The organism is Enterococcus sp. DIV1368b (genome assembly GCF_050529595.1).
Taxonomy (GTDB): domain Bacteria; phylum Bacillota; class Bacilli; order Lactobacillales; family Enterococcaceae; genus Enterococcus_B; species Enterococcus_B mundtii.
The window spans coordinates 815,172-930,514 of the sequence record NZ_CP172883.1; the positions used below are offsets into that span (position 1 = coordinate 815,172).

Genomic DNA, 115,343 nt, shown 5'->3' on the forward strand with positions numbered 1-115,343 from the left:
CGAAAACTAGAAATGAAAATCGTCCAAGTTGAATATACTTTTGATCGAAGCAAATTGACTTTTTATTTTGCGGCAGATGGACGTATTGATTTTCGTGAATTAGTGAAAGATTTGGCGGCCGTTTTTCGTACAAGGATCGAATTGAAACAAATCGGTGTTCGGGATGAGGCGAAGATGATCGGAAGTATCGGGCCTTGTGGGCGACCACTCTGTTGTTCTTCTTTCTTAGGAGATTTTGTGCCTGTTTCGATCAAAATGGCAAAAGAACAAGGATTATCACTGAACCCAACTAAAATTTCTGGCTTGTGTGGTCGCTTGATGTGCTGTCTACAGTATGAAAGTGAAGCATATGAAGCCGCAAAAAAAGAACTCCCTGACTTTGGGAAAACACTTGAAACTCCTGATGGTAAAGGGAAAGTCGTAGGATTGAATCTGCTTAGTCGCTTAGTTAGTGTGCGACTGAACGGACGGGAGAATCCTGTTGAATATGAATGGGATGAACTAAAAAATTTCATCCAAGTAGGTGAGATGAATGGATAAGAGATCATTATATGATGGGTTGAACCAATTGGAGTCAGAGTTACGAAATACATTGACTGAATTAGTAGAGATGAAACATGCACTGCATGAGATCGTTGAGAAAAATACCACCTTAGAGATGGAAAATCAACGACTACGCGAACATCTTCGTGAATTGAACCAAGTGGCGCAAGCTCCAGCTGAAAATGCCAAACAGGAACTATCAAAATCCCGAATGAATCTTGAAAAGATTTATGAAGAAGGATTTCATGTTTGTTATGATTTGTATGGTTCAAGACGTGAAAATGATGAACCTTGTGCGTTCTGTTTAGAAGTGATCTATCGAGAAAGTGGACGCTAAATCAAAGGATCTAGTGGCTTCTATCACGGTCAACGAATACCGCAAAGCATTCTTGTTTTGCGGTATTCGTCGTTGAACTACCAGGATAAATTTTTTAATTAGAGTAGCTTCCTTTACTCTGTTTGAGAAGGAGAATCATATGTATAACCAAAAGAGCTTTAAAGGAAATCACGTGTTTGGCACACTTTACCTCGTTCCAACACCGATCGGAAATTTGGAGGATATGACTGTTCGCAGTGTGCGCACATTACAAGAAGCGGATTTGATCGCAAGTGAGGATACACGCAATACACAAAAGCTATTGAATCATTTCGAGATCCAAACTGCCCAAAAAAGTTTACACGAACATAATTATAAAGAACGTATTCCTCAATTGATCGACTGGCTAAAAGAAGGAAAATCGATAGCACAAGTGAGTGATGCAGGCATGCCATCTATCAGTGATCCTGGACATGAGCTTGTCGTTGCTTGTATCAAGGAAGATATTCCAGTCGTTGCATTGCCAGGACCTACCGCAGGAATGACTGCATTGATTGCTTCAGGTCTCGTACCGCAGCCATTTTTATTTCATGGTTTTTTACCTAGAAAGAAAAAAGAACAAAAAACAATGTTGGAATCGTTGCGCAATCAAACAGCAACATTGATTTTTTATGAATCACCTTATCGCGTGGCTGCAACGTTGATTAATATGTTAGAAGTGTTCGGTAATCGTCAAGTTGTGCTTTGTCGAGAATTGACGAAGATCCATGAAGAATATTTACGCGGAGACATTGAAGAATTACTTGCTTATTTAGAAAAACAGCCGATCAAGGGAGAATGCTGTTTACTTGTTGAGGGAAGTAACGAAGAGGTCGTACCAAGTGAACAACTTCAAGGTACGTTAAAAGAACAGGTACAACAATTGATTGAGCAAGGAGAAAAAACTAACGTGGCAATCAAAACGATTGCAGTCAAAAACGGAATAAAAAAACAAGAAGTTTATCGTCAGTTCCATGAATTGGATGATTAACTTTTCATGAAAAAAATCGTTCAGAAGATTGCTGTGGTGAACAGTCTTTTGAACGATTTTTTTCTTAGAATCAATTAAGCACGAGGTACAGCTTCTTTGAAAAACTAACCTCCTAACTTGAAAGGGAACAAAAGTTCGTGTATAATGATAGTGGGGTGAGTCTGATGGAATTACAGTTTCCTTTACATAATGATACGTCAAGAAAAATCATCCATATCGATATGGATGCCTTTTTTGCATCCGTTGAAGAACGAGATCACCCTGAGCTTCGTGGTAAACCCTTAGTGATCGCCAGACATCCGAGTGATACTGGCGGGCGTGGGGTAGTGACAACGGCTAACTATGAAGCACGTAAGTTCGGTATTCATTCAGCAATGAGTGCCCAAAAAGCCTATGAACTTTGTCCAGAAGCGATTTTCAAACCGGGAGACCACCAAAAATATAGTGCGATATCAAAAGAAGTCAGGGAGATTTTTTATCGCTATACAGACTTAGTCGAACCAGTTAGTATTGATGAAGCTTATTTAGACGTCACGAATAATAAAATCAATTGTAAATCAGCGATCAAGATCGCCCGCATGATCCAACTTGATATTTGGCAAACGGTGCATCTGACTTGTTCGGCTGGTGTCAGCTATAATAAATTTTTAGCGAAACTTGCATCAGATTTTCAAAAACCTAAAGGAATGACGGTCGTTACCCCCGAAGAAGCAGTCGATTTCTTAAAAGCATTACCAATCGAAAAATTTCATGGTGTCGGCAAGAAAACTGTTCCTAAAATGCATGAATTAGGTATTTTTACAGGAGAAGATCTGTATAAATGCAGTGAAATGATGTTGATCCAACAGTTTGGTAAAATGGGGTATTCGTTGTATCGAAAAGTACGAGGTATCCATGATTCGCCGGTCAATGTCACCCGCGAGCGTAAGTCAGTCGGAAAAGAGCATACGTATGGACAACCACTAAGAACAGAAGAAGAAGTTTTAGGTCAATTACGTCAGCTAGCTGAGAAAGTAGAAGAGTCTCTCCGACGTGTTCAGAAACATGGAAAAACAGTTGTCTTGAAGGTCCGTTATACCGATTATTCTACAGTAACGAAGCGAGTGACATTACCAGAATATGTTTATAAAAAAGAAGCGCTGTTTTATCAAGCGAGTCTGATATGGGAAGAGATTTTAGGGATAGAGAAAGGGATTCGTTTATTAGGTATCACACTGACGAATTTAGATCCGATGACTTATGAGAATATTGTGTTGCCTTTGTGGGAAACGCAAGCGATAGAATCAGAAATAGAATAAAGAATGCTCCATCTTAGACTTTGAGACAAAAGCGAAATTCACTTCTGTCTTGGCCTTTTAGATGGAGCATTCTTTATTGTGTTCAATCAAAACTGAGTATAGTTAAATCAGTTCTTGTTTTTTTATTTGTTCATATGTTTGCGTAGCATCTGTACATTTTTCCCAGATGACGACTTGTTTTTCAGCAAGCGATCGTTGCACGTCAATGATGCGCTGATTACTACTTCCACGAAATTGTAATTTGAAATCTCTTTTTGACCATTCAAAACGGCCATCAACAAGAATATCGATTTTCGAGAGCAGTTCTAGTTTATCTTCCGAATCTTGTAATAATTCATCGAAGGTATAACCGGTCCAAGACCAGATGTCTTTGCTGTGACCAAATTCTTGCCGGATTCGATCGACTACACGTAGGCAAACATTCGTATTCAAAAAAGGTTCACCGCCTAAGAGTGTCAATCCTTGGACGTAATCATTGCGTAGATCAGCCATGATTTGTTCTTCCAGTTCAGCAGTGAATGGTTTGCCGTAACGGAAATTCTGAGCGGCTTTGTTAAAACAACCTTCACAGGCAAATAAACAGCCACTTACATATAAGCTATTACGAACACCTTCGCCATCCACAAAGTTGAACGGTTTATAATCGGCAATATAGTCATGACTATAATCTTGAGCCAGCCATTCTTTAGGTTTAGGATTTCTCATAGTAAAACTTCTTTCATTATAAAATGGTATCCGTTATAAAAAATTCTTGAAGGTCGTAGGAGACATAAGAAAATAGCCAGAAGAAGGGGTACTATCTCTCGTATGACTTGGAGTTGGACGGTTGTCTCACAACCTTATCTACAGTGTTCGAAAGCCAATTCCTACGATAATAAGTCAAAAGATGAAAAAATATAGAAAACTATTTTCCCATCTTCTATCTTATTACTTGGAGCTGAACGGCTTGCTCACAACCTTATCTACAGTGTTCGAAAAGCTGACCTTCAACATTAAGCTGAAAAATCAAAAAATATGAGAAGCTATTTTCTGATTTCCCATCTTACTGCTCAGGTCAGGACGCTTTTCTCACAACCTCATCCACGGTGTTCAAGAAGCAACACTTCGGTAATAAGTCAAAAAAATCTAAAATGAAACAGCCATTTTTGATTTTTCTGTCTTATTACTCAGTGCTAAACGCTTCTTTCACAACCTTATCTACGGTGTTCGAAAAGCTGACCTTCAACATTAAGCTGAAAAATCAAAAAATATGAGAAGCTATTTTCTGATTTCCCCTCTTACTGCTCAGGTCAGGACGCTTTTCTCACAACCTTACTTCATATGTTTCACGCGTGATGAGATTTCTTTGTGTCTGCCGTGGACCATTGGGCGGGCTTGTGGGTTTCCTAGATAGCCGCATGTTCGTTTGACTACGTCACATGATTTTGGATCGTGATTGCCGCATTCTGGGCATTCAAAGCCACGTTCAGTTGGTTGGAAATCTCCTTCAAAACCACATTGATAGCAATGATCGATCGGCGTATTGGTTCCTAAATAGCCTACTTTGTCATAGGCAAAGTCCCAAACAGCTTCTAATGCCTTAGGGTTTTGTTGCAAGACTGGATATTCACAGTAATGGATAAAGCCACCAGAACAGTATTTTGGATAGTCTTTTTCAAATTCAAGTTTTTCAAATGGCGTTGGATTTTTACGCACATCATAGTGGAAACTATTAGTGTAATATTCTTTATCTGTGATATTTTCAACGATACCGAATTTCTCTGTATCTAAACGACAAAAACGATCAGTCAAGCTTTCACTTGGCGTGGAGTATACGCTGAAGTGATAGCCATATTCATTCCCCCAAGCGTCTGCATTGGCTTTTAGTTTTTTCACGATATCCAGAGTGAAGTCTTTAGCTTCAGCATTATTTTCCCACTCACCGCCAAAGAAAGAAGCAGCGACTTCATAAAGTCCAATGTAGCCTAATGAAACAGTTGCTCGACGATTTTTAAATAATTCGTCTACGGCGTCTGTACGAGATAGTCGTTTACCGAAGGCACCATACATATAAAGGATCGGTGCATTTGCAGGAATCGCTTCTTTACAACGTTCGACACGATAAACTAATGCATCTTTCATGATCGACAAGCGATCTGAAAGTAATTGCCAGAATTTTTCTTGGTCACCATCTGCTTCCAAGGCGATCCGTGGCAAGTTCAATGTAACCACACCTAGATTCATTCTTCCGACATTCACTTCTTCACCGTTCTCGTCTTTCCAACCTTGTAAGAAGGAGCGACAGCCCATTGGTACTTTGAAGCTTCCTGTCAATTCAACGATCTTGTCATAATTTAGAATATCTGGATACATTCTTTTTGTGGCACATTCTAATGCTAATTGTTTGATGTCGTAGTTTGGATCAGTGGGTTTCAGATTGATTCCGTCTTTTAGTGTAAATATCAATTTAGGGAAGATTGCTGTCCGTTTTTCACTTCCTAATCCATTGATCCGGATTTGTAAAATCGCTTTTTGAATTTCTCGTTCAAACCAATTTTTACCTAGACCGAAGCCAAGTGAAGTAAAAGGCGTTTGTCCGTTGGAAGTGAAAAGTGTATTGATCTCATATTCTAAACTTTGCATGGCATCAAAAATATCTTTTTTTGTTTTGGCTTTTGCATAGGCTTCTTGACGTTCGGGTGTGTCGATCCATTCTTTGGCATCAATTAAATGCTTTTTGTAATTTAATTGTGCAAAAGGAGCAAGCAATTCATCTGTACGATCGGCAGAACATCCGCCATATTGGCTAGATGCAACATTGGCAATGATCTGTGAGATCTGTGCCGTTGCTGTTTGGATCGATTTTGGTGATTCGACTTCTGCATTCCCAATTTTAAATCCGTTGTTCAACATACCTTTGAAGTCGATCAAACAGCAATTTGTCATTGGTGTATACGGATGATAATCGAGATCATGATAATGGATATCGCCTTTTTGATGTGCGTTGGCAATATGCGGTGGGAGTAATTTTAGCCCAATCGATTTCCCAACGATCCCAGCAGTCAAGTCACGCTGTGTATTGAACACATTACTATCCTTGTTCGCATTTTCATTGACAACACTTTGGTCTTTATTGATCAGTTTCTCAATCGAAAAGTTGATGTCTGTTGCCTTACTACGAGCAAAATCACGTTTTGTTCGATAGTGGATATATTCTTCTGCTAAGGCATATTCGTTTTTTTCTAACAAAATATGTTCAACGATATTTTGGATCTCATAGATTTTTACGTTATTTGCGAAGCGATCTTTGATTTCTTTGATCACAAGTTCTGCGATTGATTGGATCTTTTCGTACGTAATAGGAGATAAGGAACCGTGAATTTTCTTTTCTGCTTTGATCAGTGCGGCATTTATTTTCTGTTCATCAAATGGTACCTCGCGTCCGTCGCGTTTGATGACAGTCATTTTTTTGGTTTCAGGCTGTTTTTCTAGTACAGCCATTTCTTGATCTGTTCGTTTCATTTTCTTCAGCTCCTACAAAAATAGTTCTTGTCTATCATAAAACAAATTGAAGAAAGGAGCAACTAATTATCTGCTACATATAGTGTTTTATCGCTGTATAATTGAATGAGTATACTATATATGGTGTATATTATCTTGTGAAAAAAAGTGAAAACGTATGGTATCAGCTTTTGGAAAATACGAATTATTTTTTTTTGAATAAAAAAATTGAATAAAAAAATTTCATGGATAAATTTTTCGAGTGGTCAGGTGACAAAATCAAAAGGGAAAAAAGTGAAAGGATGTGATACTATTCAATTAAGGATAAAGGTGGAGGATTAGCATGAGTAAAATAATCGAAGTAAAACATCTAAGTAAAAGTTATGGAAGTAGTAAATCACCGGTCAAGGTGTTAGACAATGTTTCTTTTTCAGTTGAAGAAGGAGAGTTTATTGGGATCATGGGGCCAAGTGGGGCTGGAAAAACTACTCTGATGAATATCTTATCAACGATCAATTTACCAACGATGGGTAGTGTGATGATCCAAGGGAATGAAATCACAAAAATGAAAAAACATGAATTGAGTGATTTCAGACGAAAAAAAATTGGCTTTATCTTTCAAACGTTCAATCTTATCGATACATTGAATGGTAAAGATAATATTTTACTTCCTTTGGCTATTGAAAATATGGCAAAAGATGAAATGGACCGAAGAGTTTTACATGTTGCCCAGCTTTTAGGGATCGAAGAATTACTAAAACGTTATCCTGATGAAATGTCAGTTGGACAAAGACAACGGATTGCGGCAGCTAGAGCTTTAGTAGTAGAACCAGAGGTGATCTTCGCAGACGAACCAACGGGATCATTGGATTCAAAATCAGCAACAGAATTGTTGAATTATTTAAAAACAGTCAACGAAGTCGAAAAATCAACGATCTTATTAGTGACACATGATCCTTATACAGCTAGTTATTGCAATCGTATTTTATTTATCAAAGATGGTGTGATTTTTTCAGAAGTGATCCGCCGAGGAACGAGAAAAGAATTCTTTGAAAAAGTCATCGACATGCAGGCGACGATTGGAGGAGGCGGTAAAATCAATGCTTTATAAACTAGCCGCAAAAAGTTTTTTTAAACAATCGAGGGGCTACCTTGTCTATTTCTTCAGTTTGACCTTATCGACGATGATCTATTACTCTTTTAGCGCGATGACCTATGACCAATCACTGATTCGAAGGGCAAGTCAAGATGTTTCGATAGATACTATTTTAAAGCTTGGTAGTTGGATCATTACCGTTGTTTTACTCTTTTTCGTACTCAGTGCTAATCGTTTCTTTCTCAATCGGAGACAAAAAGAAATTGGGATCTATCAATTGTTTGGAATCAGTAAATTCCAGATTTCATCGATCTATGTGTTGGAAACGATGACTATTGGTTTTTTTGCTTGTATGTTAGGTATTTTATTGGGAAGTATTTTTTCAAAATTGTTTCAAATGATTTTAGTACGAATGATGAAGATGGATATTACTAGTCGTTTTTTTATTTCTATCCCGTCCATTGTTGAAACCGTCGTGGTATTTTTTGTGATTCTTTCAGCAGTTTCTCTTTATTCACTATGGAAGATTTGGAGTTATCCCATGAATCGTAGTTTTGGGGAAAGAGAACAAGTGGAAAGTTCAATGTTGCGTATTCGCACAAGGCATCGTTTATTAGGCGTAATCGGTCTATTGATGATTTCTAGTAGCTATTTCGCCGCATGGAACTTTAGAGAAACGATTAGTCAGCTATTTGAAAAAAAGGTAAATCTAGGATTAATGATTGCTTTCCCATTTTCGATATTTTTTGTTTGTTTATTAGGAACCTATCTGTTCTTTTGTTATTCTTTTCGCTTGTTGCTCCATTTGTTGAGCGATTCGAGATTCAAGTATCGAGGAACCAATTTTTTATTGATTGGGAACACACAGATCCATCTTTTAAAAAGTTGGCGAATGAATTCGTTGATCACATTAGTTATCGGTCTATCTTTGGCAATGATCGGAGGGATGACTGGTATATCGACACTCATTGCACATCGTGAAGAGATTGCTGCTCCTGTTTCTTATCAATTAGATACTCAGACGGCAAACAAACTTCGACCGATCTTAGCAGAAGAGAATCAGAAGATCACTGATGAATTCGTTTTTCATTACAAAGTAGTAGGTAGCTATTATGACTTGAGCATTGGTTCGGTATCTGCCGGCAATGAGATCAAGCCAGTCAATTTGATTTCTGAAAAAGAGTATCACGCTTTTCGCAAAATCAAACCTAGTCTGCCAGAAATCAAACTTACAGGAAAAAATCATACAGTCATGTTAGATGCAATAGAATCGATGTTTCGTAATTTTTCTAGTTACGGGAAAAAGATCCATCTACCTGGTCAGCAAGAACTATTGATCCAACAGGTGCTTCCGGGATTTCTGGGAGATGAAGATATGACCTATTATGGACCGACCTTGGTCGTTGATCAAGCGATCTTTGACCGTGTAACTGGATTAGACTTTCAGATCATCAATTGGAATGTAACTGGTGGCAATCAAGAAAAATTGACCGAACGATTAAATGAAGAAGTAGCTACTAATTGGAACCACACGATTTATTATAGTTATGAGATCACCGATCAAGGGATAGTTGGGACGATCCATACCGATGCTTCTAAAGCAGAGGAAAGTGAATACTCAGAAAATAAATTAACAGGTCAAGCTTCACGTTTGAATTATAATGCTCGCTATCCTAGACTGCGTGCCACTGATCGTCAAATTGGAATCAATATCTTTGTTGCCCTTTTTGTGGGGATGATCGTGATCATTGCAACTGGTAGTATCTTGATGGTTCGGCAATTATCCGAAGCTGAAATTGAACGAACCAATTATCAATTGCTGACAAAATTAGGGATTGCTCAACGCAAAACAAATCGGATGATCTATAAACAAAATGCGTTGATGTTTTTTCCACCAATGATTTTGGGCATCACTCATGCTGTATTTGCCATCAATGTGTTTTCTCAATATGTAGAAGGGGCAGACTATTGGTTGGCATACTTTGTCTGTGGCTTATTGATCGTCATTTACCTACTCTTTTACTTTATGACTAGCCGTTTGTATTGTCGGATCATTGAGGAATAAGAAGAATAGAGCAAAAAGGGTATCTTATTCTAGCTGAACGAAAGACAGAATCGAGTTGTACGAATCTATTTTCGTACGGCTCTTTTTTTTGTTCTCTTTAGTTAGTGACAAAACTGTTAGCTGTAAAGCGCATTCTGTTAGTAAAACAAATGTTTTTTTGTGGATGGAATGAGTAGAATTTGACTAAGGATCTAAATAGGAGGAAAAAGAGATGAAACAATGGTGGCAGCAACCACAGGTTCGATATTGGCGAACTTTTATGCTTCGAACCCTTATTTATTCTACGATACTATTGTTACTCATTTATTTGTATCATTACAAAAATATTCAAGGTGGAACATTTATATATAACGAATTCTAGGAGGGAAACGATGAAGAAAAAAGGAATCGTGGAAGCGATCGATTTTTGGGGAATAGCAGACCCAGAGAGAATCGCATATCAGACAGCAGAGGAGCGACACACATATCAAGAATTGAAGCACTCCTCAGATGCATTAGGCTATTACTTAGAGAAGCGTTTGACTACGAAAGGGCCAATCGTCGTGTTCGGCAATCTAGAGTTTGAGATGGTGGTATCATTCTTGGGTGCAGTGAAAGCAGGACATGCGTATCTACCGATTGATGCCCATACACCGAAGGAGCGGATCGAAGCGATTTTACGTGTCGCACAACCTAGTATGATCATTAGTTTAAGCGACTGGGAGATTGAGACAGATCTACCAATCATCCAAAAAGATTGTCTACGCTCGATCATCGCCTCGATAGTTGGTTATCCATTTGAGCATGCAGTGAAAGGTGATGAAAATTTTTATCTGATTTTTACTTCGGGCACCACAGGGGAACCCAAAGGCGTGCAAATCAGTCATGATAACTTAGTGAGCTTTGTCGATTGGGTCTTGAGCGATTTTTCAATCAAAGAGGGACAAGCTTTTTTAGCACAAGCGCCTTTCTCTTTTGATTTATCTGTATTCACTTTGTATCCAGCATTAGTTTCCGGTGGGATCATCAAGCCCTTATTTAAGGAAAACGTACAAGATTTTCAAAAACTATTTGCCGTTTTACCACAATTAAAACTGGACATCTGGGTATCAACCCCTTCGTTTGTCGATATTTGCTTGATGGACGCATCTTTTGACGATGGACATTTACCAGAACTGACTACGTTCATTTTCTGTGGCGAAGAATTGACGAAAAAAACGGCGCAAGCGTTACTCGAACGGTTTCCTTCAGCCAAAATTTACAACACGTATGGGCCGACAGAAGCGACAGTAGCCATCTCTAGTATATTGATCACAAGAGAAGTATTGGCTACGTATGAGCGTTTACCAATTGGCTATGTCAAGTCTGATACTACTGTATCCATTTTGAAAAATGGCGAAAGTGATCATGGCGAGATTTTGATTAGCGGTCCTAGCGTGTCAAAAGGCTATTTGAACAATCCTGAGAAAACAAAAGAAGTGTTCTTTCAAGTAACTGGGCATCAAAACTATCGAACAGGAGATGCAGGATATTTAGCAGAGGACGGTTTGCTTTTTATTGAGGGAAGAATCGATCAACAGGTGAAATTACATGGTTACCGCATTGAATTAGGTGATATTGAACATGCGTTGCTTAAAGATGAACGAATCAAACAAGCAATCGTTGTGCCCAAATATCAAGGATCGAAAGTCCAACAATTAGTGGCGTTTGTTGTACTGAACCAAGCGATTCCGGATACTAATTATCAGTTGATACGTTCGATCAAACAAAGGTTGACCGATTTTCTGATGGACTATATGATCCCACAAAAAGTGGCGTTTATTGACCAATTGCCACAAACGAACAATGGGAAAATTGATCGAAAAGCATTGACAGCTGAGGTGAATAGGTGATGAGTCTCCCACATATGATTCCTTATGCGGAGCCGTATTATTTTCTATTACTGAGTTTCGCGTTAGCGCCAATCATTTTTTCTCTACTATTTTTCCAGAAACGCTTAGGAACTTATCAAGTTTTTGTCACTTTCTTTTTCTTGTTCATCAGCTTTGGAGGAACGTATTGGCAACAAGGACTTGCTTTGATTGGCTATGTGGTCTGGCAAAGTATACTTGTTTGGTGTTATTGCACTTATCGAAAAAAAAGAAATCAGAGTGTATGGTTTTATCTAGCGGTAGTTCTAGCAATTCTACCTTTAGCGATTACGAAAGTCACACCATTTCTAACATCTGGTAAGGGATCACTGCTTAGTTTTCTGGGTATTTCCTATTTAACATTCAAATCGGTACAAATGATCATGGAAATGAGAGACGGTATGATCAAAACCTATCATCCTTACCGTTATATTCAGTTCTTGTTGTTTTTTCCAACCATTTCTTCAGGACCAATCGATCGTTATCGAAGATTTGAAAAAGATCAGCTCCAACCACCAACAAAGGAACAATATCTGGAAATGTTGGAAAAAGGGGTCCATCATTTGTTTATGGGTTTTTTATACAAATTCATCATCGGTCATTATCTGGGACAGGTACTGTTACCCATCGTATCAAAAGGTGCCTTGGCTCATGGCGGAATCTCATGGTGGCTATTGGGTTACATGTATGTCTATAGTTTGTATCTCTTTTTCGATTTTGCTGGCTATAGTTTGTTTGCGGTTGGTACGAGTTATTTGATGGGCTATGATACCCCGATCAATTTCAACAAACCATTTTTAGCTTGGAACATCAAAGAGTTCTGGAATCGTTGGCATATGTCTTTGTCCTTCTGGTTCAGAGATTACGTGTATATGCGGTTGATGTTCTTCTTGATGAAGAAAAAATGGTTCAAGAGTAGGATCGTGACTTCAAATATCGGATACTTTGCATTGTTTCTATTGATGGGTGTCTGGCACGGTTTGACATGGTACTACATTTTGTATGGTATCTATCATGCAACGCTGATTTGTGTGACAGATGCATGGATTCGCTACAAGAAAAAACGGAAGAAAAAACTTCCTTCCAATCGCTTGACCCACGCATTTTCTGTTTTCATGACGTTTCAAGCAGTATGTGCTAGCTTATTGATTTTTTCAGGATTTTTAGATCAACTATTTTTTAAATAAATGACGAGTTTAAAGGAGAGAATAGATATGGAAGAACAAGTTTTAACGATTTTAGCAGAGATTACAGGTACAGATGAAGTGAAAGAAAATAAAGAAATCGATTTGTTTGGTGAAGGTTTATTGGATTCACTAGGATCTGTTCAATTATTAGTTGAGCTGGATGGACAACTTGATGTACAAGTTCCTGTCTCAGAATTTGACCGAGAAGAATGGGCAACACCAAATAAAATTATTGATCAAATCAACGAATTGAAGGGATAACGATGAAGAAAAAGCTGTTTGCGATTTTTGGTCCAGTGATATTTGCGTTTATACTGATTGCGATTTTTTTCACTTCATCTTATCGCGTGAATGTAGCTGACCCAGAAATCATTCATAGAGCAGCCAGTTCGATGTCAGACAACGTCTTACGAGGGGATGTAATCAAAAATACAGCTTTTACTGAAAAAAAGTATGTGCCTTTTCTTGGTTCAAGTGAATTGAGTCGGATCAGTCCTTTTCATCCTTCTGTTTTAGCCCAGAAATATCAACGGAGCTACGAACCATTTTTATTAGGTGCCCCTGGGACTCAATCGCTGAGCCAGTTCATGATGATGCGCTCAGCTAGTAAGGATCTCAGAAATAAAAAAGTAGTGGTCATCGTGTCTCCTCAGTGGTTCGTAAAAGACGGGGTGAAGGAAGACTATTTCAGTACCCACTATTCAGAGTTACAGACATTGGATTGGCTGTTTTCAATAAAAAAAGTGACCGCTTCAGATCGCTATTTCGCGCGACGTTTATTAAGTTTTCCAATCGTTTCGAAAGATGAGGACATCACGCGGATTTTAAGTACAGTACAAAAAGGAATCAAACCCAATGATAAAGAATTAGCGGGCTTGGAAGATAAATGGAACATCTTGAAGCGTGAGGATGAATTATTTAGTGGGATTGGTTTGACGGATAAACAAAAACAGATCGATCAAGCGACTAAACCATTACCGACGAGCTATGAAAAAGAACAACTAAATAAGCTCGCTACGCAGATTGGTGCTAGTAAAACTAAGAATAATCCTTTTGCTCTAAAAGATGATTTCTACAATACCCGAATCAAACACCATTTAGATGAGTTGAAAGACTCACAGAAAGACTGGGATTATCGTTTTTCAAAGGAATATTCTGATTTTCAATTATTATTGCAACAACTAGCAAATGAACATACTGAAGCACTATTCATTCTTCCACCAGTGAATGAAAAGTGGAGTGATTATACTGGTTTGTCTCAAGAAATGTTGCAAGGATTTGCCAAAAAAGTCAAGTATCAATTAAAGAAACAAGGATTTCAACATATCGCAGACTTAACAAAGATGGCTAGTGTTCCCTATTTTATGGAAGATACGATCCATCTTGGTTGGCAAGGCTGGTTGACTGCAGATCAGTACATCCAACCCTTCTTAGAAGAGGAGCAGCCAGTGAGTCATTATCAGATGGACGATGCTTTCTATAGTAAAGATTGGCAATTGCAGACCCCGGATACACTACCAGAAAAATAAGTGATGCATTTGAATCAAAATAAAAGTCGAATAAAGAAATGTGAGGAATGACCTGTAACTTCCAAATAAAGTGGATGTTATGGGTTGTTTTTGAGATGTTAGCAGATCCAAAAAAACTAAAACGAAGATTGGCTTGATAATAAGACTGCATAAATCAAACAAATATGCTGCCCCAAAATCAGTGAACAATGATATAATTCTACTATTAAGTATGGAAAAGAGGGAAAGCGTTTGAATAAAAATGAAGAACAATTATTGATTGATTTAACAACTGCGCGTGGCGTACCAGGAAATGAAGAAGAGGTACGAAAAGTCTATAAAAAATATGCAGAGCAATTCACAGATGATATTTTTTACGATGGTTTAGGTAGTATCATCGCAAAACATGATTCTGGCAAGGGCCCTAAAGTATTTATCTCCGGACATATGGATGAAGTTGGCTTTATGGTTACAAAGATCACAGATAAAGGATTTATTGAATTTCAAACACTAGGTGGTTGGTGGGGCCAAGTCATGTTGGCACAACAAGTAGAAATCAAGACCCAAGAGGGAAAAATTATCCATGGCGTGATTGGTTCAAAACCACCACATGTCTTGACTGCTGAAGTTCGTAACAAACCGTATGATATCAAAGATATGTTTATTGACATCGGTGCGACAAGCAAAGAAGAAGCGACGAAATGGGGCATTCGTCCTGGTGATATGGTCACTCCTTATATTGAATATCGTCGAATGAATGATGGAAAATTCTTGTTAGCAAAAGCATGGGACAATCGTATTGGGACAGCTGTTTCTTTACGTGTACTTGAAAATCTAGCAAAAGAAGGACATCCGAATGTCTTATTTGCTGGAAGTGATGTACAAGAAGAAGTTGGTTTAAGAGGTGCGCGCACAAGTACTCATTTGGTTGACCCTGACATAGCGATTGCTTTAGATACAGGTACTGCTGGAGATACACCAGGGATGACACCGAAAGAGGCAGATTCAGTTTTAGGTAAAGGACCACAAATCTTGATTTTCGATGCTTCGATGATCCCACATAAAAAATTATTGAATTTTGTGATCCAAGTGGCAGAAGAAATGGCTATTCCATTCCAATATACTGTCATCACCGGTGGGGGAACAGATGCGGGCCAAATGCATGTGTCACGTAATGGTGTGCCATCTATTGCAATCACTGTCCCCGTTCGTTATCTGCATTCACATACATCGATCATCCATGAAGAAGATTACTTCAATACAGTGAAGTTAGTTACTGAAGTAGTCAAACGTTTGGATAGTGAAAAAGTAGCAGAAATCAGGAGCTATGAGTAATGAAGAATGTTTCTGAATATCGAAAAAAAGCCCGGGCATCTTTAGAAGGACAGTGGGGGATCAATGCTTGGATCATTTTCCTTTCAGTCTTTATTGGGTTGATCATCCAGCAGCTTTTTGTGGGCATCTTCCCAACAGATAGCACACAGGCAAACATACTCAATTTTTTGATCCAACACGTACTGATCTTTGCTTTTACTTATGGGGTCTATTATATCTCGTTAGTTGTGGTCAGAGGTGGGCGAGCAAAATCTAATCTGTTGTTTGCTGTTTTTCAAAAAGAATATTTTGTACCGATTCTGCTTATCAATCTTTTAAATACCGTATTCAATTGGTTGATCAACGGTATTATACTTTTGCCTAGTTTTTTGATAGGCGGGTTCAATACGTATATCAATTTACTTTTCAATGGAAATGCTTCACCACAAGGGATGATGAATGATTTTACGATTGATCTGAGTTTTGCAATCTTTACAACTTTACTATTCGTCGTGTCGCTATTTGTGATGACGATCGTTGCAGGATTGTTCCAATTTGCTGCTTGGACAAAGTTTGACTATCCGAAACTGACAGTTATCCAAAGTTTGAAATATGCTTGGTTTTTATTAAAAGATCGTATTGGTACCTATCTTCTCCTACAACTTTCTTTTATTGGTTGGTATATTCTCGGATTTATTGCGCTATTCTTTGGTTTACTCTGGGTGATTGCTTACGTCAATGTGTCGATTGCACAGTTTTACGAACAAGCCCGTATTGAAAAAGGTAGCCCAATGGAATACTTTAACTTAGGATAAGCAGTTTTCCTTATGAAAATAAGAAATTGTGGTAGCATAAGTTTTTGAGGGGGAATCAGTCATGAAATTAACCGTTTTAGGTTGCTTAGGTGCATATCCTTATAAAAAACAAGGAACGACGAGTTATTTGTTGCAAGCTGATCAATTTAATTTGTTGATTGATGCAGGGAGCGCAACGCTTGTGAAATTGGAAGACCATCTTGATCCGCTTGCTTTAGATGCTGTGATCATCAGCCATTATCATCATGACCATATCGCAGATCTAGGTGTCTTGCAATATGAGTGGCAATTGCATCCAAACAGAGATCAAGAAAAGATATTACCAATCTATGGACATACGAAAGATGCCAGTCATTTTGAACAATTGACAATGCCGGGAGTGTCCCAAGGGGTGGCATATGATCCAACTCAAGAACTTGAAGTCGGGCCATTTTCGATCACTTTCTTGGAAACGATTCATCCAGTGGTTTGTTATGCCATGCGTATTGTCGAAAGAGCCACCGGAAAAGTATTTGTTTTTACAGGAGATTCTGGCTATTTAGAGAGTTTCATCCCATTTGCTAAAGAGGCGGATCTCTTTTTGGCGGACACGTATCTTTTTGCAGGAAATGAGCGACATAAAGCGCATTTCACTTCAAAAGAATCCGGGGAGATCGCAAAAGCGGCAAAAGTCAAAAAACTGGTTTTGACACACTTGCCACAATTTGGGGACCTAACACAATTAGAGAATGAAGCAAAAGAAGCGGCTGGAGAAGAAATCGAAGTTGCTTTAGCTGAAGTCGATAAAGTGTTTGACATATAGGAGGACGAGCAGAATGATTTTTGTACCAAATGAAAACCATGATCCAAGAGTGAATTTAGCAATTGAGACCTTTTTACTGCAAGAGATGCCATTAGAAGAACCAATCTTGCTATTTTACATCAATGAACCGTCAATCATTATTGGTCGAAATCAAAACACGATTGAAGAAATCAATCGTGAATATGTTGAAGAGCATGGCATCCATGTGGTACGTCGTTTAAGCGGTGGTGGGGCTGTGTATCATGATTTTGGTAACTTGAATTTCAGTTTCATCATGCCAGATGATGGGGATTCGTTCCGTGACTTTGCGAAGGTGACTAAACCAATCATTCAAGCGTTACACGAATTAGGTATTTCAGGTGCCGAATTAAAAGGACGTAATGACCTGGTGATCGATGGCTTGAAGTTTTCAGGGAATGCTATGTATGCTACAAATGGTCGAATGTTTGCACATGGAACGATCATGTTCGATTCAGACATTGATGAAGTAGTCAATGCGCTTAAAGTCAAAAAAGAAAAAATCGAATCTAAAGGAATCAAATCGATTCGTTCGCGAGTTACAAATATCAAACCATTCTTACCTGAGGAAAAACAAGGAATGACAACAGAAGAATTTCGTGAAGACATTCTTTTGAAAATCTTTGGGGTGTCTTCAGTAGAAGAAGTAAAAACTTATGAATTGACAGAAAAAGATTGGGAAAAAATCAATCAAATTTCTGAGCAGTATTATCGAAATTGGGATTGGAATTATGGAAAATCACCGGATTTCAACTTTTCACGCCAAAAACGCTTTTCAATTGGCTCGATCGAAGTACATCTGAATGTCTCAGAAGGGATCATCGAGGATGTAAAAATTTTCGGCGATTTCTTTGGTCTAGGAGATATCAAAGATGTTGAACAAGTGTTGACAGGGTTAAAATATGATAAAGCTACCTTACAAGACGCAGTGGAAACGATCGATATCAAGAAGTATTTTGGTGCGATCGAAGCACAAGATTTATTGGAGTTATTGTACTAAATAAGGTTGTGCCAGAAGCGTCTTGACCTAGGAAGTAAGATAGAAAATTGAAAAATAGTTTTTCATGTTTTACAATTTTTTAGTTTGATGTTGAATGTCCGTTTCTGGAACATCATTTATTTGGTTGTAAGGGGATAAGATAACTAATGTCCCAGACCTGACAAATCTTAAATAGATCATAAGACCTTCAAAAACAGCCGATTGACTGCTTTTGAAGGTCTTTTTTAGCCAGGGGATATATTGATTTTTAGGCGATCGACCCACTTATCTTTTTCTTGGATCAAGGTGCTGCTGTATTTTTCGAGCGTGTTCTGGATCATCATCAAGTCATACTGTTCCTGTCGTATCAATTCTTCTGTCACATCTTTTGAAAAAATATTTTTCTCATAGTGTGTACTGTGCTCACAGTGGATCTGGATGTGAGAATTGATTTCTTGGATCGATAAATAGATTTCTCGATGCAAAGGATTTTCAATGGCTTGTGTTTCGCGAAACGAGTGCTCTAGAATATGGATGAGTAATTGTGTGAAATCTTCATCATGGATCGGTAAGGAAGCTGGGATATGGGTGTGAAAATCAACCTTGATATTCTTTTTAGCAGCGACTTCTTGATATCTAGCCAAAATCAAATTGGTTAGTTGGTGACCTGTCGGAAAAAGAGACAAATCCAATCGTCTTGTTTCGTCTACGATCCGTTCTAAGTAAGTTTTCGCTTCGGCTTGTTCATTTTTATCAATCAATTGACTCAGTTCTTCCATTTGTACAACAAAGTCATTTTTTGCTTGATCGATTTGTTGGATCTGTGCTTGGATTTTTGTATAATGTGTTTCGATCAGATCTGTTTTAGTTTGTAAGAAAAGCCGTTCTTTATGGTAACTATCGATTTTCATGATATTCTCCATGATGTTGTATCCGACAATAACAATCAGGAGAATCGCAAATAAGAGCGTGGACCAGTTGATGATCGAATGCCCGATCCCTAAGGCAGTTTGAATATAAAACATACAATGAAAGATAGCGATCAAAACGATCCAAGGACTACATACAGTGAAAAAACGATTTTGTTTATATGCTTCACCGATACTTGCTATAGAAGTAACTAAAGTGCTTACAACACTAACAACACTAGCAAAGGGCATCAATTCGGGTAATTCAAAATCTGAAAATAATGCATAAATTAAGATGTTGGCAAAAACAAATGTTTGGAAATAGCAGAAATAACCATACCATTTCTGATAGTTCGTCATTTTGGACTGATAGTAAAAAATAATCAGTATAGAAGTCAAGATTGCAAATAAGTGGGAAAAAATCGAATGTACGATTGGTTCAAAAAGAACACCGCTCAAGATATCTTCCGAAATCGATTCAAATCCAAGCACGAAAGAAAATAGGCTCAAAATCAATAATGAACGATCTAATCTATTATGCCTGTAGAGAATATAGCTAGTCCAGATCAATAATCCGATGGCAATGACGAAAGCCAAGATCATCGCGATGACTTGTGGGATCGATTGTGAAAAAATGAAGCTGATCATTGGACTGGTAGTTCCCAAATAAACTTTGGGTGTCAGACCAGCATAATTTTGATAAGGCGAGGAAACAACGATTTTCAACGTCTTGCCCACATAGGATTCTGGTAGATCGATGATCGATAAAGACAATCCAGGATTGTTTCGTGCGGTTTCTTTGGAGCGACTGTAGAGTAGCGTGTCATCTAATGAGACACTTAGCCATTGATGGTTGCCTTTGATCAAGAGATTGGCATCCGCCAATTCTTTATGTAGAGTAGTTTCCATTATAAATGGTTCATTCTTGTCGATGGACGGCATGTAGTCGATATGGTTACTGTCGAACTGAAAATAAGGATCATGCTCGGAATAATAGACCCATGAATCATCAATCTGAGACATTTTTTTATTGTCGATTGGCGTGAAGAGGTAATGAAAAAAATAAGCGATACTTATTATAAATAACGATGCAAATATAATAAGTACGCTCCATTTGATTTTCGTAGAGAATGGCATAATTTTATTACGTCCGTTATTAAAAAGAACCATAGACAAATCTCCTTTAATAAATTATCTAATTCCAGAGTAAACTTTTTTCATTTAACAGTCAATTTTTAGCTATTTTTATCGTTTTTTTGTTTGCTTATTTATTTTTTTATAGAGAATCTTCAAACTGAGTATTAATATTGTCAAAAAAATTTCGTTATTATATTATAGATTTAATAAAATGTTTCTTAAGGAGGATCAATGTGCCTATCTATAAAAAAATAACTTTTTTCAGCTCGATTTCGTTAGTGGTTCTTCTAGCAATCATTTTGTGTGTCGTGCTACTCCCTCGAGTATTTGGGCTGACACCGCATATCATTGATGATCAAGCGATGGCATCGTCTTATGCAGAAGGAAGTCTGATCTATGTACAGAAAAGAAAGGCAGAGACGATTTTAGTTGGAGATGTGATCACCTACTATGAAAATTCAGGTAAACATATCGTGACAAGAAGGGTCGTTGCTATTGAAGATCAACACCAGTATTTTTACACGAAAGCTGATGGAAAAACACAAATCGAAGTTGAAGCAGTACGAGATCGTAATATTATTGGCACGCCTATATTCAAGATCCCGTACATAGGGTTATTGTTCTCACGGCATGCGTTCAATTGGATGAAATGGGTATTCCTAGGAATCGCTGTGTGCTTGTCTTCCATTACAGCTTGGCATACCTACCTTGAACTGAAACAACGTCGAGAGAAAGAAACTGATTTTTTTTCTGACATGTAATAATCATATTTTTATTTACCAGCTTCTCCCTCTTGTCGAAAGATAGGTTTCTTCGTATAATGTTTGGAAGAGGAGGGGAAGTATGCGTAATGAAATGATGCATCGTCCCGTTGTAAAAGAAGAGTTATTGGATTTTATGCGGACAAAACAAAAACAGTTAACTGGAGAATTGGGGAAAGTTGAAGAGGAAGCACATGCGGCGGAAGTGCCAATCATTCCTCATGAGACGGTCGTCTTTTTGCAGTTTTTATTAGGACAGATCAAACCAAAAGAAGTACTTGAAATTGGAGCTGCGATTGGTTTTTCCTCTAGTCTGATGGCACAAGTCATTGGAAAAGAAGGTCATGTGACGACGATCGATCGCTTTGACGTGATGATCAGAAAAGCGAAAGCAACGTATGAGCGTTTAGAGATGACGGATCGAGTGACATTATTAGAAGGCCAAGCGGCTGATATTTTGCCAACATTGACAGGTCCGTATGACTTTATATTTATGGATAGTGCAAAATCAAAATATATCGAATTCTTGCCTGAATGCCTTCGTGTATTGAAAAAAGGCGGCGTCTTGATGGTTGATGATATTTTTCAAGGAGGGACGATTCTTCTGTCAGATGAAGAGATCCCAAGAGGAAAACGAGCGATCCATCGTAAATTGAATGAATTTCTACGCGTGGTCATGGAACATCCGGATTTGACCTCTACGTTGTTACCTTTGGGTGATGGTGTGATTTTGATCACGAAAGAGGCAGAAATAATCGACTTATAATTGCCAGATTTTTTAGTAAAGATTCAAAAGAATGCTAGCTAAGCTAAGCGAGTAGCTAAGTCAATTTCATTGATAGCAAGGCAGAAGTTGAAAGTAGGGAATCTATCCAATCAAGTTCTGCCTTACTATGTTGAACGAAACAGACTTTCATGTTCCATGTTAAAATGACAAGTCGATCGTAGCAAAAAATTATAATATGAAAATCGTGGCTGTGTTTTTACAGTAAAATCTGTAAGAAAAAAGTACGATAAAATTTTTGTTTCATAAAATAACTATTTTGTATTGACATAAGCTTTCAATTTATCTATAATTATTTTTGTTCCGCTAAAGCTGTCATAGTAGCTCAGCTGGATAGAGCATCCGCCTTCTAAGCGGACGGTCGGGGGTTCGAATCCCTCCTGTGACGTAAAAAACCGTTAGAAACGTTTGTTTCTAGCGGTTTTTTTGTCTCTCGTGCTAAATAAGATTGATTCATCGCTGAGCGTTGAAGGTGTTAACTTGATCGGATAAAAAATCGATGGTTCAAATTCCAAAAAGTAAAATGATAAAAAGTAAAATCAAATCATATAAGATATGCGCAAGCATAGGGATCAATAAGTTTTGTGTTTTTAACCAGGCATAGAGAGAAGGGGCATGAGCCAAACCAATAACAAAAATACATTGATAGAGATTCCCATCGTATACGGCATAATGGCTGAGACCAAAAACCAATAGAGAAATCGTACTAGCGCCCCAAATAGAAAATTTAGTACGCATAAATGTAGAAAGTAAAAGAAAGATCAAAACAAAAATCGCAGCAATATAAAGTTCTTCTCCAATCAGGCTCACGCTAAGCTGTGATAAATATAGAATTATTCCACCAACGTTTAACCCTTCGTACCAGTTATCTCCACCAGCATTTGCGGCCATGGTTTGATTCAGCAGTTTTCCAGTCAAGATAAAAATATCTGAAAGTAGTGAACCAAGGATAAGGATAAAAGCAATCCAACGCCAATCTCTCTTATTGAGTTTTTTGAATAAAGTGTTTGTGTTGTTCCAACCAATCAGTATGATTAAAGCAAGCGCTCCCCCTATAGGTAAAAAGGTCCAATCTAACCTACCTGAGAAGATCGGATAAGATGTCATCATTCCCCAATCAGCAAAAATTAAAATAATGAGTGCTAAGAGTGACCGCCACAGATTGAATTTGACAGTTTTAAACATTGCGAACATTAAATAACTCCTCCTATAAATAAAATCAACAAAGGGCGATTGTAACATTGAGATGGAATATCGAGAAATAATTTGCTGTCATTTTTAGCGTTTGATTAGAGACATCATAAGTAGATAAAAATAGAATGAATACGAGTACTCACTAAATTAGCCTTTTTTGACAATAGAATAATTTGCTTTCCAAAAGGAAAAAAGAATTTTTTTAATCATTACCTATTTTTTTGAAGTTTTTTCATTTGGATCAATATAGGGAAAGTAGATATCTATGATAAAATAAAGTAACAACATCAACTGGACGATTAATAAGGACCGATGTTCCTTAGATCGAAAATCGAATGGGTGTATTTCAAGAGAGGAGAAAGGGAAGCGCTTATGTTAATCACCAAAAAATGGATGGATCGTTTAACAGGTCCGTATCGATCATCAGGAATGTTTCGCTGTTTAGCGGAATCTCAGAGTTTGGACAGTATCAGTAGTAAAGTGATTTTATTGATCGATGAGACCAAAGTGACGATTTTATTTTTGAATTTTTTTCAAACGAAGGTTATTGATCATCTCACGTATGAACGCACAGCGATCGAAGAGGAACAAGTCACATTAGGTGGCGGTTTATCAGTTATCTGGCGTTTTTCCACTGGCAGTAAACATTGGCGGTTTCGAATCATCAAAAAAATCATCCCTTTAGGTGATGAACAAAGAGAATTTTTGATGCAACTCGAGTAAGGATATCACTTACGAAAAAAGAAGAACACTAGCAACGATATTGTCGTTCCATAGTCGTTCTTCTTTTTTATTAAAACCGTGTGATGATGTCATCTAAAATAGCAATCAATTCTTCTTTCTCCACGTTTAGATTTCCATTGATCCACTCAGTCAGGACACTGGTAGTGCCGGAAATAGAAAAAAGAACCTCTACTTTATTTTTGATATCTTTCATATCTAATTGTTCTTCGTCCATGATTCTTTTTATCAGGATCTGCGTAAGTTGGACAGAGAGTTCATCATCCATGAAATCATTGAAGAAAAAGTGAAAAACAGCTTTGTTCTCATCTACATGATTGACTAAAGTATGGACGAATCGGCGAAAGTCATATTGCTCTTTGTTGGGGTAAGTTTGATCGAAGATATCTGTCAGTGTACAAATCGATTCTTCAATGATTTTTGAACGCAAATCATAGATATCCTCATAGTGAGTATAAAACGTCCCTCTCCCGATATCTGCTTGTTGTGAAAGCTCCGCAATCGTGATTTTATTGATGGGTTTTTCTTTCGTTAAATCTAAAAAGGCTTGTTTGATTGCGTACTTCGTTCTTTTGCTTCGACGATCCATTTGTATCTCCTTTTTTAGACAGTATCTTTCTAAGTGTTCATTATTGGACAGATGTTGAATCATTGCCTATAGGAAGTCACTTTTTAAGTAATTATAATAAAGTTACGTAAAGAAAGAAAGTTTTGTTTCAAAAGGAGTAGATGGATATGGAAAAATTAACGATTCGTTCAATTGATAGAAAAGACTTAAACAAAGCAAGTGAATTTGCAGCACAAGGGATGAATTTTTCGAGCTATACAGAAAATCCTATTGCACTTTATCTCTATCGTCAGTATGCATTTACAGGCGCATTGATGAAATCAACCGTCACATTAGGTGCGTATCTAGACGGTCAATTTGTCGGCTTTCTTTTTGCTCGCTTCGATGGGGAAACAAAAGTGCCTGTTGGATGGGGGAGACGCTTGTTTGTCAACGTAGCAGAAAAATTGATGGGATTGACCGGATATCGAGAGGCGATAGGAACTTATGACCAAGCCAATCAAACAATGTATCATGAATTTGCATCCACTTATCCAGAAGGCGAAGTCACTTATTTTGCTGTTGATCCCACATTGAAGGGGAAGCGGATTGGTTCACGCTTGTTAGAAGAAATAGAGAGACGCTATAAAAATAAGCGAATATTTCTCTATACAGACTCTAACTGCAACTACCAATTTTACTTAAAAAAAGGATTTACCATTTTTGGTCGCCAACCAGTTGATCTAGGTGGAGGAGAATCAATGACCTGTTACTTATTAAGCACGACCTTATGACTAAATAAAGACTACTGCTACAGGTCGGGACAGAAGTGTTTAGTCTTATTTCCGAAGAGGTTACTTCTGTTCCCGCCGTTTATTCAAGTTTTATAATATGCAAAAGGAGTAATATCCCCGTCACTTGTTTGTATTGTTACACTCTTGATTTTTGAGAGTAAGTTGCAGAAAAAAAACAACAGTTCCTTTATAATCAAAGAGAGATCGTTTTCGGTTGGTACTCATAGCAATGATCCAGCTAAAAAAAACGATCAATCACCGATTTTAGAAAGGAAGAAAATAGATGACATTATTATCTCAAATTTTAGTTACACTTGTTGCCTTGGAATTTCTTTATATCATGTATATTGAAACTTTTGCGACGGAATCTGCCACAACTAGTCGAGTATTCAACATGCCGAAGGAAGAATTACAACGTCAGTCAGTACAGACTTTATTTAAGAATCAGGGGATCTATAATGGTTTACTTGGTGTGGCATTGGTGTACGGCGCTTATTTTTCAAATGCACCAAAAGAAATCACGGGGCTATTGCTGATCTATATTTTGCTTGTAGCTGCTTATGGTAGCTTGACTAGTGATCGCTTGATCATCGTCAAACAAGGTGGGTTAGCGGCGATTGCACTCATTACGTTATTCTTTTAGGATATAATGGAAAAACAGCTGAAAAAATTATGAAAGTTTGTGAAAAAACTTACTTTAATCAACAAAATATGCTATCCTGTAACGTGCATTTCATCAATTTTTTATGAAAATGGGGTAGTAGTGTTGTTAAAGAATTATATTGGTTTATTGAAAAAAGAATTTTCTGGTTATAATCTTTCGGTATTTCAAAAAGATTTATTGGCAGGTATTACAGTCGCGGCGGTTGCCTTACCACTCGCTTTAGCCTTCGGTGTTTCAAGTGGGGCAGATGCAGCTGCTGGTCTGATCACTGCTGTAATTGCTGGTCTAGTCATTGGTGGTTTATCTGGTGGGTTCTATCAGATTTCTGGTCCTACTGGCGCGATGGCAGCAATCTTGATGTCGATTGCCGCAAAACAAGGAATGCAAGGTGTCTTGCTGGCTACTTTTTTGGCTGGAGTTCTTTTACTCGCTGCGGGTGTCTTGCGATTAGGAACGCTGACTTCATTTATCCCTGCACCTGTCATCACAGGGTTTACTTCTGGTATTGCAATCATTATTGCTTTAGGTCAGATCGATAATTTATTCGGTGTTCACTCAGAAGGGGCCAATGTGATGGAAAAATTGGCTAGTTATCAAAACTTAGGCTTTGAAATTTCTTTGCCAACGATTTTAATGGGAAGTTTGGTCATTATTGGGATGCTGATCTATCCTAAAAAATGGGGGCAAAAGATACCAAGCTCATTGTTGGCAATCATCCTCACAACTACGTTGATGATGATCGTTGATTGGCCAATTGCGACCGTAGGGGAAATTCCCCAAACGTTGATCAGTAGTAACCGTTTGGTACTTGGTGATTTTAGTTTGTCTGCGATCCAAACAGTGATTGTGCCAGCAATCAGCATTGCACTGTTAGGTATGATCGAAAGTTTGTTGTGTGGTGCCTCGGCAGGCCGAATGGCGAATCGTCAGTTAGATAGTAATCAGGAGTTGGTCGCACAAGGAATTGGTAATCTACTGTTACCATTTTTTGGTGGGATTCCAGCTACAGCAGCCATTGCTCGAACGAGTGTCGCAATCAAATCCGGTGCTCAAACCAGAGTAGCTGGAATGATCCATGCAATCGTATTGTTTCTATCCATGCTTATTTTTGCACCAATCATGTCGAACATTCCGATGCCAGCATTAGCAGGCGTATTGATCGTCACTGCTTGGCGTATGAATGAATGGGAAACAATCAAAGAACTATTCGCTAAAAGATACTGGTCAGCGCTTCTTCTATTTTTCTTGACGATGGGGTGTACAGTGATTTTTGATCTTAGTATTGCGATCGTTATAGGAATTATCAGTGGGTGTGTATTTTTTATTGTTAAGAGTGCAGCCATCACGATTTCAGTAGAGGAAATCGACTGGCAGCGAATGAGTTTGCCGGAAACGAAAAAGTTGGATAATTGGGCAGTTGTTTATATCAGTGGTCCTTTATTCTTCATGTCCGCCGAACGATTGAAAGCGACGTTAACAGAATTAGCAGATAAAGAAGGAATCATTTTTTCAATGCGCGGGGTGCCAAGTATTGATTTGACGGCGCAAAGTTTATTTGAAGAATTTCAAGAAAAAGCTGCTATAAAAGAACAAACGATTATTTACACCTCGTTACAACCAGAAGTGGAAAAGCAATTGCAACATCTTTGGGAAAAACAAAAGACAGAACAACATCTTACGGTGGCTCATGCGCTGGCCTCTTTACACAAACAAACTATGTTAGATAGTGAAATATAGTCAGTTGGTTCGCTAAAAAAATTGTGACTGCCGCCTGTTCTAAGGTAAAATAAGTTTATAGACGTTTGGGAGGTAGGAATGGATGAACATCAAACAAGTGAGTGAAGAAAAAGGAATCTCTGCGGATACGTTACGCTACTATGAACGAATCGGTTTGATCCCACCGGTGAACCGAACAAACGGAGGTATCCGGGATTATACTGAAGAAGATTTACGTTGGGTCGATTTCACCTTATGTATGCGTAGTGCGGGGTTATCGATCGAATCTTTGACTGAATATATTCGTTTATATAGCGCCGGTGATGAAACAATCCTTGCTCGTAGGGATCTTCTTATGGAAGAAAGTGAACAATTGGCAAAAAAAATTGCAGAGATGCAAGCTTGTCAGGAACGTCTCCAAAAGAAAATCGCGCGTTATAACCAAGATTTGGTCAAAGGAGATCCAATCTTAGCTTGATCTAGTCGCTAAAACCTAGAACCAACCAATCGATCATGATTTGTGAGACTGGTTGGTTCTTTTGCTGTCTTTACTTTTTTTCAGCAAGTATTTTTCCAAGTTTTTGCCAATCTTCTAAAATCGTTTCTGTCAGCGTTCGATTATAAAAAATGGCCGCTGGGTGGAAGAGTGGAAGAACACGATACTGTTTAGTGGAAAATTGATAAGCATCATGCGGTGGATTTAACTCTAAGACTGGTCCGGTATATAGTTTTCCGTGATTTTTTGAAATTGTATAGCCATTACCTAATAAACGTTGCAGTCCAATATTGCCTAGCGTGGCAATCAAAGAGGGCTGTATATGTTGTAGTTCGTAATCTAAGATTGGTGCATGAGCAAAAACTTCCGTTTTACTTGGCGTTCGATTCGGATAAACGATCTCTGATTTTTTTGTCCGTCCATTGATGCGTTGGACGATTCGATAAGGACGGCTTCTGACAGCGCTAGTAATATACACTTCATCCCGAGATAACCCGACTGATTTTAGTGCATTCATCAACTCTTTGCCAGCTTGGCCGCTAAATGGAATGTGATTCTCAATTTCTGTTTTACCTGGGGCTTCGCCAACTAACATCAATTTGGGTCGGATAGGACCTTGTCCAGCGACAAATCCTTCCACACGATGTCCTTGAATACGCCGAGTTGCTTCGTCAATCAAATGTTTTGGGTAATCCATAGTATCAACTCCTATTCTCATCCATTATAGAAAGAAATCGTTCAATTGACGAATGATTGGCAAAATAAAAAAGTTGTTGACTAATATAGTAGGATTTGTTATTCTAGTAATGTTGTAATTGTGGTCTCCACAGCTACAACCGCACAGAATGAGTTTGATTAAGTACAGGACACCCTGTCACTCTGGATGGCGAGTCTAAGTATGAAAATAAGGAGGTGCTTTAAAGCATGTACGCAATTATTAAAACAGGTGGTAAACAAGTAAAAGTTGAAGTTGGACAAACAATCTACATCGAAAAACTTGACGTTGAAGCAGGCGAAAAGGTTGTATTTGACGAAGTTATTTTAGTAGGTGGCGAAACTACGAAAGTAGGTGCTCCAACCGTTTCTGGTGCAACAGTTGAAGGTACAGTTGAAAAACACGGCAAACAAAAGAAAGTCGTTACTTTCAAATACAAACCTAAAAAACACTCACACCGTAAACAAGGTCACCGTCAACCATACACAAAAGTGGTTATCGACGCGATCAACGCTTAATCTGCGTTTGAGAAAGAAGGCCTAAACAATGATCAAAGGGACATTTAAACGAAATGACGCTGGTCAAATCGTTTCATTTACTTTGACTGGGCACGCTGATGCCGGTCCTTACGGAAGTGATATCGTTTGTGCAGGTGTTTCTGCCTTAGCGATCAGCACTGTCAATGGGATTTCATCATTAGCTGGTTTTGAACCGATTGTTGACATGAATGAAGAAGAAGGCGGCTATTTATACGTCGAAGTAATTTCACGATTGACACAAGAGCAAAACAATATTGCGGAAATCTTATTGGAGAATCTCCTATTAGGTTTACAATCGATCGAAGCTGAAAACCCAGAATATATCCAAACAAAAACAATTAATGATAAATAGGAGGTGCAGACCATGTTGTTAACAATGAATCTACAATTATTCGCCCACAAAAAAGGTGGCGGTTCTACATCTAACGGCCGTGACTCAGAATCAAAACGTCTAGGTGCAAAACGTGCTGACGGACAAACAGTTACAGGTGGATCAATTCTTTACCGCCAACGCGGAACAAAAATTTATCCAGGTGTGAACGTAGGTATTGGTGGAGATGACACTTTATTTGCTAAAGTTGACGGTGTTGTTCGTTTCGAACGTAAAGGCCGCGACAAAAAACAAGTGTCTGTTTATCCAGTAGCTCAAGAAGCTTAATGAACAGTTGGCTCTATTCCTTGCCTAGCGAGGGATAGAGTTTTTTCATTTTTTCTGAATCACTAATGATTTCCGGCTCAAACAGAGTCAGGCTTTTTTTGCGTTGGGAGAATGACTGGCTGTAAAAATAGTTGGTTTACTATTTTCGCTAGTTCTAACTGGAAAAGATATCCCGCAAAGTAAAAAAGAGGTAATCGTTTTCTGTTATCTGAAAAAATAGTATACGTTTAGACTTGTCTAAATTGCTTAATAAATAAACAACAAATGTTCTTTTTTGTTTTAAGCGTATCTTGTTTTCTTTTTGATATAAATAGTTGACGAATAGTGATTAAATCAATAGTATTAGGTTTTAAGGACAAGAGAAGAGGGGCGAAAATATTGGCAAAACGAATTGACCGAATTTATACGTATGTCAAAGAAAAGACCGCTCATTTATCTATAGAAGAAAATGATCAAGGTGTAACGACCCAAGAGATTGCGGAAGTTTTGGGTATCCAGCGTACTAATAGCAGTAAAGATCTCAACAAATTGGTGCGTGAAGGAAAGTTGAAGAAAACCGATGGTCGTCCGGTTCGGTATGTCTATCAAGAAAGTCCAATCATTGAAAAGCCATTATCCAAATACGTACCTAGTTATAAAGAAGAATTGACTCACGTGAAAAAACCGAGTCTTCAAGTAGATACGAAAGATATTTTTGCCAAAATCATTGGAGCGAATGGTAGTATGAAAAACTCAGTGGAACAAGCAAAAGCCGCCATTTTGTATCCTCCCAGAGGGTTGAACTGTTTGATCACTGGACCGACTGGTTCTGGAAAGACTTATTTTGCTCATGCGATGTTTCATTTTGCTAAAACCAACCATGTGGTGGAAGAAGATACAGAGTTGATCGTCTTTAACTGTGCGGACTATGCTAATAACCCTGAATTACTGATGAGTCATCTTTTCGGGTATGTCAAAGGTGCGTTTACAGGTGCGGAAGAAGAGAAAATGGGAATCATTGATCAAGCGGACGGCGGGATGCTTTTCTTGGATGAAATTCATCGACTCCCACCTGAAGGACAAGAAATGATTTTTTATTTTATGGACCATGGTACCTATAGCCGATTGGGTGAAACAACGAAATCTCATGAAGCGAATGTTCGGATCGTCGGTGCAACGACTGAAGATCCAGGTTCGGCACTACTTGAGACATTTGTGCGCCGTATTCCGATCAATATCAAGTTACCTGCTTTTGATCGACGTCCAGCGAATGAAAAAATCGATTTAGTCAAGATCATGATTGCTCACGAAGCGAATCGTACGCAAAGAAAAATTTCTTTAACAGAAGATGTTGTGAAAGCGCTAATAGGCAGTGTTACTTATGGAAACATTGGACAGTTGAAGTCGAATATCCAATTGGTATGTGCACGAGGATTTCTAAACCATATGAACAAACCTGAAATATCGATTACGATCGATGATTTAACTGAAGGGATTCGTAGTGGGTTGATTCAACTAGCAAGTAATCGAAAAGAGATGGCAGAGTTATCCAAGATACTTGATCCTAAAATCACCGTTTTTCCGAACGATGATGTGATGCAGTTACAGGCAGACTCTTATGAGTTGCCTTATAATCTTTACGACATTATTGGTGATAAAGCTGCTTTGCTCAAGTCAGATGGCTTGGACCAAGAAGCAATCAATCATTTTATCTCAACAGATATCAATATCCATTTAAAGTCATTCTATAAAGATCACGGTTTTTCATTTAATGCAGATAATAAGTTGGCGGAATTTGTCGATCCTAAAATCATTGAAGTAACGAATCAGATTTATCTCATGGTGAAGCAATCTTTGCCATACGAGTTTCAACAAAATTTTATTTATGCGATGAGTCTGCATATCAGTTCTTTTCTAAAACGAATCCATTTAGGAGAAGAACGGCATACGAATGATAATATCCGAGAAATGGCCATTGATTTTCCTGAGGAATACGCACTGGCGAAAGAAGTACGGCAACATATCGAAATGTATTTCCAAGTGGAGATCCCAGAAAGTGAAGATTACTATTTGACTGTATTGCTTGTTTCATTACGAGCCAATCAAGCAAGTGGTCGAATCGGGGTCGTTGTGGCTGCACATGGCAATAGTACCGCAAGCAGTATGGTCCAAGTGGTTCAACAGTTGCTAGATGCGGATAACGTCCGGGCGGTGGATATGCCACTAGACATGGACCCGAAAACTGCTTTAAGTCGGATTGAGCGGAGTGTGCAAGAAGTAGATGAGGGAAGTGGTACGATTCTTCTGGTGGACATGGGTTCGCTCGCGTCTTTCAATGCTCAGATACAGCAAGATACGGGTATCCCTGTCCGAACAGTCGATATGGTCACGACTTCTTTAGTTTTAGAAACAGTACGTAAAGTGTCGGTGCTGGGAACAGATCTTGACTTGCTTTATGAATCCTTGAAGAATTTCCGAGGGTATGCTGAAGTCTCAAGTGGAAATGTTGCAGAAGCGGACGACAAGCAACGAAAAGCCGTAGTGGCCATCTGTGCCTCAGGAGAGGGAACAGCACAGCGAATCAAATCGTTGATCGAGCGTGCAGTCAGTAAAAGACAAGAAGCTCAATTGGAAGTGATTGCTTTGTCTATCGTCGATTTGAAAACTAAGCTACCAAAGATCCAAAAAAATTACCAAATCATTGCGACGACTGGGATCACGGACCCGCATATCGATGCACCATTCATTCCTTTGGAAAGATTTATTGATCAAAACATTGAGGTGATTTTAGATCAATTACTGTTAGAGTCAGAGTTAGATGAAACCGAAGATGTTTTATTAAATGAAGAAACAGCCAAAAGTACATGTGTGTCATTTATCGCAGATAATTTTACATTTATCAATGGAGAAAAGTTAATCGATCCTCTATGGAAATTTGCAGATGGGTTAATGGATTCAGCAAGCATTGATGTAAAAGAATACGGATTTATGATCAACCTTGTTCTACATGCGGCGGGAATGATTGAACGTGTCATCTTAAATGAACCGCTCTCTTTAGAAAATCAAGATAATCGTTCGATTAAAAACGATCTGCTCTATGTTAAAATTGTTAAGCCACTAAATGATTTAGAAGAAAAGATCAAAGTCAAGTTTCCGTTAGAAGAAGTGTATTATCTATTGAAAATGATCACTAACCATTTAGAGAAAAAAGAATACACTAATGAAGATATACACAAAAACGATACACTAAAGTAGTGTGTCGTTTTTGTGTATTGTATAAGAAACCATTAAATAAAGCAGTGTATCTTTTAAAAGTTGGCACGGTTCTTGCTTTTAATAAAGTGTGCTTAACGGAAATTCTTCCGACAGAAGTGGGGAGATGTTTTGAGTAGTGATTTAATAAAAAGGAGATTTACGAATGGATATTCGATTAGCACGTATAGATGATCGTTTGATCCATGGGCAAGTTGCAACTGTCTGGTCTAAATTGACTGGCGTTGAACGTATCATCGTCATAAGTGACGTAGTAGCGAAAGACAAGTTAAGAAAGTTTCTTTTAAAAGAAGCTGCTCCACCAGGGATCATGGCAAATGTCATCACTGTTGAAAAGATGATCCAGATCTTTGAGAGTGGACTCTTAGCGCGAACGAAAGTGATGCTTTTATTTACTAATCCTAAAGACGTTGAGAAAATTGTCCGAAGTGGTGTCCGAATTGATTCTCTAAATATCGGGGGAATGAGTTTTTCTGAAGGGAAGACCATGATCACAAATTTTGTGTCCGTCGATCAACGAGATATCGAAGCCTTTCATTTTTTGGATGGTCAAGGTGTGGAGTTGGAGATTCGGAAGGTGCCTGCTGATCGGAAAATCTTTTTAATGGAATTACTGACCAAAGCCAAGAAAGCATAAAATTGTTGTTGCGTAACGGTCAAATGTATCTGTTGTCAAAGGCAAGCACTTATTTTTATTTTTGATTTTGTTACAACAAAAAGAAGTAGGAGGTATAAATATGGTAGGGATTATCCTAGCAAGTCATGGGCAATTTGCTGAAGGAATCTTACAGTCGGGTTCAATGATCTTTGGCGAACAAGAAAACGTCAAAGCTGTTGTTTTACAACCGAGTGAAGGTCCAGATGACTTGAGAGCCAAATTAGAAGAAGCAGTCGCTTCCTTCGATAACCAAGACGAAGTCTTATTCTTAGTTGATTTATGGGGCGGAACACCGTTCAATCAATCAAACACATTATTTGAAGAACACAAAGATAAGTGGGCAATCGTAAGTGGTTTGAACTTGCCTATGCTGATCGAAGCATATGCTTCACGTTTTTCAATGGAATCAGCACATGAAATTGCTGCTCATATCATTGAAACAGCAAAAGAAGGCGTGAAAGTCAAACCGGAAGAATTAGAACCAGTAGTAGAAACAAAAGCTGCGGCACAAGAAGCTGCACCTTCAGGAACACCTGGTAAGTTCACTTATGTTTTAGCACGTATTGATTCACGTTTGTTGCATGGACAAGTAGCAACTGCTTGGACAAAAACAACAAATCCAACACGGATCATCGTTGTATCTGATGCTGTAGCAAAAGATGAGTTACGCAAAAAATTGATTCAACAAGCTGCGCCTCCTGGTGTAAAAGCACACGTTGTACCAGTTGAACAAATGATCAAACTTGCAAAAGATGATCAACATTTTGGCGGCCAACGCGCATTGCTATTGTTTGAAAATCCTCAAGATGTCGTACGTGCAGTTGAAGGTGGCGTACCATTAGAAACAGTGAACGTCGGATCAATGGCGCATTCTCCAGGTAAAGTACAACCAAATAAAGTACTTGCTTTCAGTCAAGACGATATTGATTCATTCAATAAATTGAAAGAATCTGGCGTGAAATTCGATGTACGTAAAGTACCGAATGACTCTAAAGGAAACATGGATGAAATTTTGAAAAAAGCGCAAGATGAATTAAAAAATCGTGCTTAATTAATTATCAGAAAAAATGGAGGATTACTATCATGGATTTAAATATTATTCAAGTGATCTTAGTCATCATCGTTGCATTTTTAGCTGGTATGGAAGGAATTCTTGATGAATTTCAATTCCATCAACCAGTTGTTGCATGTACGTTGATCGGCTTAGTAACTGGAAATCTAGTTCCTTGTCTTATCTTGGGTGGTACATTACAAATGATCGCTTTAGGTTGGGCAAATATCGGTGCCGCTGTCGCTCCCGATGCTGCATTGGCATCTGTTGCATCTGCAATTATTTTAGTTTTAGGTGGTCAAGGTTCAGCCGGCGTTTCTTCAGCAATCGCGATTGCTGTGCCACTTGCTGTTGCTGGTTTATTATTAACAATCATTTGTCGTACGATTGCGACAGCGTTTGTTCATTTGATGGATGCTGCTGCAAAAGATGGTAACTTTAGAAAAGTTGAATTATGGCATATCGTTGCTATCTGTATGCAAGGTGTTCGTATTGCGATCCCTGCTGGTTTGATCTTAGCAATCGGTGAAGGTCCAGTAAGAAGCTTACTTGAATCTATGCCTGTTTGGTTGACAGACGGTTTAGCTATCGGTGGTGGAATGGTCGTTGCTGTAGGTTACGCGATGGTTATCAACATGATGGCTACAAAAGAAGTATGGCCATTCTTTGCAATCGGTTTTGTATTGGCAACTGTATCAGAAATCACTCTTATCGGTCTAGGCGCAATCGGTATTGCTTTAGCTCTTATTTACTTGGCACTTTCTAAACAAGGTGGTTCAGGTAACGGCGGAAGCTCAAATACTGGTGACCCACTAGGCGATATCATCGATAACTATTAAAGGAGGCGTTCACGAAATGGCAGAAGAAAGAATTCAATTATCTAAAAAAGATCGTATTTCTGTTTGGTTGCGTTCGACTTTCCTTCAAGGATCATGGAACTACGAACGTATGCAAAATGGTGGTTGGGCATTCTCAATGATCCCAGCGATCAAAAAATTATATAAAACAAAAGAAGACCGTGCGGCTGCGTTGACTCGTCATTTAGAGTTCTTCAACACTCACCCATATGTTGCTTCACCAATTCTAGGGGTGACTCTTGCACTGGAAGAAGAACGTGCAAATGGCGCACCTGTTGATGATGTTGCGATTCAAGGGGTTAAGGTTGGTATGATGGGACCTTTAGCTGGTATCGGTGATCCAGTCTTCTGGTTTACAGTAAGACCGATCCTTGGAGCTCTAGCTGCTTCTCTAGCGATGGCTGGAAATATCTTAGGCCCAATCATTTATTTCGTCGCTTGGAATATCATCCGTATGGCATTTATGTGGTACACACAAGAATTCGGCTATAAAGCGGGTTCTAAAATCACAGAAGATTTATCTGGTGGTTTGTTGCAAGACATTACTAAAGGTGCTTCGATCTTAGGTATGTTCATCTTAGGTTCATTAGTTAACCGTTGGGTATCAATTGGCTTTGCGCCAGTAGTATCAAGCGTTAAACTTGACGAAGGTGCTTACATTGATTGGAGTAGTTTACCTGCAGGTGCGGAAGGTATCAAGAGTGCGTTGGAACAACAAGCAGCTGGACTTTCTCTATCTGACTACAAAGTAACAACATTACAAGACAACTTAGATAGCTTGATCCCTGGATTAGCTGCGTTGTTACTAACATTGTTCTGTATGTGGTTACTGAAGAAAAAAGTTTCACCAATCGTTATCATTCTTGGATTATTCGTAGTGGGTATTGTTTTCCACTTGATCGGATTAATGTAATCTAAGGCAATAAAAGACTAAATAAGCTGTGACAGAAATCGATCATTGATTTTTGTTGCAGCTTTTTTCATAGAATGCGACGAGATTTTACTTCATCTCTCTTCTGATCGAATGGTGGACAATTGTGGAGAACCGTTTGTTAGAGGTAGTATCTATGCTCGAAAAGGCATACTATTTATGATAAGATGTCTTTGATATAGAAGTAAAAAACGCGAAATTAAGAGTAAGGCTAAACTGAACGAATAGCCAAATCATTGAAACGGTACGACTTTTGATTACCGTAACTTTAGATTGATTAGAAATGGAGTGCTTGAAATGGTACAATCGCTGAACACAAAAGTTGACTTAACGATGAATGCGACATCTTATCTAGGTGTGGCAGAATATGGGAAGATCATGATTGGTGACAAAGGTTTTGAATTTTATAATGATCGTGATGCGCGGAAATTCGTCCAGATTCCATGGGAAGAGGTGGATGTCGTGATTGCCTCGGTGATGTTCAAAGGAAGATGGATTCCACGTTTTGCGATTCGCACAAAGAAAAACGGAACCTATTCATTTTCTGCAAAACATCCCAAGGAAGTTTTGCGAGCAATCCGTAAGTATGTTGACCCAAGTCACATGGTTCGCTCTTTAAGTTTGATCGACGTAGTCAAGCGAGGCGTAATCGGTATTTTCAAGCGTAAATGATTTGTAGCTAGCCCTCATCGTTTGCTTGCTATTTATTTCTTATGATAAAATTAAAGAGTAAAGAGGGAGGTTATACGATGAGTTGGTTATGGACATTGATTGTTGGTGCAATCATTGGAGCGATTGCTGGAGCAATCACAAGTAAAGGAAATTCAATGGGATGCATCACAAATATTATTGCTGGTTTGATTGGTTCAACGATCGGTCAAGCGATTTTTGGAAACTGGGGACCAAGCGCTGCTGGTATGGCACTTATTCCATCTATTTTAGGGGCAGTGATCTTAGTTGCAGTTGTCTCATTTTTCTTTGGTAAAAGATCTTAGAAATGAAAGTCTAAAGCGTTTTGACTTGGGTGGAAAGCTCAAGCCAAAACGCTTTGTTCGTTTCTATTGAAGGAATTTATCTTTCCTATGCCTTTAAAAAAGAAAGTTTGCTATAATGATAAAAAGAGTGCAAAGAAAGAAGGAATTTACACATGATGTTACGAGTAGAAAAGTTACGCAAAAAAATGCGAGAAGCGAATCTAGATTCATTTTTAGTGACAAGTCCTTACAATCTCCGCTATTTGACTAATTTTACAGGAACCACTGGGTTAGCGGTCATCACATTAGAGAAAGCCTTCTTTATTACGGACTTCCGTTATACAGAACAAGCAGCTGCGCAAGCGCAAGGTTTTGAGATCATCAAAAATGTTGCACCAATTTTTGAGGAAGTCGCTGATTTGACTCGAAAAGAAGGATTGAAGAATCTAGCGTTTGAAGAACGCACAGTTTCATTTTTAGAGTATTCAGTATTGGAAGAATTACTTGATGCAGAGTTGATCCCAGTTTCTGATATGATCGAAGAATTGCGTGAAGTAAAAGATGCGGACGAACTAGCGGTTATTGAAAAAGCTTGTAGCATCGCTGATATGGCTTATGAACATATCCTTAAAATGATCCAACCAGGGATGACAGAGATCGAGGTCGCGAATCAATTAGATTTCTATATGCGTTCACTAGGTGCATCAGGTGTGTCTTTTGAAACCATCGTGGCAAGTGGTGTTCGTTCAGCAATGCCACACGGAGTGGCTAGCCAAAAGATCATTGAACAAGGGGATTTGATCACGATCGATTTTGGTTGCTACTATGAAGGATACGTTTCTGACATGACACGTACGTTTGCAATCGGCGATCCAGGAGAACAATTGAAAGAAATCTATCAAATCGTTTTAGATGCCCAATTGGCAGTTCTAGAAGCGGCTAAACCTGGAGTGACAGGTATCCAACTTGATGCAGTAGCAAGAGACTACATCAGCAAATACGGTTATGGGGAAGCATTTGGCCACTCCACTGGCCATGGTATCGGCTTAGAGATCCATGAAGGTCCTAATGTATCTGCGCGAGCAGAGAAACCATTTGTTGTGGGTAATGTCATTACGGATGAACCGGGAATCTACTTACCAGGAATCGGTGGTGTCCGGATCGAAGATGACTTATTGATCACTGCTGAAGGAAACCGGGTATTGACTCACTCACCAAAAGAATTGATTATTTTGTGATAATCAGCGTTTTTCAATAAATGTAAATGTCGAAACTCAGACTTTGTTATAGAAAATGGGCTCATTTAATGATACACTATAAGAGAAATCAAGCGATTGTAAACGGCGCGTTTTTTCACGCATGACTGATTTACAGGCGACAGTTTTCCTAGGTACATGACATCGCTTTTGAAGTGAAAGATGTACGTAGGCAAAAGGAGGAATAAATAAAAATGGCAGACGAAAAAAACTTAGTCTTACATGCTAATCAAGATTTAGGAGAAATCGTGATTGCACCAGAAGTGATCGAAGTCATTATCGGTATTGCAGCTTCTAAAGTCGAAGGGGTCTACGGAATGCGTGGGACTTTTGCTAGCAATGTCACAGAATTGCTAGGTCGCGCAGCGCATGGTAAAGGTGTATATTTAGTCAATGACGAAGAAGGTTTGAAAGTTGACTTATATTGTTATTTAGAATATGGCGTATCAGTACCAAAAGTAGCGATGGAAATGCAGGATCGTGTTCACCAAGAAGTACTGTTCATGACCGACATTGCATTAGCTGAAGTCAATATCCATGTCGTAGCAGTTGTACCAGAAAAATTGGAACAACCAGCAATCGATGAACTTTTTGAGGACGAAGAGGAAGAAAATGAATAAAGAGTTATCAAGACACGAGATCCGCGAGATGGCATTACAGGCATTGTTCCCATTAGATTTTAACACTGATCTGACAAAAGAAGATGCAATTTTCAATGCGATCGAGTTGGACCATCAAGAGATGATCAATGAAGAGCAATCAGAATTTGTTCCAGTATATCTAGACACACTAGTTGGTGGCGTCTGTGCAAAAAAAGCATCGTTAGACACGATCATCGAAAAGCATTTAAAAAATAATTGGCGGATCAACCGCATTTCCAAAATGGATCTGATTATTTTAAGAATCGCGATTTTCGAAATGATGTACGTGGATGACGTGCCTGCAACTGTTGCATTGAATGAAGCAATCGAGTTAGCTAAAACATTCAGTGACGACCGTTCACGTAAATTTGTAAATGGTATGTTATCGAATGTGTTAAAAGAATTAGAAGCTGGGGCGTAAGTCCTAGCTTTTTTCTATGATAGTTAGTAAATCTGGTTATGTTACAAGTGGTTTATATGGTAGAATGAAAGCAAAAATATCTGGGAGTGATCGTATGTCAGAATTGATGAATGGAAAAGAATTAGCAGAAAAAATGCAAGCAGAACTTGCGTTAAAAGTAAAAGAGCTTAACGAACGACAGATCAATCCCGGATTAGTTGTTTTATTAGTTGGAGAAAATCCAGCAAGTCAAGTCTATGTTCGTAACAAAGAACGAGTTGCGAATCAATTAGGTATTTATTCAAAAGTAGAGCGTTATAGTCAAACAATCTCCGAAGATGAGCTTCTAAATGAAATTGAAAAATATAACAAGGATCCACGGTTCCATGGAATCCTTGTACAATTGCCTTTACCAAAACATATTGATGAAGAGAAAGTGTTATTAGCAATCGATCCTAAAAAAGATGTTGATGGCTTCCATCCATTGAATCTAGGACGTTTATTTGCAGGGAATCCTGATAAGATCCCTTGTACGCCTTATGGAATCATGAAGATGTTTGAGGCATATGATATTGATTTGACTGGCAAGCGTGCAGTAGTGATCGGTCGCAGTAATATTGTCGGTAAACCCATGGCGCAACTTTTGTTGATGGCTGATGCGACGGTCACCATTGCTCATTCAAAAACGAAAGACCTTGCAGCGTTAACTCGTGAAGCAGACATACTCGTAGTGGCTATTGGGCGTGGCCATTTTGTGACAAAAGACTTTGTCAAACCAGGGGCGGTAGTTGTCGATGTGGGGATGAATCGTGATGAGAATGGAAAACTGATCGGCGATGTCAAATTTGATGAAGTCGCTCCTCTTGCAAGCTATATCACGCCTGTGCCTAAAGGAGTAGGTCCAATGACGATCACGATGTTGATGGCACAAACGGTCCAATCAGCTGAAGCAGAGCGAGGAGAGTTATGACGCAAGAATATTTAACAGTTACCACCTTAACCAAATATTTAAAACGAAAATTTGAAGCAGACCCATATCTGGAAAGAGTTTATCTAACTGGTGAAATCTCAAATTTCCGTATGCGAGCGAATGCGCATCAATATTTCAGTTTAAAAGATGATCACGCAAAAATCTCTGCGATCATGTTCAAAGGTGCTTTCCAAAAGTTACGTTTTCAACCAAAAGAGGGCATGAAAGTGTTGGTGATTGGTCGGATCTCCCTTTACGAAGCCAGCGGTTCTTATCAAATTTACGTGGAACATATGGAGCCAGATGGTGTTGGTGCGTTATACCAAGAGCTAGAAGAACGAAAAGAAAAATTGATGAAAGAAGGTCTATTTGCTGGACCTAAAATGGCATTGCCGAGATTTCCAAAACGCATCGCCGTTTTAACAAGTCCTAGTGGTGCGGTCATTCGTGATATTATCACGACGGTCAAACGCCGTTACCCAATCGCGCAACTTGTTTTGTTCCCAACTGTTGTGCAAGGAAACCAAGCAGCAGATGATGTCGTCCGCAATATCCAACGCGTTGAAGCGTTAGGAAATTTTGATACAATGATCATCGGACGTGGTGGTGGTTCGATCGAGGATCTTTGGCCTTTCAACGAAGAACGGGTGGCTCGTGCGATTTATCAAGCAAAAACACCGAGCATCTCTTCTGTCGGTCATGAGACAGATACGACGATTGCTGACTTAGTGGCTGATGTTCGAGCAGCGACACCGACAGCAGCAGCTGAGTTGGCTGTTCCAGTATTATCGGAAGAGTTGATGCGGATCAAGGAAAGACAAGCCCGCTTAGAGCAAGGGTTTTTACGCCAGATCCAACGAAAACAAGAGCGGTTTGCCCGCTCAAGACAATCCTATGTCTTTCGCCAACCTGAACGTCTCTACGAGGGACAAACGATCAAACTAGATCAATTGCGGCAACGCTTGTATCAAGCAACGCAACAAATTTACCATGCAAAAGAAAAACAAACCATGACCTTAAGTCATCAGTTGCAACAAGTTGCACCCATTTATCGAGTGAAATCAGCCAAGCAAGAAACAAGCTACTTAGAAAAACGACTAGAAGAAAAAATGTACCAATATATGCAACAACAGCAACAAAAGTTTCAACAGACGGTTCAATCACTTGATTTACTTAGTCCTTTAAAAATCATGGGTAGAGGGTATAGTTACACCACGTTGCATGATCAAGTGGCAAAAAGTGTCGATGAGATCCAAGTCGGTGATGAGTTAGTCATTCATTATGCAGATGGACAGGTCAAAGGTAAAGTGGAACAGATCAAAAAGGAGACAGAATAAGATGGCAAATCCAACATTTGAAGAATCATTGCAAGAATTAGAAAAAATCGTCATGCAATTAGAGCAAGGAGATGTTCCTTTAGAATCAGCGTTAGATGCGTTTAAAAGAGGGATGGAATTAAGTAAGCAATGTCAAGATACTCTTTCTAAAGCAGAAGAAACCCTCACAAAAATGATGACTGAGACGAATGAAGAGATCACTTTTGACGAGAAAGAGGGGACACAATGAATCTAACCGATTTTTCTGCGACTCACCTTCCTTTGGTAGAAGAAGAAATGGTTTCTTTCATTACGGAATATACTTCGGATGAACGCTTAAAAGAAAGTATGATCTATTCGATCCATGCAGGAGGGAAAAGAATCCGTCCACTTGCTTTATTAGCAACCGTGGCTTCTTTTGATGCCAAGATCGATACTTCAGCTTATCAAGTGGCAGCAGCATTAGAGATGATCCATACGTATTCATTGATCCATGATGATCTTCCAGCAATGGATAACGACGACCTGCGTCGAGGAAAACCAACCAATCATAAAGTCTATGGGGAGGCAATCGCAATTTTAGCAGGGGATGGATTATTGACGGGTGCCTTCCAGTTGATCAGCATGACCCACTTAGCGAACTCACCAAAATTGTTATTATTGCAACAATTGGCTGTTAGTGCTGGGACACAAGGCATGGTTGCAGGACAAGCGGCAGATATCCAAGGAGAAATGAAAGATTTGACGCTAGAAGAACTAGCATTGATCCATGAACGAAAGACTGGACGTTTGATACGTTATGCTTTGCTAGCAGGTGGGATTTTAGCAGAACAACCAGAAGAAGTTTTGGTACAATTACAACAAATTGCCGCTCATCTTGGGTTAGCTTTTCAGATCCGTGATGATTTATTGGATGTGACTAGTACGACAGAAGCATTAGGAAAAACAGCTGGCAAGGATGAACGAGCGGATAAAAATACGTATCCACGCTTATTAGGGATCGAGCAGACAAGAGCTGCGTTACAACGAGAAATCCATTCCGCCAATAGGATCATTGCCAAGTTAGAACAAGAAGTTTGTTCATTTGATGGAGAGATTCTTCGTCAGTTGGTCAAACGATTTGATGAGAAGTGAGGAAGAGGATGGAAAAAGAACGAGTAGATGTATTAGCCGTCAAACAAGGGCTATTTGAAACAAGGGAACAAGCAAAACGTTCCGTGATGGCAGGATTGATCTATAATGAGAAAAATGAACGTTTTGATAAACCAGGAGAAAAAATCCCCGTTAGTAGTGAATTAAAAGTCAAGGGGAAAAAATTACCGTATGTTTCTCGTGGTGGGTTAAAACTAGAGAAGGCATTAAAACAATTTGATCTAACAGTCAAAGATAAAGTATTGCTTGATATTGGGGCATCCACAGGAGGGTTTACCGATGCTGCCTTACAAAATGGAGCAAAAATGAGCTATGCCTTAGATGTAGGCTACAATCAGTTAGCATGGAAAATCAGACAAGATCCAAAAGTGGTCGTGATGGAACGTGTTAACTTTCGTTATGCAAAACCTGAAGACTTTGATCAAGGTGTACCAGAAGTCGCTGTCATTGATGTATCATTCATCTCTTTGAAGCTGATGCTACCGCCATTACATGCAATTTTGAAGCCAGAGGGTGAAGTAATTGCATTGATCAAACCACAATTTGAAGCAGGTAGAGAAGCGGTCGGTAAAAATGGCATTGTTCGAGAAGCGACAACCCATCAACAAGTCATCGAACAAATTTTGACGTTTGCCACAGAGCAAGGGTTTGATGTATTAGATCTAAGTTACTCTCCTATTACAGGTGGAGAAGGAAATATTGAATTTTTAGCGCACTTAAAAAAAGTATCAGATAAAGGAACGATCTATGCGAACGTTGATCCAGCTCACATCGTTGAAATGGCTCATGAACAATTCACGCATAAGCGATAGTCTAGAAATTGACAAAAAAGACTATGAGTTCTTCTTTATTAAGCGCTTAAAATAAGCTATCATTGAAAGAAGAAGGATTGGTGAAGGAGCGGATTGAGCATGAGAAAAAAAGATCGACATCGTTTGATTACTCGATTACTAAATGAACAAGATATACGTAAACAAGAAGAATTTGTTGAAATATTAAAAAATAAAGGGATTTCTGTTACACAAGCAACGATCTCAAGAGATATCAAAGAGCTTAAATTGATCAAAGTTCCCGCAGTTGATGGTGGCTATCGCTATAGTCTGCCTGCTGAAACAAGTGAAGATGTGAGCACAAAGCTAGAAAAACTATTGAAGGACGCATTTGTAGCAGTTGACCAGATGGAAAAATTTGTTATTTTAAAGACTTTACCGGGCAATGCTTCTGCAGCTGCAAATTTAATCGATAAACGTTACAAAAAAGAATTGTTCTCGATCATCAACGATGATGACAATGTGTTGATGATCACACGATTGGAAGAAGATGCTGTTCAATTAAAGAAAGATTTTCTGCATTACCTTTAATCTAAGGAGTGATTGCAATGCTACAAGAAATCAGTATCACCAATTTTGCGATTATTCCTGAATTGCGTTTGTCGTTTCATGAAGGAATGACAGCATTAACAGGAGAAACCGGAGCCGGTAAGTCAATTATTATTGATGCTTTGGGCTTATTAGCAGGTGGTCGTGGATCAAGTGATTATATTCGTCAAGGTGCCGATAAATGTATTCTGGAAGGGTTATTTGAGTGGCCTAAACAAGAAGGTTTTGAAGCGCTGATGGAAGAGTTAGGGATCGAGTCTGATGGCTCGAATCTGATCGTCCGTCGAGATATGTCTTTAGCAGGTAAGAATGTTTGTCGAGTCAATGGACATATCGTGACATTAGCGAATTTGCGACGAGTTGGCAGTTATTTAGTGGATATCCAAGGTCAAAATGAGCATCAGGAATTATTACAACCTGAGTCACATCTTGTGTTACTTGATCGTTTTGGGGACTCGACATTCCAACAGAAAAAAAGAGCGTACCAAGAAGCTTATCAAGCGTATCGTGAACTTGAAAGAAAAGTACGTAAGATCCAACAAAACGAAAAAAATTATGTCCAACGTATTGATATGTTGAATTTCCAACAAGAAGAAATCGCAGCCGCTCAATTAGAAGTTGGTGAAGAAGAAAAACTTCGAGAAGAGCGCGATAAATTAAGTAATTATCAAAAAATCGTCGATGGTTTAGCTACTGCTTATGGGGCGCTTAGTGAAGGTGAACAAAGCAGTCTTGATGGGGTGGGAATGGCTGTTTCCGAGATCCAAAGTATTGCCCATCTTGATTCAGAGTATGAAGCAATTTTTGATAATATCCAGAGTGCCTATTATTTATTGCAAGATGCAGTAGGGGATATGAGCAGGCAAATCGATCTGCTTGAACTGGATGAGAATCGTTTGGAAGAAGTGACGCAACGCATGGAAACGATTCGTCAATTGAAGCGTAAATATGGCGATTCAGTTGAAGCCATCTTAGCCTACTATGAAGAAATCACAGAAGAATTGGATTCATCGGATTTTACAGAAAGTCAACTTGATAAAATGAAGAATGAACTGACCCAAAAAGAAGAGTGGGCGTTTCAATGTGCAGAAGAACTCCATCAAGCAAGAAAAGCGATCGCAAGTGACTTAGAACAGTCGATTCTGCGCGAATTAAAGAGTCTTTATATGGAAAACACCGAATTTGAAGTTCGTTTTTCAACGCAAGCAAATGGACGCTTAGATGAGCAAGGTTTTGATATTGTCGAATTTTATATTACGACAAATCCAGGAGAACCATTGAAGCCACTAGTCAAGGTAGCATCAGGTGGAGAATTGTCACGAGTATTACTTGCTCTGAAAACCATTTTTTCTTCTGAACAAGGTGTGACTAGTATCATTTTTGACGAAGTTGATACTGGTGTTAGTGGCAGAGTGGCACAAGCCATTGCGGATAAGATATTGAAAATATCCAAGTATTCCCAAGTACTTTGTATCACGCATCTCCCTCAAGTGGCTGCTGTAGCGGATTATCAATATTACATTGTAAAAAAAGTCGTCGGCGGAAGAACACAAACATCCGTCTCCGAATTAGCCGCAGCTGAAAGAGAAAATGAAATCGCACGAATGTTAGCGGGGAGTGAAATCACGCCTTTAACGATCGAACACGCCAAAGAGTTGTTACGTTTGGCGAAAAAATAAATAGAAAATAAAAATCACCCTTTGCCTACATTGGCTAGGGTGATTTTATTTTGCTTTTTTAGGGAATAGAGGTAAAAAAACAGTTGAAATCTTTCCCAACAGAAAAAATAATTGGTTATTTTTATATTGTATTTTATTATACTTTTTTTATGATTTTGAGAATGAGATTTTTAAATCCAAAAGCTGTCAATAGTCAATCAATAGTTAATCCGCTTACAAAGGTATATTTTTTTAATCATAAAAAATTTTGGTCAATAATGAAAAGATAAATTCAGTAGTAATGTTTTCCCAGTTTTTGATTATGTTTGAAAAAAAAGCACTACACATAATTTAGTTTGAACGTATGATTATTGAAAATAATTCTTTTTTGAACGCTAAGAACAGGTACTTGAGGTTAGTAGGAAAATGATGTCATAAATAGTCTAAAGTATTTCTGTAAATAAACAAGAAATATTATCTGTGTAACTACCACGGATAAAAGATAGGTTTGTAAGAATGTAATAGATTAGTAAATGAATAATACGAATATTCTTAGATCAATAAAAGCTATCATTGATTCGCTTAAAGTATTGTATTAAAAGTATCGTCATATCGTCTATGTAAATGATTCGTTTCCGCTGGTGATTTATTTGTTATAGAAATAGCAAACTCAATGATTATTGTTCGTTGTTTTTGTCCCAATGGTGGTTACGTCGTATTTTTACTCATAGAGAATACCTACAAGAAAGGGAGGAAGGGACAATTCATCTAAAAATTTTTTGTAAATGGGTGATTTAGGAACGTACACTTTTAGAAGTTTTTCTAAGAAAAAGGAATGGAACAAAACAAATACATAAAAATGCGAGGAGTGTAAGATATGCCAGGAATTGATTTCAGAGAAACAGGTGGAAAGTTCATTAATCGAATGCATGACGCTAATAAGACAAATACTCAAAAAGATCTGAATAGATTAGCTATTCGCATGGGGAATGAATCCCTAAATGTGAGAGCAAACCCAATTGTTACTTATCTTTATTATTCGACAGGTATTCTTCAAAATACAACACTACAGCCGATTAATCAAAGGAATGATCGAGTTGCAGGAAATGCGCGCACCTCATTTGGAGAAAGAAATCAAGAAAGTCCTTCGTATGATTTAAATACTAGAGCAAATGCAACTCAAAGCTATCGTAATGTAGTACAGAGAATTCCTCAAGTCAGTATAGATCAAAACGTTCTAGCATCAAATGGGCTAGCTAATGTGACAGGTACGGTTCCTAAACATTTTAATAGTGAGTACGTTCCTAAAAAGGCATTGAAATTTAAACGTAAAGAATCTAGTGAACATAAGGGCAATACATCTCGCAATACAAGTGATGTATTGCAACAATCCCTAAATGGAAGTAGACAGATCAATCCAAGACATCGCCGTGCGCTCTCCAAGGAAGCCTCCTATTTAATTAAGAAAGGCACAAGTGAGTTACATGATCAGAGAGTAAAAATTCTGAATAGTATTCAAAAAGATGAAATGTTTAAGTCTGAAGTAAGATCATCCAACCATGAGCAGACATCCCAAACAAAAGACAATGAGCTAACGAATAATGGGATGACTTCCTGGCAAGAAGAAAAGTTTCACTTGTCACAGGAAAATGTAGATGCAATTAAGAAAGATGCAAGTGGACTACATGATCAGATAGTAAATCATACAAGTAGAATTCAAAAAGATGAGACTTCTTTTGTTTATGAAATCCCTAAGTTTGAAGCAAGACCATCCAAGCTAGATCAGGGAACAGACTCACGTAATCGAACAACCAATATGGAAAATCAGGAAATTTTAAAGGGATTTTTGGATGGATTACAAAAAGCCTATTCATCGCAAATAAAAGATAGTCCAAATTCAGATTTTAGATTGCGAGAAGAAAATGAGCCAACAAGCACTGGAATAGCGTCCTGGCAAAAAGGAAAGAATCACTTGTCACAGGAAGGTGTAGATACAACTCAGAAATCGACGATTGAACTACAGGATAAGGCAATGCAAAGTTTGAAGAGTATTCAAAATGATCACATATCTAAGTTTGAAGCAAGACCATCCAAGCGAAATCAGGGAACAGACTCACGTAATCGGACAACCTATATGGAAAATCAGGGAATGACAAAGAAATTTGTAGAAGGTTTACAGCAAGCCTCTTCATCCCAAACAAAAGATGATCCGAATTCAGAGGTCAGTTTTACAACGCATGGAGGAAAAGAAGTTGACACAGTTAAACTGCGCAATCTCAATGATAATCCTGTATTTGAAGCAAAAAATGTAAGAGGTGAAAACGAAGAAAGCTTGACACACGGTGTAGGAGAAAGTCTAAACAAGTTCGGAGAGCAAGCACAGCTCTATCGTTCTAAGGCTACAATATATCAACAGGCGATTCCTACGCAACCGTCGCAAAATAAATCACAGGATCTGTATAACAGCTTGGCGAATCAAAAAACTATTGATTTAAAAGATACGCCGACAGGTGAATATATTTTAAAAATGATAGAATCATCGGATGGACAGAATTTTCCCGCAGAATTGAAGGATTTTTTGAAAGATTTACAGCAAGCTCCTTCATCCCAGACCAAAGACAGTCCAACTTCAGATTTTAGATTGAGAGAAGAACAGGCGAATCAGTCTACACAGTCAGTGACCAGATTTCAAAATGAAAATAAGAAAAGTTTTGTGATGCTAACAAGTGATGCGAGAGTAAAAAGCCAACATAAAAATATATCGAATCAAGCAAGCCAGCAACCAAGAACAAACAAAAAAGAGGTCAGTTTAAGTATGTAGTAACCAATGTGACAGACTCTTGATGATAATAGCTAATAACAGGAAATGGAGGTTGCGCCAAATTTGGCGCAACCTCCATTATTTTTACATGACACTGATTACAGCAGTTAGAACGACTGAGCCGATTGTCAAAATCAACATTGTCCAAATCACTAATTTTGTGACTTTCGCAAAAGTGCTTGTTTGTTTTTTTTCTCGCATCGTGATTACCTCGATTTATTATTGTTAACTTGATTTTACATGCTTTTCACTGATTCTACAAGAGGGCATCTCTATAAAAACTTACCTTTTTTCAAATAATAAGTAGTCAGAAGTGAAATGATCACGGTCAATAGTATCAACCAAAGAAAAGCATCATCCCTTTCGGCAATTGGTAGTTTAATATTCATACCATAAATACTTCCAATGATTGTTGGAATCGTTAGGATAATCGTTAAAGAAGTTAAAATTTTCATAATATTATTCAAGTTGTTTGAAATGATGGCAGAAAAAGTTTGGTTCATCTGTTCGACAAGCTTCAAGCGGATACGAGCGGTGGTCTTTGCTTGTTCTGTTTCGATGATCACGTCTCTGAGGTGATTCATCATCGCGTGATTATTTTTTACCGATTGGTTCTCGGCTAATTGTTGCAACGCTTCAAGATTCGAGGCAGTCGCTTCTTTGAAATAAACCAAGCTTTTTTGGATATCCATGATTTGATACAATTGTTTATTCTCAGTTGAAACTTTTAGTTGTGTCTCCAACAAATCACATTGTGCAAGTAAGGTAGAGAGATAAGTGTTATAGGACTGAGTGATCTGCCAAAGTAACTGCATAAAAATATTTAGAGTTGTCGAAAGATCGTTTCTTTGAAACGTTTGATGAAAGACTTTTTTCAAAAAAAGTGGTTCGTGATTCGTAATTGTGATAAGCTTCTTTTTGGGCGTGAGAATAATCGAAAACGGATAAGTATCTACTTGGAAATATCCGCTAGGACTAGTTTTTGGAAAAGGGTATTGCAATAATACCAATGCTGGTTTTGTAAGCTTTTCTTGATTAAATTCTTCTACCCGGGAGTTTTCTGCATCGTCTAAGACAGACGTGAGGTAATCTTTAGGTATTTGGAACTGTTTGATCAATTGATTGATTTCTTCTTCTGTTGGTCGCTCGACACAATACCAAATGGTTTCAGCCGTTTCTTCCATTGAATCAACCAATTTCTGGTCTTCAAGTGTGAAATACTTTATCATTGGGAACCTCCTCAATACTTCTTTCTTCTATTATAACCAATTCTTGAAAAGAACACATTGAAAGAGACTACCCACTGATTATCAATCTTGATTTGTCAAAAAACGGCTGCAACAAAATAATAAAACAGTATAAATTTAAACTAAATGAAATCGTTGTGTAAACTAAATCACGTATACTGAACGCAACGATAAAAAAGGAGATTTGTCGAATGGGCAGTTTTTCACCACTTGTATTGTTTTGGTACATCTTTCCGGCAATCGTGATTTTTGGTTGTCAATTTCTAGTAAAAATATTTGCATTGACTCGTCGTTTCAAAGTCAAAGCACCTGATTTAGCCGTTCCTTTTTTGTGGGGAGGCATCCACGCATTGTCTCGTAATACCGCTACGTCTTCATTTTTGCCCTTTTTATTGATCACCATCCTTTTAATGGCAATCTGTATCGCGATATTCCAAGCTTATTACTATGACGAACTTGTGTATTCACGTTATTTCAAAATGACTTGGCGTCTTACTTTTTTGGTGACCTTAGTCATGTATCTCGTTTTGATCGTCCTAAACATCCTTTCGTTTCTCTAATATGGCGCAATCAGGCTGTTAAAAGACTTTAAAAAATCTTTTAGCAGCCTGATTGTTAAAATTTTTTTTACTAATCAAAAAGTTATTCTCAGATTTCCCATAAAAGGTGGTAGAAAGTGGGGGATTGTGGTAGACTGATTTTAGTTAGTGGAGGATTGGGGGTAGTTTCGATGTTAATGGGCGAATTTCGGCATAATATTGATGCAAAAGGTCGCTTGATCGTGCCTTCAAAACTGCGCGAAGAATTAGGCGAACAATTCGTGTTGACTCGTGGATTAGATGGCTGTCTTTTTGGCTATCCGATGAGCGAATGGAACGAATTAGAGTCGAAACTCAATGATATGCCCCTAGCAAAGAAAGACGCTAGAACCTTTGTCCGTTTTTTCTACTCAGCAGCTACAGAATGTGAGTTGGACAAACAAGGACGTATCAACATCCCTAATACATTAAGAAACTACGCAACAATAACGAAAGAGTGTGTCATTGTTGGTGTGTCAAACCGAATCGAAATTTGGGATGAAGCCAAATGGCAAGAATTTTCAGAAGCTGCGGAAGAAAACTTTGATGAAATCGCTGAAAATATGATCGATTTCGGATTATAAGAAATAGGAAGAGGCTGACCAATGACTGAAACATTTCAACACTATACAGTCATGTTAAAAGAAACGGTAGATGGACTTGCAATCAAACCGAACGGAATTTATGTGGACTGTACACTCGGCGGAGCCGGGCATAGCGAATACTTATTAAGCCAACTGAATACAGAGGGTCATCTTTATGCGTTTGATCAAGATCAAATAGCAATCGATCACGCAAAAATCCGCTTGGCTGAGTATGTCGAAAAAGGTATGGTCACTTTTATCAAAGCAAATTTCCGTGAGCTTGAAGAGCACTTGACTGAATACGTACCTAAGGTCGATGGGATACTTTACGACTTAGGCGTGTCTTCGCCACAATTAGACGAAGCAGAACGTGGATTCAGTTATCATCAAGATGCGCCTTTGGATATGCGAATGGATCAATCGGCACCTTTGTCAGCGTATCATGTGATCAACGAATATCCTTACAACGAATTAGTAAAGATTTTCTTTCGTTATGGAGAAGAAAAGTTTTCAAAACAAATTGCCAGAGAAATTGAACGGGTGAGAAAAGATCATCCGATTGAAACAACCGGGGAATTAGTAGAAATCATCAAACAGGTGATTCCTGCCCCAGCAAGACGAAAAGGCGGTCATCCCGCAAAACGCATTTTTCAAGCTGTGCGAATTGCAGTCAATGATGAGCTAGGTGCGGAGGAAGCCTCCTTAGAACAAGCAATCCGCTTATTGAAGGTCGGTGGCCGGATCAGTGTGATCACTTTCCACTCATTAGAAGATCGGATCGTCAAAAATATGTTCAAAGAATATAGTACAGTCAAAGATTTACCACCAGGGTTGCCGATCGTACCTGATGAGTTCCAACCTGAATTAAAAGTGATAACGAGAAAACCGATGTTGCCATCTGAAGAAGAATTGGCAGAAAACAATCGTTCTCGTAGTGCAAAATTGCGTATCGCTGAAAAAATACGAGAGAAAGAGGAGTAGAAGAATGGCAGAACTAAAGAAAGTCCAACAATATCCATATGATTTACAAGAAATTGAACTACCAGAGCAACCTCTGCCAGATTCACCCTCAGAGAAAGAAATCGTTCTTCCTCAATCTCCAGCAAAACGCTTGAAGCAAATCTCTATTTTTGAAAAGCTTGCAGTAGTGTGTATTGCTTTTTCTGTCATCGCACTTTGCGTATTAACAGTGATGTTACGAACCAATATCAGTGGTATGGAAAAGCAAATCGGTGCGCTACAGGTTGAATATAATGAAAAAAATCAAGAAAAAATCAGTTTGGAACAAGAGAAAAGTGAACTTTCTCGTACCGAGCGTGTTAAAAAAATCGCAGAAGAAAAAGGGTTGTCAATCAATGACGACAATTTAAGGAAAGTGAAGTAAATGAGTCTTAAAAATAAATTCCGGCGGTTTATGGAAAAGAAAAATCTAAATCCGATGAACAATCGCAAAAAAGTAGGTATCATTTTATTTGCTACGAGTATTGGATTGTTCTTTTTATTTGCCGTTCGTTTTGCATACATCGTGATCGGTGGACATGTGGCTGGCACATCACTAGAAGAAAAAACGAACCAGCTTTATCAAGGTAGTGAAGAGGTCAAGGCAAAACGAGGCACGATTTTTGATCGTAATGGGGTGGCACTAGCAGAAGATGCCACGTCTTACTCGATCAAAGCGATTCTTTCCGAAACATACACGACTGGAAACAAAAAATTATATGCACAAGAAAAAGATTTCGATACACTTGCGGATATTATCAGTAAAAACCTTTCAATGGAAAAAAGTAAAGCCTTGAAGGTGCTACGCGATGGAGCCAAGCAAAATCTCTACCAAGTAGAGTTTGGGAATTATGGACGTAATATCACCCAAGAAACGAAACAAAATATCGAAGCAGAGATGAAAGCAGCTGATGTGACTGGGCTTTATTTCGATAACCATCCTGCACGTATGTATCCTAGTGGGGTATTTTCTTCCCATTTTATTGGCTATGCGGTACCGGATGAAGAAGAAAATGGTTTAGTTGGCCGACTTGGGATCGAATCTGCTTATAATGATATTTTGAGTGGACAAAACGGAAAGATCTACTATCAAAAAGATAATTTCCAAAACCCATTACCAGGTACTGTAGCAGAAGAAGAAAAGGCAACAGACGGTAAAGATGTGTATACGACCCTTGATAGTCGTCTGCAAAGTTACTTAGAAACATTGATGGATCAAGTCAATGAAGAATACCAACCTGAAGAATTGACTGCGATATTGATGGAAGCTAAAACAGGCGAGATCACTGCGATGAGCCAACGCCCGACATTCAATCCTGAGACGATGGAAGGGTTGACTGGTGAAGATGCTGTGTGGCGTAACATCCTTGTACAAGATTCTTATGAACCAGGCTCAACGATCAAAGTCTTCACGACAGCAGCAGCGATCGAAGAAGGTAAATTTGATGAAAATGAATCTTTCCTATCCGGACAAATCAAAGTGGCTGATGCCACGATCAATGACCATGACTTTGGTAAAAAAGGAATACTGACCATGCGTCAAGCTCTTTCATGGTCTAGTAACGTGGGAATGGTAATGCTGGAACAACGTTTAGGTGGCAAGTGGTATAACTATTTGCAAAAACTAGGATTTGGGCAAAGTACTCACTCTGGGTTGGATGATGAAGTTGCGGGTGCTTTACCCACTGCTAATATCGTTGACCAAGCGATGAGTGCGTATGGCCAAGCGATTGGTGTCACGAATTTCCAAATGATGAAAGCTTTCAGCGCGATCGCCAACAACGGGACGATGATCCAACCACGTTATATCAGTAAGATCGTTGATCCAAATACTGGAGAAGAAGTTTCTACTGAAACGGAAGTGTTAGGACAGCCATTTTCGAAAGAAACGACAGAAAAAGTTCGTGAGTATATGCGTGATGTCATAGAAAATGAAAATTACGGGAGTGCTTACGGAGTATATAATGTTCCGGGATACAATATTGCAGCTAAAACAGGAACAGCCCAGATTGCTTCTGATACAGGAGGTTATCTAACAGGTGATACCGCGTATTTGTATTCGATCGTCGAAATGGTACCAGCTGAGGATCCCGAATATGTCCTTTATCTGACAATGAAACATCCTAAGACATATGACCGCACAGCTTTAGCAAAAATTGCGAACCCATTACTGAAACGAGCAATGGATTTCAAAGAAGCTGAAACAGCTACGCCAGAAGAGAAAAAGACGGAAAATATCACTGTCTCTGACTATCGTAATTTGAATCCTGATATTGCCGCTGCTGATGCACAAAAGAGCGGTTTGCAACCAGTAGTCATCGGCGATGGAGACAAGGTAGAAGCGCAATCCACAGCAAATGGGGATGAGCTGATATCGGGAGAAAAATTGATTTTATATAGTGGTGGTACTGCATTGATGCCTGATGTGACAGGCTGGTCAAAGGCAGATATCATGAAATTAGGAAAAATACTTGGTGTCGAAGTGACGTTCCACGGTGATGGTTACTGTACAGAACAAAGCCTCGCACCTTATGAAAAAATATCTGATGAAACATTAAGTTTCCATCTAAAAGAATAATAGGAGAGAAGAGAGCATGGATTTGACACAAACATTAATTCCCATTGCGAGTAGTTGTGCAATGACGATTGCAACAATGCCGTTATTTATTGGTTATTTTCAAATGAAAAAACAAGGCCAAGCCATTCGTGAGGAAGGACCTAAGTGGCATAATGTAAAAGCCGGAACTCCAACGATGGGGGGATTGGTGTTTTTAGTCAGTGCGCTCTTGACTGGTATCTGGGTAGGCGCTTGGCAACAACAGTTGACGCCTACTCTTTTCATCCTACTTTTTGTACTTGCCCTATATGGAGCAATTGGTTTTTTAGATGATTTCATCAAAATCTTCAAGAAAAGAAATATGGGATTGAACTCAAAGCAAAAATTGATTGGGCAAATTGTTGGGGGAATCATCTTTTATCTCGTTTATCGTGGTGAAGGATACCCTGGAACACTGAATTTTTTTGGAATTGATCTTCCATTAAGTTGGTTGTACGGATTATTCGCGATTTTCTGGTTAGTTGGCTTTTCCAATGCTGTTAACTTAACAGATGGTATTGATGGCTTAGTAGCTGGATTAGGAAGTATTTCTTTTTTGACCTACGCAGTTATCGCTTGGCACCAACAGCAGTATGATGTCTTAATTATCTGCTTGAGTGTTTTAGGTGGTTTACTAGGGTTTTTCGTCTATAATCGCAAACCTGCCAAAATATTCATGGGGGATGTCGGTTCCTTAGCATTAGGAGGATTATTAGCAGCAATCTCGATCATGCTCAATCAGGAATGGACATTACTATTGATCGGTCTGATGTATGTCATCGAAACAGCTAGCGTGATGTTACAAGTATCTTCTTTCAAATTGACTGGTAAAAGAATCTTTAAAATGTCACCAATCCATCATCATTTCGAGATGAGTGGTTGGTCTGAATGGAAGATAGATACTGTCTTTTGGATAACAAGTGTAATTACTTCGTTGATCACATTGTGGATCGTATGGTAGGAGATGACGAGAATGAAAAAAATAACAACTTATGAAAATAAAAAAGTCCTTGTATTAGGATTAGCAAAAAGTGGATTCAGTGCGGCCAAGTTATTACATGAACTGGGCGCACTTGTCACCGTTAATGATGGAAAACCGTTTGATGAAAATCCTGAAGCGCAAGAATTACTTTCTTTAGGGATCAAAGTAGTGACTGGTAGTCACCCAATTGAATTATTAGATGAAAAATTTTCAATGCTGATCAAAAATCCAGGTATTCCTTACACACATCCATTCGTTGCAAAAGCTCAAGAAATGGGTATTCCGGTAATTACGGAAGTTGAACTGGCTTACGAAGTAGCGGAATGCCCAATTATCGGCATAACAGGCACCAACGGAAAAACGACGACAACAACAATGACTGGGTTATTGTTGAATGCGGGGAAATCAGCAGGTATCACTCGTTTAGCTGGTAATATTGGCTATCCTGCAAGTAGTGTGGCACAAGAAGCAAATCCGGAAGACAAGATTGTTATGGAACTTTCAAGTTTTCAATTGATGGGGATTACTGATCTTCGTCCCCACATTGCAGTGATCACCAATATCTACGAAGCACATATCGACTATCATGGCTCTCGTCCAGCCTACGTCAAAGCTAAATGGCATTTGCAAAAAAACATGACGTCAGAGGATTATCTTGTACTGAATTGGAATCAGAAAGAATTACAGGAACTAAGTAAAAAAACAAAAGCGAAAGTGTTACCTTTTGCGACAGATCAAGTCTTAGAGACAGGTGCTTATTCTTTTGAGGGAGTTATTTATTACGACAAAGAAAAAGTCATGGAAATCTCAGAAATAGGTGTTCCAGGAGCACACAATGTCGAAAATGCGTTAGCAGCTATTACTGTTGCAAAACAATATAATGTCTCAAATGAAGAAATAAAAGAAACATTGAGTCATTTTCATGGCGTACCACATCGTACACAATATGTCGGTGAGGTCCAAGGACGTAAATTTTACAATGATTCGAAAGCCACAAATATCTTAGCGACCAAGATGGCATTAAGCGGATTTCAACCGGAAAAATTGATTCTGATCGCCGGTGGACTTGATCGGGGCAATAGCTTTGATGAACTCATTCCATCACTTGAAGGTGTGAAGGGATTGATCACTTTTGGTGAAACCAAAGAGAAATTGAAGGATGCTGGTGAAAAAGCGGGCATACCAACGATCTGCACCGCAGAGTCTGTGGAAGCTGCGGTTCCTGTAGCTTTAGAAAATAGCGAGCCAGGAGATGTGGTTTTATTATCACCAGCCAATGCAAGTTGGGACCAATATCCTAATTTTGAGATCCGTGGCGATCGCTTTATGGAAGCCGTTAGAAAATTAAAAATAGAAAAGTAGAAACGAGCGATAATAACTATGAAAATTTTGGTAACAGGTGGAGGAACCGGTGGACATATCTATCCCGCGCTAGCCTTCGTCAATTATGTGAAAACACAAGAGCCGAACGCCGAGTTTATGTATGTAGGTGCAAAACGTGGTTTGGAAAACAAAATTGTTCCAACCACTGGGATTCCTTTTCATACCTTAGAGATCCAAGGATTTCAGCGAAAGTTTTCACTAGCTAATGTCAAAACGATCCAATTATTCTTAAAAAGTATCCATCAAGCGAAAAAAATACTAAAAGAATTTCAGCCAGACATCGTGATCGGAACCGGTGGTTATGTTTCTGGAGCAGTTGTGTATGCCTCAGCTAAGTTAGGGATTCCGACAATCATCCATGAACAAAATAGTGTGCCGGGGATGACAAATAAATTTTTGAGTCGTTATGTGGATCGAATCGCGCTTTCTTTTAAAGATGCAGCGACCTTTTTTCCGGAGGACAAATCAGTTTTGATTGGTAACCCGCGAGCACAAGAAGTTGCAGATACGATGAAAACGGATATTCTAAAAAAATTTGATCTTGATCCTAAGAAGAAAACAGTCTTGATTTTTGGAGGAAGCCAAGGGGCATTAAAAATCAATCAAGCTGTTACTTCTTATTTGGATACATTTGAAGCGACGGATTATCAGATCCTTTATGCATCAGGAGAACGTTATTATCAAAGCATTAAGGAAAAGTTAGGAGAAACAAAAGCAAATATCAGTATTCAACCTTACATCAATGAAATGGCAGCGGTGATGGCGGCAAGTGATCTATTGGTCGGACGAGCAGGGGCAACCTCCATTGCTGAGTTGACCGCACTTGGGTTACCTGCGATCCTTATCCCAAGTCCTTATGTGACAAACGATCATCAGACAAAAAACGCGATGAGTCTCGTTCGAGTTGGGGCGGCTAAGATGATTGCGGATGGAGAGTTGGATGGTGATTCGTTGGGTGCCGCGATAAATGAGATCATGACAGATGAAACACTGCAAAAAAGCATGTCAACTGCCTCTAAAACATTAGGTATCCCGGATGCGTCTGAGCGCTTGTACCAACTAGCAAAATCGTTAATCATAGAATAAGGTGGTGGTCATAGATGAGTAAGAAAAAAGAAACAAAAAAAATGCCTGAGAAGTCAAACGATGAAAACTCGCTGACACCTTGGCAAATGGCCAACCGAAAATACTTAGAAGAACATAAAGAAAAAACAGATCATCAGACAGGAACAAGTGAAAAAAGCGAGCATGAAGAAGAACAAAAAGATCCTATTTCTTCTGAAAAAGAAGAATTGCTTGTTGAAGAAGATGATTTATTAGACTATGAAGAAATCGAACATAAGAAAGACGGGGGACCGTATAATGGTTCGTTTATCGATCGCTTGCCTAATTTAAAAAATTATCGAAACAAAGTTTTATACAAAAGGCTGAGTTTAATCATTTCCATTCTTTTGATTCCTTTGTTATTTTTGATTTATTACGTTTCCCCGTTGAGCAAATTAGAGGGTGTTTCTATTTCCGGAAATGAAGTTGTTTCGAAAGAAGAAATATTGAAGGATACGCAATTAGCATTGAATCAGCATATTTGGGGACAGTATTGGCAACGCCAAAGTTACATCGATCATTTGAAAAAAGAGCAACCTCGAATAAAATCTGCTACGATCGGTTTTAGTAGTGTCAATACATTTGATCTGTCTGTCACTGAATACAAAGAGATTGCTTTGATTTTAACGGACGGAAAATATAGCCCTGTGATCGAAGATGGAACAGTGTTGGATGAGACCGTTGAAAGTCCAACAAAAAATCTTCCGATCCTAGAAGGATTTACTGACCCAACAAAAATCAAAGATTTAGCAATAGAATATAATAAACTATCTCCAGAGTTACAAAAAGCCATTTCGGAAATCAAATATACGCCACGTAATACGAATCAAAATTTGATCCAGCTGAATATGAACGATGGCAATCAAGTGATCGTCAATATTACTAACTTAGCATCACAAATGAATTTTTATGCGCAAGTAGCTAGTGAAATGGAAGAAAATGGTGTGATCGATATGGAAGTAGGGATTTTTTCTTACCCTTACTCAAATAATAGCGAAGAAGCAGAAGAAGGATCTGAAGAAAGTACAGATGAAAGTGCGCAAAGTGCGGATCAAACTTCTACTCCAGAAACAGGCGTTGATGAGCCTCAAATAAGTGAGAATCAAGACGAAATGAATCCAACGAATGAAAATACGACCCCATCTTCGTCAAGTTTAGATGAAAATTAAGAAAACCACTGTAAAATGTGATAATCTACTTTCTAAAAACTGGTAATTTATGGTAAAATTGGAAACAGTGAATATATCTATAAAGTATATTTTTAAAACGGACGTTATTGGTTCGCATGTATATGGAATAGTTAAGTAGGAGGGAATCCCATTCATGGCAAAAACAGGAATGTACGTAGGCCTTGATATTGGAACGACATCTGTCAAAGTTGTCGTGGCTGAATATATCGACAGCCAAATGAATATTATTGGAGTAGGGAACGCAAAATCAGAAGGGATTAACCGAGGCATCATCGTTGATATCGATAAAACAGTACAAGCGATACAGCGAGCAGTGCGTCAGGCAGAAGAAAAAGCCGGCATTCAAATCAAAAGTGTAAGCGTGGGTCTACCAGCAAACATGCTTGAAGTAGAAAACTGCCAAGGGATGATTGCAGTAAACGGAGATTCAAAAGAAATCACCGATGAAGATGTCCGCAATGTGGCTTCAGCTGCACTGGTTCGTTCAATACCTCCTGAACGTCAAATCGTGTCAATTTTACCACAGGACTTTACGGTAGATGGATTCGAAGGCATCAAAGATCCTCGTGGGATGATCGGTGTCAGATTAGAAATGTATGGTCTATTATTTACAGGACCAAAAACAATCATTCATAACATTCGTAAGTGTGTTGAGAATGCGGGATTGATCGTCAATGAATTAGTGATCACACCTTTAGCGTTGACTGAATCAATTCTTTCAGATGGAGAAAAAGATTTTGGTACAATCGTTATCGATATGGGTGGTGGACAAACAACAACAGCTGTCATGCATGACAAACAGTTGAAATTCACGAGCCTAGATCAAGAAGGTGGCGAATTTGTCACAAAAGATATCTCCATTGTTTTAAATACTTCCTTCAACAATGCAGAAGCATTAAAAATAAATTACGGGGATGCTTATCCAGAACGTACCTCAGAGCAAGAAGAATTTCCGGTAGATGTGATTGGCCAAACAGAACCTGTTCGAGTCGATGAACATTACCTATCAGAAGTGATCTCTGCTCGAATGGAACAAATCTTCAATAAAGCAAAAGAAGCATTAGATCAAATCGAAGCATTAGAGCTGCCTGGTGGTATCGTGTTAACTGGTGGGGCAGCAAGCCTTCCAGGTGTCGTTGATTTGGCACAGGAAATATTTGGCGTAAACGTGAAACTTTATGTACCAAATCAAATGGGTCTAAGAAATCCGGTATTTACAAACGTGATCAGTATCGTTGATTACTCTGCGAATTTAAGTGAAGTATACCAATTAGCTAAAATCGCTGTTATGGGGGAATCAGCACCTGTTCATTATACAACCAATGAGCCGGAAGCTCACACATCATATGAACAATACGATGTGGCAGAAGAAACAACGTATAACGAAGAACCAGAAGAAAAAAATTCTGGCGAAAACGTAACAAGTAAAATCAAAGGATTTTTTACCAATATATTTGATTAATCATCGTGGGAGGAAAAAAACATGGAATTCTCAATTGATAATAACATCAATGACGGCGCAGTCATCAAAGTAATCGGCGTCGGTGGTGGAGGCGGAAACGCTGTAAACCGTATGATTGAAGAAAACGTTAAAGGTGTTGAGTTTATCACTGCCAACACAGACGTTCAAGCATTAAAAAATTCAAAAGCTGAAACAGTGATCCAATTAGGCCCTAAATACACACGTGGTTTAGGAGCAGGTTCACAACCAGAAGTTGGTCAAAAAGCAGCTGAAGAGAGTGAACAATCTTTACGTGAAGCATTAGAAGGCGCAGACATGATCTTCATCACTGCTGGTATGGGTGGTGGAACTGGTACTGGTGCTGCACCGATCGTTGCTGGAATCGCTAGAGAATTAGGCGCATTGACAGTAGGTGTTGTCACTCGTCCATTTACATTTGAAGGACCAAAACGTGGCCGTTTCGCTGCGGAAGGTATCGCACGTTTGAAAGAAAATGTTGATACATTATTGATCATCTCAAACAACCGTCTTCTTGAAGTCGTTGACAAAAAGACACCAATGCTTGAAGCATTCCGTGAGGCAGATAATGTCTTACGCCAAGGTGTGCAAGGTATCTCTGATCTAATCACTGCACCAGGTTACGTAAACTTGGATTTTGCTGATGTAAAAACAGTCATGGCAAACCAAGGTACTGCTTTGATGGGTATCGGAGTAGCAAGCGGTGAAGAACGCGTGATCGAAGCAACGAAGAAAGCAATCTCTTCTCCATTATTAGAAACATCGATCGATGGGGCAGAACAAGTCCTATTGAACATCACTGGTGGCTTGGATATGACGTTATTCGAAGCACAAGATGCTTCAGATATCGTAGCAAATGCAGCAACTGGCGATGTAAATATCATCTTAGGTACATCGATCAATGAAGAAATGGGCGATGAAATCCGTGTAACGGTCATTGCTACAGGTATTGATGAAACAAAAAAGGAACGAAAGTCTAGTCGTCCAGCTAGACAAACGTCAACTCAAACGCAATCTTCTGCTCAAAGCAATCGATTAGACATGGACCAAGCAAAACCAATTACTGCTGAAGATGAAAGCAGTTTTGGTGATTGGGACATCCGTCGCGAACAAAATGTTCGTCCAAAAGTGGATGAGTCTAATTACGAAACTATTGAGAAAAAAGAATTTGATACATTCAATCGTGAAGAAACAAAAACAAAAGGTGACGACGAATTGAATACACCGCCGTTTTTCCGTCGTAAAAAATAAAAGGAGGAAGAGCACATGATTGCTGACAACTTGCAGAATATCAAGCAAGACATTCAGGATTCGTGTGCTCTTGTTCATCGTGACCCGAAAGAAGTGACATTAGTAGCTGTTACAAAATCTGTAGAATCACTCCAAACTGAAGAATTAATCAATGCTGGAGTCACACATTGTGCAGAAAATCGTGTCGATAAATTGTTGCAAAAAAAACAAGATTTGCTTAAATATTCTGAAGTGAAGTGGCATTTAATTGGTAATTTACAACGCAGAAAGGTAAAATTGATTGTAAATGAAATTGATTACTTTCATGCGTTAGACAGTTTGAAATTAGCAGAAGAAATCCAAAAAAGATTAGAAAAACAATTAGCTTGTTTTGTGGAAGTCAATGTGTCTGGTGAAGTATCGAAACACGGTATCTCACCAGCAGAGCTTCTGCCTTTCTTAGAATCTTTAGCAGCCTATCCAAATATACAGGTAGTGGGACTTATGACTATGGCACCGAAGGACGCTTCTGCTGAACAAATTCGTAAAGTGTTTGAAACGCTGAGAGAATTGCGTGATCTTGCCCAATCAAAACAATACACACATGCACCATGTACCGAACTGAGCATGGGGATGAGCCAAGATTTTCAACTTGCAATTGAAGAAGGAGCTACATTTATCCGTGTAGGAACAGCGCTATTCAAAGACGAGGAGGAAGAATAATGCCACTTTTAAACAGGGGAGCAATTGCTAATTTTTTCGGATTAGCTGATGAAGAAGAGTACGAATACGAAGATTATCCTGAACAACAACAGGTTGCTAAGCAACCAACTAAATCAAACACACAGTATCAACAACATTCTCCAGCTGTTTCACAGCCGATTGAAAAAAAACAACGCCCAACGACGACATCTCGTCCGGTTGGTCGTGAGAATGCGCCGACGAACGAAACAAAAAAAGTCATCGAATTACATCAAACTTCTACAAAAAATACGCAAAAAGACCAACGACAAACGAGACCATCTGTTCAACCTAACACACAGTTAGCAGGAAAAATCACAGTGATGGAACCTCGTGCCTACTCTGAAGCAATGACGATTGCTAAAAGGATCATTGCGGGAGAAGCAACATTAGTCAACTTTCGGTTAGTAGAAGAAAAGCAGGCTCGACGTATCGTGGATTTCCTAACAGGCACAGTCTATGCGTTAGACGGCGATATCAAACGAGTAGGTGATGAGATTTTCCTTTGCACACCAGCTGGTCTGGAAATCGATAGTTCAACGGCTCAATCTTTCGCAGATGGAAGTATGTTTGATCTGTAAAGAGGAGGAGCAAACATTTATATTCTTTTTATGTTACTTAATTTAATTTCACGTGCTGCATACTTTTATAGCATGATCCTAGTAGTTTATGCGTTACTATCTTGGTTTCCAGGAGGGTATCAATCTAGCCTTGGGCGTATATTAGCAAAGATTTGTGAACCATATATCAGCCTATTCGATCGTTTGCCTTTAAGATTTGGACCAATGGATTTTACTGTCTTAGCATCAATTGTGATTTTAAATCTTGCTGTCCAAGGATTGCAGCATATCGTTTTATGGATGATTACGTTCGCTATTTAGTGTAGAACAACCAGGGATATATAGGAGGGAATCAAGTGGATACGAATGTGTATCAGCATTTCCGAGTAGATGAACGTCCGTTTATTGACTCTGTCGGAGATTGGATCGAACAGGTCCAAAGTCAGTATGCACCTTATCTGACAGAATTTCTTGATCCAAGACAATGTTACATCTTAGAGACCTTGATTCGCCAAAATAGTGACTTGCGTTTTCAATTATACGGTGGCTATGAGCAAGCAGAACGAAAAAGATGCTTGATTTTCCCAGACTACTATGAACCAGTTGACGATGATTTTGAAATGTCGTTATATGAAATCCATTACCCAAGTAAATTTGCCAGTTTGAGTCATGGAAAGATTTTAGGTACACTAGTTGGCACAGGGATTAAACGTTCTTACTTCGGTGATATTATTTCAGATGATGACCGATGGCAAGTTTTCATTGCAGACGAAATCGATCATTTTGTCGTTAATCAAGTGACTAAAATCGGGAAAGTGGCTGTTCGCTTAGAGGAGATCAATTACACAGATATGATCTTGCCAAAAGACAGCTGGACTCAAGAAAGAGGTACGGTCAGTTCACTTAGACTGGATAGTGTGATTTCGGAAATTTATAATATTTCAAGACAGCGTTCAAAGCAGCTGATCGAATCGGGGAAAGTAAAAGTTAATTGGACAGAAAATACAAAACCGGATTTTTTGCTTGAGTTATTAGATATTGTTTCGATCAGAGGATATGGTAGAATACAAATCCAAGACCTTGAGGGGAAAACAAAGAAAGACAAGTGCAGGGTGTTGTTTGGTGTATTACGTAAATAAAACAAGAAGGTGGTTTACTCATGGCTTTAACTCCATTAGATATTCAAAATAAAACATTCCCAACAAAAATGCGGGGATATAATCAAGACGAAGTAGATGATTTCTTAGATTTAGTTGTTCGTGATTACGAAGAAGTAACACAAAGAAATCGTGAGTTAGAAAAAGCAGTGAAGCATTCAGAAGAAAAACTTGAATACTTCAATGAACTGAAAGATGCGTTGAATCAATCGATCATTGTGGCACAAGATACAGCCGACAAAGTAAAAACAAGCGCAAGTAAAGAATCAGAAGTGATCGTGACTTCTGCACAAAATAAAGCAGACGAAATGGTAGCAAACGCTGAAAAACGCGCACACCAATTAACAACGGATGCAGAAGAAAAAGCCCGCCGTATCTTGACAGATGCGACTGAAAAAGCAAGACAATTGGCTACAGAAACAGAAGATTTGAAAAAGAAAACACGTGTATTCCATCAACGAATCAGCTTGATGTTGGAATCACAACTTGAACAAGTGAAAAGTCCAGAATGGGATGAAATCTTACAACCATTCTCGAGTTATGTAACAGACAGCCATGAAGTAATCAAAGAAGTTTTGGCAAAACAGCTTGACAATGAAATTGAAAGTGATGTACACTCTGAAACAGGAGTATACGAGTCTCCAGTGACTGCTTTTGATACGCAAGCAATCGATCTTTCGATCATTCCTGGAGAATACGAAGAAGAGTAGAACAGAAAAGCATTTTGACATTCTTAAAGCGAGCCAATGACAGTGTAAGATTGGTAAGACCCTGCAAAGTGAAAGATCCTCTACTTGCTTTATTTCTGAACGACAGTAAGAAATAGCGGCTGACCTCGTTATCGGTCTTCGAGAGTTACGATTGTAACTAAATTTGGGTGGTACCACGGCATGTTCGTCCCTAGGATGAACATGCTTTTTTGCGTTCTGTAAACTATAGTTAAGGAGTGTTTGTATGAAAATGAAAGAAACCTTGCAACTAGGAAAAACAAGTTTTCCTATGCGTGGGAATTTGCCGAACCGTGAAGGTGAGTGGCAAAAAGAATGGGAAGAAAATCAAATCTATCAACAAAGACAAGCGTTGAATGAAGGCAAACCAAGCTTTATTCTTCATGATGGTCCTCCGTATGCAAACGGAAATATCCATTTAGGGCATTCTTTAAACAAAATTAGTAAAGATATCATCATCCGTTCAAAATCAATGTCTGGTTTTCGTGCGCCGTACGTTCCCGGTTGGGATACGCATGGCTTGCCGATTGAGCAAGTCTTGACGAACAAAGGGATCAAAAGAAAAGAAATGACGATGGCTGAATACTTGGAAAAATGTCGTGAATACGCCCTTTCACAAGTAGACAAACAACGGGAAGACTTTAAACGTTTAGGTGTTGCTGGTGATTGGGAAAATCCTTATGTCACTTTAGATCCTTCCTATGAAGCTGCACAGATCCGTGTGTTTGGTAAAATGGCTGAAAAAGGGTATATCTACAAAGGATTAAAACCAATTTACTGGTCACCATCTAGTGAATCCTCATTAGCTGAAGCTGAAATTGAATATAAAGATGTCAAATCTCCTTCTATCTATGTCGCTTTCACTGTGAAGGATGGCAAAGGTCTTTTGGAAGAAGATACTGCTTTCGTTATTTGGACAACGACACCATGGACATTGCCAGCTAACCAAGGGATTGCTGTAAACCCAACATTTACGTATGTCTTAGTAGAAGCTGATGGTCGCAAATTTGTCGTTGCCAAAGATTTGATGGAAACGGTGCAACAGGCAATTGGCTGGGAAACAGTCGTAGTCTTAAAAGAATTTGCAGGACAAGAGATGGAATACATGACAGCGACACATCCATTCTATGAACGTGAATCTTTAGTGATCTTAGGAGATCACGTGACCTTGGATGCAGGTACTGGATTAGTCCACACCGCACCTGGACATGGGGAAGATGACTATATTGCAGGAAATCGTTACAATTTACCTGTGGTTTCTCCCGTTGATTCTAAAGGTGTATTTACGGATGAAGCACCTGGATTTGAAGGAATCTTTTATGACAAAGCAAATCCAATGATCACGGATCTATTACAAGAAAAAGGTGCCTTGTTGAAATTGGATTTCTTCACCCATAGTTACCCACATGACTGGCGTACTAAAAAACCTGTCATTTATCGTGCAACACCACAATGGTTTGCTTCAATCAATGATTTCCGCCAAAACATTCTTGATGAAGTGGAAAAAGTTGATTGGATCATTCCATGGGGAAAAACACGTCTTTACAATATGGTACGTGATCGCGGCGATTGGGTCATCTCACGCCAACGTGCTTGGGGCGTCCCACTACCAATTTTTTATGCTGAAAATGGCGAAGCGATCATTACACCTGAGACTATTGAACATGTCGCTGAATTATTTGCGGCCCATGGCTCAATCATTTGGTTTGAAAAAGAAGCGAAGGATTTACTGCCTGAAGGCTTTACGCATCCAGGATCACCAAATGGCGAATTTACGAAAGAAACAGATATCATGGACGTCTGGTTTGATTCAGGTTCTTCTCATGAAGCTGTTTTACGTCAACGCCCTGAGTTATCTTTCCCAGCAGATATGTATCTTGAAGGTTCAGATCAATATCGTGGTTGGTTCAATTCAAGTATCACTACAAGTGTAGCGATCAATGGTGTTGCGCCATACAAATCAGTTTTATCCCAAGGCTTCACGTTAGATGGCGAAGGTCGAAAAATGAGTAAATCATTAGGCAATACGATCGTTCCAGATAAAGTGATCAAACAATTTGGTGCGGATATTCTACGTCTATGGGTATCTAGTGTGGACTACGAAGCAGATGTTCGTGTGTCTATGGATATTTTAGGACAAGTTGCTGAAGTTTATCGGAAAATCCGAAATACGATGCGTTTCCTATTAGCAAATACGGATGATTTTGACCCTAAGAAAGATGCAGTAGCGTATGAAGATCGTCGTTCAGTTGATAAATATATGACAGTTCGTTTAAATCAAGTCATCAAAGAAATTCGTGAAGAAGGATATGATAAGTATAACTTTATGCAAATCTATCGCACAGTGATGAATTTCTTAACAGTTGATCTTTCTTCTTTCTATCTTGATTTTGCAAAAGATGTTGTTTATATTGAAGCAGAAAATGATCATCAACGTCGTTGTATGCAAACTGTTTTTTACGAAACAGCTGTTTCATTAACAAAATTACTGACACCGATCATTCCTCACACAACAGAGGAAATCTGGTCATTCTTAAAAGAAGAGGAAGCTTATGTTCAATTAAGTGAGCTACCAGGATATGTTGAATATCCTAACCAAGATGAGTTATTAGATACATGGGCGGCCTTCATGGATTTCCGTGATAAAGTCTTAAAAGCACTAGAAGAAGCAAGAAATAGTAAATTGATCGGAAAATCATTAGAAGCAAAATTAACGATCTATCCAAATCAACAGGTGAATCAATTATTGACAGCAGTTGATGCTGACATTCCTCAGTTATTGATCGTCTCACCAGACTACTTTACGATTATGCCAGAAAACACTGAAGCGCCTGAAAATGCTTTAGTCTTTGATGATGTAGCGATTTTAGTCGAAAAAGCAGAAGGTGAAACGTGTGATCGTTGCCGTCAAATCCGTAAAGATGTTGGCACTGATGAAAAATTACCACACTTATGCGGACGTTGCGCACAACTTGTTGAAGAATTCTATCCAGAAGCAGTCGCAGAAGGTTTTGAATAAAAGTTAGTAAAAAACAACCAAACACATTTTGTGTTTGGTTGTTTTTATTACATCAAAGAGTATTTTTAAGCGAATAGCAAATGATTGGTCACTAATCCAATTTACCGCGTTCACGGTACCAATGATCTGGTTGCCAGATCCATTCGAACCCGTCTTTTTCTAAAAGCTCGAATGCTGCTTCAGGACCCATAGAACCAGCTTTATAATTCGGGAAATCTGGTTGTACTTGATCCCAAACTTGGCGGATCACGTCAACGATATGCCAAGATTGTGCGACTTCTTCCCAATGAGAGAAGTTGGTGCTATCACCGTTCAATGCATCTAACATAAGCTTTTCATACGCTTCAGGACTATTTTCGACCATTTCAGCACTATTGCGATATTCCAGTTTGATTGGATCGGTGGCGAAGCCTTGACCAACTTTTTTTCCATTTAATGTAAATGAAAAACCTTCTGTTGGTTGAATATAGATAGTCAAAACATTTGGTGGTAACGTTGGATCATTACAAGGTTCGTCGATCGATGTTTTAAATACATTGACAGGTACTTGTTTAAAGACAATATTGATTCGTGTACCTTTTTCAGTAAGACGTTTCCCAGTACGTACATAAAACGGTACGCCAGACCAACGGAAATTATCGATCGTAAATTTTCCAGCAACAAATGTTTCAGTTGTCGATTGTGGATCAACGTTGTCTTCTTCACGGTAGCCTTTGAATGTCTGATCATCTAATTGACCTGCAGCATATTGCCCACGTACAAAATTTTCTAAGACTTCTTTTTTTTCATAAATACGAATAGCTTTTAACGCTTTGATTTTTTCTGATCGGATTTCTTTTTCGGAAAAGGCAACAGGCGGTTCCATCGCGAGTAATGCTAATACTTGAAGGATATGATTTTGGACCATGTCTTTTAACGCACCGCTGTGATCATAGTAGCCGCCACGATCTTCGACACCTAAACTTTCACCAAAAGTGATTTGGATGTTGTCGATGTAACGATTGTTCCATTGAGACTCAAAAATATTATTGGCAAAGCGAATCGCAGAGATATTTTGAATCATTTCTTTACCTAAGTAATGGTCGATACGGAAAATATCGTCTTCTGGAAAGGCTTGTCGAATTTTTTCATTCAATTCAAATGCAGAATGGAAATCAGAACCAAAAGGTTTTTCGATAATCAATCGGTTGAAGCCAGTTTCAGTGATGATTTTCTGAGATTTCAAATGTGAAACGATCGTGCCAAAAAATTGAGGAGCCATAGCTAAATAGTACATTCGATTACCATTCAAGTGGTATTTTTCATCTAAACGATCAGATAATTCTTTTAATGTTTGGTAATGAGAAGAATCATTGACATCATGAGATTGATAATAAAAATGGCTAGCAAATCGTTCGGCTTCTTCGGCAGAAGGATTTAATGTTTCGATTGTTCCTTTAACCACTTCACGATAGTGTTCATCACTCCAAGGACGACGTGCTGTACCGATCACAGCAAAATGTTCACTCAAGTTACCTTTTTTGTATAAACGAAAAAGTGAAGGATACAATTTACGTTGTGCTAAATCTCCTGTACCACCAAATATAGTAAATAATACGTTTTTTTCATTCATTATTTGGGTAATCTCCTTTACAGTTTATCGACAAAAATTGTGCTGGCGGCTTTAAAGCTGACAGGAATTTTTTTGGTTTTATTTTGGATGGTGATTGGTCCTTCATAGGCCGCTACATCAGTGATTTCATAAGTTTCATCAATATTGACATCGATTGTGACTAAATAGTCTAATAATTCCTTTTCATCAAGGACACGAGCGATCCGAATTTTTGTACCGACTGGATAGGACTCAAGTGTTTGACGACGCTCTTCATGGACAACCTGTTCTTTTTCAGGAATAATGCCTCCGTGAGGACAATGTTTAGGATGATTTAAATAACTTTCTAAATGATCCGCAAGCTGTTCAGAAGTCACATGCTCAAGTACTTCTGCATCGTCATGGACTTCATTCCAGTTGTAATCTAAATGTTCGACTAAAAAAACTTCCCATAATCGATGTTTACGTATCAGGCTACTTGCTTTTATCAGTCCACTATCAGTCAATTGTACACCTTGGTAAGGAGAGTGTTCGACTAGTTTTTCTTTGACGAGTTTAGAAATCATTTCGCTTACTGAAGCAGGTGACACTGCTAGGCTAGAAACGATTTGTTTATTGTTGACTTTAGTTGTGTCACCGCCTAATTCCAGAATGATTTTTAAATAATCTTCTCGGTTTGGTGTCATATGCGATCATCCTTTCATGGTAAGAAACCATCACTTGTAAGTGTAACAAAAAAAACACAAATTGACTATTTTATGAGAAAAAAATAGGACGGAAATGTCGGTTTTTTTTTCGTATTCAATCGTTCGTCCATCTTTCCAAGTAGTTGTTTGAGATGTGCAGTGATCAAATAGCCACTAGTTGAAAAGTACTTTGATCTTATCATAGCATAATTTGTTCGATCGTTGTGACCTAGAGGAAGTTGCATGGATGAAACTTGTAAAACGAGACAAAGAGTTTAGAAAACAGCAATTTTCTAAACCCTTCGTCTTGTTTTTATAAAAAAGAAGTACGTTAATGAAGTAATTGGCAGTGTATCATCTACTAAGCTAGGATAATCATGATTTTTTTGATAACAAATAAGCGGAATCGTTTGCTTCATCGTACAGTAACATGTCGTTGTAAGAAAACGTTAGGTAAAAGCCGTACTGATCTCTAACTATCAATTTTTCGGAAGTAACTTCGACTAATAGTGTTCCTAAAGAACGGTCATCAAGCCAAAAAGAATAATCAGAATGAATGGTCAGTTCATGGTGTGTTTGGCTGGTATCTGTAAATGACCAAGTTCCACAGTATTTATCCAGATGATCGACCTGTGCTTCTTTCTTTTTATGATCGAGTACTTTTTTTCCAGCAAGTGTTGCGATACCGGCAAGTAGAATATAGAGGATTCTTTTTTTCATTTTTTCCACTCCTTTGTCTTCATTTATGATAAAAGCATATTTTGCTTATTGTCCCTTTTCTTATAGTTTACTAAAGAACGTGCATGATTTCTCTAAGACTTTCGACTGGTTTTTCAAGTGTTTTTAGTAAAAATATGGTAGGATACAGTAGTAGGGAGACAGGTGATCACTATTGGAGTACCAAGATGTTGAAATTGCTTACTTCATTGAAAGACCAAATCGCTTTATTTCTTTTTGTTTGAACAAAAAAGGAGAAGTAGTCAAAACCCATGTTAAGAATACAGGTAGAGGCAAAGAGTTATTGCTTCCTGGTGCAGAGGTGGCGTTAGTACACATTCCTGGAACAAAGCGTAAAACTGCGTATGATCTGATTGCTGTTAAAAAAGAGCAGCAGTGGTTCAATATCGATAGTCAGTTACCAAACCGATTAGCGGTTGATGGGATTTTAGATGGGACGATCCACTTACCAAATTTAAATGGTGATATTGTGTTCTACAAACGTGAAGTGACCTTTGGCAAGTCTAAATTCGATATTTATTTAGAAACAAGTTGCGGACAAAAAGCATTTGTAGAAGTCAAAGGGATGACTCTGGAAAACAAAGCAATAGGTGCTTTTCCCGATGCACCGACCATTCGTGGACTTAAACACGTCAATGAATTGATCCGCGCGCATCAAGAAGGCTATGAGGCCTATATTCTTTTTATTGCACAATTTGAACACTTGCATCAAGCAACGATCCATGAGCAGATGCAACCAGAATTAGCCACTGCTTTTCGTTTGGCTCAGCAAGCAGGTGTTCAAGTAATCGTATATAATTGTCAAGTAACAGAAAAACAAGTGGTATTGAAACAAGCAATCCCATTTGACCTAAATACAGTTTTTGAAGATCCTAATTTATAGAAAGAAGGCGTAAAGATGATCCATTTAGGTATAATCGGCACAAATTGGATTACCCATCAATTTGTTCAAGCAGCATTAGCGACACGTAAGTATGAATTAACAGCTGTTTATTCAAGACATTTAGAAAAGGCGCAACAATTTGGCGCAGAATATGAAGGCGATATCGCATTCGCAACAGATTTAACTGTTTTTTTTGAGTTAGAACATATGGATACCGTCTATATTGCTTCGCCAAACAGTTTGCATTTTCAACATGCGAAGCAAGCAATTTTGGCTGGAAAAAATGTAATTGTAGAAAAACCGGCATTTAGTACGCCAAAAGAAATGGAAGAAATCATTCATTTAGCCAATCAAGAGAAAGTCTTTTTCTTTGAAGCCGCGCGAAATATCCATGAAGCTGGGTTTAAAAAAATTGCTGAATTTTTACCTTTGAAAGATGAGATCATTGGCGCGAATTTCAGCTATATGAAATATTCTTCTCGTTATGATCAAGTGTTAGATGGGGAAGAACCGAATATTTTCTCTCCGCGTTTTTCAGGTGGCGCAATGATGGATCTCGGCGTTTACCTCGTTTATGCAGCTGTAGGTTGGTTTGGCAAGCCGCAAGAAGTTCATTATTTCCCTAGAAAAATAGCCACAGGCGTTGATGGATTAGGTTGGGGAATTTTAAGATATGCTACTTTTGATGTGGCGATCCAACCGGGCAAGATCGGTGATTCATATCTACCTTCCGAGATTTATTTTGATAGTGGAACGGTGATCATGAATGGCGTCAATGCAATTGAGCAAGCAGAATACCATGATCGTAACCACGAACAAATCGAAAAATTAGAGATCGTTGCTTCTGAAAATCCAATGAGTGAAGAGGCAGAAGATTTTGCGAATGTGATCATGAACCCTAAAGATCCACAATGGGGATTACAGTATGAAGAATGGGTCGAACTTGCACGAAACGTGAATCAAGTCGTTTATGATTTGCGAATCAGTGGAGGGATCGAATTCGATGCAGATAAAGAGGGAACTGAGTAATGACTGATTTTGTAAAACATTTTCCAACTAATTGGCAAAACAAATGGGAAGAAAAAGGGTTCACTGTCCCATCGTTTATCCAACAAGAAGTATTCACCGACTTAAAAGAAGGCAAAAGCTTGATTGCTGTTTCTCCAACCGGTTCTGGTAAGACCTTAGCTTATCTATGGCCTTTGCTATTGAATGTGAAAAAAGGTGAGGCAAGTACTTTGTTGATCCTTGCTTCTTCTCAAGAATTGGCGATCCAAGTTGCAGAGGTCACTAGAGAATGGGCAAAAGATTTAGCAATCTCTATCCAATCTGTTGTGGGCGGCGCAAATGTCAAACGCCAAATCGAAGGGCTAAAAAAGAAACCGGAAGTATTGGTAGGCACACCAGGTCGTGTATTAGAGTTGATGAAACAAAAAAAAATAAAGGCTCATCAAATCAAAACAATCGTATTTGACGAGGCAGATCAACTTTTTGATGAAGGAAATCGACCATTTATTGATCAAATCGTTCATCAAGCGCCCACGGACTACCAGTTAGCTTTCTTTTCAGCAACAGCCGATCGTTCCATCCAGCAAATCGAATCATTGACAAAACAATCGCTGAAAGTGGTCGACGTTACAAAAATGGATGATTCAAGGAAAGGACTTAGTCACTATTTTATACGTGTCCCTGCTCGAAAAACAGAGGACTATCTAAGACGATTAGCGCATGTGGAAGGTTTCCAAGGTCTTGTTTTTTTCAACCAGTTAAGTGAGTTAGGCATGATGGAAGAAAAAATGAGTTATCGAGGAATCCGCGTGGCGAGTTTAGCATCTGACCAAAACAAGCTATTACGCAAAGCGGCATTAACTCAATTCAAAGAAGGCAAAATCAGCATGTTGTTATCAACGGATGTAGCTGCTCGTGGGCTAGATATCGCTGAACTTCCTTATGTTGTCAATGTCGACGTGCCAATGACAGAAGAAACATATTTGCATCGTGCAGGTAGAACTGGTCGAATGGGGCAACAAGGACAAGTCATCACCTTTGTGAATGAACATACACTAAGAGATTTAAAAAAAATTGCTCGACAAACAGAAACAGAACTCACTGAATTATTTATTTATGGGGGAGGCTTACAGACAGAAGCCCCTGAAAAAGCCCCAACAAAAATGCTCCCAAAAAAGAAAGAATTAGGAAAAAAAGAAGCAAGTGAAACAGTAACAAAAAAAGTTGCTTCTTCTCCGAAAACAAAACACAAAAACAAGCATAAAAAAGATAAAAATAAAGGAGCAAGGCGCAAATAAGCGCCTTTTTGTGTTATTATATTGAAAATGGAAACAGGTCGTTTGGTTAAAGGAGAGTTAGCATGAACGAAAGACAGGAAGAAATCTTGGATTTACTTACGGAAAATCATAAAGGATTGACAGCAACAGATGTTGCGAAGCAATTAGAGATTGATCGTAGTAATGCAAGCCGTTATCTAAGTGATTTATATAAAGCGCATTACATCGTGAAAAGCACTGGCAGACCTGTAGTTTATTCTATGCCTCCCAAAAAAACAGCTTCAGATAAAGTTCATGTGGACGCTTCTACACAAGTCACTTTTGAAACCTTAGTAGGGGAGAATGAATCATTAAAAGTAAGTATCCAACAGGCAAAAGCAGCGATTTTATATCCGCCAAGAGGATTGCATACGATTATTTTTGGGGAGACAGGAACTGGAAAATCGATGTTTGCTGAATGTATGTACCATTTTGCAATCGATTCGGAAATGCTTTCTCCAGATGCCCCCTTTATTTCATTTAATTGTGCGGATTATGCGCAAAACCCACAGTTGTTGTTTGGGCATATCTTCGGAATAAAAAAAGGTGCCTATACAGGTGCAACACAAGATAGCCAAGGTTTGATGGCTAAAGCAGATGGGGGGATCTTATTTTTAGATGAGATCCATCGCTTACCTCCAGAAGGGCAAGAGATGCTCTTCACGTTTATCGACAAAGGGGTTTATCGCCCATTAGGGGAGAGCGCACAAGTCCATGAGGCGTCTGTTCAGATCATCGGAGCAACGACAGAATCATCTGAAAGTTTTTTGACGACATTTAACCGCAGGATACCGATGGCAATCACTTTGCCAAATCTGGCCTCTCGTTCATTAGATGAGCGGTATGAAATCATTTCCTTGTTTATCAAGCAAGAAGCGAATCGCTTGAATCAACGGATCGATATTGAAAAAGAAGCGATTTTAGCTTTTATGTTATACGACGCAGAGGGAAATATCGGGCAAGTAAAACGTGACCTGAAATTAGTCTGTGCGAAGTCATTCCTTCATTATCGTATGCACCAAGAAGAAAAATTAGTCATTCGAAAAGAAGAGTTATCCCTGCAAGTCCAAAAAGGATTATTACGAATCAAAGAAGTCCCTGAACGATTAGATCGCTTCATGGATAGTAAGAGTCAATATTTGACGTTTGAGCCAGGATTCGCTGATGTGGTTTGGTCTAGGGACCCAGAAAGAAACATGCAAGTGTACAATGACATTGAAGAAAAGGTGATGTCGCTTTCTGAATCGGGTGGCGAAAATATTGATCTTGAAGCGTTGATCTCGAAAGATGTCGATGCCTATTTTCAAACGTACGTCAAAGAATTGACGAAAAGTACGATTCCTAAAGATTTACTTCCAGAAGACATCTGGCGTTTGACAAATGAGCTATATGATGTCGCTGAGAAACGATTAGATCGAATCTATAACCAAAAAGCACGCTTTGCGTTTGCCTTACATTTGCAAAGTACATTAGATCGTGTCAAAGATGGTCACATGATCGTTCATCCTGACTTGAATAATATACGAAAGAAGTTCAAAAAAGAATTTCAAGTTGCGATCGATTTATCTACGATCATTGAAGAAGATCAACAAGTAGAGATCCCATTTGATGAAATTGGTTTTATCAGTATGTTTTTATCGATCAATCTCGGAGAAAGTGAGCCAGTCAAAGAAAATAAAGTCGACGTGTTAGTCTTGATGCACGGGCGACAAACTGCTTCAAGTATGTTGGAGATGGCACAAGCTTTACTCGGAACAACGATCGGTCAAGCGTTCAATATGCCATTAGAGATGGAAGTTCAATCCATGTATGAAGAAGTATTGAAATATGTAAAAAATCGTCAAAGCAATTTAACAAATGGCTTGATTCTACTAACTGATATGGGTTCACTGAATACATTCAGCGATTTGATCTATGAAGAGACGGGGATACGTACAAAAGCAATCACGATGACCAGTACCATGATCGTCATCGAAGCAATCCGGATGGCAAATGTTGGTAGAAGCTTAGAAGATATCTACCAAAGTATCCAAATGTCTTTTGAATCGATTGTCAAAGATCAATTTAAAATCGAAAAGCAGGAATTGAACGAACGGAAAAAAGCAGTGATCGTAACTTGTTTTACTGGAGAAGGAGTGGCCGCAAAACTGTATCAACGAATCGTACCCGTTATCAATCAGGATAAAGTTGAAGTGATCCAAATGCAGTTTTTGGAACGTGAATCATTTAAACGCCACATTGATGCGTTATTGGAAGAATATGAGATCAAGGCGATTGCCGGAACTGTTGAGGTAGATTATCAAAATATCCCATTCTTTTCTGCCTATGACGTATTCGATGATGAAAAACTCAATACATTGAAACGCATCGCAGATGACGAAGTTCCGACAGCAAAAATTGTTGATTCATTAAAAGACTCATTGAATGCGATATCATCTGTTGAGCGTTTGATCCAAGCTTTGCAAAAAGCGATCCAACAAATCCAAACAGACTTATCGATCATTGTTGAACCAGGTGTGGATACGGGTATCGTGATCCATGTTGCTTTTTTGATTGATGGTCTGATCAAACATGAAAAATTACGTACATTTGATGATTTCCCGATTTTTGCAAAAATGTATCGCTTAGAAATGGATATCGTTCGAACGAATTTGATTGGGATCGAACGTAAATATGGTGTGAAAATCCCGGAACATGAGATTGCTTTTATCACACAAATGTTTATAGAAAATAAAATAAAAAAATGATTGAAATTGCACAGTGCACACACTAATCATTAGTGTGTGCACTGTATTTATTTGATCAGCGTTATGAAAACGCTATTTTAGCTATTTAGTGTTTGGCATGCTTCTTGCATTATAGTTATAGTGTAAAACCAAATTTAAAGGAGTGGAAAAAATGGAGAAAAAAACAATCATGTTAGTATGTTCTGCAGGAATGAGTACAAGTTTATTAGTAACAAAAATGCAAAAAGCAGCAGAAGAAAAAGGAATGGAAGCAGATATCTTCGCGGTTTCAGCTTCAGATGCTGACAATAACCTTGAATCAAAAAATGTAGATGTTCTATTATTAGGTCCACAAGTTCGCTTTATGAAAGCACAATTTGAACAAAAATTAGCGCCAAAAGGAATTCCATTGGATGTTATCAACATGCAAGATTATGGCATGATGAACGGTGCAAAAGTACTTGAGCAAGCTGAAAAATTAATGAAATAATCAAACGTGAAGCTGGAGGTAGAATAGTGGAAGATCAACAAAATCTAGAAGCCATCATGGGATTGATCATGTATGGTGGAAATGCAAAAAGCGATGCAATGGAAGCGATTTCTGCGGCGAAAAAAGGAGATTTTGATTTAGCGGAGCAAAAAATCCGCGATGCTGAAGCCTCTCTGGTAGAAGCACATCATTCACAAACTCAAATGCTCACGCAAGAAGCACAAGGAAATCATATGCAAGTAACGCTGTTGACTGTGCATAGTCAAGATCACTTGATGACATCGATCGCATTTACAGACCTTGCAAAAGAAATCATTGATTTATATCGTAGAACTTACGTTGAATAACTAAAACACTTCTTTTTTGAACGGAAGAAGAAAAAAATTTTTGAACGGATTTTTTTAATTTGATATAAAGAGTCATTCTTTATATAAAAACTTATAGGAGGAAGTAATAATGAATGGATTAACAAGTTGGATGGAAAAATACATCCTTCCAGTTGCCGGCAAAATCGGCGCGCAAAAGCACTTAGTGGCATTGCGTGACGCTTTTATCGGTACGATGCCTGCAACAATGGCTGGATCAGTAGCTGTAATGATCAATGCAATTATTCGTGATTTACCACAGCAATTTATTAGTACGTATGCTGACAGCTTAGCAGCAGACAAAGGTTTTTTTGCCGTATTGAATGTGATCATCGGCATCAATGGGTTCGTCTGGAATGGTACACTAGCAATTGCAGGACTGATTTTTGCCTTTTCATGGGGATATAATTTAGCCCGTGCTTATGGCGTAAATGACTTAGCAGGAGGGATCGTTGGTTTAGCAACGTTGATCCAAGGAATCGCTTTTGGCCCGTCGTTATCAGCTGCATTGAATGTCAATGTTCCACAAAATGTGGCAGATGCGATCAATGGATCGGAAATCGGGGCAACGATTGCTGACGGCACTCTATCAGTTGGTTTATGGGGATGGTTGAAGCTTGATCATTTAAATGGTAACGCCTACTTTACAGTAATGATCATGGGTGCAATCTCTGTTATCATTTTCTGTAAATTGATGCTTGCTAATATCACGATCAAAATGCCTGACTCAGTACCACCGGCAGTTTCTAAAGCATTTGCAGCAATCCTACCAGCAACGATTTCATTATATGTCATCGCTATCATTAATTATGTTGTTGGACGTGTGGCAGATGGTCAACTGATCATTGATTTAGTACAAAAATATATTGCAGAACCTTTCTTGGGCTTATCACAAGGTCTTGGTGCTGTATTGATCGTTACGATCTTCGTTCAGATTTTCTGGTTCTTTGGTATCCATGGTCCGAACGTATTAGCACCAGTATTAGAAGGTATTTGGGGTCAAGCACAATTGATCAACATCGATATCTTCCAAAAGGGTTACAATGGTAAAACAGGAACACCTGCAGTATTAGATGCGATTGAAGATGGTAAAGCGTACATGTGGGTACGTGGCTCATTTGATGCTTTTGCATGGTTTGGTGGGTCAGGTGGAACAATCGTTCTATTGATTGCTATCTTACTATTATCAAAACGTGCTGACTACTTGACTGTAGCAAAACTATCGATTGGACCTGGTATCTTCAATATCAATGAACCAGTCATGTTTGGTTTACCAATCGTCTTGAATGCAATCATGTTTATTCCATTCTTAGTCGCACCAGTTGTTGCGACAACGATTGGTTGGGTGGCAACTTATCTAGGATTAGTCGCACCGGTATCTCAACAAGTGACGTGGGTCGTTCCACCGTTCTTGCTATCGTTCCTTGCAACAGGAGCAGACTGGCGGGCACCGATCGTTACATTAGTATGTATGGTCGTGACCTTCCTGATTTGGGCACCATTTGTGATGTCAGCAAATAAAATGGACCCAGCAGCAGGCGAACCGAAATAAACAGTCGAAGTAGGGGCTATGGGCGATGACGATCCGTCAAATCCCTAGCCCTCGCTTCATTCGAGTAAAACTAAAAGTAATCAATAAAAAAAGAAAAGAGGAAAATAAATGATTTCAATCGCTAGTGCTATGCAACAAGATGCAATCAAAGAGTTGTTAGAAGGATACAACGAAGAAGGCATGACCTTTACTTTCAAAGAAAAACAAGGAATCAAATTATTCTTTGAAACAAGTGCAGAAGATAAAGAAGCAGCTGCCAAAACAGCAAAAGAATTGATCAAAGCCCAACCATGGGGCACAGTATTATATTTCCAAGCAGCAGCAGTCTAAGAAACAAGATAAGGGTGGTTCAAATGATAAAAAATGGATTGTTTTTGTGTAGTATTGGTTCACTGATCATACTATATAGTTTAAATCCGGGAACGCAACAATATGACATTTATAGTATGGTCACTGGATTGTTTTTTGCAGGACTAGGGATTTACTTCTTTTTAAAAGGTAAGAAGAAAGAAGAAGCAAAGGAGAAAAAGAACTAATGGAAATAATTAAAACACTAAATATTCCGGCATCGTTTTTCTATGATAAAGTGATGGATTCTGTTCTTTTCGATGTCCGCAAAGCCACTGGGAAATCAGTGACACGCAAACAATTAAAGAATCTTGAATACGTCAAACAATTCTCTCAAAATAATCGTGCACGCATTATCATTGAGGAAGTCATTGATAACCAATCTTATAAATTTCGTACCTCAACGACTAAAAATGATTTTATCGTTCATTATCAAATCAAACCAATTGATGAAAAATCGTGTGAAGTCCACTACACGGAACAAATGGAATCACATGGTATGTTGCAGAAAATGAATGATATGATCTTAGGGACGATGTTGATGTATTTTAAAAAGAGACGTTTTAAAAAGATGCTAGGGATGATTGAAGAATCCTATTAAAAGAGGATTGCAAATCAAACCGTCATTCCAAGAGGATAACTAATGATCAAAATGAGAATAAGTTGTGGAAACAACGTTTGGATCAAAAAAACGAAGCGCTAAAAACCAAAATCGTTTGTTCTATTTTGGCTTTTTAGCGCTATTTTTTTAAATCATTTTTTTATGGCAGACTACTTTTTGAAAAGGAATGAAGGTCCGCCTGCTATTCTTATAAAGAAAAAAATAGTACAATTGGTATAGATATTTAAAGGAAGAAGGGGAAGTATGACGAATGTTATAAAAGAATTGGGGAACCAAGCACTAGAAGAAATGTACACTTTAGCAACCTATGCTTTTAATTCACAAGATACAGACGAACGACGTGAACGATTTAAAATGATTGTTGAGAATTCATGGAACTACGGCTTTTTAGATCCAGAGGGCCATTTGACAAGTCAAGTAATGGCCACACCTTTTTCAGTGGATTTCTATGGAAAAAACTACTTGATGGCTGGAATCGGCTACGTTGCTTCCTATCCTGAAGCACGAGGACAGGGCGGTATCAATCGGATCATGGAAAAAATCCTTGAAGACTGTCGAGAAAGAAATGTCACGCTGTCTTATCTAGCACCATTTTCTTATCCTTTTTATCGTCGCTATGGGTATGAACAATTATTTGACCGGATCAGCTATGAGTTGGCGAGCCGTGATATGCCAGCTGTAAAGAAAACAACTGGTTATATGAAACGGACAAGTTTTGAAGAATCAGTGGATGCCATACAATCCATTTATACAAGTATGCCTGAGAGTATGCGAGGCGGTTTGGTACGAGAAGAATGGTGGTATTCTTACAAGTTCAAGCAACGAAAAGAGAATCATTATGCACTGTATTACGACCGTGAGGGAAATGCTACAGGATATGTCGTTTATAAATTAGCCGCCCCTACGTTTGTAGTCGTCGAAATGGGTTATCTAAATCATGAAGCATTGAAAGGCTTGATGCGTTTTATTGGTTCACATAGTGGCGCATTTGATTCGTTTGAGTATACATGTGGTTTTTCTGGCTATAGCAAAAATTATTTATTGGATAATCCATATGCTAAAACCACGATCACACCTTATATGATGGGGAGAATCGTAGATATTGAGAAATTTATGCAGACTTATCCATTCCGACATGCAATCAATTTTTCTATTCAAGTGACGGAAGATCCGTATGCAAAATGGAACGAAGGATTTTTTGATATTTCTTATGTCGATGGAGTACTTGAGGTGAAGAAAGTCCAACAGACAGAATTACCTGTGGTCAGTGGAACGATTCAAAGTATGACACAATTATTGTTAGGATATCAAACAGTTGAAGCGCTTGATTTCCATGAAAAAATCAAAGTAGAAGGCGTATTGGTGGCTGAACTTAGTCAAGCACTGCCTAGCCAACAACCAATTCTCAATGATTATTTCTGAGTGAAGACAATCAGATGATAGGAGGATCATAGAAATGGAAGAAATGACATATTGTCAAAGTTGTGGGATGCCACTTGATTCAGTTGAGGTTTTAGGGACAAATAAAAACAATAGCAAGAGTGAAGAATATTGCATTTACTGCTACAAAGATGGCGCATTTTTAACTGATTGTACAATGGATGAAATGATTGAAGAGAGTGTCAAGCACATGAGTGAATCAGGCATGCTGAAAGAACAAGGCAAGACAAAGGAAGAAGCGCGTGAATTCATGCATCACTTTTTCCCAGATTTAAAAAGGTGGAAACATCAATAAAGTTTATTCCAATAGCAAAAAATGGATGCTACCTCATAATTGAATAAAATGACTTCGCATAATGTATTTGGTAATAAGTTGAAAAATGGAGTTTTACTTTTGTTGCTATTTTTTTAAAAGAGCAGAAATATAATAGGGGATTGTGACCTATGGCATCTCATGATTCTTAAAACTGAATAAACAGTGTTCATAAGAAATAAGCCCGCCCCCCAAAATACAAGAACCAATTTCTGGGGAGCAGGCTTATTTCTCGGAGCTGAACATCACTATCACAAACTCGTGATAAGTTCTAAGACGTTCCTGACTGGAATCGAACCAGCGACCTATCGCTTAGGAGGCGATCGCTCTATCCTACTGAGCTACAGGAACAAGCATCAATACTATTATTTTAGCGCTTTGAAGGCATACATGCAAGCTGATTTTAGAGCAAAACGTTTCCAATAAAGGAATCCTGAGTGGTAGAATGATGGTGATAAAGGGGGTTTTGATTATGTCTGATAAGCCAAAAGAAGAAGTAATTGCAGAACGTTTAGATGAAGCAAAAAGAGAACGTGAAGAAATTACGAAAGAGGCAATCCACAAACACGAAGAAGAAAAACCTGTAGAAAAAGAAAGTCGCAAATTTACGTTTACTAAAAAAGAAGATTTATTATAAGCATATCTGTGGAATAACAAAAAAAGATCTGGGAATCTCAGATCTTTTTTTGTTTTATTATTACGCCCAGTCGCCATTTCTGAAGATCGGTACGCGTGAGCCATCTTCGCGGATGCCATCAATATCCATTTTATCTGAACCAACCATGAAGTCCACGTGCGTCTGGCTTCGATTCAAGCCTGCAGCTGCCAATTCTTCATCGGTCATTTCTGTTCCACCTTGCACACTAAACGCATAGGCTGAACCAAGTGCTAAATGGTTTGAAGCATTTTCGTCGAATAATGTGTTATAGAAGATGATACCAGATTGTGAAATCGGTGAAGGATCAGGAACTAGAGCAACTTCGCCTAAACGACGTGCACCTTCATCGGTATCTAGTAGTTTTGCTAAGACTTCTTGTCCTTGTTCCGCTGAAAAATCAACGACTTTGCCGTCTTTAAAAGTAAATTTCATTCCAGTAATGGTCGTTCCTGCATAACTTAAAGGTTTCGTACTTGAGATATATCCATCAACGCGATGACTATCAGGTGCTGTGAAGACTTCTTCTGTTGGCATGTTTGCCATGAATTTTTCATCACGAGCATTATAGCTTCCAGCGCCTTCCCACAAGTGATTTTTCGGCAAGCCAATTACGATATCTGTCCCTGGGGCAGTATAATGTAAAGCTGTAAATTGTTCCTTGTTCAATTCTTCTGCTTTTGTCGCTAATTTTTCATCGTGATTTTTCCAAGCAATTACAGGATCAGATTCATAAATGCGTGTCGTTTTGAAAATCTCATCCCACAATGCGTCGACTTGTTCTTCCTCTGGTAGATCAGGGAATACTTTTGCTGCCCACTGTTTCCCAGCAGCTGCGACAACTGTCCAACTTACTTTGTTTGATTGTGTCGCTTTTCTTAGATTCATCAATGCTTTTCCAACTGCTGATTGATAAGTGGCTACACGATCATTGTCGACTCCTGCGAATGCGTCTGGATCAGAAGAAACAACGCTGATTCTGCTCGCACCTTTTTCAATCCAATCATCTGCTTGATCGATTTTATATTGTGGAACTGTAGTGATTCGATCATCTGCTGCGTGAGTCAAGAATTCTTTTTGAATGATATCGTCTGTCCATTGAACGATCACCTCATCTGCGCCTAATTGATAAGCCTCTTTCGTGATCAATCGGGCTAATTCCGCTTGCTCTACATTGATTTGTAAGACTACTGTGTGCCCTTTCGATACATTGACCCCTGTTTCTGCAATTAAACGGGCGTATTTTTTTAAATTAACATTAAAATCAGCTAACATAATTAAATTCCTCCTCATCATATTTTTTGTAATTCCTCATTGTATGATAACATTTTATTAGAAGTGAAACAAATAAACATCTGATAAAATAATCATTTGTTTTTAATTAGAAAACAGAAAAAAGCATTGATATCCGAGTATAATGACAGAAAAATTTGTAAAAAATAAAAAAACAAGTTTTGCTTATTGAAAAAAAATGGTACAATAGTATTAATCAATGGTGGAAGCGTTATAAAAAATTTCAAGGAGATTAGAAAATTATGGCAAGAAAAAAAACGATAACAAAGGAGCAGATTTTGGCAGCCGCCTATGAAGTTGCTGCCAATGAAGGATTTTCAAAATTCACTGCGAGAAACATTGCAAATAAAATGAACTGTTCTACTCAACCAATCTATTTAGAGTTTAAAAATATGGATGATTTGAAACACGCGCTATTTGAGCAAATCTACGATTATCTAAAATACGAAGTCTTTCCTGTAGAACATACCGGCAATACGATTGTCGATCTAGCGTTGAATTACATCCATTTCGCAAATCGTGAAAAGAAATTATATAGCTCACTTTACTTGGAAGAGTATGGCGGCGGAAGAGAGATGCAAAATTTCTCCTATAATTACTTTATGGACGTAGTGAAAGAAGATCCAAAATACATGGACTTGTCAGATGATAAACTAGTCTCGCTTCACAATGGGACTTGGATCATTGCAACAGGTATCGCAGCTTTGATGTCATCGAATATCATCCATCCGACGGATACACAAATCGAAAAGATGATCCAAGACAGCATCAATGCCATTTTAAGCTTAAAAGATCCGATTGAAGTAGACTGATCTGCTTATTTGAAAAATTGATCGACCCCATTTGATAGTAATGCCTTGATTTACAAAACGTAATGCTTCTAAACAAAAAGAAGGATGTGGTAAACACATCCTTCTTTTTGTGATTAAGATAACATGGATACAAGAGATTTTGCGAACGCTTCAAGATTTTCAATATCTTCTTCCTCAGCGTTTAAATCAACTTTCACACTTTCGGCACCTTTAACAGCACCAGTTTTTGCAAAGGCAGCATCAAAATCGTCCACTGACTTACAAAACTCATCATAGAAAGTATCTCCAGATCCACACACTCCGTAGATTTTTCCAGGCAATTCAAGTTCTTGTAAGTCCTCATAGAAATCAACGATTTCGTCCGGTAGATCACCGTCATCGTATGTATAAGTAGCAACTACGCAAATATCTGCTTCTTGAAAGTCTTCTGCATCTACTTGTGTGCATTCATTGATTTCAACATCGATATCCATATTTTCCAGAGCCTCTGCAACAATATCGGCGATTTCTTCCGTGTTACCAGTCATACTTGCATAAACGATTTTTGCTAAAGCCATAAGGCGCCTCCTAAATTTTAATGAATAGCATTTCAACAACTACCAATTATACCAAAAGTTTGAGAAAAAGGAAGCGAGATTTATAAAGGTACTATGGGATTTGGCTAAATACTTCCTACTATGTTAAAATAAAAAGGATTTGTAAAAAGGAGACGAGAATAGATGATAACATTAAAATCAGCACGTGAGATCGAAGCAATGGCAGAGTCTGGTGCATTATTAGCAGATGTCCATAAAAATCTGCGAGACTTCATTAAACCAGGAGTAACTAGTTGGGATATCGAAGTATTTGTGCGTAATTATATTGAAAGTCATGGCGGAGTCGCTGCCCAAATTGGATTTGAAGGATACGAATATGCGACATGTATCAGCATCAATGATGAGATCTGTCATGGGTTTCCCCGAAAAAAACCACTTAAAAGTGGTGACTTAGTGAAAGTAGATATGTGTATCGACTTAAAAGGCGGAATCTCTGATTCTTGTTGGGCATATGTGGTCGGTGAATCCACACCTGAAATTGATCGATTGATGGAAGTGACAAAAAAAGCACTATATATCGGCATTGAGCAAGCACAAGTTGGTAATCGTATTGGGGATATTGGTCATGCAATCCAAACGTACGTCGAAGGAGAAAATCTAGGAATCGTACGAGACTTTGTTGGACATGGGGTAGGACCAACGATCCATGAAGAACCAACTATTCCTCACTATGGTGAACCTGGCAAAGGGCTAAGATTAAAAGAAGGTATGGTCATTACGATCGAGCCAATGGTCAATACAGGAACATGGAAAATGAAAATGGACCCAAATGGTTGGACAGCGTATACCAGAGATGGTGGGTTATCTTGCCAATATGAACACACATTGGCTATCACTAAAGATGGTCCAAAAATCTTGACTTCTCAAGGTGAGGAAGGAACTTATTAAGTTCTTCTTTCCGTGAACAGTTTTCAAACTGTTTGATTAACTAGAGAAAGTTGTGGATGACTTTCTTCTTCAAATAATGGATAAAAGTTGTAGGAAAGCTAGTAACTAAGATAGTAGGGTGGCAATTGGAAAAATATGTCTATTATTTTCTGGTTTGCCACCCTTTTCCTCAGTGTTATTAGCTTTTTTTTACAACCTAGATAAACGGTGTTCAAAAGCCAGCTCCTTCAATATTAAGGCAAAATTTGAAAAAATATGGAGAGCTATTTTCTCAAATTCTGCCTTAATACTTGGAGCTAAGCAGCTTTTTCACAACCTATGATAAACGGTGTTCAAAAGCCAACTCCTACGACATTAAGAGCAACATCGAAAAAATATGAGAAGCTATTTTCTCAATGTTGCTCTTAATACTTGGAGCTGACCGGCTTTTTCACAACCTATGATAAACGGTGTTCAAGAAGCAACACTTCAATAATAAGTCAAAAAAATCCAAAATGAAAAAGCCATTTTCGATTTTTCTGCCTTATTACTCAGTGTAGACCGCTTCTTTCACAACCTTGAACAGGAGATTACTATGAATATTTTGAATAAAATAAAACAACATAAGAATTTAATGCGTTTTATTGAGACGACGCAAAAGAGGATCGTTGATTCTGAAATGGGAACGACTTCAGTAGTTGTGGCTTATTATTTACTCTTATCTTTGTTTCCATTGATTATTGCGCTTGGAAATATTCTACCGTATCTTCAAATCGATCAAGAAACTGTCTTGACTTATATTCGCCAAGTGATTCCTGAAACAATCTATCAGTTTATTGGACCGGCGGTAAAAAATTTGTTGACACAAAGTTCTGGTAGTTTGTTGTCATTGTCAGCTATTGCAGCTTTATGGTCAGCTAGTCAGAGTATCAATGCATTACAGATTGCCATGAATAAAGCGTATGGAGTTGAAAATAGAGAAAATTTCATCATTGTCCGTTTCTTTTCCTTAATAGTTATCATCTTGTTCATGATTGCGATTAGTGGTGTCACTTTAGTACTTGGATTAGGACAAATGATTTTAGAGGCGATTCAACCGATCTTTAAAATACCTGTAAACTTTATTGACCAATTCCAAACATTGAAATGGCCGATTACTTTGGTAGCATTATTTGTGATCATGTTTATGATTTATTGGATTGTACCAAATGCGCAATTGAAATTTAAAGCAGTGATTCCTGGTGCTGTATTTGCAACGACTGGTTGGATGTTGTTGTCACAAGTTTTTGGGATTTATGCTCGTTATTTTGCAACGCGTGTGAGCGGTTATCAAATCATCGGAAGTTTTATCGTTTTGATGCTTTGGTTAAACTTTGCTGCGACGATCATTATTCTTGGTGGAATCATCAATGCTGTTGTGCAAGAGTACATAACAGGAAACGAAATAAAAGAACGAAGAAGCATCACATCAACATGGCTTGGTAAACTAAAAAATAAATTTTCTCAAAAAAAGAATTAGAAACACGAGTTCTTATTGTAAAATAGCGACAGTGTTTTATAATTATTAATGACTCTTTAAATAAAGTAGGTGCCCGTATGCTGGTTTCTTTTAGTATGGTAATAAGGATTTTTTTGACAATTTTATTGTCTTTGATATTGACCCCCATTTTTAAAATAATTTCAGTACAAACTGGGATGGTCGATAAACCGAATGAACGACGAATAAACAAAGTGCCGATGCCTTCAGCTGGTGGCTTACCTATCTTTGTTTCCTTCGTGATATCTAGTTTGTTTTTGTTCAAAGATATCATCCCTAAATTTTATATTCTACCTATATTATTGGCTGCATCCGTCATCGTGTTGACCGGATTACTTGATGATAAATATGAACTTTCACCTAAGCAAAAAAGTATTGGCATTTTATTAGCGGCTTTGATCGTCTATTTCATCGCTGATATCAGAATCGATTCTTTTACCTTACCATTCTTAGGTTATATCCAATTAGGTTGGCTTAGTTTTCCTGTTACCATTTTTTGGATTTTTGGGATTACTAATGCAGTTAATTTGATTGATGGTTTAGATGGCTTAGCAGCAGGGATATCTTTGATTGGCTTGATGACCATTGGTATTATTGGCTACTTTTTTTTACATGCCTCAACAGTATATATACCTATAGTTATTTTTTGTTTAGTCGCAAGTATCATCGGATTTTTCCCTTATAATTTTTATCCAGCCAAGATTTATTTAGGAGATACAGGTGCACTTTTCTTAGGCTTTATGATGGCGGTTTTATCTTTACAAGGATTAAAGAATGTTACGTTTGTTTCATCGATTTCTTTGTTGATCATCATGGGGGTACCTGTTACAGATACTTTTTTTGCAATCATTCGTAGAAAAGCGAATCGAGTATCATTTTCTACGGCTGATAAGAAGCATTTGCATCATCGATTGCTCGCTTTAGGCTTTACGCATAAAGGAGCTGTTTTGACGATCTACTCCATTGCTTTGATGTTTTCATTTACTGCAATGATCATGAATTATACGGGAAGCCTTGGAACGATCGCTTTGTTCTTAGTGATGCTATTTGCTGCTATTTTATTATTTGAATTGATCGGATTGATCAATGAAAAATACCAATTTATTCTAAAAACATTACGGTTTTTAGGGAATAAAGAATACCGTACACAAGTGATGCAGAAATACTTTAAGAAATGGAAAAGACCTTAATGGAGAACAATAAAAAAATGCCGATTTTAATTAGCATTGTGACAGCAAATAGTAAAAAAATATTCCAGACATTAGATACGATCATTGCGACGATCGGTGAAGAACCGGCAATTGAATTTCAAATTTTTGATAATAACTCGACACCTGAATACCAAGATCGATTACGCGAATATTTAAAATATCCGTTCGTGAATATTTATTTCAATAATGAAAACCGAGGCTTTGGATTTGGTCATAACCATACCTTGCTCCAAAGCGCTGCACAATATGCGGTGATTTTTAATCCAGATATTTTAGTAGATGAGCAGACGGTGATCGACCTGGTTGCGCTCTTAGAAACGCATCCTGAATGTGCGATGTTGGCACCTAAAATCTTGAATGAAGATGGGACGACTCAATACTTGATTAGACAGCGTTTAGCTCTATTCGACTATGTACTACGTTTCATTCCTTTCAAATTTGTCAAAAAAATGTTTGATCGGCGATTGAATCGCTTTGAATGTCGTGATTTACCGGAGGATCGTGATTCTTATGTTCGCATGATTTCTGGTAGTTTTATGGTAGTAGATGTTGCGAAATTTAAATCAATCAATGGGTTTGATACTCGCTACTTTATGTATTTTGAAGATAATGATCTTTGTTTAAGTTTTGAAAAAGCAAACGAAAAAATCCTTTATACGCCACGTTACAGTGTCATCCATCTATATGGAAAAGGAGCACATCGTAATTTCAAGCTTTTTCGAATTTTTTTAAATTCAATGATGAAATTCTTCCATAAGTGGGGGTGGACTTTCTTCTAATGACACCAGAAATAGCAGTAGTGATCGTATTGTATCACCAAAAAATCAGCCAATCGCCTTCTTACGATTATTTAAAAACAGCTACGCAAGCTGGGACAGTGGAGTTAGTTATTTTTGATAATAGTCCTGTTGCACATGCTGATGTGCTTTATTCAGAAAAGAATGTCCATTATCATCATGATCCAGAAAATCCAGGCCTAGCGGTTGCTTACAATTATGCAATTGACCACATTTCTGATACGGTACAGACACTTATAACATTAGATCAGGACACTCAGTTAGGTACTGATTATTTAGAAACCGTAGCCGAACTCACTTGGACAACAGAACGAGTAGCTGCGGTTCCCTTAGTATTTTCTGGTACAAAACAAATCTCTCCGGTGTGGGCAGACCACTATATCAATCGCCACTTCGAAGTGATCGAAGAGCCAGTGGTCACACGTCAGCGGATTATGGCAATCAATTCTGGTGCGGCATTCTCGCTCGCATTTTTAAGAGAGATCAATGGCTATAATACCGTGTTCCCACTCGATTTTTTAGATCATTGGCTTTTTTGGCAAATCAAACAATTAAACAAAGAAATTGTAGTTTTACCCACTATAATGACTCATGATCTCTCAGTATTAGATTATAAAAAAGTCAACGTAACACGCTATCAGTCGATATTGGCTGCTGAGTCGATCTTTTACCAAGAATACGACCGTCAGCATTTAATGCAACATCGGAAGCAGTTAGTATTAAGAATGACAAAGCAATTTTTGACTGTCAAGAATCGTCAAATCTGGCGAATGACTTTACGTTCGTTTGTTGATAATTGGAAGGTGTGAAATGATGCGATCGGTTTGTATAGCAACCTTTAATGGTGGCGCGTATTTAAAAGAACAATTGGATAGTATCTTAAAGCAACTTTCTCCAGAAGATGAAGTGATTATCTCGGATGATGGTTCAGTCGATGATACTTGGTCGATCTTAACAGAATATGCACATAATGATCCACGTATCAAACTTTTTGAAGGTCCTAAACAAGGTTTGATCAAAAATTTTGGCTTTGCGATTGAACAAGCTCAGGGAGACCTGATATTTTTAGCAGATCAAGATGATGTATGGTTAGATGGGAAAGTAGAGAAAATCACACAATACTTTAGCCTTCATCCAAAACAACTAGTAGTTATTTCAGATTTAGTAATCGTAGATAGCCAGTTGAATGAGATCCATTCCTCATACTTTACCTTTAGGAGATCCAAAGAAGGCTGGTTGACGAATTTGATTCGTAGTAACTATATCGGTGCAGGGATGGCTTTTCGCTCTTCATTAAAAGAGACGATCTTACCGATACCTGACAATGTACCGATGCATGACATGTGGATTGGTTTGCTGGCGGGAAATCATGCGGGCTTTATTCGAGAACCCTTGACTCTTTATCGGCGACACGATTTTAATGCAAGTGAAATTGAAACGAAGAGTAGTTGGCGCCAGAAAATCGCTTGGCGGATCCATTTGATCCAAGCACTTATACAGCGGAAATGGAAAAAACATCCCTAAAAGATATTGTTAAATTCTCAAGAAATCCATGACAAATAGCAGGATTGATGAGATAATAACAAAAGTGAAAATTCAAAGAAAAAGGAGCGCTTATATTCATGAAAGGAATCATCCTTGCGGGAGGAAGCGGAACACGCTTGTATCCACTAACAAAGGCAACCTCGAAACAGTTGATGCCAGTCTACGATAAACCAATGATCTATTATCCAATGTCTATTTTGATGTTGGCAGGTATCAAGGAGATATTGATTATTTCAACACCTCAAGATACCCCACGCTTTAAAGAATTATTTGGAAATGGGCATGATCTAGGTATTCACCTTGAATATGCGGTTCAAGAGAGTCCCGATGGCTTAGCTCAAGCTTTTATCATTGGGGAAGAATTTATTGGCGATGATAGTGTTTGCCTTGTTTTAGGAGATAATATCTACTATGGTGGCGGACTATCAAAAATGTTACAACGTGCTGCCTCTAGAGAAAGTGGAGCGACCGTTTTTGGGTATCATGTTAATGATCCGGAACGTTTTGGTGTGGTCGAATTTGATGAAAATATGCAAGCTCTCTCTATTGAAGAGAAACCAACAGAACCAAAATCAAATTATGCTGTCACAGGACTTTATTTCTACGACAACGATGTGATTTCAATTGCAAAAGAAATCAAACCATCTGAGCGTGGTGAATTAGAAATCACTGACGTCAATAAAGCGTATTTAGAAAGAGGAAAACTTTCTGTAGAGATTATGGGACGTGGTTTTGCTTGGTTAGACACAGGCACGCATGAATCTTTACTTGAAGCTTCTACCTTTATTGAAACGATTGAAAAGCGTCAAAACTTAAAAGTTGCTTGTTTAGAAGAGGTGGCTTATCGAATGGGCTATATCGACAAACAACAATTAGCTGTTTTGGCAGAACCACTGAAAAAAAATCAATATGGTCAATACTTATTAAGATTGGCTGCTGAATAAGGAGTTTTTAGTGATGAAAGTGACGGATACTAAATTAACAGATGTTAAAATTATCGAAATGGATGTTTTTGGGGACCATCGTGGTTTCTTTACAGAAAGCTATTCAAAAGCAAAATTTGCGGAACATGGATTAGATTTTGATTTTGTCCAAGACAATCACTCTTTATCTGCTGAAGCGGGAGTGATTCGTGGCTTGCATTTTCAAAAAGGGGCATCCGCTCAAACAAAATTGATCCGTGTCACTTCAGGAGCAGTCTTAGATGTGATCGTCGATATTCGTAAAGGTAGTCCGACCTATGGACAGTGGGAAAGTTATATCTTATCTGAACACAATCATCGTCAATTACTTGTACCTAAGGGATACGCACATGGTTTTGTGACGTTGACACCAAATGTGAATTTCCTTTATAAATGCGATAATTATTATGATGCCGCAGCAGACGGTGGGATCGCATTTGACGATCCAGAGTTAGCGATTGATTGGCCGATCGATCTTTCAAAAGCAATCATGTCTGAAAAAGATCATAATCATCCTACACTGAAAGAATTTGAAGCAGAAAACCCATTTGTTTATGGTGAAATCTAACATTTGATGAGGAGAAATATTAAATGAAAAATATCATTGTTACTGGTGGAGCAGGCTTCATTGGATCAAATTTTGTACATTATGTTGTACAAAACCACCCAGAAGTACATGTGACAGTCTTAGATAAATTAACTTATGCAGGAAACAAAGAAAATCTAGCAGGATTGCCAGCTGATCGTGTGGAGCTGGTTGTCGGAGATATCGCAGATGCAGAATTAGTCGATCGATTAGTGGAAAAAGCAGATGCAGTGGTGCATTATGCTGCTGAATCACATAATGATAATTCACTTAAAGATCCGTTTCCATTTGTACACACGAACATCATTGGTACGTATACATTGCTAGAAGCTTGCCGTAAGTACGATGTTCGTTATCATCATGTTTCTACGGATGAAGTCTATGGTGACCTACCATTACGTGAAGATTTACCAGGTCATGGCGAGGGTGAAGGTGAGAAGTTCACTGCGGAAACACCTTACAACCCGTCCAGCCCCTATTCTTCAACAAAAGCTGGTTCTGATTTATTAGTGAAAGCTTGGGTTCGTTCATTTGGACTAAAGGCGACAATCTCAAATTGTTCCAACAACTACGGACCTTATCAACACATTGAAAAATTCATTCCACGTCAAATCACTAATATTTTAAGTGGTATCCAACCTAAGTTATATGGAGAAGGAAAAAATGTTCGTGATTGGATCCATACGAATGACCACTCTTCTGCCGTATGGTTGATCCTAACCAAAGGAAATATTGGGGAAACCTATTTGATTGGCGCTGATGGCGAGGAAGATAACAAAACCGTGTTGGAAATGATCTTAGAAATGATGGGTCAGCCTAAAGATGCCTATGAACATGTCAAAGATCGTGCTGGCCATGATTTGCGTTATGCGATCGACTCAACCAAGCTTCGTCAAGAACTGGGTTGGCAACCAGAGTTCACTAATTTCCGGGATGGTTTAGCAGAAACCATCAAGTGGTACGAAGAGAACCAAGAATGGTGGCAAAAAGAGAAAGAAGCAGTTGAAGCAGCTTACGCTAAAAATGGACAATAAGAGGTGAGCAACCAAGCTTCCTCGGACAAGCTGCGTAGATAAGAGTCAAAGACTTCCTCTTATCGGATGTTTTTCTTGCTTGAATAGATAGCTTGAGAGACTCAACCTCTTTTAAATAGTCAATGAAGGGGCACTGCGTTTAACTGACGCTGCCCCTTTTTTCATGAAAAAGTTTTTAAGAGCGCTTGATGGATGCTCATCCTCTCGAAAAGCGAGAACCGATATGGTAGAATAAGCTTGGTTCTTAGAACGTGGTCAGAACATAACTGTTCTGCCGTTGTTTTGGGGTAAGGGGAGAGAAAGATACCGTTATTTTTGTCCAATACTCCGAACAAACAGTTGAATGAATCGTCTTCAAAAGATAAAGCGTTCATTAAAGACAACAAGAAAGCTAATGATATTTTTACAAAAACAATTTAAAAATAAATAAATCAAGGAGCGATTGCGTTATGTTTTTATTAACAGGTGGAAATGGTCAACTTGGTACCGAGTTACGTCATTTATTAGATGAGAAAGGGTTAGATTATGTTTCGACTGACGCCCAAGAACTGGATATCACGGATGCAGAAAAAACAATGACTTATATCACAGACTTAAAGCCTGAAGTCATCTTCCATTGTGCAGCCTATACTGCTGTCGATAAAGCAGAAGACGAAGGAAAAGAATTAGATGAAAAAATCAATGTAGACGGAACGAGAAATGTTGCATTGGCAGCGAAAGCAGTGAATGCGAAATTGATTTATATCAGTACCGATTATGTCTTTGATGGTAAAAAAGAAAATGAAGAATATCTAGAAGATGATGCAACGAATCCATTGAATGAATATGGTCGTACAAAATTACTAGGCGAACAAGCAGTGCAGGAAATTTTAGAAGATTATTATATTATTCGTACGTCATGGGTATTTGGCGTATATGGTCATAACTTTGTTTATACGATGCAACGTTTGGCACAAACCCATGATCGATTAACAGTGGTCAATGACCAATTTGGACGTCCGACATGGACACGCACACTAGCTGAATTTATGGTCTATGTAATCGAAGAAAAAGTACCATATGGTGTCTATCATCTATCAAATGAGAATAGTTGTTCATGGTATGAATTCGCAAAAGAAATCTTAAAAGATACAGCAGTAGAAGTAGCACCTGTTACTTCAGCTGAATATCCACAAAAAGCAACACGTCCACAATATTCAGTGATGAGCCTGAAAAAAACGGAAAATCTTGGTTTTGTTATTCCAACGTGGCAAGAAGCACTTGAACAAATGTTACAAGCTTCTGAAAAATTAAACAAATAAGGTTTTTCCTTAGAAAAAAGAAACAACGAAGAAATTGGAGAATTTTATGGAAAAACAAACAAGAAGTGCAAGGCGAGATAAATCACGACAAACGGAAATAGAACAGACGCATCCATTTTTAGATATCCTATTGAAATTGCGTTATGTGATTGGTTTACTGGTGATCGTTATCGTTGTGACATTCAACTTGAATGGTAGTTCGATCGGCAGTTGGGATAACTATGTGTCACAAAGAGATGATGGAAAAAAGACGGATGTGATTTTTGGTCAAAATCGAGAAGTTCGTTCAGATGAATGGCTGGCCCAAACGCCTTTTTATTTCTCTCAAGCAGAATCGGGCTATCCGGTCATCAACGAAGATTATTCATTGAATGGACAAAATATGATCATTGCCTACAATTCACCAGTGAAAGATATCACTGTTATCGGGAAACCATTTAACTGGGGATTCTTCTTTTTAGGAAGGGATCGAGGGTTATCTTTTTATTGGGCAATGAAACTGGTAGTCATGGTCCTGTTAGGATTTGAACTACTGATGATCTTAACGAAACGAAACAAGCCACTTTCGTTGATCGGTTCATTTGCATTGACCTTCTCACCAGCTGTTCAATGGTGGTTCATGCAACACGTTGGCGATTTGATTTTCTTTACGATTGGTTTAATGGTCGCCTTTTATCATTATTTTTATCAACATGAAAAAAAGTGGCTGCGCGCATTGATGATGTTACTAGTGGTCATATTCGGTCTCGGCTTTATCTTAGTCATCTATCCGGCCCATCAAGTGATGCTCGCCTATCTATTAGTTTTTTATTTTGTCGGTTTACTGGTCTATTACCGCAAAAAAATACAATGGGATTGGTTTGACGCTGTATTGATTACTGCTGCGTTGTTGTTTATTGGTATTGTCATGTGGCATTTTTGGTCAATTTCTAAAGATGCGTTACTCGCCTCTTTGAATACGTTGTATCCTGGGAATAGAGTAAGTACAGGTGGTAAATGGAAATTTAGTGAATTTTTCTATTTCTTAACGAACTGGAAAATCCCATTCGAGGATATCAGTTTCTCAAATAATTCAGAAGTAGCACTATTTTACCATTTCTTCCCAACTGTCTTTTTAGCAAGTCCATTTGTCTTGTTTGGGAAAAAAGACGACGATCAAAAAATTATTGGTCGGATCTTAATGCTCTTTTGTCTATTCGCGATCTTTTGGATCACCATTGGCTTACCTAGAACGATGGCTCAATTGACCTTGTTATCATTTGTCCCGCCATTTCGTGCGATCTTGACTTTCAGCTTTGCGGCATTTCTATTATCGATTTGGTTTATCGCGTACATTTGGAAACACGATGTCATCCCTACGTGGTATAAATTTGTCTTATTGATTGCTAATGCAGGTATCTATTACTATGCGTTACAAGGTTCCAAGATGGAAGGGTATTTCTCTGACCTTGAGCTGATCAGTGTGATTGTTTTGGGAACACTTCTTTTAGCATTTGCATTGTTTCGACAACGCGTATTTTTCTACCTTTCATTTAGTGCATTGATCATTGCTTCTGGCTTCTTTGTGAATCCAGTTGTCCAAGGAACAGGTGCGATTTTTGAAAAAACGTTAGCTAAGGAAATCCAAAAAATCGACCAACAAGATCCAGGTCAAGTATGGTTAACCGAAGATGAGCTCTATAACTTCACACCGGCTTTAGGAGTGAAGGCGTTCAATACGGTCCGCTTTTATCCAGACAAAGCTGCATGGCAATTGATTGATCCAGAAGGGGAATATGAGCGTTTTTACAATCGTTATGCTCATACTAGAGCCTTTATTGCTAAAGAAGATACAGCCTTCAAGCTAGATCGTCCAGACATGTTCTCAGTGACTTTGAATTTTGATGATGCTGAAAAGTTAGGCATCAAATATGTCGTAACCAAGCGTCCTTTAGATGACTATAACCAGCGTAATGAAGCGCAGTTCACTAAATTATATGGACCAGACGACGATGGGCACATGATCTATGAAGTAGCCTATCCAAACTATGCTATTTGGCAAACCCAATCAACAGGTCAATAAAAATTTGTAGTTTGAAGAAGATGTGTGCTAAAAATGGAGATATTGGATCAGCTAGAGACCTTATTGGTTACGCTGATCCAATCATCCATTCTTAAAAAGTATTATTTAGAAGAGGAGGTGGAAACCATTCAAACATTTGTCGAAAAATTCATAAATAAAATGAGTACTGGGATCTTGTTGTTGATGCTGATCGCTCTTTTTTCTGTCTGGACGATCGGTATAGGCACACCAGCTACTTTATTTTTATATGAACATAGCGCACAGTTCGTCACTTTTGGTGTATTTGTCTTAACAGGACTGAATATCTATAAAGCAAGAGGATTTGACTTTTTTTATCTAGGAGCAGCAGTTGTCATCTTCTGTTTCTATACGTATTTCAGTGGGATACGAGATGGTTCTTTGGCAGGTAACCTGTTGATCCCAATCCTGATTCTGATTGGATTGAGTGTAAAGTGGATCGAATTTGACAAAGTAGATCGAGGGATTTATTTGCTTGTCTTCTCATTTTTCCTTGCTGTTACGGTATATCGAGTATTTACAGAGATTCAAGTACCTGAAGGACAAAGCATATGGAACCAAGATAATAAATTATCCGATATTTGGATTAATACAAATACGATCGGTAGCTCGTTGATGATGCTTGGACTACTGATCAGTGGTTTCGCCAGTTCGTTTGAACGTTGGTATATTCGGATTCTTGGGGTACCAGCGATCGTCGCTGCATTTTTAGGAATCTGGGTATGTCAATCACGCTCGGCATTGATTGCGATCATCATTTTTGCTTTATTAGATATCTGGCCTAAAAGATTCTTTAAATTTATTCGTGCACCTTTTATCGGCTATTTAGCTATTTTTAGTCTGGCGCTACCGATATCCTATTTAGCTGCCACTTCTGAAGAGATCAATCTTTTCACTGGAAGAGAAGGCATATGGCTGAAATTTTATCAAACGATTTCCGAGAGTACGGAGCAACTACTGGTTGGAATGAAGCCTTTTCTTTATTTTCGTGGGGATGAGGTTTTAGGTAATCACAATAGTTATAATTCTATTTTGAATTTATATGGATTGATAGGAATCGCAATTGTAGGGATTTTATTACTTGTTTTTGTTGGAAGACTAACACTGAAAGCAGATTATTCGAATGGACAGCTTACGTTCTTATGGGCATTCATGGCAGTAATGATCCAATCGTTTATGGAAGATACATTGACTTCTTTCCCTTGGGTACCTATCGGCTACTTATTGTTAGCGATGGCAAGTCATCGTTACGATCAGCCACCGAGTAAGCAAATAAAAATACAAGAGGAAAATCAACTGTCAACTTCAAGACTTGCACGCTATCACTGAATTTGAAAATAAGGGGTGTGAGACAACAGTAACAATCAATTTTGTCTTTCACCTTAGAATCGAATAAATGGTGGGAACAGGAGCAAGCACTTCGGAAACAAGGCTGAACACTTCTGTCTCAACCTCAATCAATAAAATAAAAACGTGGGTAAGCCTTTTTTAGGCAAGCCCACGTTTTTTGCTTCATTGCAATTAAGTATCATCTTTTGTAAAATAGTAACGTTGATAAAAAGTTTACTTAATAGAAAATTAAGAAACAACGAATATCGCAGTCCTTGGCTCAATATGTGGTAAAATGGCTGTTGACTGTAATTAATTGAAACTGCTTGGAGGAACACAAATGTTGAAAGATTTGTTTTTATTTATGAAGGATATCTATCAAAATCGAAAGCTATTACTTCAATTCTCGTTAAACGATTTTAAATCACGTTTTGCGGGTTCATTTTTAGGGATTTTATGGGCGTTCATCAATCCCGTGTTTACGGTTCTCATTTACTGGTTAGTCTTTGGCTTCGGCTTGAAAGCGGCGATGACTGATGGGAAGTATCCGTTTATCGTCTATCTGATCACAGGGATGGTCCCATGGTTCTTTTTCTCAGATGCGTTTACCTCTACAACACTTGTTTTCCGAGAATACACCTATTTAGTGAAAAAAGTGGTATTCAATATCCGTATCTTACCAACAACTAAAATCCTTTCAAACCTGTACTCACATATGTTCTTTATTTTGATTGGTTTAGTCGTAACAATGGGACATGGTATTTTTCCAACGGTCATGTCTTTACAATTGATTTATTATCTATTTTGTATGGTCGCCTTTTTGACCGGATTGACGTGGTTGACCGCCTCGATTCAACCTTTTATACCAGATATCATGCAATTTATCACGATTTTACTACAGCTGATTATGTGGACATTGCCGATTCTTTGGAGTCCAAGTCAATTTAATCCAGCAATCATAAAGATTTTAAAACTAAACCCATTGTATTATGTTGTTCAAGGTTACCGTGAATCCTTCTTAAGTCAAGCTTGGTTCTGGGAACATGGTACTTATACAATCTATTTTTGGGTAGTTACATTAATCATGTTCGTAATCGGTTCCTTGGTGTTCCGTAGATTGAAACCACATTTTTCAGATGTGCTGTAAGGAGTATAGTTATGACAGAATACGCAATTAAATTAAACAACATCACTAAATCATACAATATGTATGCGAAACCGACGGATCGTTTTAGAGAAGCTTTGAATCCGTTCAAGAAATCGTACCATGATGTGTTCTATGCATTGAAAAATATTGATGTAGAGATCAAAAAAGGTGAAATGATCGGTTTTGTCGGTGAAAATGGTTCTGGTAAATCAACGATGCTCAAAATCATTACAGGCGTTTTGACTCCAACAAGTGGAACCATGGAGATCGAAGGAAAGATTTCTGCCTTACTTGAATTGGGTTCAGGTTTTAATCCAGAATATTCTGGATATGAAAATATTTATTTAAATGGAATGGTTCTTGGCTTTTCCCGTGAAGAAGTCGATGCGATGGTGGATGACATCATTGATTTCGCAGATATCGGAGACCACGTTTATCAACCTGTAAAAACTTACTCAAGTGGGATGTTCGTGCGCTTAGCTTTTGCGGTAGCGATCAATGTCAATCCAGATATTCTGATTGTTGATGAGGCACTCGCAGTAGGTGACTTGGAGTTCCAATTGAAATGTATGGAAAAATTTACGGAAATCAAAAATTCTGGGAAGACGATTTTATTTGTTTCCCATGACATCAGCTCGATCCGTCGTTTCTGCGACCGCTCTTACTGGCTAAAAAATGGTGAAGTTGTAGAATTTGGAGATACGATGGATGTGACAACCAATTACGAAAACTTCTTAAAGAAAAAATCAGTAAAAACAGTGGATCGTAACAAAAATCAAGTGGAACGTTTTGCTGCCCCAGATATCGTCGATGTGTTAAGTGCTGAATTACTAGATGAAAACAAGCAACCGATCGATATGTTAGAACAAGGGGAAGATCTTTATGTAAAGGTCACCTATGAAGTGAAAGATGATACTATCAAAAAACCTGTATTAGGGATTGCCCTACGAACGGTCGATAATTTCTATGTCTGTGGCTTGAATACTTTACTGGACGATATCACAATTCCTTGGGAAAAAGGAAAAAATGTCTTTTATCTCAAGTATAAGAAGTTAGGCTTACTTGCTGGCGAATACTATTTCGATGTGGCGGTTTTTGAAGAAAATGCCACCGTCCCACTAGTGTATAAAACGAAGTATATGAACTTATTTGTGACGGGTTCTTATATTGGTGAAGGGATCGTGGTCTTGGATCACCAGTGGAAAGAAGGAGATCAAAACAATGAAGTATGATTTCGAGATGGATTTAGATGAACAAAGTAGCGTAGGTAAGATTGTTGGACAAATCAAACCAGGAAGTAAAGTCTTGGAATTTGGTCCTGGCAATGGACGCATGACGAAACATTTGATCGGTGCAAAAAACTGTGAAGTAAGCATCGTTGAACTGGACAAAGAACTATTTGATTACGTCAATGAAATTGCACAAGATGGTTTTTATGGCGACATTGAAAGTTTTGAATGGGCAAAATATTATGCTGGTCAAACATTTGATTATATTTTATTTGCAGATGTCTTGGAACATTTAGTGGATCCTTTGAAGACATTAAAAAAAGTCAGAGAATTTCTAAATGAAGAAGGCGAGATTTTGATTACTTTCCCTAATCTCGTGCATAACTCTGTATTGATTCACCTCTTTAATAACGAATTGCCGTGGGCTTCGTTTGGGCTATTAGATGAAACACATAATTCATTTTATACCCACGAAGGCTTCCAAAAAGTATTTGCAAACGCTGATCTGCACATCAACATTGAAGATTATTTATATCTAGCAGTAGGGGATACTGAATTGAAGTCAGCATATACTGACTTACCAGAAGCAGTTCGTTATGATTTCAAAATGCGCCCATTTGGCGAAGTGTATCAGTATTTCTTTTCATTGAAAAAACACCCAAATGTGGAAGCTAAAATCAATTCACCGCAAAATTCAAATTATGTCAAAATGATGGAAATCATCAAAAAGAGTACGCAAGAAGAAATATTACAGATCCCGTTCAATAATTATACGGGAGAAAACCAAGTATTGACTTTTCCACTGACAGAAGAACCGGCAAGTTTTATTTTTCAATTTGAAAAGCAACCAAGTTACCTTGAGTTCAGTGTTGAAGTAGACGGAGTAAAGCATGATTTTATCGCATCGAATGCGGTCATCAAAACAGCGACAGACTGTTATATCTTTGATGGATCAGAAGCACCAAGACTAGAATTGACCGATATAAGTGGAGAAACGATCAAAATCTCTTGCCATTATCGATTCATTGGTGAATTACCAGCAACGATGGCTGAAGTCCTTAGAGAAATCAAACCTATGGCTGCTGTTCAAAAAGAACTATCTGCTGAAAACGAGAGATTAACAAAAGAAAACCAGCACTTACAAATAGAGAATAAAGAGCAGACGAAAGTCTTGAAGACTACGACTGATCGATATTTTGACTTGTTGCAACCTAACAATTGGGCAATAAAGCCAAAAGGACGATTGGTGAGACCAAAAGAAACGGCAAAAAAAATCCAAGCCAAAGAACTTTCTCTTTGTGTCGACGAAAAAAATTGGGATCCAGAAACAAAAGTACTCAAAATCATTGGATGGGGAATTTCAAATGCGGAACGTAAACCTTTATCTTATAAGTTGTCTGTAGATCAATCACCATTCTTCGAGGTTCAGCAGATTGAGCGAACCGAAGTGAATGAAGCCGAAAAACTTCCTCCCCACACAAAAGCTGGTTTTGAGATCCAGATAGCGTGTGAACAAGAAAAATCATTTTTGATCGAATTGATTGCAGAAAATGGGCAGTCTTGGCTAGTTGAAATATAAATAACTTATTAGGTAAAGGAGTACCAAACCAGTGCAAAAAAAAGAAATTGCTGTATTTATCGATAAAATCACTCGTGAGCGGGCGACCGGCGATTTATTGATCGTTGGTTGGGCAATCGATGAAGTAACGAAAGAAATACCGACGATCCAAGTTGAAAAAGAAAATATTATAGCAAAAAATACACCAGTCGTGCGTTTAGATATCAATCATCTCTATGATTTGGACGTAAAGACGCAAAGTGGTTTTAATCTTCGATTATCTGGAAAGATGAAGGGGAAAGCAATTTTAGATTTTCAAACGAAAGATCATCAAAATGGAATAGCCGTCAAATTGAATGGACGCTATCCTTATGATGATGGCATCGAGTCGAGTTTGGAAAAGAAAAAACGATTGTTAAAAAAAGGCTTGAACTATGCTCGGACGCATGGCCTAAAAAAGGCTGTACGTCGTGTGAAAATGGAATTGAAACCAGGTTCCATCGACTATGCGCAATGGATCGCTAAGCATGAACAAATTGACGTTGCAGCACAAAAAACAAAAGCGCAAGCCTTTGCCTATCGTCCATTGATTTCTGTCGTGATGCCAGTTTATAACGTAGAAATCAAATGGCTAGAAAAATGTATCGATTCTGTGATTGCTCAAACATATGACCATTGGGAATTGTGTATCAGTGATGATGCCTCTACCGATCCTAAAATCCATAAATGTTTAGAACGTTATCAGCAAAAAGACCCACGGATCAAAGTTGTCTTTCGTGAAGAAAACGGACATATTAGTTTAGCCACGAACTCTGCACTTGAGATCGCTGAAGGAGAATTCATGGCACTACTTGATAACGACGACGAACTTCCTGTCAATGCATTGTTTGAAGTAGTCAATGTCTTGAATGATCGGCCAGAACTTGATTTGATTTATAGTGATGAAGATAAGATCGATGCTGATGGCAATCGCTTCGATCCTCATTTTAAAGCAGACTGGTCACCTAATACGTTGATGGGAAATAACTATATTTCTCATTTAGGCGTCTATCGATTAAGTATCGTCAAAGAACTAGGTGGCTTCCGAAAAGGCTATGAAGGTTCACAAGATTATGACCTAGTTCTCCGTTTTACAGAAAAGATCCCAGCAGATCATATTTATCATATCGATCGTGTCCTTTACCATTGGCGTACGATTCCAGGATCAACAGCTAGTAGTGGTGAAGCTAAAAGTTATATTTACGATTCTGGTGTGAAAGCTTTGACGGATGCATTAGCTCGCAGGAATATCAAAGGTAATGTGCGTCCAGGAAGAATCTCAGGGTTTTATGAAATCAATTATGATGTCCTACAAGAGGAGCTAGTCAGCGTCATCATCCCAACCAAAAATGGGTATGACGATTTGAAAATGTGTATTGATTCGATCATCGAAAAAACGACCTATCCTAACTACGAGATCATTGTAGCTGATAACGGTAGTACTGATCCTAAGATGCAAAATCTTTTTGACTCCTACAAGGAACAACTGAAAGAACGCTTCATTGTAGAGTTGATCGATATTCCCTTCAACTATTCTCGCATCAATAACCTTGCGGCTGAAAAAGCTAGTGGAAAGTATTACTTATTCCTGAACAATGATACCGAAGTGATTGCTCCTAATTGGATGACAACAATGGTCTCATATGCTCAGTTTGATTCGATCGGCTGTGTTGGCGCCAAACTTTACTATCCAGATGATACGACTCAACATGCGGGTGTACTCGTTGGAATCGGTGGCGTCGCTGGTCATGCGTTGAATAATTATGACCGCACACATTGTGGCTATTTCGGACGATTAGTGATCGACGTCGATTATTTAGCAGTGACTGCCGCTTGTATGATGGTCAAAGCAGATGATTTCAAAGCGGTGGGTGGCTTCGATGAGACATTACAAGTTGCCTTCAATGATGTAGACTTATGTCTTAAAGTCTATGAACTTGGTAGAAACAATGTATATGCTCACCAAGTTGAGCTTTATCACTTTGAGTCAAAATCTCGCGGGTATGAAGATACGCCAGAAAAGCAGAAACGCTTTGCGGGTGAAATCAAAAAAATGCAAGATAAATGGCCCAAATATATCGCACATGATCCTTTCTATAATGACAATTTGACAAAACAAGGAATTGGCGATTTTTCATTACGACCAGAATGATTCTTGCATATTATGCTATGCCTTCAACAAAACTTGATACCTCATCAAGTCTTGTTGAAGGCATATTTTATGGGGACTGTTTTTGACACAACAGTGTTGCTAAAGCAACTAAGAGAAACTTTGAATTTAGGTTACAATTTGGTTATTCACTATGTTTTTAAAGTGTGCTATGGTAAGATGATAGAGGTATTATTTTGTGGTTAGGAGTGTATACATGAATAAAAATGGAGAATGGAATGCTGCTCGTCGGATATTCATTATCATGCTGGATGTCTTAGTTTACAATGCAGCGATATATATAAGTTTCTTATTGAAATTTCAAGGAGAAATTCCCACACGGAATTTTGAGACCTTTCAACATTCTGCAGTGTTTATATCTATCATCTTTATCGTCTTGAATATTTTATTAGGGGCATACGTCTTCTATAATCGGATGATCAGTGACATTATATTTGTGACTGTAATAGGGCAAGTATTGATGTCTTTAGGTGTAATGGTGGTGACTTTCGCTGGTCGATGGTTTGCCTTTCCACGGGCAGTTATTCTTTTATCTTTGGTAGTAGGAACAGTTTTACTGAGCTTATACCGTATCTTGGTCTACAAATTATATTTGAAAGTCAGTAGAGACAAGAAAGTAGTGATCGTTGGACTTGAAAAAGATGTTGCTCCAGCAATCCAAAATTTCCAATCTAAAAAAAATAATAAACATAAAGTTGAAGCGGTCGTTATCGATAACTATTATGAAAACATCAAGAAGATGATCGATACGATCGATATCGTCTACTTGTCATCACATATTGAAGAAAATGAAAAAATCAAGATTTATCAATTAGTTACTAAGAAGGAAAAAAAATTATTTTTGAATACGACTTTTGAGAATTTAACAATGATCAATCCAAACATTATGAACTTTGAAGATGAAAGTATCATTGAAGCTTCTGGTTTCAAGATACAACCAGAAGATGAATTGTTCAAACGCTTATTCGACATTATCATTTCCTTTATCTTACTGATCCTTGCATCACCTTTCATGTTGCTTACAGCAATACTAGTCAAAGTGACTTCACCAGGACCAGTGATCTATAAACAAGTCCGTATCACTAAAAATCAAAAAGAATTTTCAATCTATAAATTCCGGTCAATGACAGCAACAGCTGAAGCAAAATCAGGACCTGTCTTAGCGAAAAGTAATGATGCTCGAGTAACACCAGTCGGTAAATTTATCCGTGCTGTACGTTTTGATGAATTGCCACAGATTTTTAATGTGTTAAAAGGCGATATGTCGATCGTCGGTCCACGCCCAGAAAGACCTTTCTTTGTGGATCAATTCAATGCAGAAAATCCTTATTATTATTTGAGACATAATGTCCGTGCAGGCATCACCGGCTATGCCCAAGTATATGGGAAATATGTTTCTGACTATAACAGCAAGTTACGCTTTGATTTGTTGTATATCAAAAAATATTCGTTAATGATGGATCTAAAGATCTTATTGCAAACGATCAAGATCCTTTTTGATAAAATGTCTTCCCAAGGGTTAGAAGAGGATGAAAATGCCAGCTCACTGCAGGAAATAGATTTTCCAAAAGAACGAATTTATCGCTAGATCGGGAGGCACATAAAATGATAGAACCAAAATTTAGCATTATTGTGCCAGTCTATAATGCGCAATCCACGATAAAAAAAACGATCAAAACATTACAGACATTGGACTACGATGATTATGAAGTGATCATCGTCAACGATGGTTCAACAGATGATACTGAAAAAATGATTGTCACATTGACTGAAGGAAATCCAATTTTTCAATTGATAACAACGGAGAATAATGGCCCAGGTATTGCAAGAAATATTGGTATTGAACAGGCAAAGGGTTCTTATATTTTATTATTTGATGCCGATGATGAACCGAGCAAATCGATTTTAAAGAACTATGATCAACTACTTACCAATCATCCGCAGACAGATTTGATAGTCAGCTCTTTTCTTTTTAGAACGATGGATAATGAAAAAGTAGTATCCGAAAAAGTGAATCAGGTACCTGATTCCATTTATCGAAGCCATGAAACATTTTTAGAAGACATGTATCATTTGATGAATCAACAACTAATGTATGTGGTATGGAATAAGTGCTATCGCAGAGATATAGTCATAGCACAAAATATTCGATTTAGAAATTACCGTAGCTGCGAAGATCGTATCTTTAATTTAGAATACTATCAACATTGCCAATATGTGGTCATGAATCCAATCGTTGAATATACGTATGAATTCGTTGGAGGAAAGGGTATCACTAATAAATATTATCCTAATAAATTTCAAACCTTCAAAGAATTTTATTTGATAGCAAACGATGTAACAAATCAAATAAACAAACCCGGAATGGCTGCACTTTTATTAAAAGGAACGACTTCAGTGATTTTTTCTATTTATGGCAATTCCGATCAAACATCTAAAGAAAAAAACAGAGAAGCAAAAAAAGTTTTAGCTGATCCGGTGATTCTTGAAGCTAAAAATATAGCTTTGACAGATTCAACGGCTAAAAAGGTTACGAAGCTTCTGTATAAATTACCTGCACCGATTTTTTTATCGGCTGTTAGAATAGGTAGTTTTGTAGAAGAAAAGATGCCAGGATTGATGGCTTTCTTAAAACGATCGTATTAAAAAGCACGCTCAATCAGTTGAGCGTGCTTTTTCGTAATGTTTTTTAACCAAATGGCAACTTGTAAAAAACACACGCTTGTGCGAAAATATATAAGAAATTAAAAATGGATGAGGCTGTAATAATGTATAGTAATGATGTAGAACTAAAAAATGTGCAAAAAGTCGTACTTGAAATGTCAAAGTACTTTGTTGAATTTTGTAATGAGAATGGATTGGTATGTTATTTTTGTGGCGGTGGCTGTATTGGATCGATTCGTCATCAGGGATTCATACCTTGGGATGATGACTTAGATTTTTTTATGCCTAGACAAGACTACGAGAAACTAAAGATCCTTTGGAACAAACATGCAAATAAGGATCGTTATCCGTTATTATTTGCTTCATTAGATTACAATGATCATAATTCGTTTATGACTATTCGTGATACAGAAACAACGTTTGTAAAAACGTACCAAGAAAATATGGATATCCCACATGGTATTCCTATCGACATTTTTCCATTAGATGGTGCACCAGAAAGCAGATATAAACAAAAGATTCAAAAAATATGGGCATTGATCTATGCTTTATTCTGCTCACAAGTAGTACCAGAAAAACATGGGGGGCTTTTAGCTACTGGAAGCAGAGTACTTCTGAATATCTTTAGCTCTAAAAAAGCACGATATAAGATTTGGCGTTTCGCTGAAAAACAAATGAGTAAATATCCATTTGGTTCAACAAAGTATGTGACAGAGTTGTGTGTCGGGCCAAAATATATGGGTAATATTTATAAGTTGGATGATTTTAAATCTGCAGTTTTTGTCCCTTTTGAAGATGTCAAGATGCCGATTCCAATCGGTTATGATCGCTATTTGAAACAAGTTTTTGGAGAATATATGGAACTACCTCCAATAGAAGATCGGCAACCCCATCACGAGGCTGTTGTTCTTGATACAAAAGTATCATACAAAAAAAGACATAATAAAAATAAGGAGAATTAAATGGTGAAGAAAAATACAAGAATGTTGCCCAGAAAAATCAGCATTAAAAAGATCTTGTCAGGAACACTTTTGTGCACAATGCTATTGAATGGTTTTGCTCCTAGTATGTCTGCAAATGAAATTCAGTTTTCAAAAGCCAAAACAGGTAAAGATATTTCAGCTGTCCAACAAAGTGATACCACTACCGAAGATACAGCGGGAAGTACATCGAGCAGCTCAACTGAGAATGTAGAAGAGAGTACTGCTACTACAGAAACAATATCAGAGAGCTCTACCACTACGGATGAGTCAAGTGAGTCCGTAGAAAATAGTTCGACTACAACAGAAACTGGAGATAGTTCTTCAACAACCGAGAGTAGCTCTACAAACCAAGAAACGACAGAATCAACTGATGAGGCTGCAAAACAACAATCAACTGAAGATGTCGAAGTTGGTAAACAAGGAACAAACCATAAAAAAGGTACGTATGCAATGCAATCTGGTGGGATATCTTTGCGAGCAGCATCAGTGATTGACAAAGTTTATGCGAACAATCCTAATCTTCCAGGTAAACATTTTATAGATGTAGCTAGTTGGAATGGAAATATTTCAGTAGCTGAATACCAAAAAATAAAAAGTTATGGTGTGACATCTGTATCGGTGAAATTAACAGAAGGAACTTCATACACTAACCCTTATGCTGAGAATCAAATTAACAATGCAAAAGCTGCTGGCTTGACAGTTTCTGCCTACCATTACAGTTTATATACATCAGCCCAAACTGCACAAGCCGAAGCAAATTATTTTGCTGATGCTGCAAATCGATTGGGATTAAATAAGAATACGATCATGTTCAACGACGCAGAAGACCCTACGTTGATTAACAACGGAAGAGACGCACATAATAATTCGCTAGCTTTTAACAGACAACTACAGGCAAAAGGTTTTTCTAATGCAGCTCTATATATAGGAAAATATTGGATCACTAACGGATATATCAATACTTCGGCTTTCGGTAAAGATCGGGTATGGGTAGCGCAATACCCTTATTCACCAGATCAATCAATGCAATGGAACAATGACCATGGCGCGTGGCAGTGGTCTTCTAATATGCACTTCCCTGGGATTGCTAATTATGAAAACAGACCATTTGATATCTCAATGAGTTACAGTGCATTTTTCAGTGCGCCTAATCCCGGTCCAGATCTAAGTAAATATTATACAACCAATCCAGGTAGAGTCATTGTCAAACAAGATGATAACTTTTACAATGATGTGAATTTTACTGATCCAGGTCTTAGAGTCAAAAAAAATACTCTTGTGACTGTAAAAAGTATTCAGACAACTGCTAGCGGTATCCCTCGATTGTATACAGATAAAGGCTACTTAACGGCGAATAAATCATATGTAGTTGCGGCTCAGAGCAATATCGATTCATACTTCACAACGAATCCTAAAAAAGTTCGTTTAAAAGCAGATGATTATTATTACGCAGACACAGACTTCAAGCAACGTTTGAATAAAGTGTCAAAAGGTACCATCGTAGAAGTAGAGGATCTAGCGTATACCCAATCAGGCATTTTCCGTCTTAAAACAAAGAATGGTTATTTAACAGCTAATAAAAATATAGTTGAACAATTTTTAGAAATGTCAGATTTATATTATACAGCAAATCCTGGTCAAATCATTACTTTAAAAAATGATCAATATTATAAAGACGTTGAGTTTTCGACAGCAGGTGAATCTGTCCCAACCGGTACAGTCATAAAAGTAACAGGTATCGAAAAAACTAAAAGTGGGATTCCTCGTCTCAAGACAAATAAAGGCTATTATACTGCTAATAAAGACTACGTGATCGCTACAGTATCTGGCATTGATAATTACTACACGATGCGTCCGACACAGGTTGTTTTAAAAGCAAATGACGCCTATTATCGGGACCCTGAGTTTTTGCATAAAGGAGCGTCGGTCAATAAAGGAACCTTGGTAAATGTAACCGGGGTTGAATATCGTGAAAATGCAGTCCCACGTTTGATTACACCAAAAGGCTATTTAACTGCGAATAAAAGTTACGTACAAGAAGTGCCAAGTAACATCAACGATTATTACTATAGCAATATCAATCAAGTAGTCATGAAGAAGAACGATAGTTACTATAAAGATGTTTCATTCAGCCAAAAAGGTGATCCTGTCTTAAAAGATGAAGTGATCAAAGTGCAAGATATCGTCTTCACTACTAGTGGCATCCCACGTTTAAAAACAGCCAAAGGTTATGTGACAGCAAATAAATCTTATGTTATGACATTATTTTCTAATAGTGATAACTATTTCATAGAAAACCCAAGGAAAATCATTATGTTAAAAGAGGATCGTTATTATTCGGATCTTGCTTTTAATAATCCTGGGGCGACTATTCCAAAAGGTAGAGTAATCGATGTATTAGGTGTAGAATTTACAACTACAGGAGTTCCTAGATTAAAAACTGCCAATGGGTATATCACAGCAAATAAAACATATGTGACAGCTGCAGCAAATAGCAATAACAACTACTTTGTGACCAATCCAAATAAAGTGCAACTTTTGGTAGATGACCATTATTATAAGGATCTGAACTTTACTCAAAAAGGAAATGCAATTAAAAAAGGGACGATTTTGACAATCGAAGGTATTGAATATACCGCATCAGGTATGCCAAGATTGAAAACAGCGGATGGTTACATTACAGCAAATCAAGCCTATGTAAAAAAAGTAAACTAATACAATAAAACCAGGGACATGAAAAGATCAACTATTTTATGTTCCTGGTTCTTTCTAGTGCGTAAAAATTTAACTAGATAAATGTTTGTCGTTAGGACATTTTACCTGGCATAATATAGAAAACATTGAAACTTATTGGTAGTTGTGAGAAAATGTAAAAGGTTGAATGCAGTTTGACACTGGATTATTATTAGAACATTAAATATGACAAATACTTCATGTACTTGTAAAGGGAAGGAATTTAAATCGAATGATTACAGCTGTTATTATCGCCGGTGGAGTGGGCAAAAGAATGGGACAAGATATCCCAAAACAATTTATCAATATTGAAGGAAAACCGATTATTATTTATACCTTGGAATCATTCCAACACCATCCACAAATTGATCGAATATTAGTGGTTTGTAAATCAGGTTGGGAAGAAACGATGTGGGCGTACATCAAGGAATTCAATATCAGTAAAGTTCAGTGGGTGATTACTGGTGGTTCAAAAGGTCAAGAATCGATTAATAATGGTGTACAATTCTTAAGGGATTATTCTGAGGACGATGACACGATCATCATTCATGACGGCATTCGTCCATTAGTTGATGAACTTGTTCTGTCTGATGTCATCGTAAAATGTAAGGAATTTGGAAATGGTGTCACTTCACTTCCTTATAATGAACAGATTTTTATCAAAAAAACAGAAGAAACGACGGAACAATATGTGGATCGTAATACGTTGCGACGTGTTTCGACACCACAAGCATATCAGTATGGTAAATTGCGAGCTGCATATGATCGAGCAGTAAAAGAGAATATTGGTATGACGGATTCTTCTTATACAAATACGATGATGGTGGATCTAGGTGAAACACTTTATTTTGCTGCTGGTTCAGACAAAAATATCAAATTGACAACTAGAGAAGATTTAGATTTATTCAAAGCATACTTAAAAATGAAAGACTAGGTGGTGAGATAGATGGCTTTAAATACAAATCCGCTATATATAAATGATTTGCAAAAAGTGATCGACCACGTTGAGGGTATCAAAGACTTAAATGGAAAATCACTTTTGATGATTGGTGCATCTGGAATGGTCGGATCGTTTTTAGTCGATACGATCATGTTAGCAAATGATCATTTAGGAATCGATATTAAAGTATATGCGATGGGGAGAAATCGTAAGAAGCTAGAAGCACGATTTGAAAAGTATCAATCAAGTAATAATTTTCAAATCGTAGAAGGGGATGTTACTGAACCTTTAGATCCTTCTATCAAAGCTGATTACATCATTCATGGAGCTAGTAATACGCATCCTAGAGCCTATGCGACAGATCCTATTGGGACGATCATGACTAATTTAGCTGGCACGGAACAAGTCTTAAAGCACGCAGTAGCTACGAATGCTACACGCACACTATTTTTATCTACTGTAGAAATATATGGGGAAAATAGAGGAGATGTAGATAAATTTAAGGAAGACTACTGTGGCTATATCGATTGTAATACGCTAAGAGCCGGTTATCCTGAAGGTAAGAGAGTCAGTGAATCCTTGTGTCAAGCGTATATCGCTAAACATGATCTAGATATTGTCATACCAAGATTATGCCGTACATTTGGACCTACGATGTTATTATCTGATTCAAAAGCTTCTTCACAATTTATTTTGAATGCAGCTCGAGAAGAAGATATCGTTTTAAAAAGTGAAGGCAAACAGTATTTTTCTTATATTTATGTTGGTGATGCAGTCTCTGCCATCCTCCATTTGATGATCCACGGTAAAAACGGAGAAGCGTATAATGTATCAGAAGAGGCTTTTGACTTGCAATTAAGAGATCTTGCGGGAAAATTGGCAGAAATAAACAATAAAAAAGTTATCTTTGAATTGCCCGATGAAACTGAAAAAAAAGGTTTCTCAAAAGCAAATACAGCAATCTTAGACAATCAAAAACTCAAGGAAACTGGGTGGAATTCAGCATTTACACTTGAAGAATCTTTAGCTCACACAGTAAAATTAGTTAAGGATGAAGTTTAATGTGTACAATTAGTATAATCGTGCCTGTATATAAAGTAGAGAAGTATTTAAAAAAATGTGTTGATTCTATTATTGCACAAACTTTTACTGATATTGAAATTATTTTAGTCGATGATGGTTCTCCAGATGATAGTGGGAAAATATGTGACGAATATGCGGTTCAAGATAAACGTATAAAGGTCATTCATAAAGAAAATGGCGGATTGAGTAGTGCTCGTAATGCGGGTATTGAGATGGCTAAAGGAAAGTATTTAGGATTTATTGATAGTGATGATTATATTGCTGAAGATATGTTTGAAATATTGTATGATCAGTTACTGGATTATGATGCGGATATAGCTACAATAGGCATGATCGATGTGTATGAAAACAAAGAAACAAAGGTCAATAACTTAAAATTAGTTGAAGTTCTAGATCAAAAAGATGCGATAAAAGCTGTTCTAGATAGTACAGATGTATACGCGTATGCAGTCAATAAACTTTATAAAAAAGAACTTTTCGACACTGTACGCTATCCTATTGGGAAAATTGTAGAAGATGCTTTTATAATTATGGATCTATTACTTCAATGTGATAGGATAGTTACTAATACTGAACAAAAATATTATTATTATCGAAGAAATGACAGTATTACTGGATTGTCTTTTTCGACTAAAAATTTTGATGTGATTGAAGCATGGGAAAAAAATGGTGAGTTAGTGAAGAACGCTTACCCAGAACTTTCAGATTCGATCCATCGTAGAATATGTTGGGCATATTTTGATGTTTTAGATAAGATAGCGATCAGTGATAATAGTGAATCAAAAGAAATCAGAAAACCGCTAGTGAAATTTTTAAAATCGAATTTCATGTTTGTAATGAAAAATCCAATATTCACTAAAAGTCGAAAACTGTCGATGCTTGCATTAATGATAAGTAATTTATGTTATGATACATTAGCCAAGATAAAATATAATTATGTAACTAAGAAAAATAGTTGATGGCTTAAAAATGAATGTGACAGGAGAAGAATGAGTTTTATGGAAACAAAAAAAGATGATTATCTTCAAAAAGGTAAAAATATTTTTATAGTAGGGTTATTGGTCCTGCTCATCAGTAGAGCAGTTGGTGCGTACAGTTTACTTCCTTCTACAATTGATAGTGTACTGTTTTCGATATTAGCGATATTTGGTTCAATTGTATTATTAGCTGATTTTTTTACTAGAGTATTGAAAAAAAATCGTTGGACATATGATATCTTGCTACTT

111 protein-coding genes, 2 tRNA genes and 1 other annotated feature (2 of these 114 cut by a window edge) are annotated in these 115,343 nt (G+C 38.1%); of the genes, 99 read left to right on the top strand and 14 right to left on the bottom strand.

All coding sequences use genetic code 11. From position 1 onward, the window contains the following. The 4 genes from IGJ19_RS03810 to dinB form a co-directional block, all read left to right on the top strand. A protein-coding gene (locus IGJ19_RS03810; protein WP_071866997.1) for a PSP1 domain-containing protein crosses the window boundary here: on the top strand, window positions 1-540 show its 3' portion. The gene continues 285 nt to the left of window position 1, outside the view; only the last 540 of its 825 coding nucleotides appear in the window; the start codon falls outside the window, past its left edge; it ends in the stop codon at window positions 538-540. Beyond that, window positions 533-880 carry a DNA replication initiation control protein YabA gene (locus IGJ19_RS03815; protein ID WP_010736045.1) on the top strand — a complete coding sequence of 116 codons (348 nt, stop codon included), beginning with the start codon at window positions 533-535 and terminating at the stop codon, window positions 878-880. Before IGJ19_RS03810 ends, IGJ19_RS03815 begins: the two co-directional genes overlap by 8 nt. Before the next feature lie 139 nt (window positions 881-1,019). Continuing rightward, window positions 1,020-1,889, top strand: coding sequence for a 16S rRNA (cytidine(1402)-2'-O)-methyltransferase (gene rsmI, locus IGJ19_RS03820; RefSeq protein WP_272018098.1), 870 nt, complete (start codon window positions 1,020-1,022; stop codon window positions 1,887-1,889). Between the two features lie 161 nt (window positions 1,890-2,050). Beyond that, window positions 2,051-3,187 (top strand): DNA polymerase IV, encoded by a 1,137-nt coding sequence (gene dinB, locus IGJ19_RS03825; RefSeq protein WP_177187677.1) that lies wholly within the window; start codon window positions 2,051-2,053, stop codon window positions 3,185-3,187. Window positions 3,188-3,289: 102 nt separating this feature from the next. Here the strand turns inward: dinB and nrdG are convergent, their stop codons facing one another. Together nrdG and nrdD are read right to left on the bottom strand one after the other, a co-directional pair. Next, on the bottom strand, window positions 3,290-3,892 hold the full coding sequence (gene nrdG, locus IGJ19_RS03830; RefSeq protein WP_071866994.1) for an anaerobic ribonucleoside-triphosphate reductase activating protein: 603 nt from the start codon (window positions 3,890-3,892) through the stop codon (window positions 3,290-3,292). A gap of 606 nt (window positions 3,893-4,498) precedes the next feature. Next, the gene (nrdD, locus tag IGJ19_RS03835) at window positions 4,499-6,688 is read right to left on the bottom strand and encodes an anaerobic ribonucleoside-triphosphate reductase (protein ID WP_019723769.1); all 2,190 of its coding nucleotides are present in this window, start codon (window positions 6,686-6,688) and stop codon (window positions 4,499-4,501) included. Window positions 6,689-7,010: 322 nt separating this feature from the next. Between nrdD and IGJ19_RS03840 the strand changes: the two genes are divergently transcribed. The 11 genes from IGJ19_RS03840 (at window position 7,011) to IGJ19_RS03890 (ending at window position 18,361) form a co-directional block, all read left to right on the top strand. Next, on the top strand, window positions 7,011-7,778 hold the full coding sequence (locus IGJ19_RS03840; RefSeq protein ID WP_071866992.1) for an ABC transporter ATP-binding protein: 768 nt from the start codon (window positions 7,011-7,013) through the stop codon (window positions 7,776-7,778). Beyond that, a complete protein-coding gene (locus tag IGJ19_RS03845) occupies window positions 7,768-9,828 on the top strand; it encodes an ABC transporter permease (protein ID WP_074800139.1) in 2,061 nt (686 codons plus the stop codon). The genes IGJ19_RS03840 and IGJ19_RS03845 overlap by 11 nt, the downstream gene beginning before the upstream one ends. Before the next feature lie 211 nt (window positions 9,829-10,039). Beyond that, on the top strand, window positions 10,040-10,189 hold the full coding sequence (locus IGJ19_RS03850; protein ID WP_115357407.1) for a teichoic acid D-Ala incorporation-associated protein DltX: 150 nt from the start codon (window positions 10,040-10,042) through the stop codon (window positions 10,187-10,189). Between the two features lie 10 nt (window positions 10,190-10,199). After that, on the top strand, window positions 10,200-11,699 hold the full coding sequence (dltA, locus tag IGJ19_RS03855) for a D-alanine--poly(phosphoribitol) ligase subunit DltA (RefSeq protein ID WP_430604428.1): 1,500 nt from the start codon (window positions 10,200-10,202) through the stop codon (window positions 11,697-11,699). Further along, window positions 11,699-12,904 carry a D-alanyl-lipoteichoic acid biosynthesis protein DltB gene (dltB, locus tag IGJ19_RS03860; protein ID WP_142432935.1) on the top strand — a complete coding sequence of 402 codons (1,206 nt, stop codon included), beginning with the start codon at window positions 11,699-11,701 and terminating at the stop codon, window positions 12,902-12,904. The genes dltA and dltB overlap by 1 nt, the downstream gene beginning before the upstream one ends. A 27-nt stretch (window positions 12,905-12,931) precedes the next feature. Then, window positions 12,932-13,165, top strand: a complete 234-nt coding sequence (gene dltC / locus IGJ19_RS03865; protein ID WP_071866988.1) for a D-alanine--poly(phosphoribitol) ligase subunit DltC — start codon at window positions 12,932-12,934, stop codon at window positions 13,163-13,165. Between the two features lie 2 nt (window positions 13,166-13,167). Continuing rightward, window positions 13,168-14,433, top strand: a complete 1,266-nt coding sequence (gene dltD / locus IGJ19_RS03870) for a D-alanyl-lipoteichoic acid biosynthesis protein DltD (RefSeq protein WP_074800150.1) — start codon at window positions 13,168-13,170, stop codon at window positions 14,431-14,433. Window positions 14,434-14,664: 231 nt separating this feature from the next. Continuing rightward, window positions 14,665-15,747 (top strand): M42 family metallopeptidase, encoded by a 1,083-nt coding sequence (locus IGJ19_RS03875; protein WP_071866986.1) that lies wholly within the window; start codon window positions 14,665-14,667, stop codon window positions 15,745-15,747. After that, window positions 15,747-16,541, top strand: coding sequence for a DUF975 family protein (locus IGJ19_RS03880; RefSeq protein WP_161642188.1), 795 nt, complete (start codon window positions 15,747-15,749; stop codon window positions 16,539-16,541). Before IGJ19_RS03875 ends, IGJ19_RS03880 begins: the two co-directional genes overlap by 1 nt. Before the next feature lie 61 nt (window positions 16,542-16,602). After that, entirely contained in the window at window positions 16,603-17,343 is a 741-nt protein-coding gene (locus IGJ19_RS03885; RefSeq protein WP_071866984.1) for an MBL fold metallo-hydrolase, read from the top strand. A gap of 13 nt (window positions 17,344-17,356) precedes the next feature. Continuing rightward, entirely contained in the window at window positions 17,357-18,361 is a 1,005-nt protein-coding gene (locus IGJ19_RS03890) for a lipoate--protein ligase (RefSeq protein WP_071866983.1), read from the top strand. A 224-nt stretch (window positions 18,362-18,585) separates the two neighbouring features. Here IGJ19_RS03890 and IGJ19_RS03895 read toward each other — a convergent pair whose 3' ends face one another. Further along, window positions 18,586-20,418: a hypothetical protein gene (locus IGJ19_RS03895; protein WP_430604429.1), complete on the bottom strand. Its 1,833-nt coding sequence runs from the start codon at window positions 20,416-20,418 to the stop codon at window positions 18,586-18,588. Window positions 20,419-20,618: 200 nt separating this feature from the next. Between IGJ19_RS03895 and IGJ19_RS03900 the strand changes: the two genes are divergently transcribed. From IGJ19_RS03900 to IGJ19_RS03910, 3 genes are all read left to right on the top strand, one after another. Then, window positions 20,619-21,146, top strand: a complete 528-nt coding sequence (locus tag IGJ19_RS03900) for a signal peptidase I (RefSeq protein ID WP_066026375.1) — start codon at window positions 20,619-20,621, stop codon at window positions 21,144-21,146. An 82-nt stretch (window positions 21,147-21,228) separates the two neighbouring features. Then, on the top strand, window positions 21,229-21,912 hold the full coding sequence (locus IGJ19_RS03905) for an O-methyltransferase (RefSeq protein WP_066026376.1): 684 nt from the start codon (window positions 21,229-21,231) through the stop codon (window positions 21,910-21,912). Window positions 21,913-22,244: 332 nt separating this feature from the next. Further along, window positions 22,245-22,318: transfer RNA gene (locus IGJ19_RS03910), tRNA-Arg, on the top strand. Between the two features lie 116 nt (window positions 22,319-22,434). Here the strand turns inward: IGJ19_RS03910 and IGJ19_RS03915 are convergent. Next, complete coding sequence (locus tag IGJ19_RS03915; RefSeq protein ID WP_181265233.1) at window positions 22,435-23,124, bottom strand: CPBP family glutamic-type intramembrane protease; 690 nt, start codon at window positions 23,122-23,124, stop codon at window positions 22,435-22,437. A 372-nt stretch (window positions 23,125-23,496) separates the two neighbouring features. Here IGJ19_RS03915 and IGJ19_RS03920 point away from each other — a divergent pair, with 372 nt between their 5' ends. After that, a complete protein-coding gene (locus tag IGJ19_RS03920) occupies window positions 23,497-23,847 on the top strand; it encodes a hypothetical protein (protein WP_430604430.1) in 351 nt (116 codons plus the stop codon). A gap of 70 nt (window positions 23,848-23,917) precedes the next feature. Here IGJ19_RS03920 and IGJ19_RS03925 read toward each other — a convergent pair whose 3' ends face one another. Then, on the bottom strand, window positions 23,918-24,454 hold the full coding sequence (locus IGJ19_RS03925; protein ID WP_108145744.1) for a TetR/AcrR family transcriptional regulator: 537 nt from the start codon (window positions 24,452-24,454) through the stop codon (window positions 23,918-23,920). A gap of 146 nt (window positions 24,455-24,600) precedes the next feature. On the opposite strand from IGJ19_RS03925, the gene IGJ19_RS03930 reads away from it, so the two are divergent. The 4 genes from IGJ19_RS03930 (at window position 24,601) to IGJ19_RS03945 (ending at window position 28,064) form a co-directional block, all read left to right on the top strand. Further along, window positions 24,601-25,206 (top strand): GNAT family N-acetyltransferase, encoded by a 606-nt coding sequence (locus IGJ19_RS03930; RefSeq protein WP_430604431.1) that lies wholly within the window; start codon window positions 24,601-24,603, stop codon window positions 25,204-25,206. A gap of 283 nt (window positions 25,207-25,489) precedes the next feature. Next, a complete protein-coding gene (locus IGJ19_RS03935) occupies window positions 25,490-25,849 on the top strand; it encodes a DUF1304 domain-containing protein (protein WP_071866976.1) in 360 nt (119 codons plus the stop codon). A 123-nt stretch (window positions 25,850-25,972) separates the two neighbouring features. Continuing rightward, entirely contained in the window at window positions 25,973-27,607 is a 1,635-nt protein-coding gene (locus IGJ19_RS03940; protein WP_071866975.1) for a SulP family inorganic anion transporter, read from the top strand. 82 nt (window positions 27,608-27,689) lie between these two features. Then, window positions 27,690-28,064, top strand: a complete 375-nt coding sequence (locus IGJ19_RS03945) for a MerR family transcriptional regulator (protein WP_010736015.1) — start codon at window positions 27,690-27,692, stop codon at window positions 28,062-28,064. 70 nt (window positions 28,065-28,134) lie between these two features. Here IGJ19_RS03945 and IGJ19_RS03950 read toward each other — a convergent pair whose 3' ends face one another. Continuing rightward, a complete protein-coding gene (locus IGJ19_RS03950) occupies window positions 28,135-28,779 on the bottom strand; it encodes a uracil-DNA glycosylase (RefSeq protein WP_071866973.1) in 645 nt (214 codons plus the stop codon). Between the two features lie 127 nt (window positions 28,780-28,906). Further along, window positions 28,907-28,986, top strand: a sequence feature (ribosomal protein L21 leader region). 20 nt (window positions 28,987-29,006) lie between these two features. On the opposite strand from IGJ19_RS03950, the gene rplU reads away from it, so the two are divergent. The 21 genes from rplU (at window position 29,007) to IGJ19_RS04055 (ending at window position 49,310) form a co-directional block, all read left to right on the top strand. Next, window positions 29,007-29,315, top strand: a complete 309-nt coding sequence (rplU, locus tag IGJ19_RS03955) for a 50S ribosomal protein L21 (protein ID WP_019723824.1) — start codon at window positions 29,007-29,009, stop codon at window positions 29,313-29,315. Between the two features lie 28 nt (window positions 29,316-29,343). Beyond that, window positions 29,344-29,688, top strand: coding sequence for a ribosomal-processing cysteine protease Prp (locus IGJ19_RS03960; protein ID WP_010736012.1), 345 nt, complete (start codon window positions 29,344-29,346; stop codon window positions 29,686-29,688). Between the two features lie 12 nt (window positions 29,689-29,700). Continuing rightward, on the top strand, window positions 29,701-29,994 hold the full coding sequence (rpmA, locus tag IGJ19_RS03965) for a 50S ribosomal protein L27 (protein WP_010736011.1): 294 nt from the start codon (window positions 29,701-29,703) through the stop codon (window positions 29,992-29,994). Between the two features lie 378 nt (window positions 29,995-30,372). Further along, window positions 30,373-33,228, top strand: a complete 2,856-nt coding sequence (locus tag IGJ19_RS03970) for a sigma 54-interacting transcriptional regulator (RefSeq protein WP_142432943.1) — start codon at window positions 30,373-30,375, stop codon at window positions 33,226-33,228. Between the two features lie 163 nt (window positions 33,229-33,391). Next, window positions 33,392-33,883 (top strand): mannose/fructose/sorbose PTS transporter subunit IIB, encoded by a 492-nt coding sequence (locus IGJ19_RS03975; protein WP_066026051.1) that lies wholly within the window; start codon window positions 33,392-33,394, stop codon window positions 33,881-33,883. A 100-nt stretch (window positions 33,884-33,983) separates the two neighbouring features. Beyond that, window positions 33,984-34,955, top strand: coding sequence for a mannose/fructose/sorbose PTS transporter subunit IIA (locus IGJ19_RS03980; protein WP_071865918.1), 972 nt, complete (start codon window positions 33,984-33,986; stop codon window positions 34,953-34,955). Between the two features lie 32 nt (window positions 34,956-34,987). Next, window positions 34,988-35,794: a PTS mannose/fructose/sorbose transporter subunit IIC gene (locus tag IGJ19_RS03985; RefSeq protein WP_071865919.1), complete on the top strand. Its 807-nt coding sequence runs from the start codon at window positions 34,988-34,990 to the stop codon at window positions 35,792-35,794. A gap of 16 nt (window positions 35,795-35,810) precedes the next feature. Then, window positions 35,811-36,725: a PTS system mannose/fructose/sorbose family transporter subunit IID gene (locus IGJ19_RS03990; RefSeq protein ID WP_019724014.1), complete on the top strand. Its 915-nt coding sequence runs from the start codon at window positions 35,811-35,813 to the stop codon at window positions 36,723-36,725. A 315-nt stretch (window positions 36,726-37,040) separates the two neighbouring features. After that, the gene (locus IGJ19_RS03995) at window positions 37,041-37,415 is read left to right on the top strand and encodes a DUF956 family protein (RefSeq protein ID WP_115357416.1); all 375 of its coding nucleotides are present in this window, start codon (window positions 37,041-37,043) and stop codon (window positions 37,413-37,415) included. Between the two features lie 77 nt (window positions 37,416-37,492). Continuing rightward, the gene (locus IGJ19_RS04000; RefSeq protein WP_010736004.1) at window positions 37,493-37,738 is read left to right on the top strand and encodes a GlsB/YeaQ/YmgE family stress response membrane protein; all 246 of its coding nucleotides are present in this window, start codon (window positions 37,493-37,495) and stop codon (window positions 37,736-37,738) included. 152 nt (window positions 37,739-37,890) lie between these two features. Next, a complete protein-coding gene (locus IGJ19_RS04005; protein WP_142432944.1) occupies window positions 37,891-38,955 on the top strand; it encodes a M24 family metallopeptidase in 1,065 nt (354 codons plus the stop codon). Between the two features lie 212 nt (window positions 38,956-39,167). After that, window positions 39,168-39,593, top strand: coding sequence for an Asp23/Gls24 family envelope stress response protein (locus IGJ19_RS04010; protein WP_010736002.1), 426 nt, complete (start codon window positions 39,168-39,170; stop codon window positions 39,591-39,593). Beyond that, a complete protein-coding gene (gene nusB, locus IGJ19_RS04015) occupies window positions 39,586-40,035 on the top strand; it encodes a transcription antitermination factor NusB (protein WP_010736001.1) in 450 nt (149 codons plus the stop codon). Before IGJ19_RS04010 ends, nusB begins: the two co-directional genes overlap by 8 nt. Window positions 40,036-40,129: 94 nt before the next feature. Then, window positions 40,130-40,984, top strand: a complete 855-nt coding sequence (locus tag IGJ19_RS04020; RefSeq protein WP_071865922.1) for a bifunctional methylenetetrahydrofolate dehydrogenase/methenyltetrahydrofolate cyclohydrolase — start codon at window positions 40,130-40,132, stop codon at window positions 40,982-40,984. Further along, window positions 40,981-42,321, top strand: coding sequence for an exodeoxyribonuclease VII large subunit (gene xseA / locus IGJ19_RS04025; protein WP_071865923.1), 1,341 nt, complete (start codon window positions 40,981-40,983; stop codon window positions 42,319-42,321). Before IGJ19_RS04020 ends, xseA begins: the two co-directional genes overlap by 4 nt. Before the next feature lies 1 nt (window position 42,322). Next, the gene (locus IGJ19_RS04030) at window positions 42,323-42,550 is read left to right on the top strand and encodes an exodeoxyribonuclease VII small subunit (protein ID WP_010735998.1); all 228 of its coding nucleotides are present in this window, start codon (window positions 42,323-42,325) and stop codon (window positions 42,548-42,550) included. Then, the gene (locus tag IGJ19_RS04035; RefSeq protein ID WP_142432945.1) at window positions 42,547-43,434 is read left to right on the top strand and encodes a polyprenyl synthetase family protein; all 888 of its coding nucleotides are present in this window, start codon (window positions 42,547-42,549) and stop codon (window positions 43,432-43,434) included. The genes IGJ19_RS04030 and IGJ19_RS04035 overlap by 4 nt, the downstream gene beginning before the upstream one ends. Window positions 43,435-43,442: 8 nt before the next feature. After that, window positions 43,443-44,264, top strand: coding sequence for a TlyA family RNA methyltransferase (locus tag IGJ19_RS04040; protein ID WP_010735996.1), 822 nt, complete (start codon window positions 43,443-43,445; stop codon window positions 44,262-44,264). A 99-nt stretch (window positions 44,265-44,363) separates the two neighbouring features. Continuing rightward, window positions 44,364-44,813, top strand: a complete 450-nt coding sequence (locus tag IGJ19_RS04045; protein WP_010735995.1) for an arginine repressor — start codon at window positions 44,364-44,366, stop codon at window positions 44,811-44,813. Between the two features lie 17 nt (window positions 44,814-44,830). Continuing rightward, window positions 44,831-46,510, top strand: a complete 1,680-nt coding sequence (recN, locus tag IGJ19_RS04050) for a DNA repair protein RecN (RefSeq protein WP_071865925.1) — start codon at window positions 44,831-44,833, stop codon at window positions 46,508-46,510. 856 nt (window positions 46,511-47,366) lie between these two features. Beyond that, entirely contained in the window at window positions 47,367-49,310 is a 1,944-nt protein-coding gene (locus tag IGJ19_RS04055) for a hypothetical protein (protein WP_375148113.1), read from the top strand. An 84-nt stretch (window positions 49,311-49,394) separates the two neighbouring features. Here the strand turns inward: IGJ19_RS04055 and IGJ19_RS04060 are convergent, their stop codons facing one another. Both IGJ19_RS04060 and IGJ19_RS04065 read right to left on the bottom strand, forming a co-directional pair. Continuing rightward, window positions 49,395-49,511, bottom strand: a complete 117-nt coding sequence (locus IGJ19_RS04060; protein WP_010735989.1) for a DUF4044 domain-containing protein — start codon at window positions 49,509-49,511, stop codon at window positions 49,395-49,397. Between the two features lie 71 nt (window positions 49,512-49,582). Further along, window positions 49,583-50,539 carry a magnesium transporter CorA family protein gene (locus tag IGJ19_RS04065; RefSeq protein ID WP_010735988.1) on the bottom strand — a complete coding sequence of 319 codons (957 nt, stop codon included), beginning with the start codon at window positions 50,537-50,539 and terminating at the stop codon, window positions 49,583-49,585. A gap of 209 nt (window positions 50,540-50,748) precedes the next feature. Here IGJ19_RS04065 and IGJ19_RS04070 point away from each other — a divergent pair, with 209 nt between their 5' ends. From IGJ19_RS04070 to ileS, 17 genes are all read left to right on the top strand, one after another. Continuing rightward, window positions 50,749-51,117, top strand: coding sequence for a DUF3397 domain-containing protein (locus IGJ19_RS04070; RefSeq protein ID WP_071865927.1), 369 nt, complete (start codon window positions 50,749-50,751; stop codon window positions 51,115-51,117). Between the two features lie 170 nt (window positions 51,118-51,287). Further along, on the top strand, window positions 51,288-51,719 hold the full coding sequence (mraZ, locus tag IGJ19_RS04075) for a division/cell wall cluster transcriptional repressor MraZ (protein WP_029594184.1): 432 nt from the start codon (window positions 51,288-51,290) through the stop codon (window positions 51,717-51,719). Window positions 51,720-51,740: 21 nt separating this feature from the next. Continuing rightward, window positions 51,741-52,700 carry a 16S rRNA (cytosine(1402)-N(4))-methyltransferase RsmH gene (gene rsmH / locus IGJ19_RS04080; protein WP_142432947.1) on the top strand — a complete coding sequence of 320 codons (960 nt, stop codon included), beginning with the start codon at window positions 51,741-51,743 and terminating at the stop codon, window positions 52,698-52,700. A gap of 4 nt (window positions 52,701-52,704) precedes the next feature. Beyond that, entirely contained in the window at window positions 52,705-53,103 is a 399-nt protein-coding gene (ftsL, locus tag IGJ19_RS04085; protein ID WP_010735984.1) for a cell division protein FtsL, read from the top strand. Continuing rightward, the gene (locus IGJ19_RS04090) at window positions 53,104-55,296 is read left to right on the top strand and encodes a penicillin-binding transpeptidase domain-containing protein (protein WP_430604432.1); all 2,193 of its coding nucleotides are present in this window, start codon (window positions 53,104-53,106) and stop codon (window positions 55,294-55,296) included. It begins immediately after the preceding gene. Window positions 55,297-55,312: 16 nt separating this feature from the next. Continuing rightward, on the top strand, window positions 55,313-56,275 hold the full coding sequence (mraY, locus tag IGJ19_RS04095; protein WP_066026042.1) for a phospho-N-acetylmuramoyl-pentapeptide-transferase: 963 nt from the start codon (window positions 55,313-55,315) through the stop codon (window positions 56,273-56,275). A gap of 12 nt (window positions 56,276-56,287) precedes the next feature. Next, the gene (gene murD, locus IGJ19_RS04100; RefSeq protein WP_142432948.1) at window positions 56,288-57,658 is read left to right on the top strand and encodes a UDP-N-acetylmuramoyl-L-alanine--D-glutamate ligase; all 1,371 of its coding nucleotides are present in this window, start codon (window positions 56,288-56,290) and stop codon (window positions 57,656-57,658) included. Window positions 57,659-57,676: 18 nt separating this feature from the next. Then, entirely contained in the window at window positions 57,677-58,765 is a 1,089-nt protein-coding gene (gene murG, locus IGJ19_RS04105) for an undecaprenyldiphospho-muramoylpentapeptide beta-N-acetylglucosaminyltransferase (protein ID WP_142432949.1), read from the top strand. Between the two features lie 14 nt (window positions 58,766-58,779). Beyond that, complete coding sequence (locus IGJ19_RS04110) at window positions 58,780-59,952, top strand: cell division protein FtsQ/DivIB (protein WP_142432950.1); 1,173 nt, start codon at window positions 58,780-58,782, stop codon at window positions 59,950-59,952. A 154-nt stretch (window positions 59,953-60,106) separates the two neighbouring features. After that, a complete protein-coding gene (gene ftsA / locus IGJ19_RS04115) occupies window positions 60,107-61,435 on the top strand; it encodes a cell division protein FtsA (protein WP_019723318.1) in 1,329 nt (442 codons plus the stop codon). A gap of 21 nt (window positions 61,436-61,456) precedes the next feature. Beyond that, a complete protein-coding gene (gene ftsZ, locus IGJ19_RS04120; RefSeq protein WP_010735977.1) occupies window positions 61,457-62,704 on the top strand; it encodes a cell division protein FtsZ in 1,248 nt (415 codons plus the stop codon). A 15-nt stretch (window positions 62,705-62,719) separates the two neighbouring features. Further along, window positions 62,720-63,406 (top strand): YggS family pyridoxal phosphate-dependent enzyme, encoded by a 687-nt coding sequence (locus tag IGJ19_RS04125; protein WP_071865934.1) that lies wholly within the window; start codon window positions 62,720-62,722, stop codon window positions 63,404-63,406. Then, the gene (locus tag IGJ19_RS04130; RefSeq protein ID WP_065095674.1) at window positions 63,406-64,005 is read left to right on the top strand and encodes a cell division protein SepF; all 600 of its coding nucleotides are present in this window, start codon (window positions 63,406-63,408) and stop codon (window positions 64,003-64,005) included. Before IGJ19_RS04125 ends, IGJ19_RS04130 begins: the two co-directional genes overlap by 1 nt. A gap of 30 nt (window positions 64,006-64,035) precedes the next feature. Further along, a complete protein-coding gene (locus tag IGJ19_RS04135; RefSeq protein ID WP_071865935.1) occupies window positions 64,036-64,305 on the top strand; it encodes a YggT family protein in 270 nt (89 codons plus the stop codon). A 35-nt stretch (window positions 64,306-64,340) separates the two neighbouring features. Then, window positions 64,341-65,123, top strand: a complete 783-nt coding sequence (locus IGJ19_RS04140; RefSeq protein ID WP_065095675.1) for an RNA-binding protein — start codon at window positions 64,341-64,343, stop codon at window positions 65,121-65,123. 20 nt (window positions 65,124-65,143) lie between these two features. Continuing rightward, the gene (locus IGJ19_RS04145; protein ID WP_019722916.1) at window positions 65,144-65,851 is read left to right on the top strand and encodes a DivIVA domain-containing protein; all 708 of its coding nucleotides are present in this window, start codon (window positions 65,144-65,146) and stop codon (window positions 65,849-65,851) included. A 244-nt stretch (window positions 65,852-66,095) separates the two neighbouring features. Then, the gene (ileS, locus tag IGJ19_RS04150; protein WP_142432951.1) at window positions 66,096-68,888 is read left to right on the top strand and encodes an isoleucine--tRNA ligase; all 2,793 of its coding nucleotides are present in this window, start codon (window positions 66,096-66,098) and stop codon (window positions 68,886-68,888) included. Window positions 68,889-68,979: 91 nt separating this feature from the next. On the opposite strand, the gene zwf is transcribed toward ileS, so the two are convergent. The 3 genes from zwf to IGJ19_RS04165 form a co-directional block, all read right to left on the bottom strand. Next, window positions 68,980-70,503 (bottom strand): glucose-6-phosphate dehydrogenase, encoded by a 1,524-nt coding sequence (zwf, locus tag IGJ19_RS04155; RefSeq protein WP_176285305.1) that lies wholly within the window; start codon window positions 70,501-70,503, stop codon window positions 68,980-68,982. 14 nt (window positions 70,504-70,517) lie between these two features. After that, window positions 70,518-71,165 (bottom strand): metal-dependent transcriptional regulator, encoded by a 648-nt coding sequence (locus tag IGJ19_RS04160; RefSeq protein WP_071865938.1) that lies wholly within the window; start codon window positions 71,163-71,165, stop codon window positions 70,518-70,520. A gap of 375 nt (window positions 71,166-71,540) precedes the next feature. Beyond that, a complete protein-coding gene (locus IGJ19_RS04165; protein ID WP_071865939.1) occupies window positions 71,541-71,885 on the bottom strand; it encodes a DUF4828 domain-containing protein in 345 nt (114 codons plus the stop codon). Between the two features lie 172 nt (window positions 71,886-72,057). Here IGJ19_RS04165 and sfsA point away from each other — a divergent pair, with 172 nt between their 5' ends. From sfsA to IGJ19_RS04225, 12 genes are all read left to right on the top strand, one after another. Beyond that, complete coding sequence (gene sfsA / locus IGJ19_RS04170) at window positions 72,058-72,786, top strand: DNA/RNA nuclease SfsA (protein WP_071865940.1); 729 nt, start codon at window positions 72,058-72,060, stop codon at window positions 72,784-72,786. 15 nt (window positions 72,787-72,801) lie between these two features. Beyond that, window positions 72,802-73,815: a Gfo/Idh/MocA family protein gene (locus tag IGJ19_RS04175; RefSeq protein WP_010735966.1), complete on the top strand. Its 1,014-nt coding sequence runs from the start codon at window positions 72,802-72,804 to the stop codon at window positions 73,813-73,815. Beyond that, window positions 73,815-75,092 (top strand): DEAD/DEAH box helicase, encoded by a 1,278-nt coding sequence (locus tag IGJ19_RS04180; RefSeq protein ID WP_071865942.1) that lies wholly within the window; start codon window positions 73,815-73,817, stop codon window positions 75,090-75,092. The genes IGJ19_RS04175 and IGJ19_RS04180 overlap by 1 nt, the downstream gene beginning before the upstream one ends. A 62-nt stretch (window positions 75,093-75,154) precedes the next feature. Continuing rightward, window positions 75,155-77,857: a sigma 54-interacting transcriptional regulator gene (locus IGJ19_RS04185; RefSeq protein WP_071865943.1), complete on the top strand. Its 2,703-nt coding sequence runs from the start codon at window positions 75,155-75,157 to the stop codon at window positions 77,855-77,857. Between the two features lie 151 nt (window positions 77,858-78,008). Beyond that, on the top strand, window positions 78,009-78,326 hold the full coding sequence (locus IGJ19_RS04190) for a PTS sugar transporter subunit IIB (RefSeq protein ID WP_010735963.1): 318 nt from the start codon (window positions 78,009-78,011) through the stop codon (window positions 78,324-78,326). A 26-nt stretch (window positions 78,327-78,352) separates the two neighbouring features. Beyond that, entirely contained in the window at window positions 78,353-78,673 is a 321-nt protein-coding gene (locus IGJ19_RS04195) for a PTS lactose/cellobiose transporter subunit IIA (protein ID WP_010735962.1), read from the top strand. Between the two features lie 109 nt (window positions 78,674-78,782). After that, window positions 78,783-80,243 (top strand): PTS sugar transporter subunit IIC, encoded by a 1,461-nt coding sequence (locus tag IGJ19_RS04200; RefSeq protein ID WP_074799787.1) that lies wholly within the window; start codon window positions 78,783-78,785, stop codon window positions 80,241-80,243. A 108-nt stretch (window positions 80,244-80,351) separates the two neighbouring features. Further along, entirely contained in the window at window positions 80,352-80,573 is a 222-nt protein-coding gene (locus IGJ19_RS04205) for a hypothetical protein (RefSeq protein ID WP_010735960.1), read from the top strand. 23 nt (window positions 80,574-80,596) lie between these two features. Further along, on the top strand, window positions 80,597-80,779 hold the full coding sequence (locus IGJ19_RS04210; RefSeq protein ID WP_010735959.1) for a DUF3188 domain-containing protein: 183 nt from the start codon (window positions 80,597-80,599) through the stop codon (window positions 80,777-80,779). Then, window positions 80,779-81,192, top strand: coding sequence for a DUF3284 domain-containing protein (locus IGJ19_RS04215; RefSeq protein ID WP_142432952.1), 414 nt, complete (start codon window positions 80,779-80,781; stop codon window positions 81,190-81,192). The genes IGJ19_RS04210 and IGJ19_RS04215 overlap by 1 nt, the downstream gene beginning before the upstream one ends. A 264-nt stretch (window positions 81,193-81,456) precedes the next feature. Continuing rightward, on the top strand, window positions 81,457-82,635 hold the full coding sequence (locus IGJ19_RS04220) for a GNAT family N-acetyltransferase (protein ID WP_074799786.1): 1,179 nt from the start codon (window positions 81,457-81,459) through the stop codon (window positions 82,633-82,635). Between the two features lie 34 nt (window positions 82,636-82,669). After that, a complete protein-coding gene (locus IGJ19_RS04225; RefSeq protein WP_071865946.1) occupies window positions 82,670-82,948 on the top strand; it encodes a zinc ribbon domain-containing protein in 279 nt (92 codons plus the stop codon). Window positions 82,949-83,243: 295 nt separating this feature from the next. Here the strand turns inward: IGJ19_RS04225 and IGJ19_RS04230 are convergent. Further along, window positions 83,244-83,317 (bottom strand) — tRNA-Arg (locus IGJ19_RS04230). Window positions 83,318-83,438: 121 nt separating this feature from the next. Here IGJ19_RS04230 and IGJ19_RS04235 point away from each other — a divergent pair. Next, complete coding sequence (locus tag IGJ19_RS04235; RefSeq protein ID WP_169823209.1) at window positions 83,439-83,603, top strand: hypothetical protein; 165 nt, start codon at window positions 83,439-83,441, stop codon at window positions 83,601-83,603. A gap of 60 nt (window positions 83,604-83,663) precedes the next feature. On the opposite strand, the gene IGJ19_RS04240 is transcribed toward IGJ19_RS04235, so the two are convergent. After that, complete coding sequence (locus tag IGJ19_RS04240; protein WP_071865947.1) at window positions 83,664-84,896, bottom strand: aminopeptidase; 1,233 nt, start codon at window positions 84,894-84,896, stop codon at window positions 83,664-83,666. A 260-nt stretch (window positions 84,897-85,156) separates the two neighbouring features. Between IGJ19_RS04240 and IGJ19_RS04245 the strand changes: the two genes are divergently transcribed. Further along, a complete protein-coding gene (locus IGJ19_RS04245) occupies window positions 85,157-85,726 on the top strand; it encodes a TetR/AcrR family transcriptional regulator (protein WP_010735953.1) in 570 nt (189 codons plus the stop codon). Window positions 85,727-85,839: 113 nt separating this feature from the next. On the opposite strand, the gene IGJ19_RS04250 is transcribed toward IGJ19_RS04245, so the two are convergent. After that, entirely contained in the window at window positions 85,840-86,283 is a 444-nt protein-coding gene (locus IGJ19_RS04250) for a flavodoxin (protein ID WP_010735952.1), read from the bottom strand. Window positions 86,284-86,445: 162 nt separating this feature from the next. Between IGJ19_RS04250 and map the strand changes: the two genes are divergently transcribed. The 24 genes from map to IGJ19_RS04370 all read left to right on the top strand — a co-directional run. Further along, window positions 86,446-87,210 carry a type I methionyl aminopeptidase gene (map, locus tag IGJ19_RS04255; RefSeq protein ID WP_071865948.1) on the top strand — a complete coding sequence of 255 codons (765 nt, stop codon included), beginning with the start codon at window positions 86,446-86,448 and terminating at the stop codon, window positions 87,208-87,210. A gap of 574 nt (window positions 87,211-87,784) precedes the next feature. Further along, window positions 87,785-88,708 carry a YihY/virulence factor BrkB family protein gene (locus IGJ19_RS04260; protein WP_010735950.1) on the top strand — a complete coding sequence of 308 codons (924 nt, stop codon included), beginning with the start codon at window positions 87,785-87,787 and terminating at the stop codon, window positions 88,706-88,708. A gap of 77 nt (window positions 88,709-88,785) precedes the next feature. Then, window positions 88,786-89,916, top strand: a complete 1,131-nt coding sequence (locus tag IGJ19_RS04265; RefSeq protein WP_071865949.1) for an MraY family glycosyltransferase — start codon at window positions 88,786-88,788, stop codon at window positions 89,914-89,916. Continuing rightward, on the top strand, window positions 89,916-90,716 hold the full coding sequence (locus tag IGJ19_RS04270; RefSeq protein WP_142432954.1) for a glycosyltransferase: 801 nt from the start codon (window positions 89,916-89,918) through the stop codon (window positions 90,714-90,716). The genes IGJ19_RS04265 and IGJ19_RS04270 overlap by 1 nt, the downstream gene beginning before the upstream one ends. Next, window positions 90,716-91,543: a glycosyltransferase gene (locus IGJ19_RS04275; RefSeq protein ID WP_142432955.1), complete on the top strand. Its 828-nt coding sequence runs from the start codon at window positions 90,716-90,718 to the stop codon at window positions 91,541-91,543. Before IGJ19_RS04270 ends, IGJ19_RS04275 begins: the two co-directional genes overlap by 1 nt. A gap of 4 nt (window positions 91,544-91,547) precedes the next feature. Next, window positions 91,548-92,258 carry a glycosyltransferase family 2 protein gene (locus IGJ19_RS04280; protein ID WP_071866072.1) on the top strand — a complete coding sequence of 237 codons (711 nt, stop codon included), beginning with the start codon at window positions 91,548-91,550 and terminating at the stop codon, window positions 92,256-92,258. Between the two features lie 98 nt (window positions 92,259-92,356). Continuing rightward, complete coding sequence (gene rfbA, locus IGJ19_RS04285; protein ID WP_010735945.1) at window positions 92,357-93,223, top strand: glucose-1-phosphate thymidylyltransferase RfbA; 867 nt, start codon at window positions 92,357-92,359, stop codon at window positions 93,221-93,223. Between the two features lie 13 nt (window positions 93,224-93,236). After that, complete coding sequence (rfbC, locus tag IGJ19_RS04290; RefSeq protein ID WP_010735944.1) at window positions 93,237-93,809, top strand: dTDP-4-dehydrorhamnose 3,5-epimerase; 573 nt, start codon at window positions 93,237-93,239, stop codon at window positions 93,807-93,809. Between the two features lie 23 nt (window positions 93,810-93,832). Then, window positions 93,833-94,861: a dTDP-glucose 4,6-dehydratase gene (gene rfbB / locus IGJ19_RS04295; protein WP_071865952.1), complete on the top strand. Its 1,029-nt coding sequence runs from the start codon at window positions 93,833-93,835 to the stop codon at window positions 94,859-94,861. A gap of 449 nt (window positions 94,862-95,310) precedes the next feature. Next, window positions 95,311-96,162: a dTDP-4-dehydrorhamnose reductase gene (rfbD, locus tag IGJ19_RS04300; RefSeq protein ID WP_142432956.1), complete on the top strand. Its 852-nt coding sequence runs from the start codon at window positions 95,311-95,313 to the stop codon at window positions 96,160-96,162. Between the two features lie 46 nt (window positions 96,163-96,208). Further along, entirely contained in the window at window positions 96,209-98,224 is a 2,016-nt protein-coding gene (locus IGJ19_RS04305; RefSeq protein ID WP_430604433.1) for a DUF7657 domain-containing protein, read from the top strand. A gap of 117 nt (window positions 98,225-98,341) precedes the next feature. Continuing rightward, a complete protein-coding gene (locus IGJ19_RS04310) occupies window positions 98,342-99,571 on the top strand; it encodes an EpaQ family protein (RefSeq protein WP_115358455.1) in 1,230 nt (409 codons plus the stop codon). A 340-nt stretch (window positions 99,572-99,911) separates the two neighbouring features. Continuing rightward, window positions 99,912-100,718 carry an ABC transporter permease gene (locus tag IGJ19_RS04315; RefSeq protein WP_019722596.1) on the top strand — a complete coding sequence of 269 codons (807 nt, stop codon included), beginning with the start codon at window positions 99,912-99,914 and terminating at the stop codon, window positions 100,716-100,718. An 11-nt stretch (window positions 100,719-100,729) separates the two neighbouring features. Further along, window positions 100,730-101,950: an ABC transporter ATP-binding protein gene (locus tag IGJ19_RS04320; protein WP_010735938.1), complete on the top strand. Its 1,221-nt coding sequence runs from the start codon at window positions 100,730-100,732 to the stop codon at window positions 101,948-101,950. Beyond that, window positions 101,940-103,526, top strand: coding sequence for a class I SAM-dependent methyltransferase (locus IGJ19_RS04325; RefSeq protein ID WP_074799781.1), 1,587 nt, complete (start codon window positions 101,940-101,942; stop codon window positions 103,524-103,526). The genes IGJ19_RS04320 and IGJ19_RS04325 overlap by 11 nt, the downstream gene beginning before the upstream one ends. 31 nt (window positions 103,527-103,557) lie before the next feature. Then, window positions 103,558-105,696, top strand: a complete 2,139-nt coding sequence (locus IGJ19_RS04330) for a glycosyltransferase family 2 protein (RefSeq protein ID WP_142432957.1) — start codon at window positions 103,558-103,560, stop codon at window positions 105,694-105,696. A gap of 214 nt (window positions 105,697-105,910) precedes the next feature. Further along, a complete protein-coding gene (locus IGJ19_RS04335) occupies window positions 105,911-107,302 on the top strand; it encodes a sugar transferase (RefSeq protein ID WP_430604434.1) in 1,392 nt (463 codons plus the stop codon). A gap of 17 nt (window positions 107,303-107,319) precedes the next feature. Beyond that, window positions 107,320-108,360: a glycosyltransferase family 2 protein gene (locus IGJ19_RS04340; RefSeq protein WP_071865959.1), complete on the top strand. Its 1,041-nt coding sequence runs from the start codon at window positions 107,320-107,322 to the stop codon at window positions 108,358-108,360. A gap of 122 nt (window positions 108,361-108,482) precedes the next feature. Further along, window positions 108,483-109,340, top strand: coding sequence for a LicD family protein (locus IGJ19_RS04345; protein ID WP_074799780.1), 858 nt, complete (start codon window positions 108,483-108,485; stop codon window positions 109,338-109,340). Further along, complete coding sequence (locus IGJ19_RS04350) at window positions 109,341-112,076, top strand: DUF5776 domain-containing protein (protein WP_430604435.1); 2,736 nt, start codon at window positions 109,341-109,343, stop codon at window positions 112,074-112,076. A gap of 250 nt (window positions 112,077-112,326) precedes the next feature. Then, window positions 112,327-113,028 carry an IspD/TarI family cytidylyltransferase gene (locus tag IGJ19_RS04355; RefSeq protein ID WP_071865961.1) on the top strand — a complete coding sequence of 234 codons (702 nt, stop codon included), beginning with the start codon at window positions 112,327-112,329 and terminating at the stop codon, window positions 113,026-113,028. Window positions 113,029-113,040: 12 nt separating this feature from the next. Beyond that, window positions 113,041-114,096 carry an NAD-dependent epimerase/dehydratase family protein gene (locus tag IGJ19_RS04360; protein WP_071865962.1) on the top strand — a complete coding sequence of 352 codons (1,056 nt, stop codon included), beginning with the start codon at window positions 113,041-113,043 and terminating at the stop codon, window positions 114,094-114,096. After that, the gene (locus IGJ19_RS04365) at window positions 114,096-115,076 is read left to right on the top strand and encodes a glycosyltransferase family 2 protein (RefSeq protein ID WP_071865963.1); all 981 of its coding nucleotides are present in this window, start codon (window positions 114,096-114,098) and stop codon (window positions 115,074-115,076) included. The genes IGJ19_RS04360 and IGJ19_RS04365 overlap by 1 nt, the downstream gene beginning before the upstream one ends. A gap of 39 nt (window positions 115,077-115,115) precedes the next feature. After that, window positions 115,116-115,343, top strand: the 5' portion of a protein-coding gene (locus tag IGJ19_RS04370; protein WP_233433764.1) for an O-antigen ligase family protein. It continues 1,167 nt past the right edge of the window; only the first 228 of its 1,395 coding nucleotides appear in the window; the start codon lies at window positions 115,116-115,118; its stop codon lies beyond the right edge, outside the window.

Coding starts and splice junctions, on each gene's coding strand:
- IGJ19_RS03815 (WP_010736045.1), top strand. CDS start 533: ATGGATAAGAGATCATTATATGATGGGTTGAACCAATTGGAGTCAGAG.
- rsmI (WP_272018098.1), top strand. CDS start 1,020: ATGTATAACCAAAAGAGCTTTAAAGGAAATCACGTGTTTGGCACACTT.
- nrdG (WP_071866994.1), bottom strand. CDS start 3,892: ATGAGAAATCCTAAACCTAAAGAATGGCTGGCTCAAGATTATAGTCAT.
- nrdD (WP_019723769.1), bottom strand. CDS start 6,688: ATGAAACGAACAGATCAAGAAATGGCTGTACTAGAAAAACAGCCTGAA.
- IGJ19_RS03840 (WP_071866992.1), top strand. CDS start 7,011: ATGAGTAAAATAATCGAAGTAAAACATCTAAGTAAAAGTTATGGAAGT.
- IGJ19_RS03845 (WP_074800139.1), top strand. CDS start 7,768: ATGCTTTATAAACTAGCCGCAAAAAGTTTTTTTAAACAATCGAGGGGC.
- IGJ19_RS03850 (WP_115357407.1), top strand. CDS start 10,040: ATGAAACAATGGTGGCAGCAACCACAGGTTCGATATTGGCGAACTTTT.
- dltA (WP_430604428.1), top strand. CDS start 10,200: ATGAAGAAAAAAGGAATCGTGGAAGCGATCGATTTTTGGGGAATAGCA.
- dltB (WP_142432935.1), top strand. CDS start 11,699: ATGAGTCTCCCACATATGATTCCTTATGCGGAGCCGTATTATTTTCTA.
- dltC (WP_071866988.1), top strand. CDS start 12,932: ATGGAAGAACAAGTTTTAACGATTTTAGCAGAGATTACAGGTACAGAT.
- dltD (WP_074800150.1), top strand. CDS start 13,168: ATGAAGAAAAAGCTGTTTGCGATTTTTGGTCCAGTGATATTTGCGTTT.
- IGJ19_RS03880 (WP_161642188.1), top strand. CDS start 15,747: ATGAAGAATGTTTCTGAATATCGAAAAAAAGCCCGGGCATCTTTAGAA.
- IGJ19_RS03885 (WP_071866984.1), top strand. CDS start 16,603: ATGAAATTAACCGTTTTAGGTTGCTTAGGTGCATATCCTTATAAAAAA.
- IGJ19_RS03890 (WP_071866983.1), top strand. CDS start 17,357: ATGATTTTTGTACCAAATGAAAACCATGATCCAAGAGTGAATTTAGCA.
- IGJ19_RS03895 (WP_430604429.1), bottom strand. CDS start 20,418: ATGGTTCTTTTTAATAACGGACGTAATAAAATTATGCCATTCTCTACG.
- IGJ19_RS03905 (WP_066026376.1), top strand. CDS start 21,229: ATGCGTAATGAAATGATGCATCGTCCCGTTGTAAAAGAAGAGTTATTG.
- IGJ19_RS03915 (WP_181265233.1), bottom strand. CDS start 23,124: ATGTTCGCAATGTTTAAAACTGTCAAATTCAATCTGTGGCGGTCACTC.
- IGJ19_RS03920 (WP_430604430.1), top strand. CDS start 23,497: ATGTTAATCACCAAAAAATGGATGGATCGTTTAACAGGTCCGTATCGA.
- IGJ19_RS03925 (WP_108145744.1), bottom strand. CDS start 24,454: ATGGATCGTCGAAGCAAAAGAACGAAGTACGCAATCAAACAAGCCTTT.
- IGJ19_RS03930 (WP_430604431.1), top strand. CDS start 24,601: ATGGAAAAATTAACGATTCGTTCAATTGATAGAAAAGACTTAAACAAA.
- IGJ19_RS03935 (WP_071866976.1), top strand. CDS start 25,490: ATGACATTATTATCTCAAATTTTAGTTACACTTGTTGCCTTGGAATTT.
- IGJ19_RS03945 (WP_010736015.1), top strand. CDS start 27,690: ATGAACATCAAACAAGTGAGTGAAGAAAAAGGAATCTCTGCGGATACG.
- IGJ19_RS03950 (WP_071866973.1), bottom strand. CDS start 28,779: ATGGATTACCCAAAACATTTGATTGACGAAGCAACTCGGCGTATTCAA.
- rplU (WP_019723824.1), top strand. CDS start 29,007: ATGTACGCAATTATTAAAACAGGTGGTAAACAAGTAAAAGTTGAAGTT.
- IGJ19_RS03960 (WP_010736012.1), top strand. CDS start 29,344: ATGATCAAAGGGACATTTAAACGAAATGACGCTGGTCAAATCGTTTCA.
- rpmA (WP_010736011.1), top strand. CDS start 29,701: ATGTTGTTAACAATGAATCTACAATTATTCGCCCACAAAAAAGGTGGC.
- IGJ19_RS03975 (WP_066026051.1), top strand. CDS start 33,392: ATGGATATTCGATTAGCACGTATAGATGATCGTTTGATCCATGGGCAA.
- IGJ19_RS03980 (WP_071865918.1), top strand. CDS start 33,984: ATGGTAGGGATTATCCTAGCAAGTCATGGGCAATTTGCTGAAGGAATC.
- IGJ19_RS03985 (WP_071865919.1), top strand. CDS start 34,988: ATGGATTTAAATATTATTCAAGTGATCTTAGTCATCATCGTTGCATTT.
- IGJ19_RS03990 (WP_019724014.1), top strand. CDS start 35,811: ATGGCAGAAGAAAGAATTCAATTATCTAAAAAAGATCGTATTTCTGTT.
- IGJ19_RS03995 (WP_115357416.1), top strand. CDS start 37,041: ATGGTACAATCGCTGAACACAAAAGTTGACTTAACGATGAATGCGACA.
- IGJ19_RS04000 (WP_010736004.1), top strand. CDS start 37,493: ATGAGTTGGTTATGGACATTGATTGTTGGTGCAATCATTGGAGCGATT.
- IGJ19_RS04005 (WP_142432944.1), top strand. CDS start 37,891: ATGATGTTACGAGTAGAAAAGTTACGCAAAAAAATGCGAGAAGCGAAT.
- IGJ19_RS04010 (WP_010736002.1), top strand. CDS start 39,168: ATGGCAGACGAAAAAAACTTAGTCTTACATGCTAATCAAGATTTAGGA.
- nusB (WP_010736001.1), top strand. CDS start 39,586: ATGAATAAAGAGTTATCAAGACACGAGATCCGCGAGATGGCATTACAG.
- IGJ19_RS04020 (WP_071865922.1), top strand. CDS start 40,130: ATGTCAGAATTGATGAATGGAAAAGAATTAGCAGAAAAAATGCAAGCA.
- xseA (WP_071865923.1), top strand. CDS start 40,981: ATGACGCAAGAATATTTAACAGTTACCACCTTAACCAAATATTTAAAA.
- IGJ19_RS04030 (WP_010735998.1), top strand. CDS start 42,323: ATGGCAAATCCAACATTTGAAGAATCATTGCAAGAATTAGAAAAAATC.
- IGJ19_RS04035 (WP_142432945.1), top strand. CDS start 42,547: ATGAATCTAACCGATTTTTCTGCGACTCACCTTCCTTTGGTAGAAGAA.
- IGJ19_RS04040 (WP_010735996.1), top strand. CDS start 43,443: ATGGAAAAAGAACGAGTAGATGTATTAGCCGTCAAACAAGGGCTATTT.
- IGJ19_RS04045 (WP_010735995.1), top strand. CDS start 44,364: ATGAGAAAAAAAGATCGACATCGTTTGATTACTCGATTACTAAATGAA.
- recN (WP_071865925.1), top strand. CDS start 44,831: ATGCTACAAGAAATCAGTATCACCAATTTTGCGATTATTCCTGAATTG.
- IGJ19_RS04055 (WP_375148113.1), top strand. CDS start 47,367: ATGCCAGGAATTGATTTCAGAGAAACAGGTGGAAAGTTCATTAATCGA.
- IGJ19_RS04060 (WP_010735989.1), bottom strand. CDS start 49,511: ATGCGAGAAAAAAAACAAACAAGCACTTTTGCGAAAGTCACAAAATTA.
- IGJ19_RS04065 (WP_010735988.1), bottom strand. CDS start 50,539: ATGATAAAGTATTTCACACTTGAAGACCAGAAATTGGTTGATTCAATG.
- IGJ19_RS04070 (WP_071865927.1), top strand. CDS start 50,749: ATGGGCAGTTTTTCACCACTTGTATTGTTTTGGTACATCTTTCCGGCA.
- mraZ (WP_029594184.1), top strand. CDS start 51,288: ATGTTAATGGGCGAATTTCGGCATAATATTGATGCAAAAGGTCGCTTG.
- rsmH (WP_142432947.1), top strand. CDS start 51,741: ATGACTGAAACATTTCAACACTATACAGTCATGTTAAAAGAAACGGTA.
- ftsL (WP_010735984.1), top strand. CDS start 52,705: ATGGCAGAACTAAAGAAAGTCCAACAATATCCATATGATTTACAAGAA.
- IGJ19_RS04090 (WP_430604432.1), top strand. CDS start 53,104: ATGAGTCTTAAAAATAAATTCCGGCGGTTTATGGAAAAGAAAAATCTA.
- mraY (WP_066026042.1), top strand. CDS start 55,313: ATGGATTTGACACAAACATTAATTCCCATTGCGAGTAGTTGTGCAATG.
- murD (WP_142432948.1), top strand. CDS start 56,288: ATGAAAAAAATAACAACTTATGAAAATAAAAAAGTCCTTGTATTAGGA.
- murG (WP_142432949.1), top strand. CDS start 57,677: ATGAAAATTTTGGTAACAGGTGGAGGAACCGGTGGACATATCTATCCC.
- IGJ19_RS04110 (WP_142432950.1), top strand. CDS start 58,780: ATGAGTAAGAAAAAAGAAACAAAAAAAATGCCTGAGAAGTCAAACGAT.
- ftsA (WP_019723318.1), top strand. CDS start 60,107: ATGGCAAAAACAGGAATGTACGTAGGCCTTGATATTGGAACGACATCT.
- ftsZ (WP_010735977.1), top strand. CDS start 61,457: ATGGAATTCTCAATTGATAATAACATCAATGACGGCGCAGTCATCAAA.
- IGJ19_RS04125 (WP_071865934.1), top strand. CDS start 62,720: ATGATTGCTGACAACTTGCAGAATATCAAGCAAGACATTCAGGATTCG.
- IGJ19_RS04130 (WP_065095674.1), top strand. CDS start 63,406: ATGCCACTTTTAAACAGGGGAGCAATTGCTAATTTTTTCGGATTAGCT.
- IGJ19_RS04135 (WP_071865935.1), top strand. CDS start 64,036: ATGTTACTTAATTTAATTTCACGTGCTGCATACTTTTATAGCATGATC.
- IGJ19_RS04145 (WP_019722916.1), top strand. CDS start 65,144: ATGGCTTTAACTCCATTAGATATTCAAAATAAAACATTCCCAACAAAA.
- ileS (WP_142432951.1), top strand. CDS start 66,096: ATGAAAATGAAAGAAACCTTGCAACTAGGAAAAACAAGTTTTCCTATG.
- IGJ19_RS04160 (WP_071865938.1), bottom strand. CDS start 71,165: ATGACACCAAACCGAGAAGATTATTTAAAAATCATTCTGGAATTAGGC.
- IGJ19_RS04165 (WP_071865939.1), bottom strand. CDS start 71,885: ATGAAAAAAAGAATCCTCTATATTCTACTTGCCGGTATCGCAACACTT.
- IGJ19_RS04175 (WP_010735966.1), top strand. CDS start 72,802: ATGATCCATTTAGGTATAATCGGCACAAATTGGATTACCCATCAATTT.
- IGJ19_RS04180 (WP_071865942.1), top strand. CDS start 73,815: ATGACTGATTTTGTAAAACATTTTCCAACTAATTGGCAAAACAAATGG.
- IGJ19_RS04185 (WP_071865943.1), top strand. CDS start 75,155: ATGAACGAAAGACAGGAAGAAATCTTGGATTTACTTACGGAAAATCAT.
- IGJ19_RS04190 (WP_010735963.1), top strand. CDS start 78,009: ATGGAGAAAAAAACAATCATGTTAGTATGTTCTGCAGGAATGAGTACA.
- IGJ19_RS04200 (WP_074799787.1), top strand. CDS start 78,783: ATGAATGGATTAACAAGTTGGATGGAAAAATACATCCTTCCAGTTGCC.
- IGJ19_RS04205 (WP_010735960.1), top strand. CDS start 80,352: ATGATTTCAATCGCTAGTGCTATGCAACAAGATGCAATCAAAGAGTTG.
- IGJ19_RS04210 (WP_010735959.1), top strand. CDS start 80,597: ATGATAAAAAATGGATTGTTTTTGTGTAGTATTGGTTCACTGATCATA.
- IGJ19_RS04215 (WP_142432952.1), top strand. CDS start 80,779: ATGGAAATAATTAAAACACTAAATATTCCGGCATCGTTTTTCTATGAT.
- IGJ19_RS04220 (WP_074799786.1), top strand. CDS start 81,457: ATGACGAATGTTATAAAAGAATTGGGGAACCAAGCACTAGAAGAAATG.
- IGJ19_RS04225 (WP_071865946.1), top strand. CDS start 82,670: ATGGAAGAAATGACATATTGTCAAAGTTGTGGGATGCCACTTGATTCA.
- IGJ19_RS04235 (WP_169823209.1), top strand. CDS start 83,439: ATGTCTGATAAGCCAAAAGAAGAAGTAATTGCAGAACGTTTAGATGAA.
- IGJ19_RS04240 (WP_071865947.1), bottom strand. CDS start 84,896: ATGTTAGCTGATTTTAATGTTAATTTAAAAAAATACGCCCGTTTAATT.
- IGJ19_RS04245 (WP_010735953.1), top strand. CDS start 85,157: ATGGCAAGAAAAAAAACGATAACAAAGGAGCAGATTTTGGCAGCCGCC.
- IGJ19_RS04250 (WP_010735952.1), bottom strand. CDS start 86,283: ATGGCTTTAGCAAAAATCGTTTATGCAAGTATGACTGGTAACACGGAA.
- map (WP_071865948.1), top strand. CDS start 86,446: ATGATAACATTAAAATCAGCACGTGAGATCGAAGCAATGGCAGAGTCT.
- IGJ19_RS04260 (WP_010735950.1), top strand. CDS start 87,785: ATGAATATTTTGAATAAAATAAAACAACATAAGAATTTAATGCGTTTT.
- IGJ19_RS04265 (WP_071865949.1), top strand. CDS start 88,786: ATGCTGGTTTCTTTTAGTATGGTAATAAGGATTTTTTTGACAATTTTA.
- IGJ19_RS04270 (WP_142432954.1), top strand. CDS start 89,916: ATGGAGAACAATAAAAAAATGCCGATTTTAATTAGCATTGTGACAGCA.
- IGJ19_RS04275 (WP_142432955.1), top strand. CDS start 90,716: ATGACACCAGAAATAGCAGTAGTGATCGTATTGTATCACCAAAAAATC.
- IGJ19_RS04280 (WP_071866072.1), top strand. CDS start 91,548: ATGCGATCGGTTTGTATAGCAACCTTTAATGGTGGCGCGTATTTAAAA.
- rfbA (WP_010735945.1), top strand. CDS start 92,357: ATGAAAGGAATCATCCTTGCGGGAGGAAGCGGAACACGCTTGTATCCA.
- rfbC (WP_010735944.1), top strand. CDS start 93,237: ATGAAAGTGACGGATACTAAATTAACAGATGTTAAAATTATCGAAATG.
- rfbB (WP_071865952.1), top strand. CDS start 93,833: ATGAAAAATATCATTGTTACTGGTGGAGCAGGCTTCATTGGATCAAAT.
- rfbD (WP_142432956.1), top strand. CDS start 95,311: ATGTTTTTATTAACAGGTGGAAATGGTCAACTTGGTACCGAGTTACGT.
- IGJ19_RS04305 (WP_430604433.1), top strand. CDS start 96,209: ATGGAAAAACAAACAAGAAGTGCAAGGCGAGATAAATCACGACAAACG.
- IGJ19_RS04315 (WP_019722596.1), top strand. CDS start 99,912: ATGTTGAAAGATTTGTTTTTATTTATGAAGGATATCTATCAAAATCGA.
- IGJ19_RS04320 (WP_010735938.1), top strand. CDS start 100,730: ATGACAGAATACGCAATTAAATTAAACAACATCACTAAATCATACAAT.
- IGJ19_RS04325 (WP_074799781.1), top strand. CDS start 101,940: ATGAAGTATGATTTCGAGATGGATTTAGATGAACAAAGTAGCGTAGGT.
- IGJ19_RS04335 (WP_430604434.1), top strand. CDS start 105,911: ATGAATAAAAATGGAGAATGGAATGCTGCTCGTCGGATATTCATTATC.
- IGJ19_RS04340 (WP_071865959.1), top strand. CDS start 107,320: ATGATAGAACCAAAATTTAGCATTATTGTGCCAGTCTATAATGCGCAA.
- IGJ19_RS04345 (WP_074799780.1), top strand. CDS start 108,483: ATGTATAGTAATGATGTAGAACTAAAAAATGTGCAAAAAGTCGTACTT.
- IGJ19_RS04350 (WP_430604435.1), top strand. CDS start 109,341: ATGGTGAAGAAAAATACAAGAATGTTGCCCAGAAAAATCAGCATTAAA.
- IGJ19_RS04355 (WP_071865961.1), top strand. CDS start 112,327: ATGATTACAGCTGTTATTATCGCCGGTGGAGTGGGCAAAAGAATGGGA.
- IGJ19_RS04360 (WP_071865962.1), top strand. CDS start 113,041: ATGGCTTTAAATACAAATCCGCTATATATAAATGATTTGCAAAAAGTG.
- IGJ19_RS04365 (WP_071865963.1), top strand. CDS start 114,096: ATGTGTACAATTAGTATAATCGTGCCTGTATATAAAGTAGAGAAGTAT.